This window comes from Shewanella zhangzhouensis (assembly GCF_019457615.1).
In the GTDB taxonomy this organism is placed as follows: Bacteria; Pseudomonadota; Gammaproteobacteria; order Enterobacterales; family Shewanellaceae; genus Shewanella; species Shewanella zhangzhouensis.
The window spans coordinates 107,672-223,014 of sequence record NZ_CP080414.1 but is presented as its reverse complement, the minus strand read 5'-3'; the positions used below and the strand labels follow the sequence as shown (position 1 = coordinate 223,014).

The following is a 115,343-nucleotide window of genomic DNA, read 5'->3' as shown; positions in this document are numbered from 1 at the left end:
TCTGATGCTTGCCAACGTTCGAGGAAGGCGTTGAGTCCTTCCCGCTCAAACAGGGAAAGGTCTGCCTGAAGTTGCCGTTGTAAGCGTACCGCAAACTCGGTTTTATCCGGCATGGCAAGACCCTGCAAGTCGGCCCAGGGCTGATCGATGGTTTCACCCTGTGCATCCGGCATGGCCATGTTCACGCCCATGCCAATAATCAGCTCACAATTGCTATCGGCCTGCCCTTTCATCTCCACCAGAATACCCGCAAGTTTGCGACCATCCAGATAGACGTCATTGGGCCATTTAAGTCCAATACCCTCTACACCGAGGTCGCCAAGTACTTTGGCAAGAGAGCAACCAACTACCAGGCTCAACCCCATGGCTTTACTCATGCCATCGCTTAAACGCCAAAACAGTGAAAAGTACAAATGGCTCCCATAGGGAGACACCCAGCGGCGTCCACGGCGCCCACGTCCAGCAGATTGGTATTCGGCAATGCATACATCCCCGCTCTCCAGCTCTTCTGAGTGGGACAACATAAAGGCATTGGTACTGGGAATATCATCAAAGTAAAAACACCTACGCTCGATACCTTGCTTGAGTCTGGTTTCATCAATCAGGGACACAGGTGTAGCCAACTTATAGCCACGGCCCTTCACGCTGTAGATACTCAGCCCCAGGGTCTCAAGCACATCGATATGCTTGCTGATAGCCGCGCGGGAAATACCAAGTCGTTCGGCAAGGGCCTCGCCGGAGACAAACTCCTGCGTAGACAGCATCGCAATGATGTCGCGTTTACGTTGCCACTGTTCCATTTGCAGCTCCCTGTTTAGCGTTATTCGTTTAAGAGTGAAAATCGGCCCACCACATTGGGCTCTGGTTCAAGCTGCACATCAAAGCGGTGATGCACCTCATCGATGACATGTTTGGCGAGGTTAAGGATATCTTCACCGCTGGCGCCGCCGAAATTAACCAGCACAAGCGCCTGTTTATCATGTACCCCAGCGTCTCCAAGGCGAAAGCCTTTCAAGCCAGCCTTATCAATCAGCCAGCCGGCCGCCAGTTTCATCCGGCCATCTTCCAGGGCATAAGCCACAGCGTCCGGATACTGTTTTACTATGTTCGCAAAGGTTGCGGCATCCACAATAGGATTTTTGAAAAAGCTGCCAGCGTTACCTAATTTGGCCGGGTCGGGCAGCTTCTCTGAACGCACAGCAATCACGCGCTCGAAGATCATCTCCGGCGTCACAGTGTCTGTATTAAACTCTGCCAGCGGGCCGTAATTGAGCTTAGGCTGCCACACCTTGGGTAATTTTAAACCCACCCGGGTAATAATCGCTTTACCCTTAAGATCGTGTTTAAAAATGGAATCACGGTAGTCGAACCGGCACTCGGCGGCCGTCAGCCTGACAGTCACGCAATCTGGCAGCGACAAATACTCAACCCAATCGCAGACATCTATCAGTTCAACACCATAAGCGCCTATGTTCTGGATGGGCGCCGCACCAACAGTGCCCGGAATAAGCGCCAGATTCTCAAGTCCCGGCATCTGCTTTTCAAGGGTCCAGCTCACCAGCTGATGCCAGTTCTCCCCTGCAGCCACACTTAAATGCCAGGCGCTATCATCCTCAGAGACCTCTATGCCCTTATTTGTCATCTTAAGCACTGTGGTATCTATATCCGATGTCAGAACCACGTTGCTGCCACCACCGAGAACAAAGTAAGACTGGTCGCGCTCATCCAGAGTACGGATAAGTGCTGGCAACTCAGCAGCGTTAGTTATTTCGATTAGTTCAGCACACTGATGATCGATACCAAAGGTGTTGTAGGACTTGAGAGAAACAGGCATACCGCTTTCCGCCACGAATAAAAAGCCATTGTAACCAAGGGTGGCATTCAACGCATCAGCGAGAAACAGAAACTGTCAAACCCGAGGTAACTGCTGTTGAATCAGCAAGCCGTAATGATGAACAGCTGAAAAGCAAAAAGGCCACCCTATTGGGTGGCCTTTTCGACTTATTAGGCGTCTGGCAATGACCTACTCTCACATGGGGAGACCCCACACTACCATCGGCGCTGCTCCGTTTCACTACTGAGTTCGGAATGGGATCAGGTGGGACCAGAGCGCTATTGTCACCAGACAAATTTGTTAATTCGGAAAGCTGCGTTTCGCAGAAAATGATGGTGGTCGCTACTGGGATCGAACCAGTGACCCCCTCCTTGTAAGGGAGGTGCTCTCCCGGCTGAGCTAAGCGACCGGTATTCTGTGCTATTGAGTTATCACTTCAATCAAGTCTGGTCTCTTCAAGACTATCTACACCATCTGAAACCCATCTGGGTTGTATGGTTAAGCCGCACGAGTCATTAGTACAGGTTAGCTCAACGCCTCACAACGCTTACACACCCTGCCTATCAACGTCCTGGTCTCGGACGGCTCTTCAGTGGACTCAAGGTCCAAGGGAAGACTCATCTTGGGGCTCGCTTCCCGCTTAGATGCTTTCAGCGGTTATCGATTCCGAACGTAGCTACCGGGCAATGCCATTGGCATGACAACCCGAACACCAGCGGTTCGTTCACTCCGGTCCTCTCGTACTAGGAGCAACCCCCCTCAATCTTCCAACGCCCACGGCAGATAGGGACCGAACTGTCTCACGACGTTCTGAACCCAGCTCGCGTACCACTTTAAATGGCGAACAGCCATACCCTTGGGACCGACTTCAGCCCCAGGATGTGATGAGCCGACATCGAGGTGCCAAACACCGCCGTCGATATGAACTCTTGGGCGGTATCAGCCTGTTATCCCCGGAGTACCTTTTATCCGTTGAGCGATGGCCCTTCCATGCAGAACCACCGGATCACTATGACCTACTTTCGTACCTGCTCGACGTGTCTGTCTCGCAGTTAAGCTGGCTTGTGCCATTACACTAACCACACGATGTCCGACCGTGTTTAGCCAACCTTCGTGCTCCTCCGTTACTCTTTGGGAGGAGACCGCCCCAGTCAAACTACCCACCAGGCACTGTCCCTAGTCCAGATTCATGGACCGAGGTTAGAACACCAACACTACAAGGGTGGTATTTCAAGGTTGACTCCACGAGAACTGGCGTTCCCGCTTCAAAGTCTCCCACCTATCCTACACATGTAGGGTCAATGTTCAGTGCCAAGCTATAGTAAAGGTTCACGGGGTCTTTCCGTCTAGCCGCGGGTATACGGCATCTTCACCGCAATTTCAACTTCACTGAGTCTCGGCTGGAGACAGCGTGGCCATCATTACGCCATTCGTGCAGGTCGGAACTTACCCGACAAGGAATTTCGCTACCTTAGGACCGTTATAGTTACGGCCGCCGTTTACCGGGGCTTCGATCATGAGCTTCTCTTGCGATAACCCAATCAATTAACCTTCCGGCACCGGGCAGGCGTCACACCGTATACTTCCTCTTGCGAGTTTGCACAGTGCTGTGTTTTTGATAAACAGTTGCAGCCACCTGGTATCTGCGACTGCCGTCAGCTCGGGGAGCAAGTCCCGTCACCAACAGCAGCGTACCTTCTCCCGAAGTTACGGTACCATTTTGCCTAGTTCCTTCAGCCGAGTTCTCTCAAGCGCCTTGGTATTCTCTACCCGACCACCTGTGTCGGTTTGGGGTACGATTCCTGCTAACCTGAAGCTTAGAAGATTTTCCTGGAAGCATGGCATCAACCACTTCGTCACCGTAGTGACTCGTCATCAGCTCTCGGTATATATGTGCCCGGATTTGCCTAAGCACACTACCTACCACCTTAAACACGGACAACCAACGCCGTGCTGGCCTAGCCTTCTCCGTCTCTCCATCGCAGTTAGCAGAAGTACGGGAATATTAACCCGTTTCCCATCGACTACGCCTTTCGGCCTCGCCTTAGGGGTCGACTCACCCTGCCCCGATTAACGTTGGACAGGAACCCTTGGTCTTTCGGCGAGGGGGTTTTTCACCCCCTTTATCGTTACTCATGTCAGCATTCGCACTTCTGATACCTCCAGTGTGGGTTACCCCTTCACCTTCAACGGCTTACAGAACGCTCCTCTACCGCGTACACGTTATCGTGCACACCCGTAGCTTCGGTGAATTGCTTAGCCCCGTTACATCTTCCGCGCAGGCCGACTCGACTAGTGAGCTATTACGCTTTCTTTAAATGATGGCTGCTTCTAAGCCAACATCCTAGCTGTCTAAGCCTTCCCACATCGTTTCCCACTTAGCAATTACTTTGGGACCTTAGCTGACGGTCTGGGTTGTTTCCCTTTTGACGACGGACGTTAGCACCCGCCGTCTGTCTCCCGGATAGCACTCTTTGGTATTCGGAGTTTGCAAAGGGTTGGTAAGTCGGGATGACCCCCTAGCCTTAACAGTGCTCTACCCCCAAAGGTGTTCGTCCGAGGCGCTACCTAAATAGCTTTCGAGGAGAACCAGATATCTCCCGGTTTGATTGGCCTTTCACCCCCAGCCACAAGTCATCCGCTAATTTTTCAACATTAGTCGGTTCGGTCCTCCAGTTGATGTTACTCAACCTTCAACCTGCCCATGGCTAGATCACCGGGTTTCGGGTCTACGCCTTGCAACTAAACGCGCAGTTAACACTCGGTTTCCCTACGGCTCCGCTATTCGCTTAACCTCGCTACAAAACGTAAGTCGCTGACCCATTATACAAAAGGTACGCAGTCACGGTCTCAAGAACCGCTCCCACTGCTTGTACGTATACGGTTTCAGGTTCTATTTCACTCCCCTCACAGGGGTTCTTTTCGCCTTTCCCTCACGGTACTGGTTCACTATCGGTCAGTCAGGAGTATTTAGCCTTGGAGGATGGTCCCCCCATATTCAGACAACATATCACGTGTGCCGCCTTACTCGATTTCATCTTTGGTTAGTTGTCGTGTACGGGACTATCACCCTGTACCGTTGGACTTTCCAGACCATTCCACTAACACCCCGAAGACTTAAGGGCTAATCCCCGTTCGCTCGCCGCTACTGAGGGAATCTCGGTTGATTTCTTTTCCTGAGGGTACTTAGATGTTTCAGTTCCCCTCGTTCGCCTCACTAAGCTATGTATTCACTTAGTGATGACACCTTATGGTGCCGGGTTTCCCCATTCGGACATCGCTGGCTATAACGGTTGTTACTACCTCACCAACGCTTTTCGCAAGTTACTACGTCCTTCATCGCCTCTGACTGCCAAGGCATCCACCGTATACGCTTAGTCGCTTAACCATACAACCCGGATGAGTTTCCTCATCGTGCTGTATTGCAACCAGCTGGTTTTCGATAGTTCATTTTACTGAACTCGCCTTGAAGAATTTCCAAAACACTTGATTGAAGTGTTTGAGAACTCAATTTTTGTATTAACTAAATCCGAAGATTCAGTTTCTACTATCAGCTTTCCAAATTGTTAAAGAGCGGGCTTAAAAAAGCCAAAGATAAATTCATCACTTATCTTTGGCGTCTCTATCCTTGGGACTTACGTCCTGAGACTCACATATTTACAGTGGTGGAGCTATGCGGGATCGAACCGCAGACCTCCTGCGTGCAAAGCAGGCGCTCTCCCAGCTGAGCTATAGCCCCGTTTCTGCAATATGCAGTCTGACACAAATGCGTTGATTAAAAATCTCATTCAGGCGAGGCGGAAGCGGAGGACGTTTACTGGTGTAAACGACGACGTTTCCAAGACGCATCAATGAGATTTGGTGGGTCTGAGTAGACTCGAACTACCGACCTTACGCTTATCAGGCGTACGCTCTAACCACCTGAGCTACAGACCCATCGCATTTGTCTCTATCGTCTATCAAGTAATCTGTGTGAACACTCAGCAGGATAATGTGTCGCTTAGGTAAGGAGGTGATCCAGCCCCAGGTTCCCCTAGGGCTACCTTGTTACGACTTCACCCCAGTCATGAACCACACCGTGGTAAACGCCCTCCCGAAGGTTAAGCTATCTACTTCTGGTGCAGCCCACTCCCATGGTGTGACGGGCGGTGTGTACAAGGCCCGGGAACGTATTCACCGTGGCATTCTGATCCACGATTACTAGCGATTCCGACTTCATGGAGTCGAGTTGCAGACTCCAATCCGGACTACGACCGGCTTTTTGGGATTAGCTTCACCTCGCGGCTTCGCAACCCTCTGTACCGACCATTGTAGCACGTGTGTAGCCCTACTCGTAAGGGCCATGATGACTTGACGTCGTCCCCACCTTCCTCCGGTTTATCACCGGCAGTCTCCCTAAAGTTCCCGGCATTACCCGCTGGCAAGTAAGGATAAGGGTTGCGCTCGTTGCGGGACTTAACCCAACATTTCACAACACGAGCTGACGACAGCCATGCAGCACCTGTCTCAGAGTTCCCGAAGGCACCAATCCATCTCTGGAAAGTTCTCTGGATGTCAAGAGTAGGTAAGGTTCTTCGCGTTGCATCGAATTAAACCACATGCTCCACCGCTTGTGCGGGCCCCCGTCAATTCATTTGAGTTTTAACCTTGCGGCCGTACTCCCCAGGCGGTCTACTTAATGCGTTAGCTTGAGAGCCCAGTGTTCAAGACACCAAACTCCGAGTAGACATCGTTTACGGCGTGGACTACCAGGGTATCTAATCCTGTTTGCTCCCCACGCTTTCGTGCCTGAGCGTCAGTCTTTGTCCAGGGGGCCGCCTTCGCCACCGGTATTCCTCCAGATCTCTACGCATTTCACCGCTACACCTGGAATTCTACCCCCCTCTACAAGACTCTAGTCTGCCAGTTCGAAATGCAGTTCCCAGGTTGAGCCCGGGGCTTTCACATCTCGCTTAACAGACCGCCTGCGCACGCTTTACGCCCAGTAATTCCGATTAACGCTTGCACCCTCCGTATTACCGCGGCTGCTGGCACGGAGTTAGCCGGTGCTTCTTCTGTGGGTAACGTCACAGCTAATGGGTATTAACCATCAACCTTTCCTCCCCACTGAAAGTGCTTTACAACCCGAAGGCCTTCTTCACACACGCGGCATGGCTGGATCAGGGTTTCCCCCATTGTCCAATATTCCCCACTGCTGCCTCCCGTAGGAGTCTGGGCCGTGTCTCAGTCCCAGTGTGGCTGTCCATCCTCTCAGAACAGCTAGGGATCGTCGCCTAGGTGAGCCATTACCTCACCTACTAGCTAATCCCGCCTGGGTTCATCCAATCGCGGAAGGTCCGAAGAGCCCCTCCTTTCCCCCGTAGGGCGTATGCGGTATTAGCAGTCGTTTCCAACTGTTATCCCCCTCGATTGGGCAGATCCCCAGGTATTACTCACCCGTCCGCCGCTCGCCGGCAAAGATAGCAAGCTATCTTCCCGCTGCCGCTCGACTTGCATGTGTTAGGCCTGCCGCCAGCGTTCAATCTGAGCCATGATCAAACTCTTCAATTAAAGTTTTGGTCTCAATGAATTTCTGCTGTCATGCTTCTGCATGAAAACTCGTTCATTGATAAAATCGTTTTGTCGACTTCATCAACCTGCGAGTATCCACACAGATTACTTGATAAATTTTTAAAGAGCGGGACCGACTTTCATCTGGTCAGGGCTGCGTATTCTACGCCATCCCTCTTTGACGTCAAGCGCTTTTTCAAGCGCTTTTCATCGAGTGCCTATTTTTTGTTTAGACACTATTCTCAACCGGCTGAATCATCATGTCCGGCGGGAATGGGGCGCATTATAGGGAGCAGCCAGACATTCACAAGATCTTTTCGACACTCTTGCGATCGTTCGTCTGTAATTCAATCAATAAGGGCAAATACCCATCGCTTTTGGCACTTTGGGCGCACCTTGGCGGCGAAAACACCTTATTACCTGTGTTTCAAAGTGGCTTTCACGGTCATTTTTTCTACAGCGATCTGGTTTAATCTCAGATAATTCATTACTATATACCTGCTGTTAACAGTTATTTATCATTTCCTTATTTTCATCAGAGTACATTTGCTTATGCAGAAATCATTTCTTATTGCGCTGATAGCCGCCGCAGTGGGTGCCTTGGTCATTTTTCAGTTTCTGCCCACCTTCCCTGCTTATCTTGCCTTTATTCTCGGTGCTGTGCTGGCCATCGGTATTTTCGCCATTACGCCGTCCGGTAATGACGCTGCCACCGTAGAAACAGAATATACCGGCCCAACAATGACGCTTTATGTGGGTAACCTGCCATACCGGGTGCATGAAGGTGACGTAAAGTCGCTGTTTGCCGAGTATGGACCGGTCAATTCAGTGCGCCTGGTTCGCGATCGTAAGACCGGCAGACGCAAAGGCTTCGGTTTCGTTGAGATGTCTGAGAGTGGTGCCCAGAAGGCGATGGTCAAACTGAATGACTACACCTTCCAGGAAAGAACATTAAAAGTAAGAGAAGCCAAGAATCAGGACAATGAGTCAGAGAAGTCTGACGACTAAACCCGGGTTCTAGGGGTAAAGGGCGATATTTCGCTGAATCCATAGTCTGTCAGACTCTGGATTAGACCCTGTGTCAGTGAAGGCGTGGTATACCACGCCTTCATGCTATTTGGCGCAGGATGCTCGTGCTCACCCAAGCCCTCCAGTAAATGCTGCACCCGGCTGGCAATGGCAAAGCCCGAATCGAGCAGTTTAATCCCCTGCCCCAATACCTGGGATAATTCGTCCGCCAACATGGGGAAATGAGTACATCCCAATACCAGCACATCCACTGGCGTTGCCTGAATGGGCGCAAGAATTCCGGTTAACTTCTCCATGTCCACAGGCACTCCCGCCACCTTTTGCTCCGCCATCATCACCAGTTCCGAACTGCCGAACATATGCACCTGACAATGGCTGGCAAATTTAGCGACCAGCTCATGGGTATAAGAGCGCTTCACCGTGGCTGGGGTAGCCAAGAGACCGATATGGCCGGAGAGGGTGTCGCTTGCAGCGGGTTTGATCGCAGGAACGACCCCCACGACGGGTATCGTCAACTTACTCCGTAATACCGGCAGCACCAGCGTACTGGCCGTATTACAGGCAATAACCACCAGCGCGGCGTTGATTTTGGTAGCAGCTGCCACAACAAGCTCAACACAGCCCTCCACCAGCACCTGTTCGGTAAGTTCTCCGTATGGCAGGCGTGCATTATCAAACAGGTAATAGAAGTCATGGGATGGCAATAGCTGCCGTATCTCAGACAACACCGACAAACCACCTATACCTGAATCGAAAACCAGAATGGGACGTGCCAAGCCAAACTCCACCTGAAAATGAAAACCCGTGAATTTTCCCACAGCCTAAAATAAAGGGCAAAGCCAGAAAGCTGGACATACGGTTTCGCTGGGGTAAAATTTGCGACCATTTTTTAAGCCGGACGAGATTGCAAATGAACGCACAAGCCATGGACCCTCAACAGTACGAGCTGCAGCTTGAACAAAAGTGCCAGGCACTGACTGAGGCATTTGCCCACTATAATCCCCCGGCTCTGGAAGTATTCCCATCTGCCCCAGCCCATTATCGGATGCGCTGTGAATTCCGCGTGTGGCACGACGGCGACGATCTCTACTACTGTATGTTCGACAATGTGGCCAAAGAAAAAGTGCGTACCGATCAGTTTTTGCCAGCCAGCGAACTCATCAACCGCATGATGCCTGCCCTTCTGGACGAACTTCGCCCCAATCGCGCCCTGCGCCATAAGCTGTTCCAGGTAGACTTCTTATCTACCCTGAGCGGTGAAATACTGGTCAGCCTCCTGTATCACCGCCAACTGGACGATCAATGGCTCACTGAAGCCCGTGCGCTCAAGGCCCGTCTGGGTGAGCACTTTAAGGTCGACATTATTGGCCGTGCCCGCAAACAAAAATTTGTGCTCGACCGCGACTTTGTCGTTGAGTCACTCAATGTGGGCGACAAGACCCTGCACTATAAGCAGGTAGAAAACAGCTTTACTCAGCCCAATGCAGGTGTGGCGGTTAAGATGTTGGAATGGGCACTGGATGCCACCAGGCAAAGCAGCGGTGACTTGCTGGAGCTGTACTGTGGTAACGGCAACTTTTCCATCGCCTTGGCGCCAAACTTTGGCAAGGTACTGGCGACTGAACTGGCCAAACCCTCGGTAGAGGCCGCTCAGTACAACATTCAAATCAATAAGGTGGCTAATCTCGACATCATCCGTATGTCGGCGGAAGAATTCACCGAAGCCATGAAGGGTGAAAAGCGTTTCAACCGCCTCGGCGACATCGATTTACAAAGCTACCAGTGCAACACCATCTTTGTGGATCCGCCCAGAGCGGGCCTGGATGATGAGACCGTTAAGCTGGTTCAGGGTTACGAGAACATCCTCTATATCTCCTGCAATCCCGATACCCTGAACGACAACCTCGAGGTACTCAGCGAAACTCATGATGTAGTACGCTTTGCGCTGTTCGATCAGTTCCCTTACACCCATCACACGGAAGCCGGCGTGATGCTTAAACGCCGCTGATACAGGCTGTTGTCACCCCATAAAAAACGGAGCCTTAGGCTCCGTTTTTTATTTTGCATCGACCTTTTGCTGCAAAAACTCAGCACCCTTGGCCACCATCCGCAGCTGCAACACCAGCTGATCCGCCAGAATCTTGCGCTCAGACTTTTTCATATCCAGCGCCGCAGCACCTGCGTTAAACACCAGAGTGACCATGGATTCGGCCTGGGCTCGGGCCAATTCCGGACTGCGTTTGGCCTTTTCCTCGGTGTAATGGGCAAGCTCAGAAATGAAGTGCTCTATCTCTCTGGCCACAGCGGCACGGAACGGAGCAGAAGTGCCGGAACGCTCGTGCAGCAGAATACGGAACACGTTGGGGTTGGAGTCGAGCACTTCCATAAAGGTATCGACGGAAATGCGAATTACGCTGCCACCCGCTTCGGCACGCTGACGCCCTTTACGCATCATCTGCCGTAGCGCCAGGCCGCCTTCATCCACCATGGTAAGCCCCAACTCATTCATATCTTTGAAATGGCGGTAGAAAGAAGTGGGCGCAATGCTGGCCTCCCGGGCAACTTCCCGCAGGCTCAAGCTGGAAAAACTGCGCTCGGCACTGAGCTGATTGAAGGCCGCGTCCACCAAGGCGCGACGGGTCTTCTCTTTCTGCTGTGCTCTAACTCCCATGTGATATTCCGTTCATCTTACTGATTCAAGGGATAATAACCCTTTTGCCCCTAAAACACAGCCCCGCCTTCCTTGACCTTGGTCACCAGCTCGTCTAAATTAGCTTACAGCTGTACGCTTAAAGCGATATATGGAAACAATAATGAATAAACCCCCCATCATTTGGCTTAACCTCTCTCTGTTCGTTTTAACCCTAGGCGGTGCTATTACTCTGGTTCCCTGGCGAGCCATCACCCATGGCTTTGATGCCGTTGAATGGGTTGCCTTTGTCGTGCTGGTGTTTTATAGCGGCCTCTCTATTACTGCGGGCTATCACAGGCTTTGGTCACATAAGGCATATAAGGCCAATGCCGTGGTGCGCTTCTTTTATGCACTCGGTGGCGCTCTGGCGTTGCAAAACAGCGCCTTGCACTGGTCATCGGATCACAGGGTGCATCACAAGCATGTCGACAATAACGACAAAGACCCCTATTCAGCGAACATGGGTTTCTGGTACAGCCATATCGGCTGGATGCTGAGGGAATATCAGGCCCACAGATATCACGATTACAACAACGTACGCGATCTGCAAAACGACCCTATCGTGATGTGGCAACACAAGCATTATTTGTTGCTGACCATTTTGATGAATGTGGGTCTGCCGGCGCTGCTTGGCTGGATCCATGGTGATGTGCTGTCGATGTTACTGCTGGCAGGATTGGCGCGTTTGGTGCTGGTTCATCACTGCACCTTCTTTATCAACTCCCTGGCACACATCTGGGGCTCGCAGCCTTACACAGACAAAAACACCGCCCGTGATAATCCGCTGCTGGCGTTTTTGACCTACGGTGAGGGCTACCACAACTTCCACCATATTTTCGAAAACGACTACCGCAATGGCATCCATTGGTGGGACTACGACCCGACTAAGTGGCTTATCAAGGGCTTGTCCTGGTGTGGTATGGCGGGTGACTTACGTAAAGTACCGCAGGAGCGCATCGAAAGCGCCAAACTGCAGATGCAGCTCAAACGCAGCCAACACCGCATTGCCGGCCGTAAAGATGCCGATGAACTGCTGGAATCTCTGCAGCTGGAATACGAGCGTCTGAAGCAACAGTTACTGGCCTACTACGAGGCCAAAAAGGAACTGCTGGAAGCCCGTCGTGCCGAGCTTTGTGTAAAAGACCTCTTACCCAAGGTAGCGGAGCTTAAGGACCGCCTGCGTCTGGCGCAGCAAAACTGGGCGTCACTCACAGCCGCCTGTCGCTGATCCCGTTACAAGAATCAACACGGCCTCCTTGCATGGAGGCCGTATCTGACTATCATGGTTGCCATTCCATTCAGGCAGGCAAATCCGTATGTCATCGCAACTTTCACAGCCCATAAAACTGACCGAATACAGCCACGGAGCCGGTTGTGGCTGCAAAATCTCGCCCAAGGTACTGGGCACCATTCTCGAATCGCAGCTGCCGAGCTTTGTCGACCCCAATCTGCTGGTTGGCAATGCCAGCCGTGATGATGCCGCCGTTTACAAGCTGAATGAAACCACTGGCATTATCAGTACCACCGACTTTTTCATGCCCATTGTGGACGACCCCTTCACCTTCGGCCGTATCGCTGCCACCAATGCCATCAGCGATATCTACGCCATGGGCGGCACGCCGATCATGGCGATTGCCATTCTGGGGTGGCCTGTGAACAAGCTGCCCGCCGAAGTGGCTCAGCAGGTGGTGGATGGTGGCCGTCAGGCCTGTATGGATGCCGGTATTATGCTTGCCGGTGGCCACAGTATTGACGCGCCCGAGCCTATTTTCGGTTTGGCCGTGACTGGTCAGCTCCCCCTGGAGCGTCTGAAACAAAACAATACGGCCAAGGCGGGTGACAAGCTCTACCTCACCAAGCCCATTGGTATTGGTATTCTCACTACAGCACAAAAGCAGAAAAAGCTTGAAGACGCCGATGCCCACATTGCCCCCGAAGCCATGTGCACCCTCAATAAAATTGGCGCCGATATAGCAACTCTGCCCGGCGTCAGTGCCATGACAGACGTAACGGGTTTTGGTTTGGCGGGACACCTGCTGGAGATGTGTCAGGGCGCCACTGTGGATGCCGAACTGAATCTGGATGCAGTGCCGCTGCTGGAGCGCGCCGAGCATTATCTGAATCTTGGTTGCATCCCCGGCGGCACCCACAGAAATTTCGACAGCTACGGCGAGCACCTGCCAAGCGTCAGCGAGCGTGAAAAAGCACTGCTGTGCGACCCTCAAACCAGCGGCGGCCTCCTGGTGGCCGTTGGCACTGACGCCGAAGCAGCCTTATGCGAGCTTCTCAGCAGCCATGGTATAGCGCCTGTGTGTATAGGCGAGCTGAAGGCCGGCCCCGGCAAATTGCTGCTCAAATCCGGTGGTTTGGCATGAGCACGAATACCGTCCCCGCCAACCAATATCGGGAGATCTTCTTAAAAGGTCATCCCATTATGGATGTGCGCGCCCCCATCGAGTTCACCAAGGGGGCTTTTCCCAATGCGGTGAATCTGCCCCTGATGACCGACAGCGAGCGGCAAAAGGTGGGCACCTGCTACAAAGAGCATGGCCAGGAAGCGGCGATTGAACTTGGCCACCAGCTGGTCTCTGGCAAGGTCAAAGCCAGCCGCATCGACGCCTGGAAGGCCTTTTTCAGCGAGCATCCTGATGGCTTTCTCTACTGTTTTCGTGGCGGTTTAAGATCGCGCATCACCCAAAGTTGGCTCAAAGAAGCCGGACTCGATATCCCCTTTATCGAGGGCGGTTACAAGGCCATGCGTCAGTTTCTGATTGATGAGATTGAAACGACGCCCGGCAAACGCGAAATGCTGATCCTCAGCGGCATTACCGGCAGCGGTAAAACTGACTTTGTACGCCTTCGCAGTGAGTCGGTCGATCTGGAAGGCATCGCCAACCACCGGGGCTCCAGCTTTGGTCGCCAGCACGAGGGACAGCCAAGCCAGATTGATTTTGAAAACCGCCTCGCCATCGAGCTGATGCGCCATCAGGAGCGCGAGCAAGCAAGACTCCTGCTGGAGGATGAAAGCTTTCTCATTGGCCGCAATGCCATCCCCAAGGTCTTTTTCGAGAAGATGCAACAGGCGCCGGTATTGGTGCTGACTTCTACGCTCGAAGAACGTCTGCCCCGTCTGCTGGATGACTACGTCCACAAGATGCACGCAGGTTATGTGGAACGTCTGGGTGAAGAACAGGGCTTTATCGCTTATCGTGACTATCTGCTCGGCAGCCTCAAGGGTATCTACAAGCGCCTTGGCGGTAAGCTCCACGCTGAAATGACAGAGCTGATGAACAAAGCGCTGGCCACTGAGCAGAGCCAAAGGGATACCAGTGCCCATCTGGAGTGGATATCACTGCTGCTGAAAAGTTATTACGACCCCATGTACCACTATCAATTGGGTAAAAAAGCCGCCCGGGTGCGCTTTACCGGTACTCACGCAGAGATGCACGACTACCTCAGCAGCCTCGGCAAATAACAAAAAGCCCTCGAAAGAGGGCTTTTTTGCTGCTACCGCAGATTTTTACACCTATTCCAGTTCAGGCTGTTAGCAACGCTCTCGCCGCACGTCGATATGCCCCTTCAGCACCGACCAGTTCACCGAATTCAGCTCTGACTATCATCCCTTCAATCAGGGTCATCAGGCTCTCTGTGCGCCACCGGAGATCGGGCAACGTTGGATCTACAACATTCGCCAACATAGATTTGAGCCAAGCTTTGTGATGAATGGCCTTGCCGGATATGGCTTGGTCCGTTCCTTTAAACTCGGCCTGTGCATGCATGAACATACATCCATTGAAATCAGCTTGCTTAAACCAATCAAAGTGCCAGTTAAGCAGTATGTCCAGTCGTTCATCCGCAGCTGTCGCTGAAGCTTCCACGGCCGCCATAGCAGAAGTCAATGAATCCTCCCACCGCTGATGCCGCCGTTCAAGCACCGCCTCAATCAACAGATTTTTTGAGCCAAAATGACGATACATAGAGGTTTTTGAGACCAGTGCCGTATCACGAATAAGGTCGACGCCAACCGCCGTGTAACCATGTTCATTAAACAACGCTTCTGCCACATTCAATATGTGCTCTCTCTTGCTCATTTTCCCCGCCTTCCGGCTACTCACCTCTATAGATTGCCTTAAGTGTACAGATCTGTATTGTTCTGTGAAGTACAGATCTGTACACTTAAGCGATTCACAAACATACAACTCACTTAAGGAAAGCTCGATGAGAAAACTCAAGGGCGGCGGAGCACTGCCTGAAAGGGCAACACCAAAACAACTGATAAAAGGCTTGGCTGGAGGATTCTTTGGCGTATTGCTTTTGGGATTGCTGGGGCAAACGACTGGTGCCCCCTGGTTGATGGCTCCCTTTGGTGCTACTTGCGTGATTTTATTCGCCGCACCAGGATCACCGCTGGCCCAGCCTCGTAACGTGATAGGTGGGCATCTTATCGCCGCAACCATTGGCCTTGCGGCCTTGTACGGTCTGGGCGATTCCTTGTGGGTGATGGCCCTGGCTGTAGGGCTCTCGATTCTGGTAATGCAGGTGTTTCGTGCCGTGCATCCACCGGCAGGAGCCAATCCCCTGGTCATTATCTTCGCCGGACAAGCCGTGGTAGGGTTTGACTTCCTGATCTATCCCGTATTGCTTGGCAGCGTAGCTCTGGTGGCCATTGCAGCACTGCTCAATAACATCGCCGAAGAAACCAACTGGCCCAATTATTGGCATGGCGTTGGCCGAAACGAGCGAGAATAAGCCTCACAACTCAATCAGCTGATAGAGGATGGCCCAAGGCCCTCTCATGCACCTTTCATGAACTCAGGAGCCAATAGTTCAGCCACCTTCTGTTGCAGTGTATGGCGAGTGGTGGCTACGCCATCCACAGGCGGCGCGATTTCAATCTCGACCCTGGACCAGAAGCGTTTCGGGCGGGTGGCCAGTGCATGCCCATCCTTATGACTGAAGAAAGAGCCCCACAAGCCTTTTAACGCCATGGGGATCACGGGCACGGGTCGGCGGGAAAGAATCTTCTCCACTCCCGGCCTGAACTCGCCCAACACCCCATCCGGCGACAGTCGACCCTCGGGGAAAATGCATACCAGCTCGCCATCCATCAGCGCCTCGTCGATACGCTCAAAGGCGGCGTTATAGGTTGCCTCACATTGTTTGGGCGAGCAGATGGGAATGACACCGGCATGACGGAACAGGTACTTGAGCAGCGGCATTTCACTGATACTCTTGTCCATTACAAACCGGACCGGCCGGGTTGAAGCCCCCAGCAGCAATAAGGCATCGACATAACTCACGTGGTTGCACACCATCAGCGCCGCGCCTTCTTTCGGAATATGCTGCCTGCCGTTGATGGATACCCGATACATCAGGTGGCTGAGCAAATACGAGATAAAACGCTGAGCAAATTCAGGTACCTGACGATAAACATAGAAGGCCACCACGGCATTCATCAGTGCCAGGAGCAAAAAGAGTTCGGGTATGCCCAGCCCAACCGGGCCAAGCAGCAGCATGGAAAGCAGTGCCGATACCACCATAAAGAAGGCATTGACTATGTTGTTTGCCGCAATGGCGCGGGCACATTCACCTCTGGCGGCGCGGGTCTGGATAAAGGCATACAGGGGGACGATAAAAAGACCACCGCTGATGCCCACCATAAAGAGATCAAACATCAGACGCCAGTGGGCACTCAGCTGCACAAACTCGGCCGCGCCATAAAGCGACTGAGGTGCAGCAAGTCCCGGCAGGGCAAATAACATATCGACCCCAAACAGAGTTAAACCTGCAACACCAAAGGGCAATACGCCAAGCTCCACCCGGCCAAAGGAAATGCGCTCACATAGAAACGAACCTACTGCAATCCCGATGGAAAAGAGCGCCAGCAAAACAGACACGACAGTGGCGTCGCCATGGAGATGTTCACGGGCAAAATTAGGGAATTGGGTCAGGTAAGTGGCCCCCAAAAACCAAAACCAACTGATGGCCAGTATCGCCATCCAGATGGTGGGGGTACGCCGTACCCGCTGTACGCTGCGCCAGGTACCCGACAGGGGAGCGAACTTTACTGTATGCACCTTATTCTGGGGAGGCAATGCCGGAATGGCACGGCTACTGAGATAGCCCGCCAGCGACAGGGTTGCCACTGTGATTGCCGCAAGCCAGGTAGCGCCTTCGTTTGCCACCAACAGACCAGCACTCAGGGTGCCCACCAGAATCGATAGAAAAGTGCCCATCTCGACCCAGGCATTGCCGCTGACCAACTCATCTTCTTTCAGTGCCTGTGGCAAAAGTGAGTATTTCACAGGACCAAAATAGGCCGATTGGCTTCCGGTCATAAACAGCAGCAGGAGCATGGCAAGATAGTGCTCTGTCACCAGGGCGACGGCGGCGCAGGACATAATGCCCAGTTCCAGCAGTTTGAGCCGGCGGATAAGCTTTGCCTTATCCATGTTATCGGCGATGCCACCGGCATGGGCTGAAAACAGGAAAAATGGCAGGATAAACACCCCGGCTGCGAGGTTTACAAACAAGTTGGGGTCCATGGGTAACTTGTCAACCTGACTGTAAGCCACCAGCAGCAAGAGCACATTCTTGTATATGTTGTCGTTGAGCGCCCCCAGGCACTGAGTCAAAAAATAGGGTAAAAAGCGGCGACTGAATATCATGGCTTCACCTCCGTGTGCTGCGCATCAAGCACAGAAATCGCATGCAATTGGTTTCCCAGCTGAACCGTCAGGAGTTCGGCCAACGAATGTTCGAGTAAAAACAGCTTATCCTGAAGCGACAGCGCCACCAGGCCATGAAGCGCCGCCCACAGGAGGCGGGTTTGATATTTAAGTTGGGCGGGCCCCAGAGATGGAAACATGGCGCTTAAGCAAGCTTCTGGTCGGTGCAGCAGGGACTCAATCAGGGCGCTGTGGTCTGACGGCAGTAGTGCTTCTTCGGGCAGCTTAAGCTCGAATACCAGTGAAAAACGCCCCGGCGAGCTAAGCGCAAATTGCCCATAACTCTGCGCCATGGCATTAAGCGCCGCTTTTGCCTGCAACGCATCCAGAGGAGGATTCTTGATTGAGGGATTGTCAGAAATGGCGCCCAAATGCCCTGCAAAAGTGGTATCCAGGGCTTCGAGCGCGCGCCTTGCGACGGCCAGCAGTAAATAGGTATAACTGCCAAAGACCTTCACCAGAGTACTGGGAGCATAACCGATTTGCTGAGCCACTTTGCGAAGACTGAGATCCTGCAGTGGCTCTGTCTCCAACCAGCGCTCTACCTCAGTGATAGCCATCTCGCGGATTTGCTCATGGCTGTGTTCCTTTCGCCTTGCCATCCCTCACCCTATCTGCCGACTTGTTGATTGTTAGTGACAAGCTAACAGGAGAACAAATTAAAAACAATGTTCACAATAATAAAAAACACTGTTTATTAAGCAAAGGTTCAGTGAGTATCAATCAGCGAACGAGCAGTAATCTATCCTCGCCGGGGCCAAAATAATCCCGCTCTACAGCCTGTTGCTGAAATCCGAGTTTAAGGTAAAGGTGCCGGGCAGGGTTATCCGGTGCCACCGTAAGCTTGAGGCTGGCAAACCCCAGAGACAAGCATTGGTTCATCAGCGCCTTACCCACGCCGCAACCTCGATGGGTATCGAGCACTGCAACGGAAAGAATCCAGCCGATATGGGGCTCATTCCCGGGTACGCACAGGGCGTAACCCACCAATTCATTTTCGATAAAGGCACCAATCAAACCATCGGGCCAGGCATCCACGGCCTGGCGAAAGAAAAAGTCTGGGTAGGCATGAGTGCCGAAACAGGTACGTTCAACATGATAGGCATCCTGCCAGTTGGACGCAGAGAGAGGTTGAATTTGCAAAATATTATTCACCAACGAGAATTTTATCCCAGTCAAGATTGGGCGAACCTACTACCACAAAATTGGGATTTTCAAAGGTATCACGTTCGTTATAGCTGAGGGGTTGCAGTTCTATGTCCATCAGTTGGCCACCGGCCTCTTCGATGATGATCTGCGCAGCCCCTGTGTCCCACTCGCCCGTTGGGCCTACCCGAACATAACAATCGGCGCGGCCTTCGGCCACCAAACAGCTTTTCAGCGCGGCGCCGCCCATTACCACCAACTCACAATGGCGGGGCTGATGAAAGAGCTTCAGTACGGATTGAGGGTCCTGACGACGGCTCACGGCCAGTCTCAGCGAGGGTTCAACACCGGACGGCAGCTGACGACTGGTGATCCTGACTTCCATGCCGCCGCTGCGCTTGTATGCACCGAGGCCCGCTACGGCGTAATAACACACCCCGGTCATGGGCACGTACACCACCCCCATCACGGGACGGTTATGTTCAACCAGCGCGATAATGACTGAGAAATCACCACTGCCGGCAATGAACTCACCGGTTCCATCGAGAGGATCTACCAGCCAATAGCACGGCCAGTCTGCGCGTTCACTGAGGGGAATATCGGCAGCTTCTTCCGATAAAATAGGAATATGGGGCGTCAGTTGCCTGAGTCCATCCATGATGATTTGATTCGCGGCAAGGTCGGCAGAAGTGACTGGGGTATTATCGGATTTCACGATCCGTTCGAAATCACCGGCAAGGTAAATTTCCCGGATCTTGTTTCCTGCCTGGGTCGCAATGGCAATTGCCTCATCGACCAATTGTTCTGGCTTCATAACCACTCCAGAAGGGGGCACTGCCTCACGCGGCCCGGAACTTTCTATTTAAGGTGTAGATGCTTTTGTGCCAAAAACAAAGCACTGACGCTGCGGGATTCTGAAAAATCATCAAGTTCAAGAAGCTGTTGCCAATCCACGAGGGGCCACTCTACAACTTCAATGGGTTCAGGCTCATCACCCTCAAGGCGGCTCTCGTAGAGATCTTCGGCCAGAAAAATCTGCATCTTGCTGGAAAAATACCCAGGTGCCAGGCTCAGCTCCTTCAGCAGGGTAAGCTTACGGGCCCCAAAGCCAATTTCTTCCTGCAACTCACGATTGGCGGCCTGGGCGGGTAGTTCCCCCGGATCCACCAAGCCCTTGGGAAAACCCAGTTCGTAGTTGTCGGTGCCAGCCGCATATTCCCGCGCCAGCAGGAGCTGCTCACCCAACACAGGCACAACCATCACGGCACCACGATTCGAGCCCTTCATGCGCTCATAGTAGCGTTCAACCTGATTGGCAAAGCGCAGATGAACTTGCTCTATCTGAAATAAACGGCTCTTGGCCACTACTTCAGTGTGCAGTATTTCCGGCTTTTGGCGCCGCTCACCCATGCTCGCCCCTGACTCTTGAGTTTCATAAATCATGATGGGGTACAATCTTACTACCCCATTTTTAATCTACCAATGGAATTTTCCAATGTTTCCCTGGGACCAAATTGACACAGTACTGCTCGACATGGATGGCACCCTGCTGGACCTGCACTTTGATAACCACTTTTGGTTGTCACTGGTTCCGGGCACCCTCAGCCGCCTGCATGGCATCAGCACCGAGGCCGCAATCGCCAATGTGAGAGCGGCATACGACAACGTCGCAGGCACATTGGAATGGTACTGTCTCGACTATTGGGAGCGGGAGCTGGGTTTGGATATCATGGCCCTGCATCGCACCCTGGTAGACAGAATACAACTGCGACAGGACAGCATGCCCTTTTTGACGGCCCTCGCCGATGCAGGGAAACGCCGCATCCTGCTCACCAATGCCCACCCGAACAGCCTCGCCTTGAAGCTTGAACATACGGAACTGGCTTCAGGCTTGGATGAGATGCTCTCCAGCCATCAAACCGGCTATCCAAAAGAGTCGCCGCTATTCTGGCAGGCGGTATTTGCCCGCTTCGAACTCGACCCCAGGCGCTGTCTCTTTATTGACGACAGCGAGGCCATTCTGCTGGCAGCAAAGCATGCCGGAGTGGGATTTCAGCTTGGGATCAGCAATCCGGACAGCCGACAGCCCAATAAGGTGTTCCAGGACTTTCCTGCCATCCATGATTACCGTTTGCTGCTCAAAGAGTTAACCCGCGCAGTTAGTTTGTGAAGAACAAAGGATTGGTGTAACGTCGGGTTTTCATAAAAGAACGATAAGGACATCGAATGAAAACCTTGATTGCAAGCATTTCAGCGTTGGCAATCGGCTTGATAGCCGGCGCCACCTTGTTTTCCAGAGACTCGACTTCGCAGTCCCCAATGCCAGAACCCTCTCAATCGGCCCATGCGATTACGGCAGCCGCTGTGGCTTTTGATCACTCTGCACCAACGACAGATACGCCCGCCTTAGATTCAACCATGCCGACCTCACCAAGATCAGAAGCAACGCTCAATCAAAGCGTCGAGGCTGCGGAGGAGCAACAAGACGAGCCTGAAGCGTCGTCTCAGCCTCAGACCCTGTCAATGGATTTACGCGAACAGATATGTGAAATACAGGCATCAGAGGATTACTGTGAACTCAGCAACGCCACAGACTTTGAGGCGCTGCTGCTGAATAAAAATGATACTGTCAACGTTGGGGTAATCAGCGTGTTGCTGGATGCCAACAACTTCGAGGTATTCAGCGAATGGCTGAGTTATGCAAATCGTACTGAACAAGCGTCGCAATTTGAGGAGGCCCTCAACAGCAATCTTACAGAGATGGCTGAAATACTGCCCGAACTCGACGTGGACAAGCCAGTCTGCTCCGACAGTATCTGTACCCTGACTGTGCACTATCAGTCAGAAGCCGGGTGGGATAAGGCCAAGGACCTGCTCTTTCGCGACGCTGGGCTGAAAAACATCTTCGTATCTGCAACAGTAGACGGACAACGCAGATACATCGCCTTCAAAAGCAGCAAAGGCATTATCGTCAATTCAAACCAGACCAGTTCAAGTGGCCGATAAAATAGACTCGAGCGAAGACGCGACGACCCATATCACACAATTAATAGATGCTGTGAATATGAGAAGAATCCTTCCACTACTCCTTGAGTTGATTACGGGCATCGCAATCGGCCTGCTGCTGAGCGACAACAGCCAACATTACAAGGCCAAGTACATACTGTTTATCCATGCTGACACTTATGTATCCGACAGTAATAGTTCTGATTAATAAAAAAGGCGCCACAGGCGCCTTTTTTATTGCTGACTCCATCAGAGTCCAGGCACCTTGCCCTGCCACACGAGCGGGTAATAACCCTCGGCATCTTTGCGGCCCAGGAACGCCAGCGCCTTTTTCATATCTTCTGTCTGAAAATCGGTTTCACGGATTTTAGCCTTCACGACCACTTTACCCTGGTCAGCCAGCAGCACAGTGCCAGTCAGACCCAACTGGTTTTTATCTTCCATGGCGAGCAGTTGCACCTGTCCGGCATCGCAGGCCAGATTCAGCTCAACGCTGCCCAGGGGATATTCGCCAAATTGGTTGTTGAGATTGGCGTTTTGAATAAATAACTTGCCAGTGAGGCTGTCGCACAGGGGCTGACCCTGTCGATACTCGCCGAGCATCAGGCTGACATCCCCCTGCACCTTGGCGCCAAACGGCAACCTGGTATTACCCAGCAAAAAGCCATGCCCGGTGTCGAGCTTAAGATTGGCAACACGAACGCCAGAGAACGACCAGCCAAGCTCACCTTTCATCTGCAGAGCCGAAGCCCTGCCGCCTATCTGCACATCGGCCACCAGTGCACCTGTGAGCAACTTAAGGGCATGTATATCCCATTTAACCTGCTCAAGTTGCCTGTCTTTGATTTGAACCGTGGCCGCTTCACCCTGCCACAAGGTACCTGTTACGCCACCAATGTTGATGCCCTGTGGCAGAGGTGCAAGTGCAACCACCAGAGATGCTGGCAGCAGCACAATAAGAAATACCAGATACAGGAGTATGCCAATGACTATCTTTTTAAACACTCGCTAAACCCTTTTGCCCTTATTGGGCCAATTGAATACGACGGACTTTCACCATGCCGGGGGTGTCGGTTTCACCCACATCCAGCAACTCCAGCGACAGACCTTTTTGCTGCACCAGATCGCCCAGATAACTCAGCAGCGCATCGAAGGGCACATCATCCATCCACAACTGGATTTTATTTCCCTGAGGCTGCATGCGGGTAATGGTCAGCCCATAACGGCTGGCGGTTTGGTTCACCACGTTGGTGATGCTGCCGGTTAATGCCGGACGACTGCCACTTTGGCGCAATCCGGCAAGGCGATTGGCAGTGTCTTTCACATAGCTCAGGGTTTGCTGCTGTGCTTTGAGCCGCCCCAGCGCCGCCTCTTCTGCATTCGAGATTGGGCTCCAGATGCCAAAATAAAACACGGCGATAACGAGCATGAACCCACCGGCTCCAACCAGTTGCTGCTCGCGGGTTGCCAGGCCATCCCACCAGGCTTTCAGCTTGTCCATATTAGCGACTCCTCAAGGTCAGGGTGCTGGTGACGGCCTCGTCACTGCTGTTCATGGCACCGGCTTCCAGTTCAAAATCTTTGCCAACCAGTTCTTTGAATTTTTCTATCTGGGCATAGTCCTTTGCGGTCACCTGCATACGGATTTCACTGCGGGCACTGTCAAATCTGAGGCTGTTGGGTTTCAATTCAGGCACGGCCGCAAAAGACGTTTTCAAACGCTGCAGCATGCTGAAAAACTCGGCGCCACTGCCGCTGCCCGATAACTTGCGTACTTCGTTATCCAACTGAGAACGCAGGTTAACGATGCGGCTTGAACCGGGCACTACCTGACGGTAAATGGCCTCACTCTCGGCCTTGAGCACATCGGCCTGATTACCAACCTGGTAGATGGTCAGCCCCTTGTTCACCAGCGCCAACAAGAGTGCTACCGCTACGACTATAAGGGCACTCTTCCACTGCAACAGATGCTTGCTGAGCTCACGCTTTGGCTTATAGCTGCCGGTCAGCAGATTCATCGGCGCCTGCAATACGCCGCGAGCCAACACCAGCATGGGCAGCTCGAGGGTTTGCGGTTTAACATCGGCGCCGGGGATATTCATGTCGTTGTAAGTGGCCACTGAAGGCGCCATCTCTTTATCGGCAAGCATCATGGGCAAGGCCACAGGCAACCAGTCCTGTGGCAGATTAAGACCCGAGCCTTTACCGGTACGCACCAGCAGCTCCTGCCCCATCAACATGGCCGCCCACTCACAGCTTTCCAGCGGCAGAGCCAAACAGTCAGGCACCAGTCTGCGTGCCTTCAGGCCAGCATCGGCCAGCCAGCCAAGCCAGGTTTGCATCTGCTCGTGGGCAACAGCGGCCACAGACAGGCGCTCACCATCGCGGCTCCCCACCACAAAATGCATATCATCCACATCCTGGGCGATGTTTTCTTCCAGCATGAATGGCAACGCCTTGAGCGCCTGACGCTGGCCTTTTTCCGGCAAATGTATTTCGGTCAGGGTCATGCTGGACGCAGGCACCAGAATATCTACCGGACGGTTGCCCGCCCTTTCCGTCAGGCTGGCGAGGGACTCGGCACCCGGCAGTTCTCCCGAGGCGATAATCTCCTGTTCCTGCTCAGACCAAATCAGCCAGGAACAGCTGTCCTGAGCCTTGGTGCCCAGGCGGATAAATAGCCTTTCACTCACTGTCATTCTCCGGCCCCCGCTTTGGGGAGGCTGTGTTGTTATTCTGTATCACCATGCACTATTGCTGGCCGCCGTATTGGCGTGTCAGGGTGTCCATGTGGTTACCACTCGTGCGGGCCAGCACACTGTCGAGCCTGAAAATCCGATCATCCAATTTTGAGCCCGCCTCCAGCAGAAAGAACTTGCTGTCGAGCACTATGCTGGACTTGAGCTTATCGTCCGGTTTTACGCTGGTCAGTTGCCAAAACTCATCCAGATTGTCGAATCCTTCCGATGGCCGCTGATTGATAATGCTTTCTGCCTCACCCACACTGAGCTGGCCGTCCAGCATTCCCACCAGGAGTGCGGCCTGCTCCACCTTGAGTGTGTTGATGTTCAGCAACTGTCTGTCATTGCCCGGAATGGCACACACATAAGGTGACAGATTGCGGTACACCTCTTCAGTAAATCCAATCACGGCCCTCAGTTCACTCTTGTGATTCATCAGGGTATTGGCCGCGCGGTAAGGCGCAGGCCTGGACTCGTACTCGGCATCCTCTGCACCAAAGGGGCTGGTGACCGTGTCTTCATCCAAATAATCTTTCAGGGTATGGGTCAGACGCTCGGCGCCAAAATCATCTACACCCAACGCCACCAGCAAGGCTTTGAACTGCTTGGCCGCCAGCGGCAACTGGGGTTGCCCGTTTTCGACCTCTTTTGACGCCACTGACAGGGCGTTTAGATTGAAGCAGGCCCGCATATCAGAAATCTTGCCGGCAATTTCCCCGCCCTGTACCGGAAACACCACATTGGCGAGTGCCCAGTACTGCTGCAGATGCACCTTGCCTTCGCTGTCGTCCAAATCCTGTTTAAGCACCTTACGGGCCAACTCCTCGGCAGACAGCGCGTACCAGTAACCCTGATCGTATTGGGCCAGATTCATGGTGCGGCGCATACTGATTTGGTTACGTGCCGTTACGTTGGTGGCGATCACAGCCACGATGGCAATAATCAGTAAGACCACGATGAGAGCTACACCATGCTGCTTGCGCATCAGATGTCCTCCTTGCCACGGGGGCCGTTGTCGTCCTCTGACTCATCGGGATTGCCCTTGCCTTCGCCGGAGCCGTTACCTGGACTGTTGCCGCTGCCGTTTTGGTCGCCGTTACCTGAACCGTTATCACCCTTGTCTTTGCCCTCGTCATCATCTGACTTGGGCATACTGCCTTTGGGCAGCAGAAACTTACGCTGAATTTTGCCTATGCCCTCAAGTTCGACTTCCATGGCAATGGCCTCAGGCAGAATGGTCGCCTCGATTCGCTTTTCCCACTTATCACCCACAAAGAAGGCGTACTCCACCGACAACACCTTATCAAAGAGCACGGTTTTCAGCGGCTGCGCCCCAAACTCAGGTTCAGGATAAGGGTAGTACCAACGCTCCAACTTGCCCTCAATAACCACGTACGCCACCGATTGCACACTGCCCCTGGGCAACTTGCCATCGGGATTGAGCCAACCGATGCGAAAAAAGGACAAGGCCTCACTCTCGCTGTCCAGCATATCGCTGCCCGATTGCAGTACCGTCGTGCCGCGGCCGCCTTCCAGCAGTCTTGGCGTGCGGGCCACCATTTGCCCCAAATCACGCTCAATGGCACCAAAACCCTGCTGCAAATAACGCAGTCTGTTGCTGAAGTCCTGGGTTACTTCATCGTTTTTGAGCACAGTCCCCAGCACCGCATTTGCCGCCAGCCCGAGCAAGGCAAAGATGGCGATGGCCAGCAGCATCTCAATCAGGGTAAAACCCCGCTGAGGCTTATTCTCTCTTAAAGACATAAGTGCTTATCTCGGCCAGAGTCCGTGAATATCTGTCATCGTCGCTGACCTTGATACGGATCATGCGAAAATTATCGTCGGTGGTCTTTACCACTTCTTTGCGCCAGTACCAGGTGCGTCCGGCCAGCTCCACTTCACCGTCTTTCTTTCCTATAGAGGGGAAGCCTTTTTCCAGTTTGGCATCCACCATCTGATTGTCAGCGACCCACTGAGCCAGGGTGCGCTCTTCGAGAATGGGCAGATTGCCCATCATCTCACTCATACTCTTGGTCAGCGAGATGGCGGCAATGGAGAAGATGACCAGCGCCATCATGACTTCCAGCAGCGTCATACCCCGTGAGTTGAGGTACCTATTGCGAGCCGGCGAGTTACAGGGTTTCATCATCCCCCCTCCCCAGCTTAAGTCGACCCAGTGCATCACCGCTTATCAACACGTCTACTTCCTGGCCCAAATCGTCTCTGCCAAGGAAGGTCAATTCAAAGGCGGTCATTTCGCCGCTGGGGAACACCAGGATCTGCGGCTCCGGGTTTTTGGCTTTTTGCTCGGCGGTGGGCTCATCGATAAAGGGTTCATCAAACCAGGACTCGTCTTCCTCTTCCTGATCCAGTGGCAGGCCTTCCACCACCAGGCTCATACGAACACCGGGTTCCATGGCTTTGGCGGCCAGTAACCTGTCATTCTCGAGCTTGTGCCACTTGCCTTCGTGATACACCACATACTGGTAGTTATCCTCATCGACAACCACCCCGAGAAACTGGCCGCTGAGTACGGCCTCATCCCGAATCAAATCGGTGGCCACGAGAAACTGGCTCGCGGCCTTATCCAGCACAGGTTTAACCCCGGAACCCGGCAAACTCAGGGTAACCGCAGCCGCAGCGATGCCCATCAAGAGCACCACCAGCAAGACTTCTATCAGGGTAAAACCGCGTTGTCTCACATCACACCCGCATTACTGGTATTTTTGCAGGTTCCAGTTACCGATATCATCCTCGGTACCTGGCTGCATATCGGGGCCGGCGCTGAAGATATCAATTTTGCCGTTTTCACCTGGGCTGAGGAGCATGTAATCACTGCGCCATGGATCCTGAGGCAGTCGCTTCACATAGCCACCGTCGCGGTAGTTACGTGGCTCAGGGGACATGGTTGGTTTTTGCACCAGAGCATCCAAACCCTGCTCAGTGGTGGGGTAGACGCTGTTATCCAGCTTGTACATGTCCAGAGCATTTTCCAGAGCGACTATATCGGCCACCGCTTTTTTGATGTCGGCAGATTCTTTATTACCCAACACGTTTGGCAACACCATGGCGGCCAGAAGGCCCAGGATCACGATAACCACCATGATTTCCAGCAGGGTAAAACCTTGTTGCTTGCGCTTTTGCATTGACGCTTTCTCCTTGTAAAAACCGCTGAGGTGGTACTTAGCCACCAATCAAATTGTTCATTTCCAGAATAGGTTGCAGGATGGCGAGTACGATAAAAAGCACCACCGCAGCCATGCTGATCACCAGCGCGGGTTGAAACACCCCCAGCGCCAGATTCACATTGGCCTCAAATTCCCTGTCCTGGTTATCCGCAGCCCGCTCGAGCATGTTTTCGAGCTGACCGCTCTTTTCGCCCGAGGCAATCATATAGAGCATCATGGGCGGAAACAGCTTGGTGTTGGTCAGGGCCGCCCCCAGGCTGGTCCCCTCGCGCACTCGGGCCGTTGCTTCTTCGACCGCTTCGCGCACCCTTAAGTTCTGCATCACCTCACCGGCGATACGCATCCCGTCCAGCAGCGGCACGGCACTGGCGCTGAGAATACTCAGGGTGCGGGCAAAGCGGGCTGTATTGATACTGCGACTGACCCGGCCAACCACCGGCAGACGCAGCAGAAACTGATGGTACTTCATCTTGAAGTTGTCATTGGCGAGCAAACGCTGAAACACCACAAAGGCCACCACAACCAAGACCATAATCAGCAAGCCATAGTCCTGCACAAAGGCAGACGATGCCATCAGGGCCTGGGTGGTCGCAGGCAACTCCTGCCCCAGATGTTCAAACTGAGACACCACCTTGGGCACTACGGCCGCAAGCAACACGGCAACCACGCCAATGGCGACCAGTGTCAGCATCACGGGGTAAATCATCGCCTGAGTCAGTTTGGACTTGAGCTGTTGACGCCGCTCGGTGTAGTCGGCCAGACGATTGAGTACCACTTCCAGGTGACCGGATTTTTCACCCGATGCCACCATAGAGCGATACAAATCATCAAAAATATGAGGGAATTCCGCCATGGAGTCGGCAAGAGAGTAACCTTCCACCACCCGTGAGCGCACCGCCATCACCATGGAAGCGAGACGGTCTTTTTCACACTGCTGGCCAACAGCCTTGAGGGCTTCTTCCACCGGCAAGCCTGACGCCACCAGGGTGGCAATCTGACGGGTGATCAGTGCCAGCTCGGCCACACTGATGCCACGCTTGAAGGGACTGAAGCCGACGGACTTGGCCTTGGTTTCCTTTTCAACAACAGGCTCGATTTCCAGCGGCATCAGACGCATATCTCGCAGCTGACTGCGGGCATGACGGGCACTGTCTGCCTCAATCACCCCTTTTTGCTGTTTGCCCTTGCCATCGAGCGCCTTGTATTCAAAAGCCGGCATGCCTTACTCCTCGCGGGTCACCCGCAGTACTTCTTCGAGGGTGGTAATGCCCGCAAGGACCTTTTGCATACCATCGTGGCGAATGCTGGGAACCGATTGACGAATATACTTCTCAATCGCCAGCTCGCCTCTGCCGCCATGGATAAGCTCGCGCACTGTGTCATCCACCAGCAGCAGCTCGTGAATACCGGTACGACCACGATAACCATTGTGGCCACAGGCCTTACAGCCGGTGGCGCGGTAAATAATGGCATCACCGCCGCCAATACCCAGCAGTTCACGCTCTCGCTCATCGGGCACATGGGGTGCCTTACAGCTTGGGCACAGGGTCCGCACCAATCGCTGGGCCAATACCCCGAGCAAACTGGAGGAGACCAGGAAGGGCTCAACCCCCATGTCCTGCAGACGCGTGATGGCACCGGAGGCCGTGTTGGTGTGCAGAGTCGAAATCACCAGGTGACCCGTAAGGGACGCCTGCACCGCAATCTGGGCAGTTTCCAGATCACGGATTTCCCCAATCATCACCACGTCAGGGTCCTGACGCAAAATGGCGCGCAGGCCGCGGGCAAACGTCATGTCGACCTTGGTGTTTACCTGGGTCTGACCTATACCTTCGAGCTCATATTCGATGGGGTCTTCCACAGTGAGGATATTGGTATCACGGGAATTGATTTCGGTAAGGCCCGCGTACAGGGTCGTACTCTTACCCGAACCCGTGGGACCGGTCACCAGCAGGATCCCGTGGGGCTTGCGGATAAGCTCGTCGAATTGCTCGCGAATGGTTTCTGTCATCCCAAGCTGAGCCAAATCCAGATTACCGGCGTTCTTGTCCAGCAGACGCAGTACCACCCGCTCACCGTGGCTCGATGGCATGGTCGACACCCGCACATCCACAGCACGGCCACCGATACGCAGCGAGATACGGCCATCCTGAGGTACCCGTTTTTCGGCGATGTCCAGACGGGCCATCACCTTGATACGGCTCACCAGCAGTGACGAAAGCTTACGGTTGGGTTTGAGCACTTCTTTGAGTACCCCATCCACCCGGAAACGCACCACGAGCTGCTTCTCGTACGTCTCGATATGGATATCCGAAGCCTCTTCTTTAATGGCTTCTGACAGGAGAGCGTTGATAAGCCGGATAATGGGCGCATCATCGTCGCCTTCCAGCAAGTCTTCGGTCTGTGGCAGCTCTTCGGCCAAAGTGAAGAGGTCCATCTCATTGCCAATGTCTTCCATCAGCTGCTGCGCTTCGGAAGAGTTGGCCTGATAGGCCTGAGTCAGTTTGGCCTCGAAGGCTCCGGATTCCAGACGCTGCAACGGAACGGCTTCACCGGCGTAGCGGCGCACTTCCAACAGGGCCGCCAGCGGAGTTTTGTCTGTGTAATACAGCCCCAGCACACCCTGCTCGTCTTTGGCGAGCACCAAGCCAAAACGGTGGGCAAAGGCAAAGGGCAGCCGCTCGCGGCTATTGGAGCGAAATGCCTCGTCTACCTGGGTCTCGGCCTCTACGCCAAGTTCATCGGACAGGCGTTCCAGCACTTCGCCCTGATTGATGTCACTCATAGGCTCGCCCGTTATTTGTTTTCGTTGATGTAATTCAGTGCGGCGTCCTTTTCACGCATGTCGGTGTCCAACCCCTTGCCTTCTTTGTAACGGTCAAGGATATCGTTCACTTCCGGTGGCAGATGCTGCGACTGGTCCCACTCTTCAAGCACGGGCACATTGGTATTGGGCATCAGATTAACGCCACGTTCCTGTTGCTCGAGCTGCAGGGCACGGAAATAGTTGTACTTACGGCCGGCGATGCCTTCCATGGTAATGCCATCACGAATAATGGTGGGCTTGATAAACACCATCAGGTTTTTCTTTTTCTTGCCGCTGGAAGACGACTTGAACAGGTGGCCAAGCAGTGGAATGTCGCCCAGGATAGGCACCTTCTGCACACTCTCCTGCACCTCTTCGTTGATCAAACCACCCAGCACCACAATTTGACCTGAGTCGGCCATGACTGTGGTGGTCAAACGGCGGGTAGCAAAGGTCACGTCCACACCCGTTTTACCGTTGATACCTGAGACTTCCTGCTCGATGGCAAGCTTCACCGCATTGCCTTCGTTGATTTGTGGCGTCACTTTCAGCTTCACACCCACTTCTTTACGTTCAACGGTCTGAAAGGGGTTGGAGTTACCGTTGCTGGAGTTTTGTGCACCCGTCAGAACCGGCACTTCATCACCCACGATAAAGGCGGCTTCCTGGTTATCCAGGGTGGTGATGGAAGGCGTAGCCAGCACGTTGGAGTTGGTATCGGAGGACACGGCCTGAATGAGGGCACCGAAGTCGCCCATGGCCACACCCCACGCCATGCCGTTCACCTTGCCCAGTGCCTGGGCCAGCAAAGTGATATCTCCGCGTTTTTCAGGGTTCTTGGAAACTATGGGGTTGCCGTTGCCGTCGATGGTGGTCACTTCAGAGGCTTCTTCACCACGGGCCTGCCAGATACCGGCACCAATCTCACCAATGGTGGGACCCAGGTTATTGAACTGGGTGCCGCCACCGGATTCAGTGGCCCACTGCACGCCAAAGCCCACATCGTCACCTTCAGCCACTTCTACGATGATGGCTTCCACCAGCACCTGGGCACGACGGATGTCGAGCTGATTGATGACGCTCTCGAGGGTGCGCATCTGGTCGGGTTCGGCGCTGATCACCAGGGCATTGGTATCTGTGTGCGCCATGATATTGATTTGGCTGCGACGCTTGCCCGAAGCTTGCTGAGCAGCCCCTTCCTTGCTCTCTTCCAGTTTCTGGGCAAAGCCGGTAAGCACTTCAACCAGGTCTTCGGCCTTGGCATAACGCAGATAGCGTACCTTGGTGTTGCCTGTACTGGCCTGCTCTGCGTCCAGACGCTTCACCAATTCCACCACACGCTGGCGACTCTTTTCATCGCCACTGATCACCACGGCGTTAATCCGCTCGTCGGCTACCACCTTGGGTGCCTGACCGGGCAACTGTGCCTGGTTGGCAGAGGCGCGGTAGAGGGTATCGATAATCCGTACCATTTCAGAGGCGGAGGCGTGCTGCAAAGGCACGACCAGCACTTCGGTATCGCCCTGTTTATCGACGCGTTTGACGATTTCCACCAGCTTGTTCACCACGGCAGCACGACCGGTGAGCATCAGCACGTTGGACGGGTCATAGTTAACCACGTTACCGCCACCGGCGTTGTCGTTAAGCTGACGCAGAAGCGGTGCAAGCTGCTTTGCCTCTGAGTTGTACAGGGGGACGATGCGGGTTACCAATTCATCGCCCAGACCCGGGGCACTGTCGTCGGCCACACGGATATTGGAGGTCTTGGCATCCTTGTCTTTGATGACCTTGAGTACGCCATTTTCCATTTCCACCACGGCATAGCCATACACCTGCAGCACGTTCAGGAAGAACTGGAAGTACTGGTCCTCGGTGAGGTTATCGTAACTTCTGACGTTGATTTTGCCGCGGATGGTCGGATCGACAATGATGGTCTTGTTCAGTCGTTTGCCAACGGTATTAATAAATTCCTGAATTTCGGCATTTTTGAAACTAGGTGCCAGCTGCTCATTGGAAGCAGACCAGGCAATCGCAGGCGAAAGGAGTACTGTACCAGCCACCAGACTGGCGATCAGTTTGCGTCGGAATCCTTGATTGTTCATCTAATTATTGTCCCCTAAAACTTCGCTTATTGCGGCAAACTGAACATGATTTCAATCAGCTGACCTTCCCGCTCTACCATGACAGAGATTTCGGTCAGTTCAGTCAGCTGGCCCATCAGCTCCAGAGCCTGGGTGCTGACAGTCAAATCATAGCCGTTAATGGATTTGGCCAGATCTCCTGGTTTGAGACCTGCCTGGGAAAAGAGTCCGGGATCTTTGCCGGGCTGTAAGCGGTAACCCACCAACTCTTCACCCTGGGTAACCGGCGAAATCGAAATGTAATCGGTGATCTTGCTTGGGTCGGCGAGCAGTTCGTCCCGCGAGGATGACAGCTCTGCCGCGACATCTTCATCACGGCGCTTGTCGATGCGGCGTACCTCATCTTCAAAGCCGCGCTGGCGATTGTTGTTTACCGAGGGAGTGCTGGCGCCGCTGGTGTATGGCACGCCGTCCAGCATCAGGGTTTCGTAGCGTCCCGCGTTGGTGATAATCACCCGGTCTGCATACACTTCCTTGAGAGAAGCCGAAGTGCCCTTGATTTTTTCACCCAGCTCGTAAGTTTCCTGGCTGCCACCCGACTCGATGATAGCCAGGCCTTTTTGTTCGGCGGTGGAAGCCACGATACCGGTCAGCACAATCGACAAGGAGGTTTTGGGTGCATCGGTAATTACCTCCTGCACCGGCTGCTCTTTGGGTTTACTGGTATCAGCTTTACCAAAGAGAGACAGAGACTTAAGACCATCGACATCAACACCGCTGTTGCCGTTGGTACCGGAGGATGGGGGATTGGGACGCCAGGCCGCTGATTCAGTCTGGGCCGGAACCAAGCGCCAGCTGATCTGAGCTGCCAAATAGCAACAAACCGCGAAAGCCAGCCAAAAGACCAGCCGACTCAGAGGCTTGTGCGGGATGCTTCCTGCCCGGGCGATAACTTTATCCAATAAATCCATAATTTATGGACCCTCTTACAGGTCTCTGTTCTGATTAGAATAATTTAGGAAAACCTGCAACATGCTAACTCAGCCACTTGATGGCAACAACCCCATAACAGCGCAGGCTGTGGCGATTTTTCGCCATTTATGCTAACTTTGCGCGCCCAAAAAGGGTGTGAGGCAGGCCGCTAAAATGGCAATTCTGCGTAGGGATCAAGCGCATGAACCTGCACAACGTGATCCGGCCACTATCTATATGTAGCAAATGTTTGCAAAAGTGGAGCATTTATGGAATCCGGGAATCCAATACTGCAATCCGTCCGTCTCGATAAATGGCTCTGGGCCGCTCGTTTTTACAAGACCCGAGCACTGGCCAAGGAAATGATTAACGGCGGTAAAGTACATTACAACGGGGCCCGCACCAAATCCAGCAAGAATGCGGAAGTTGGTGCTGTGCTTAAGATACGTCAGGGATATGACGAAAAAGAGGTGGTCATTAAAAAATTGTCGGAACAGCGACAAAATGCCACTCTGGCGCAAACCCTGTATGAAGAAACGGCGCAGAGCGTACAAAAACGTACCGCCAATGCCGAGGCTCGACGCCTGAATATCCTGAACAATCCGTCACCGGACACCAAGCCCGATAAGAAACAGCGCCGTGAGTTGCTGAGGGCCAAGTCCGGCGATTATTAACCCAGCGCCTGGCGCATGAAGATTAACGTGATGAACAAAGACACTTTATACCGCTATTTGTTTGAAAACGCCGACGTGCGCGGCGAACTGGTACAACTGGCCGATACTTACCAATCCGTGGTAAACGCCCATGAGTATCCCACCGTGCTGCGCCGCTTCCTCGGTGAGCTGATGGCAGCGACCTCACTGCTGACCGCCACGCTCAAGTTCAGCGGCGATATCGCCGTACAGGTACAGGGCAACGGTCCTGTGTCACTGGCCGTGATCAATGGCAATAACCACCAGCAACTGCGTGGTGTGGCGCGTTGGGATGGTAATCTGGCCGATGATGCCAGCCTGAACGACCTGTTCGGTGATGGCTATATCGTTATCACACTGACACCGGATGACGGCGAGCGTTACCAGGGCGTAGTGGCACTGGATAAGCCAACGCTGGCCGAGTGTATCCAGGACTACTTCCAGCAGTCTGAACAGCTGCCCACAGGCATTTGGCTGTTCGCCGATGGCGAGTGCGCTGCCGGTATCTTCCTGCAGGTATTGCCAAGCGAAGGCGATCACAACGCCGAGTACGAACACCTGACAACCCTCACTGCCACCATCAAGCAGGAAGAGTTGCTGGAGCTGCCAGCCGAAGAAGTGTTGCATCGCCTCTACCACGAAGAGCAGGTACGTCTGTTTGACCCCATCGACGTCAGCTTCAAGTGCACCTGTTCACGGGAACGCAGCGCCAGTGCCATTCGCAGCATAGACAAGGAAGAAATCCTGTCTTTACTGGCGGAGCAGGGTCAGGTGGAATTGGGCTGTGAATACTGTAATACCTTCTACCGATTTGATGCCATCGACATAGAAGCCCTCTATGCCAATGTGCCCCTGTCAGATGAGCAGGCCACCAAACAGTGAGCCAGATCACTGACTGATAACGGACGCCCGGGGGCGTCCGTTTTTTTTGACGTTTTTTCAGATCCGGCTCACACATTCAAGGCCGCTTAAGTTACAATCCGCCGCGGGCGCTCGACCCGATAAATCAAGGCGCACCACAAACCGGCAACACAGATCGGTACCCATAAAACAAAACCTCTTGATATTTGGAGACCTTACCTATGGCGGAAGGAATTAACCGCGTACACCGTAATCCCTCAACGGCCGAGCTGGTAGAACTGGCGCTGAGAAGAGGTGAAGGAGAATTGACCGCCAATGGCGCTCTGGTTGCCAAAACCGGAGCCCGTACAGGCCGTTCTCCCAATGACCGCTTCATCGTCAAAGAAGCCGGTTCTGAAGCAGATATCGAATGGGGCAACGTCAACAAGCCCTTCGCTCCAGAGGCCTTCAATGCCCTGTGGGATCGCGTAGCCGCTTACCTGGCCGACAAAGAAGTGTTCGTATCCGATCTGGAAGTCGGTGCCGACCCAGAACACTATCTGCCAGTGACAGTGACCACCGAATATGCGTGGCATCAGCTGTTCGCCCGCAACCTGTTTATTATCCCTGAGCACTTCAACCAGGCCGGCAAGCCCACCTGGCAAATCATGAACGCCCCAGGCTTCGTGTGTGAGCCAGAGCGCGATGGCACCGCCTCAGAAGCCACAGTTATCATCAACTTTGCCGAACGCAAAGTGCTGCTCGCCGGTCTCAAGTACGCCGGTGAGATGAAAAAATCCATGTTCTCCGTGCAGAACTTCCTGCTGCCTGCCAAGGGCGTGCTGCCAATGCACTGCTCTGCCAACGTTGGCAAAGACGGCGACACCACCCTGTTCTTCGGCCTGTCCGGTACCGGTAAGACTACCCTGTCTGCCGATCCCAAGCGTTTCCTCATCGGTGACGACGAGCACGGCTGGGCACCAGGCAGCGTGTTCAATATTGAAGGCGGCTGCTACGCCAAGTGTATCGATCTGAGCCAGAAGAATGAGCCGGTAATTTGGGATGCCATCCGTTTCGGCACTGTGCTGGAAAACGTAGTACTGGACGACAAGCGCGTACCTGACTACAAAAACGCCAGCCTGACCGAAAACACCCGCGCCGCCTACCCACTGGAGCACATTGCCCAGCGCCAGGAAGAAAACCGTGGCGGCGAGCCACGCGCCGTAGTGTTCCTGACCTGTGACGTATCCGGTGTACTGCCTCCTGTGTCCAAGCTGACCAAGGAACAGGCCGCTTACCACTTCCTGTCTGGCTACACCGCCAAAGTAGGTTCCACTGAGATGGGCTCAACAGCTGCCATCCAGTCAACCTTCTCTACCTGTTTCGGTGCCCCATTCTTCCCACGCCCAGCCGGTGTTTACGCCGAACTGCTGATGAAGCGTATCGAAGAATTCGGCAGCCAGGTATACCTGGTTAACACCGGCTGGACCGGTGGTCCTTACGGTGTGGGCAAGCGTTTCGACATCCCAACCACCCGCGCCATCGTTGATGCCATCGTGAGCGGCGAACTGGCCAGTGTTGAAACCGTACACCTGGAGAAGCTGAATCTGGAAGTGCCTGTGGCCGTTCCAGGTGTTGAAACAGCCCTGCTGAATCCGGTTAACACCTGGGCCGACAAGGCCAAATATCAGGAATACGCGCAGAAGCTGGCTGAAGAGTTCCAGGCCAACTTTGCCAAGTATCAGGTACCTGACTCCATCAAGAACGCCGGCCCAAAAGCCTGATAGCGTCTTGAAGCAAGAAAGACTAAAACGGCTCCTGCGGGGGCCGTTTTTTATTGTCTACACCTAAGGAAGGTGCGAACAAGTCGTCGCACAGCTCTGGCTGTACCGCCAAGGGTATTCAATCGGCACACAATTGCTGTTGAAAGCACATCAAAGCTCATTCACTATCAATTCCTGCACACATGCCAGCACACAAACTATTACCGGGACCAACCATGACAGAAAGCTACCTCTTTGATGTATTTGGCAAACGTATGTCAGTACACCGTGAAAATGGCGTGTGGCGTTTATTTTTGGTGTCCGGAACGGGTATGAGACGCCCTGTTTATGACGTGATTATCCCCGCCGCATTGGAACCCGAGGAATTGGCCACCTATTTGGATGACATCTTCCATGAGCACGCGAGCGCAAGCCATCCGAAGGTGTATCTGCTTTAGGCAATCCTGATGAAGGGTTAAGATAACGAGCCACCCTGGCTCATACATATCAGATTTCAGAGGACCTTATGTACAAAGGGAGTTGTTTGTGCGGTGCTATCCAGTACAACCTTAACGGGGCTATCAGCGACATTATTCACTGTCACTGTTCCCTGTGCCGAAAATCCACCGGCAGTGCCTATGCCACCAACGGTTTTATCGCGTCACAAGACTTAGAGCTGAGCGATCCCGAAAACAAACTGACCTTTTACGAGAGCGAACCGGGCAAGCGAAAGTATTTTTGTCAGGTCTGCGCCTCTCCCCTTTACAGCGCCAACGCCAAATACCCCGGCCGTTATCGTCTGCGAATTGGCTCCCTCGACTCCGATATCAACGAGCGCCCCCTGTCCCACAATTTCGTCACCTCCAAGGCCAACTGGGACGAGCTGGATGCCAGCCTTCCCCGCTACGAGGCATTTGAGCCATCCCGCAAGTAACGGCTTGCGAATCCTGAGCAAGCTGACAAGGACTCAAAGGCCGGGGGAATACCCTGGCCTTTTCTCATTGCAGCCCTGACCGGTGCGGATTGAATCGACACATCTACGCTCCCTTCATTCGCACAACAATTCGCGCAAAAAGTGAACCACGTCACTGATTTAGCATTCACTCACTGATACATGGCGAAAAGCGATGGACATTAGATTAGGACAATGCGATGAATAAATTACCAGGTTCTTTTTCGCGCAAACCGTTAGCAATAACATCAACAGCTGCGCAGGAAAAAGTGACCGCGCAATAGGGGGGAATTGATATGGCATTTAAAAAATACGCTGCCGAGCATGAGGAAGCCAAGGTCGATATGACTCCCATGCTGGATATCATTTTCATCATGTTGATTTTCTTTATCGTGACCACCTCATTCGTCAAGCCCATGGGGATTGACTACAACAAACCTGAATCCGCGCAAAAGTCCCGTGCCAAGGGGGACAACGTGTTGATCACCGTCAGTAAAACTGGATTGGTGACCATGGAAGGGCGTCAGGTGGACGTAGAGAGGATCACAGCCAACATTGAGCGCAAGCTTGCTGAAACGCCGGGGGCGGCGGTACTGATTCAGGCCGACGGCGAGACCCTGCACGGCACTGTGGTAGAGGTGATGGATAAGGTCAAAGAGGCTGGTGTCCATAAAATCTCAGTGACCCAATCCGATGAATAAGCGCATCCATGATGCAGCAATAAAAATGGCTCCCGTGGGAGCCATTTTTTATATCTGAGATCAGCGTCGGTTAAACAGTGCTGCGGCAATATCACTCCAGCGCGGCTCTTTACCGTACATGCGGATCCCCAGCTCGAATACCCGGGCAGATGCCCGCGACAGCCACACCACAAACCCAATCAGCAGCGCCAACGAGCCCAGCCACTCCCACCAGGGCACGTCGGAACTCATGACCCGCAGCGGCATGGCAGAGAAGGACGTCAACGGCAGCCAGCTCAGTAGCTGCATGGCCTGTCCTTCGGCATTGTCCATCACCATAAAGACAGCGCCAAGCAACAGGCCCGGCAGCAACATCACCACGGTGCGCCCCGAATGATTGGGGTCGTCGATGGTGGCGGCAAAACCGGCCAGAAAGGTATTGAGCAGCAGTATGCCCATGATGAGAAAGCCCAGCATACACACCAGCTCCAAGGCCCCCAACGGAATGCTCAGGGATGTTCCGCCACTGATGAGGCTCGCGCCCTGAATGATCAGAACCGTAATAAGGCCATAGGTGGCTATGGTTTTCAGGGAGAACAGTGAAACGCCGATAATTTTGCCATCAATCCATTCCCGGGGTGCAACCAGCGTGAGCAGTTGCTCAGTCACTCGCTGCTGCTTTTCACCTGTGATGGCAGTAAACATCAGACCAAAACTGGCAAAAAATCCCGTCACCAGCACACTCAAATACACAATACCGACAATGCGCTTCAGCTTGCGGGCCTTTTCATCGGCCAGACTCTCGCGGGTATAACTGATGTCGACAGTCGGCAAGTCATCGATGACTTTTTGCTGCTCCGCCGACAGCGGCAGGGCCGCAATCAACTGCTGTTGATGCCAGCGCTGCAACTGAGGTGTGAGCTTTTCAAGCCAGCTGGTAGATTTTTCCCCCACCAGTTTGAGCTCCCCCGCCCGGATTATCAGCAGCAAGTCCCAGTCCTTGCCGAGGTTGGCTTGTACCTCGTCAATCCTGTCATCCCCGACCCGGGTAAACTGATAACCTGCAATGGCCGGCATGGTGTCTCCCACCACGGCAACCCGGTAGTCTTTGTCTATCCAGCCTTTAATCTGGGGCCAGGCCGACATACTGGCAATGATAACCAACATGATGGCCAGAGTGGCCAGTTCCTGTTTCCACTTCAGAAATCGTTTGAATTCAAATACGGCTATCTTCCAGCGGATCATACGCCTTCCCCCACATCCCTGTTGTCACCGCCTACGGCCCGTAAATAGAGTTCATGCAAGTTAGGTTGCAAGGGCGCGAACGTCATCAGTTCGCCAAGGGCACCCAACTCATTCAACAACGCCTGCAGGCTGGCTCCCTTGGCCTTGGTCACCGACAGTTTATCGCCTTCGACCCGGACCGATTCCACCGTTTCCAGGGCGTCCACGGCATTCAGAGTCGGCACCGGATGCAACGCCACCTGATAACCTTCCCCCGGCGACAACTGTGTCATCACTTCGACCAAACTGCCTCCGGCAATGGGCTTGCCATGATTAATCAGCAGCATATGGTCGGCTAAACGTTCGACCAGCGCCATCTGGTGGGCGCTGAGCACTATGCCCTTGCCCGCCGCCCTGAGTTCAGCCAGCACAGAAACCACCAGCTCCTGATTCACAGGATCCAGTCCGGAGAAGGGTTCATCAAGGATAAGGAGTTCGGGCTCATGGAGAAGGCAGGCAATCAACTGCACCTTTTGCTGGTTGCCCTTTGAGAGCTGGCTGAGTTTATCACTGCGTTTTTCGGCCAGACCAAAACGCTCGGTCCACTGCGTTATCTGGCTGTCGATGCGCGCCCGCGGCAAACCGCGCAGCTCACCTATGTAAGTCAGGTTTTGAACAACAGTCCTGTCCTGATACAGGCCTCTGTCTTCCGGCAAATAACCATAGTGTTCCCGTGGCAATTGCGATAAGGGCCTGCCATCACGGCTGATATGCAGCTCGCCACCATCCGGCTCCGTCAGCCCCACCAACATACGGATAAGTGATGACTTACCCGCGCCATTGGGCCCCAACAGTGCGAGGATCTTACCGCCCTGAATATCAAGGCTGACGCCGTCCACCGCCTTGACCGTGCTGTAGCGCTTCTCAAGCCCCTTTGCCTGAATATGGATCATACCACCTCCCTATGTAGTCATCAGGATTCTAGAGGAGGCGCCAACCAACAAAAAGAGCCCAATTACAATTAATTACACTTAATCCCCTCAGAGTATCCATTAACAGTATCTGCTGTTTATTCGCGCAAAAACGGCCAGAATGCCTCTTGCGAAGACCTGCCAATTACGAAAAGATAGGCCTTTGATTTTTATTGCCACTATAGGCCAGCTCCATGCCATTCTTGCCACTGAAATCGTCCCTCACCTTGCTTTCCGTCACCCTGCTGAGCACAGCTCCGGCTTGGGCCACACCCGTTGTTGCCAACCAATTCGTTAATGATGCGGTACTGCCACCCATAGAGGCATGGCAAGGTGCCAGTGAGGCCCTGATGCTGACCCGCGACAGTAAATGGGCCACGCCCTTTGAGCAGAGCGGTGGCCTTGAGAGCCCCGACTACGACGCCACCATGGCCTGGCTCGACAAGTTGGTAAAACGCAGCAAATACCTGTCTAAAGTGAGTCTTGGGAAGAGCCCACAGGGACGGGACATCTGGATGATTGTCGCCAGTAAAGAAGGCGCAGACACCCCGGGCAAGCTGGAAAAGCACGGCAAACCCAGTGTGCTGGTGCAGGCCGGGATCCACTCCGGTGAGATAGATGGTAAAGACGCGGGCATGATGCTGCTGCGGGATATCGAAATGGGCGGCAAGAGTGCCCTGCTCGACAAGGCCAACCTGTTGTTTGTGCCCATCTTCAGTGTGGATGCCCACGAACGCGCCAGCGAATATAACCGGGTAAACCAGCGCGGCCCCGTCACCATGGGGTGGCGTACCAACGCCCGCAACCTTAACCTCAACCGTGACTACGCCAAGGCCGATACCAAAGAGATGCAGTTGATGCTGACCGCCATCAACGACTGGAACCCCAGCCTCTATATCGACGTGCACGTCACCGACGGCATCGACTATCAATACGATGTGACCTTCGGTTACAACCTGAGTCAGGGACTGAGCCCGGCCGCCTTTGCCTGGCTTGACGGCGAATACCGCCCCGACGTTGAAGCTGCCCTCACCCAGGCTGGCCATATTCCCGGCCCACTGGTGTTTGCCCTGGATAACAGCGATATCACCAAGGGCATGTCGCTGTGGAGCGCATCGCCCCGCTACTCCAATGGCTACGGTGATGCCCGCCACTTGCCAACCATCCTGATAGAAAACCACAGTCTCAAGCCCTTCAAACAAAGGGTGCTGGGCACTTACGTGATGCTGGAACAAACCTTAAAGACCGTGGGCGAGCAGGCGACTGCGCTCAAGGCCGCCATCATGGCCGACAGCTTTGCCTTCCCTGAGCAGGTTACCCTGACCTGGAAAGAGACACTCCAGCCAAAGGGATGGGATTTTAAAGGCATAGGATACCGGGTTGAAAAAAGCCCCATTTCCGGTGCAGATGTGGTGCGCTGGACCGGTGAGCCCGTGCTGTATGAGCAGCTGCCTGTCATCGGTAATACAGTGCCCGACATCAGTGTCAGCCGCCCGGAGGCCTATTATGTGCTGCCCCAATGGCAGGAAGTCATAGCCAAGCTGGAAACCCACGGCATTCGCTATGAGCGACTGCAGCAACCACAGCAACTGACGTTGGGGCAATACAGCTTCAGCAATCCCCAGTTTGGCGCCAAAGACTACGAAGGCCGCCAGCGGCTCAGTGCCGACGTCACCCTGAATAAGGTTGACACCACACTGCCGGCGGGCACCATCAAAATCAGCACAGAGCAGGCACTGGGCGACCTCGCCATTTTGCTGCTGGAGCCCCAGTCACCGGACTCACTGCTGCAATGGGGCCTGTTCAATCCCATCTTCACCCGTACCGAGTACATGGAGCAGTACGCAGTAGAACCCATGGCGGCGCGTATGTTGGCCGAAGATCCTGAGCTGAAAAAGGCCTTTGATGCAGCCCTCAAAGACCCCGCATTCGCCGCCGATCCAAGCGCCCGCCTGCGCTGGTTCTATGAAAAGAGCCCCTACTACGACCGGGAATACCTCAAGTACCCTGTTTATCGCAGCTTCTGATGTAAAAAAGCCGGGCTAGCCCGGCTTTTTTTGTCTCATGACATCCACTTGTTATCCCTGATGCCCTTGCCTGAGCTCAATGGGCGTAAGGATAAGATCGTCATAAACAAAGAAGCTGTCGCTGCTGGCGCTTTGCCACCAGGACTGCCACACGCCGGTCGCCCTGCCTTCGGCAAGCTCGCCATGGGAAAGCTGCTTTACCATGCTGCTGGCCGACATTGGCAAACCATAAGGTGTGCGGCGCTTTATCATTTGCGGCAACAGCTTGGCAGGGCTGTCCAGCCCCATGCCACCCAGCAGTTCATAAAAGGCATGCAGGGTGTTGTGGTGGAAATTCCTCACCCTGTCACTCTTCACTTCTACGTCCACCGCCTTGCCCCGTACAGGGTCCTGAGTGGCAATGCCCGTGGGGCAATTATTGGTGTTGCAGTGGCGCGACTGAATACAACCAAGGGCCAGCATCATGGTGCGGGCCGCATTCACGGTATCGGCGCCCAGTGCAAGTTTGGAGAGCAAGTCAAAGGCCGAGGCGGTTTTGCCCGAGGCAATGATACGCACCTTGTCTCTGAGCCCCAGCCCAATCAAGGCATTGTGCACAAAGTACACACCCTCGAGACACACCATGCCCATGCGATTGGTAAACTCCACCGGCGCGGCGCCCGTGCCCCCTTCGGCGCCATCCACAGTGATGAAGTCAGGATAAATGCCGGTTTCCAACATGGCCTTGCCGATGGCCAAAAACTCCGCCGGATTGCCAATGCACAGCTTAAAACCAACGGGTTTGCCGCCGGATAACACCCTCAGCTCACGGATAAATCCAAGCAGCGCCTTGGGCGTGGCGCACATGGGGTGCACCGCAGGCGACACACAATCCCTGTCGGTGGGGATAAGGCGGATACGGGCAATCTCTGCCGTAATCTTGGCCTTGGGCAGGACACCACCATGGCCGGGCTTGGCACCTTGTGACAGCTTGATTTCAATCATCCGCACCTGGGGCTGGCAGGCCTGACGGCTGAATGCCGCAGGGTCGAACTCCCCTTCATGGGTGCGGCAACCAAAAAGGCCCGAGCCAATTTGCCACACCAGATCGCCGCCATGTTCGAGGTGGTGATCGCTTATGCCACCCTCGCCGGTGTTATGGTAAAAACCGCCTTTCTTCGCCCCCAGATTCAGCGCCTGAATGGCGTTGGATGAGAGGGAGCCAAAGCTCATGGCCGAAATATTCAGCCGCGAAGCACTGTAAGGCTTTAAACATTCATCGCCACCAAAGCGCACCCGCTTGCTCTCCTCTTTCACCTCACAGGGGTTTAATGAGTGCCACAAACTCAGGTAGTTATCGGCCAAAAGGTCGCGCTGAGTGCCGAAGGCGATGGTGTCGCGCTCATTTTTGGCACGCTGATACACCAAAGAGCGCTCTTCGCGGTTAAAGGGCTTTTCTTCAGTGTCGCTGGCGATGAAATACTGCTGGATCTCCACCCGAAAAGATTCAAGCCCATAACGGATATAGGCCACAACGGGGTAAAGCCTGTTCAGGCTATGGCGGGAAAGGAAGAGGTCGTAGGCACCAATCAGGGTGTAGCCCAGGGTAAAGGCCAGCAAGAGCCAGGCACCCAAACCGGGATGCCGGCTACACAGCCAGATTGCCAGGGCGTTGCCCAAGGTAGCCATCAGCCAATACAGCTTTTGCATGAGTGTCATAGTTCTATTCCTTGAGCATGCCGGCGCACTGCCGAAACGTCCTGTTTCACCGAAACGGCATCATTGATTTTAAAATCATGCTACTTGCTGGCGCGCCAACAAAAAAGCCCCGAATACAATTCGGGGCTAGCCTGGCCTCACCACACGTCGGCCAACCGCTCAAATCCGGCTGGCGGAATGGCGCTTTGGCGCCAATAACGACCACCGTCGTCGGTGCGTCCCAACAGGGACTTGTTGACCAACTCCCGCCGGATAAGGGGATGATCACCAAACCCGATAAAGGGTTTTAGCAGCGCATTCACCTCGGCCTCACTGTACTCCACCCCATACCGGAAACGGCACCAGAAAAACCACAGACTTTGCTGCTGCAAGGCGTAACGGCCAGGCCATTGCCTGAGCACATAGTCTTGGCCCATAAAGGGTTTCAGCTTGGCCGGAATATCCACGGCCAGGGGATCCAACCCTGACTCATCCGCCTCCAGCGGTAACTGCTGCGCCTTAAGCTGCTGAAAGTTTTGATGCCCACTGGCCTTGGCGAGCAGGTTCAGCATTTCTACATGGGTAGGGAATTGCTCGCAAGCCATCAACTGCTTGCGAAGGGACTTGGCCAATGCCGAGATATCGGCGGCCACAAATGGAATAACCTGTTTCATGACTATACCTCACACAGGCGCGCCCGCCCTGGGGTGTCAGTGATCGCCGACTTCCAACGGGGCACGCGAATGTACGGTACCGGATTCAGGTGTAAGGCAGGTTTAGCTCGGCTTGCGCCGCGGCGATGTCTGGGTGAACTGCAGACCCAGACGACATCATAACCAGAGGCGCAAAAAGCGCAAGTCGCTCGTCTGAACGAAACCTATCCGGGCCCACAAGCGCAAACTCACACCTCGTCCGGCCCCTGATACTCCGCGATGCCACGTCCAAAGCAGCCGAGCTCGTCCAGCACCGCCATAATCCTCGGCAATCCATGCAGGCGCTTGTGTACCTGAATAAAAATTTCGCCGCGATAATCGCTGTCAAAGGACACCGGCAGGCGTACCAGCGAGCTCAGTATGGGATGGGACATCAGGGCATCGTAAAGTACCATGGCGCCCAGTCCCTGCACGCAGGCCCCCAACTGCACGTTGAAGTCGTCGCTGGCAAAGACGGGTTTAAACCCGGGTAACAGTCGATGCAATTCACGGTTTATCCTGAAATGCCCCTGATCCTCACTCCAACAGATGAGTGCAAGGTCAGCGAGGGTAGCCCCCGGTGGCAGTGACGCCGCATAGTCCCGGCTGCCATACAATCGGGGTTTACTCAGTATCTTGCCAACCGTCATCAGTCCGGGCTCCGCCACCTGCCGGGTTCGAAGGGCAATGTCTGCTTCGCCCCGGGACAAATCGAGCAGATGAGTTGAAGACAGCACTTCCAGAGTCAATGCCGGGAATCGTGCCCTCAGTCTCTGAGCCAACTGAGTCAGCAATGTCAGGGCAAGTCCCGGCGGCGCAGTAATACGCACCTTACCGGCCACACGTTCAGCGGGCCTGGCCAGGCTCACCTCGGCATCATGGGCCCATTGAGCCATTTGGGCCGCAGCGGGTAACAGCCGCAACCCCGCAGGCGCCAGTTCACAGCCCTGGGATCGGCGAATGAACACGGGCTCACCCAACTGCCCCTCAAGTTCTGCGATGCGTCGGCTCAGGGTGGGTTGCCCCAGGCCCAGTTGCCGCGCCGCGGCGCTGAAGCTGCCAAGCTCTGCAACCGCCACAAATAAACGAATGTCTTCCCAGTTCAGCCCCTGCTTCATTCTATTACCATCCAAATACGAATACCCACATACGATATTCGCCAATTGAGACCAATGTCCATCCATGAAAGCATAACCACAAGACAAAACAGTCAGAACACCGCAAGGATGAAATATGAACACCCGCAACCTTAGTGCCGCAATACTGCTTGGGCTGATGATGGCAAGCCCGCTTGTAACGGCCCAATCCGATGCCCCGCAAACCCAGCATGCCAGCCAGGCTGCCGCACTGGGCAAGCCCGTGAGCCTGGCCGAGATGGAAGCGAGCCTCGCCACACCAGGTCGCCTGGGCTTCAGCGTTCATGCCAGCGCCAACTGGCAGGTACCGCTGAGGGGCTTGCTCAATCTTGAGGCTCCCGCCGCCAAAGCGGCCGGTAAAAAAGATGGGGATGAACCCATTCAGGTTTACCTGTATGAGTTCACGCACCCACAGCATGGCCGCTTTTTTATCGATACCGGCGTGGCACAGGGGTTACTGGAGGCGCCCACCCGGCATGGTGTACAAGCGGAACTCTTCCAGGCATTTGGCCTCGGAAAAATCCAGCTGCTGCAAAGCACCGGTGAAATTGCATCAGGCGGCAAGCCTCTGCGCGGCATCTTTCTGACCCACCTGCATCTGGACCATATCATCGGCCTGCCGGATCTGGCTGCGGATATCCCCCTCTACGTTGGCCGCAACGAGCATCTGAGCCTGAGTCCCCAAAATCACATGACCCAGGCGACAACAGATGCTCTGTTGTCGGGCAGGCCGTCGCTGAATGAATGGGGTTTCGATAAAGGCGAAGCCATAGACGTTTTTGGTGACGCCAGCGTATATGCATTGCACACCCCGGGGCATACCGAAGGCAGCACCGCCTATGTGCTCAATACCCTTGATGGGCCGGTGTTGATTGCAGGCGACACCTGCCATACGACATGGGGGTGGCAACAGGGTGTGGAACCCGGCGATTTCACCCGGGATAAGTCGCAAAACCGCATAAGCCTGTTGGCGCTGAAGGCCCTGAGTGACAGACACAGTCAACTGAAGGTGTATCTGGGTCATCAGCAGCTGTGACCCCGCGTTATAGGGGCCGCCAAAGCGTGACCCAAACAAACAGACCCGGAAATCCCGGGTCTGTTTTATGCGAGTGCCAGACTTCAGCCCTTGGGCCAGCCCACCACTGAGGCATTGGCCCAGTTGCCGCAGACGCCCTTGGCTGTGCCTTCGGTTTGCAGGCTCAGGGTTTCAACGCCGCGGATATCCAATTCTGGCTTGACCACGGCGGGCGCGGCAATCAGGCCCGAGTCGTACATTAGCTTGCCATCACCGAATATCTTAAAGTGCATGCCACCCTTGGTTTTGCAGCTGTCGTCGATACCAAGGTCAGCCCGCAGCAGCTGCCAGTTACCTTCGAGACGATAGTCGACCCTACTGTTGGCAGCCATCCCCAGCCCCTTGCTGAACTTAAGGCCGTTCATGCTCATGGGTTTGCCACCGATAGCAGTGTTTAACGCCACACGGCTGCCAGCGGACTTATCCAGCTTTTGCGGCGAGAGTTCGGCGAGGAACTGCTGGGTTTTGGGCGCTTTGGGCTCGGGCGCGGTCAGTACCTTGAACTCGCTGATGGTGATTGGCGTGACGCTCTTTGGCAGCAGCGCATTGAAGGCGCCGCCCTGACTCTTGGCTGCCGTCACCATGGGGTCATTGCCAAGCTCATTCTGGGTGCTCAGTACCCTGAAGCGCAGCAGACTGCCGGGCTTGGGCGAAAACGCTACCTTCTGCATGGTTTGGGATTTATCCAGCCTGCCCTTGGCCACCGGCTCGCCCCACTCGCCATTGTTTTCACCCAGGTAGACCTCGTAGTCGGCCACCTGACCATACTCCCAGTGCTTGTCGTTACGGGGCGCGATTTCAAACCCGGCAATAAAGCGGCGCTCGCCCAATGCCAGGGTAAACTCGTGGGCTCCGGTCTTTTGTGCCTGATCCCGCTTGGTTCTGAACCAGGTATCCGGATTGTTATCGAAGGCATTTTCCAGCGGATGCCCTGCTTCTTCGGCGGGACGGGCAAGCACCAGCAGGCTGTCGGCAGGGATTTCATTGCCAAGCTCGGGCGCCTGTGCGTAACCTGCGGTGGCGGCAAGCTGCTGTGATTCATCAATTTCCAGCTTGAACTCCAGCGCCTTACGCACCGAGACTTTCTCGGTTTTCACCAGCACAGTGCCGTACCTGGTATCGGAATAAGTCCAGCCACTCTTGGCCTTGGCGAGCGCGGCTTCATCCTTGAGGGCTTTAAGCTTTTTACCATCAAGCAGCACAGCATCTGGTTTTACGCGGGTATGCAGCCACAGCTCATAGACTCGCGCTTCATCCTGACCATCGAACTTGCCCTCTGCCGCGCCAATACTGACCTCGATATCACCGGCCTTGCCCTCGGGCGCCTTCACCGCAAAGCGCTGGCGGGCAAACTCGCCCTGCTGATAACGACGGCTGTTGCCATCGTCTTCATACATCAGGTATTCCGACTCGCCATAGGGGTAAATATCCAGGGTCAGCACATCCTTGGGTTTATGCCCATCGTACAGCGCCTCTGGGTACATAGGGATGATGGCACCGGCACGGACAAACACCGGGATGGTATTCAAGTCCACCTGATAATCGATGCTGGCGCCGCCTTCAGGGGCATCCACCACCCGGCCGTCCCAGTAATCAATCCACTGGCCTTTGGGCAGGTACACGTCTTCACGCCAACCTTTGCTGGCGGTTTGTGAGCGATACACGGGGGCCACCAGCATGTCTTTACCCAGCAAAAACTGATACTTGTGCGCTTCTGTGTTGGCGTTGGGGTCGTCGCTGTAGTCCCACATCAGGCCGCGTACTATGGGCGCGCCGGTCTGCTCGGTTTCAAATGCCGTGGTGTACATATAGGGGGTGAGGCGCATTTTCAGCTTCAAATAGTCGCGGTTGATGCTGCGATAGGGCTCATCGAACCACCAGGGGTGCTTGCGCGCCGCTTTTGACCAACCGGACATACCCATCAGCACTGGGGTAAAGGCCTTCCACTGCAAATCACGGGTAAAGGTTTCCGGGCTGCCACCAAAAATGGCGTCCACATCGCCGGTGGCATAAGCCTGACCGGACAGACCCGAGCCAATGAGGGTGGGAATATGCCAGCGGATATAGTCCCAACTGCCGGACTGATCGCCGGTCCAGGTCACCGCGTAGCGCTGCATCCCGGCCCAGCCCATCACCGTCCAGAGGAAGGGGCGCGAGTCTGAGTTATCCAGAATGCCATCGGCGGCGGCCTTGTTGGCATCCAGCGCATGCTGGTAGCCCTCACCGGTCCAGGCCACATCGAGTTTTTGCGCCCGGGTGCCTGCCTTACCCACTTCCCAGGCGATTTTATCTACCCCATCTTCGGTCCAAAGGCCGGTTCTGAAGCCGTATTTGGCAAGCCCTTCAACCACCTTGGGCAGGTCGGTATAGCCGCAGCCATAACCGTCGTTGGGCAAAATCCAGCCGCCGGGCATATCGTGTTCGCGATATTTTTTGGCAACAGAGTCAATCACATCCGGCGTGGTACCCGTGGGGCCATCACTCCAGCCATCGGGCACAGTGCCGGGCTTTTTAACGTTGTCGCCATCGTTGTAACAGTCGGCGTCGCCATATTCAAAGGCCCAGCGGGGGATGAGTCTGGCGCGGCCGGTCAGCTCGGTGTAGTCGGCCAGCACCTGCTGAATGCTGCCGGGGGCAAAGAAGAAGGCATCGAAGCGGGTTTCATCGTGGCCAAGGCGCAGGGCATAGCTGCTTCTGAAGTCATAGCTGCCGTTGGCCCAGGTGTTACGCAGCACGCCATAGCCCTTGCTCGACAGATAGAAAGGCGCCGGGCTGGGTCTGTCGCCCTCTTCCCAGCCGCCGGAGTAAGAGATCTCCAGGCTCTTGCCCTTGAACTCGAAGGCGCCGTTTTGCTGGCCGCCACCGAAGAAGCGCTCGTCGACATCTGTGCTCAGGGTCTGCACAGTGCTGGCCTCCCCAAGCTCCAGGCTTTGCAGCTCCTCGGTGATAAGGGTTTTGTTATCAGGCTGATACAGAGCAAAGCGCAGCGGCGCTTCATAAATTCGCAGTGCCAGCGCCTCGGTTTTCAGCAGCCGATAGTCGCCCTCATCGCTTAAGGTAAAGGCCACCGCCGGGTAATCGTTTTTAATCACAATGGCGGCGGCCTTGCTGCCCTCGCTCACCAGCTTGCCATTGGCCCCCGCCTGAATGCGGATAAGCGCAGGCTTGAGCACACTCAATTGCACCAGGGCACCGCTGTCGGTGCGAATATTGACGGTGGCACCGTCCTGTTTGAGGGTATCCAGCTTGCCCACGGGGGCGGCATTGGCAATAAATCCGAGAGGCGCCATCATCAAGGCCACGGCCAGCGCCAGTGGGCGGGGTCTGGCACGGGAGCGCCATGCAGAAAGTGAGGGTGAGAGGCTTGCCATAATTATCCTTATCGTCAAACGGCCCTGTGACTTGCAGCTACTGATGACACCCTGGCAAACACACCAAAAGGCAGCAGTGACTGTGGTCATCTTGTCAGTCAGATGACTATAAGAACAGCTTAAACGAAAGTTTTCAACACTTTTGAAATCTTTCGAAACCGCTTTTAACAAGCATGTGTCACGAAAGCCACTTAGGCTGAAAATAGAGCAAAACTCTGTACAATCAGCCAATTATAAATATAAGACTGCTGAATCCAGAATTGTGGTTATGTCTCGGCGCTGACTGCCAAAGTAAAGCGCAAGATGTCGCGATTCAGCGTGCTTGGGGAAATGTCAGGGTAACGCAGGCACCACCCAGAGTCTGGCTCTGTCCCAGGGTCACTTCGGCAGACAGATGACGGCAAAGCAGTGCAACTGTCGACAGACCCAGGCCCACCCCCTGATAGAGCTGGTGAGCCGAGAGCTCACCCTGATGAAAAGCTGTCAGCAGCGAATCGGTATCGGCGGCGGCAAACCCGGGGCCATCGTCTTCCACCTGCACCACCAGTTCCTTATCCCAGTTCAGGCTGACCCTCACCCGGGAGCAGGCATAGCGGGCCGCATTGCTGATGAGGTTTTGCAGAATCCGCTCAAACCCGGCCTTATCCTGCACTATGTCATCGGCGTCCCCCGCAATTTCCAGGTTCACACTCACCAGCGGTTCAAACTTGGCAAAGCAATCGGCCACCAGCTGCCTGCCAGAGAAGCGTTGGCGCTGTTCGCTCGGCCGATACTGAGACAACTCGGCATGGCTTAAAAACTCATCGATAAGTTGCTCAAGCTCGGCCAAATCCTCATCAAGACTCTCGAAGGTGTCAGTGACTGCCTGACCCTGAGCGCTGCGCCCCATCGCCAGGGTAAATTTCATTCTGGCCAGGGGGGTCAGAAAATCATGGGAGACGGCATTGATAAAGTCCCGCTGCTGACTGCGATGAAAGGCGAGCTTTTGCGCCATTTCTGCCATGGTATTGCCGATGGCTCCCAACATAGTCAGCCGGGTGATGGAAGCAGTGGCCCCAAAATCGACCCGGCTGACCCGGGCGCAAAATGCCTTCAACTTCTTGATATCCAAATACAGAGGCCAGCAAATCAGCAGCAGCGCCAGTGCAAGCAAAGCATAGGGCAGCAGTTGCCAGAGCACGGGTTGTCGGTCGAGGGGGCTTTCTGGGTAATCGATAGGCCCGACTATGGTCACCTTGCCGGGTTCGGCGGGGTTCTGCCGATAAAAATAAAAAGCCTGCGACTTATCCTGCAGCACCGCTGTACCTCCCTGCAGCAGCAGAGCCCGGGTCTCATCGGGAATGGCCAGCTGTTCCAGGGGCAGGCTGGCGACCGGTAGCTGCGACAAATCCATACTGCCGTCGGCCAGGGCAAACAGCTGGCTTAAAAAAGCCTCTTCCTGGGGATAGAGCAGGTGTGGCTCTTGGGTGCTGATATCGTAAATCCGTGAGAACAACAGCAGGGAACTCACGACAGCCAATAGCAGACCACAGTAAAGCTTCAACATGGCTAGCCCCAAATATCCGGGACAAACAGGTAACCCTTACCCCAGATAGTTTTGATTTTAAAGGGATCATCCATGTTGTCCCCCAGCTTGCGCCTGAGGCGGCTGATCCTGTTATCCATGGTGCGGTTGAGTCCGTCGTAGGGGGCACCCGTGGTGTACTTGAACAGGTCTTCACGGGAGACTATCTGCCCTGCATGTTTGGCCAGCTGCGCCAGAATATCGAACTCAGCCGTGGTCAGACGCAGCGACTCCTCATCCAAAAATGCCTGTTGGGCCGCCATGCGAATACAGAGGCGACCAAACTGCATCTCTGTGGATGATTTGCTTGCCTCAGCCGGTGCTGTCTCTGGCGGCTCGCGGCGCTTTAAGCGGGTTTGGATGCGCGCCAGTAAAATCTCAGGCGCCACCGGCTTGGTGAGATAATCATCAGCCCCTGCCATCAAGCCTTCCACTTCATCCACGGCAGAGCGCCTTGCTGTCATAAACAGAATCTGCCCGGAAAAACGGTCACGAATTTGCCGACACAGGCTGATGCCGTCATCCGTTGGCAAGCCTATATCCAAAAGCAGCAAATCGAAGCTGTCGTAGTAAAGCAAGTCCAGCGCCCCTTCTGCCGACGGCAGGTGTGTCACCTCAAACCCATGGGATTGCAGAAAGTTCGTCACCAGCCTGGCAAGCTTGTTGTCATCTTCGATATAGAGGATTTTGGCTGGCATCAAAACAGGCTCCAGGCGGCTCTTTGTCGCGGTTTTCGTTTGGGGATATGCAAGACCCGGAGACGGGCACTGGCAAGGGGCAATCTATCCAGACTCAGCAGGCGAAACTCCACATCGCCGGTACCGCTGACATCCAGCGACCATGCGCTCTGGTTTGCAGGAAGGTTGCAATAGAGTGTCTCGCCCTCCGCCGCCACTTGAATACACACACTTTGCTGTGATTCTGTTTGCCAGGACAGGGTGACCCTGACCTGACACTCTCCTTCGTCTACAACACATTGGCTGGGTGACAATGCAAGCTCGGTCTGCGCCCATGCAGACGGCATAACTGCGGCTATCGCACAAAGTATCAACGCTGAGACTACTTTGCGGTGCTGCATGCTCAGAAACCCCAGGCAACGCCGATAAATGCGGAGATAACGGCTTTGTCATCCACCAGCGGGCTGTCACTGATACTGCTGTCCAGCCACTGATAGCGAAAGTCACTTATCAGCCTGAGACTGTCACTCCAATGGTATTGATAGCGCAGCTTGAGTGCGCGGTTGAGGCCGTGGTCGGCCCCGTAAGGGCTGAAACCCTTGATGCGATCCTGTATCCGGATGCCGTAGTAGTAGTTCACCAGTTGGTCGTTTTGATACTGGAGTTCGGCCCCCAATGCGAGATGGTGACTGCCCCACTGCAGCAGGTATTCCCCGCGGCCAAATGCTTCAAATCCCTCATGCACGCCGGTCACGTCTGTAACGGCCAGCAAGGAAAAATGCCAGTTTTCGAGATTCAGGCTCCAACTGGCACCTGCCATGTAAGACAGTTTGCGGTCGGCAATGTTTGAAATATCGCCACGACGAACACTGTTGTCGGCGGGAAGCTGGCCCCCTGGCAAAGGGGATTGAGGCGGTCTGGCCAGCGGCAGCAACACCCCGGCACTGTACCTGTTATCAAAAAAATACAGCCCGTCTTCATTGAACTGGCTGATAAGGGCGAGATTGCCCCAGCGGGTTTGCACCGGTGTCCAACTCAGCTGGGTGTTGGTCCAGGCAAAATCGCCATTGAAATATTCGATTTTTGGCAAGACATAGAGGGGAATATTGCGCTTGTTGTAAAGCGGATTGGTCACTGTGCCATAGCCAACAGCCACGCCCAGATGCCATCCCTCGTCTTCGGAATAGGTCTCTTCGGCCAGCGCTTCAGCGTGGGCGATAGAGGAAAAAAGCAAACCAAGACTCAGCAGTATTGCCCAACCGGCATTGATGCCGTCGGCAAAACAAACGTGACAGAATGGACTTTTGAGAATGTTTATTTTTCGCACATTACTACCTCGCTGGCGATTCTGCCACATTCGTACGGTAAAATTAAGCCCGGCGATGCCGGGCTTAATGGCGGGATTAACCCTCTACCCGACGTCTCTGCTGACGCAACGCGCCAAAGAGTGCCAGGAACAGCATGGACCAGCCCATGGCACCACCCGATGAAGTCTCGGCTTTTTCTTCAACTTCAGGCTTGGGTGGGAACTTACAGCTGCCGTCATCCTGATTGGCGTTCGGATCGAAGTTGGTTGCACCACTGTCGGTACAGCCTTTTTCGATGCCGTCGGACATCACGCTGAGCAGGAAGCTGCTGCTTACTGAGTCGCCCATATTGGCGGTGTCACGCACCATCACAGTCACTTCTGTTTCACCGTGGAAATCCGCATTGGGAGTCAGGGTCACAGTAGCGCCAGATTCGTGGCCACTCAGCTCATAGCTGAAGTGCTCACCTACCAGGCTGATTTCGTTGCTCACCTTGTTGCCGTCGGCATAGGTCACTTCGAAGCTGATGCTGCTGTTTTCGTCAACCTGCATGTTGGGTAGTTGTGCCATTTGCAGGTTGCCGCTTACCGCTACCTCAACTGACAGGCTTTCGGTATCAGTCCCTTGCATGCCGTTTTCCAGCACCACATGCTGCACCGAGTTGGCCGCTTGTTCGCTGACGTAGGCCTGGAAGTTCACCTCAAACTTGGACTGCTCTGGACCCTGATAGTCCATACAAACCACCAGTTTGTTACTCAGCTTCTCGTCGAGATCGTCGAATGCGAACCCGGCGCCATGGGAGATATCCACCGGCATGTCGCCATCCACCAGCATACGACCCACAAAGCTCTTGAAGCCGATACTGCCATCGCCGCTGGTGAGATTGAGGTTGTCGTAAGCAACAAGCATCTCGTACTCACCTGGCTCATGGTCAATCAACATACGCATAAAGATTTCGAAATCGACCTGCTGCTCAGGAGCGGAGCTGCGGGTGATGTTATCGAATTCCAGTACCAGCCACTCACGGCTGTAGGTGTAAGTTGGTGTCACACCGGCATTGAGATCATATTGACCGTAGCCACCGTCATAACGGGTAACCCTGTTATCACCAATCCACAGCGGAGCAATCATGTCTTCCGGTGCAGGCAAACTGGTGTAACCGTCAGGCAGTTTCATATGGACGAATGGCAGGTTGCGCGCACCGAAGTAAATCACACCGGCAGGGCTGATGCGGATGCTGTCGAATGCCTTGTTGCCAAAGTAAGGGAAGGTAACCTTCTGATCAGTAGCCATCAGATCTGACAGCAGGTACTCCTTGTAATTACGGTAGTTACCTTCGAGCCCTTCGATGGTTCTCCAGCCCAGCTGACGCAAGTCCAGATAACCCGGTTCAGGTGAGTTGGCTGCGGTCAGGTTACACAGAGGATCGTCCTGGTTAGAGGTGATCTTATAGTTACGCTGCACATCCCGGGTGCTTTCCTGCACGCCGGCCAGATGGAAAGTATTATCTTCCACCGTTGGTATGCCGGGCGTGGCATGGGAGGCCTTCACTGAATCAGGCACAATCTGCAGACCCGCCGGGAACTTGGCATTGAAGACAAAGTCCTTGGCGGCGGCATCATTGTTGGCGATAACCGACAACTTAAAGTCAACCAGATCCCCTGGCTTGGCATGGGTGTGGCTGGCAGTCAGGCTGACATCTTCATCGCGCTGGATGAGGGTGACAGGCACATAACCCAGGTTGCCGGGGTTATTGCTGTCGCTGCCGATATCAAAGCCGCCGAAGTACACATCACCCACCTGGAGTTCGGGGATACGGTAGCTCAGGCTCAGCATGTAGCTGCGATAGCCCGGCACACTGCTGTCGCCGGATACCGTCAGGTTGCCGTTATCCAGGGCAGGCACCACGGCCTCGGCCACAGAAATTTCGCGGCCCAGATCTTCCTGGCCATAACCCACAGGGGCCAGACTCATGTATACCGTCCAATAGGTACCGGCATTGGGCTGCTGAATGCTGCAGTAGTTTGCCTCGGTATAGGATGTGGACATACACAGCATTTCTTCTGGATCAGGCATGCCATTCTGGTTGCTGTCCTCACCCATGAACACCAGCACCCTTGAGTGATCATCACCCACCACGCGGCTGAACAAGGCCTGAGCATTCTCCGGCACATTAGTCAGTGTCATATGGTTATTGAGTTTACCCTCGGCGTCCAAATCAAATGGATCGCCACCGGTAGTATCGGTAAACATGTGGGCGCTGTGCTGAGCTGCTTTGACCAGACCATAGCTGCGAGTGGTGAGGTCATTCACCTCGGCCGTATCGAAAGGTCCCACTTCCATCTGGCCCGAGGTGCGGTGGGCATCCACCATCACATGGGTGGGGATACCTTTGGCACCCACCCAGGTCCATACCGGCAGTTCCAATACGGGTGCATCCGGATTGGAGGATGTCACCAGCACCTGGCCCTGATTACCAGACAAAGACACCATGTCCACTGCACTGGTGGTTTGCTTGTTCACCACAGACACCACGATTGACTGGGTCTCACCGGCCTTGAGGGAGAAGCTCTCCGGTTGCACCTTGATTTCGAAACCATCCAGGAAGGCTTCGGTGCTGAGCGTCCAATGACCATCGCGTTCGGCGGTAAAGGTACGCATAAAGTTGCAGCTGTCACCGCAATCTGTATCGACCATGTAGGCGGTATTGAGTTTTTTCACATCGCCGCCATTGCCGGGATTGGCCAGCGCCAGGGCTTCCATGTCCTCATGCAGGGTCAGATCCACCTTGTCGGCCTTGTCCACATTCATGCGACCGGCACCCATGTCCTGATAGCCAGACAGTTCCTGATAGCTGGTGTAAGGATTGAGGATAGAGCCATTTTCGAGCTGGTTGGTGGCAGTCATCATCAGCGCCGACTGCACCTGCATCGGAGACCAGTCCGGATGGGACTGACGCAGCAGGGTCGCGGCACCGGCCACATGGGGGCTCGCCATCGAAGTACCGCTCATGGTAGTCCACAGACCTGAGCTCGGATTTTTGGTAAAGGGCTGATCGTCAGAAGCCGGAGCAAAGATGTCCACACCCGGAGCGGCGATGTCCACCACCATGGTATCGATACCAAAGTAAGAAGGACCGCGGGATGAGAAGCCTGCCATGGTTTCTTTTTCCACCGGGGTCAGGGCCATTTCTGTGCCTGTGATGGTACCGAAGTGTCCGGTGCCTGTGCTCAGCCAGGTGTTGAGTTTCTGGCCATTGGCGAAACTGATGTGGATCCCGGGGATGGCATGGGGTACATCGGGCGTAACTGAACTGTCCAGAAACGGAGACTGGTTCTGGATGATGATACCTTCGGCACCACCGGCGGCCACGTTCAGTGACTTGGCGTACAATGGCAGCGAGCTGCGCTTACAGAGCACAATTACCTTTTCCTGGCTTTCGTCCACATCCGCTGTGTCGGGATTGTCAGCCAGGTCGAAGGTGCCTGCGGGATAAGGCTTGTCGCAGTTGGCCCAGGTTGCAGCCGAGGCTTCATTGGGGTTGGGGTAAGCCTGCGCCCGCACGATAAGACCACTGACCTCTTCAAAGGTCACCGAGCGGCCACTCATAGCCTCGGGTGCCGGTGTTGCGCCGCCGCGCATATCCTGCAGATACTTGTCCTGATATTCGGTCACTGCCGCTGGCGTGTGGGCACCCACGTTGGTCAGCCACGGCGAAGAGTGGTCTGCGGTATAGAGTCTGTCGCCACTGTTACCGGCAGCGGTCACCACAAAGATGCCCGACTTGGCCGCGTGCAGGAAGGCTTGCTCCATGGGATCGAGCCAGGGGTTCTCTTCAATGCCACCCAAGGACAGGTTAATCACGTCAACGTTATCGATGACCGATTGCTCCACGGCCTTGAGAATGGCCACCTCAGGACAACCGGCATAGGGATCACCGGAGCCTCCAGGCAAACACACCTGATAGGAGATGATGTTGGCATGGGGCGCCATACCTGACACCTGAGGGAATACAAAGCTGGTGGTTATCCCTTCAGACTGAGGCTTGCCCTCGGCAATCACAAATGGCTGATTTTTAATGACGTTACCAGCCGCGGTACCTGCCACGTGTGAACCATGGCTGTGATAGTCCTCACCCACGGGTGGACGGGTTTCGGCAAATACCGGATCGCTGTAGGCATCGGTCACTTCGGGGAAAGAATACACCCCAATTAACTTGTCGTTACACAGGCCTTCGAAGCTTGCACAGTCACCCAGGTATTTGTCTCCCAGGGGGTTGATGTGGCGATAGCCATCACCACCTACGGCGGCAAAAGAGGGGTGGTCTGTATTAATGCCGGTGTCGATAATCCCCACAATCATGCCTTCGCCCATGTTGGACGCGAGGCCGCTGCTCGCATTGGTCCATACCTGATCGGCACCGGTTTGAGTGGCGGTGTTATGGGTAAACAGCTGACGGGTTTTGGCACGGGAAATGTGTTTGATGCCAGGCACTTTAGCCAGACGCATGGCTTCATCCTGAGTCATGCTGGTGCTGAAACCGTTCAGGGTCATGGCAAAGGTTTGCTCGACCTGAATGTTCAAACCTTGCTGAGTCAGGGCATTGGCCAACAGCTGTTCGCGTTTTTGTCCCAGGTAACGGGTGTACTGTCCAAGTGTTCCTTCGTTGACAGCGAGGGGCTTCTTGCCCATCAGTTGATGCTGCACCTGGGTGTTGGTAGCAGGAAACTGTTGCAGCGAACCGTCGTACACGGCGGCAGGCATGTCTTCAAGCTGGACGATATAAGTCTGGATGCCAGAGATGTCCTGCTCCGGGGTAAATATTCTGTGTTGTTTTTTTACCTGCTGATTGGCGATGCCTGCATATTCGGGCATAGAAATCGGCTGGGGTGCATAGTCGGCAGGTGGTGCATTCCACTGTGGGGCATCATTACTATTGCCACCACTGGCCGCACCGGCGCCAGCGTACAGCGCACTGGCAACCATCAGAGAGACGTGAGTTAGTTTGCTCATTGTTCCTTTCCATTGGATTATTTTTTTAATGGATACGAGGTTCGGAGGTGAGCTTCATCGAGTCACAGACCCACAGCAGGACGAAAAACACCCAGTTGTGATTGTCTTGTTTTATGGATGTTATGACTGTCCCAGTTTGTCCTGAATTGTCGCAGTCTGTATCAGGCATCTGAGTGGCGGCATAGAAGTCGTGGGGCAAAACAGGAGCAAGCGGTGCTGAGGGACAGCTTGTACAGGATGGGAAGGTGCTGAATCAAACGAAGCCCGGCGTCGCACTGAAATACAGTATCAGACACCGGGTGGTAACCAAATCCGAACGGCTCAGGGCTTACGGGCCTTGATGGAAAATACCATTGGAATGGGCTTGCCGTTGATGCGCTGGCGAAAACGGCCGGACTCTTCTTCTGCGAGGTTTTCGAAGCAGTTGTAGGGGCTGAAGTCATATTCCCGCAACGACTCTATCACCAGCCCGGCGTTAATCAGTGCCGAGACCACTTCACCCAAGTCGTGTGACCAACTGACCATGGTGTTTTCGGCATCCCGGCTGTTTTCGGTATAACTGCCCTCTTGCTCCACATCGGCCTTGCCGGTGTGGAAGTAATCATAACCATCGAGCAGCGCCTTGATGGGATGAAACTCGGCGAGGAAAAATAGCCCGCCGGGTTTAAGGCAGGAGGCAATGGTGTTGGCCCAGGCGGTTAAATCCGGCAGCCAGCAAAGCACCCCGTAAGAGGCATAAACCAGGTCAAATTCGCCCTCAATCAGGTGGCGGGCATCCAGGACATTGCCACACACAAACTGCACAGGCACCCCGAGGTTTGCCTCGATATTAAGGGTATCTGCAATCTGAGTAGCGGCGGCAATGGCCTTGGGAGACAGGTCAAGCCCAGTCACGGAGGCGGCGCCCTCACGGGCCCAGGACAGGGTGTCCTGACCAAAGTGACACTGCAGGTGAAGCACACTTTTACCCCGCACATCCAGCTCAGCAAGTTCTATTTCGCGAAGGCTTGTGTTACCGGCCATAAAACCGGGCATATCGTAAAAGTCGGATTCGAGATGCAGCTCGGTACGGTTATCCCAAGCGAGCTGATTGATAGTGAGAAAGTCGTCCATGAGAAGTCATCAAAGCTGGTTAGCGGTAGATGCCGTCAACCATAAGCCCCTTGGCCGCTTTACACCAGCTTTGATTTGCTCCGGGATCAGGGTGCCAGGCTCAACCGGCGAGAGAAACCTTGCTCTCACCGGCGGCTTGCTGGGCACGCATGCGCCGATAGAGTCGTGCAAGCCCAGCCAGTGGCAACAGCAACAGCAGGTTCAGCTGGACGCTCACCAGCGGCAAGTCCGGAAATGGCGCGCGGGCTTGCAGGGCCGAGACCAGAACAATGCCGTAAAACACAGCCATTATCAGCAGCATATGCTTTGAACTCAGTTGGCACTCCGGCACCCAATGCGCCGCGAGTCGGGCCGAGCCCCATCCCAGCCAGGCGCCCATCATCACATCCAGCGGCCAGTGCGCGCCATTGGTGATACGACTCAGACCAACCATCACAGCCGCGAGCAGAATCAAGGCCTTAATATCGGTGCGACGACACAGAGTCCAGGCCATGCCCGCAATCACAAATACTGTGCCCGTGTGGGCCGATGGGAAACTGTGGTTGAGGCGCATCGCGCCAACGATACGGATATGTTCCAGCACAGCAGCCGGGCGCATCACATCAAAACCTTGTTTCATGGCGTTAATCAACAAGGCCGCAACCGCAATAGCGCTAAGAGACTTCCAGAAGATGGATGGACGAAAACAGAGAATAGTCAACCAGATACAGGCTGCGGTAACGCCATTACCCCAATCGGTGACAAGGGCCAGCGGGGTGTCAGGCACCAGCCTTCCCGTCTGATTAATAAAGAGAAACAACTGCTGGCTGGCCGAAGGCACCAGACTGAAAAAAATGGCCAGCGACCCCAAAACCAAAAAGACGACCTGAGCCCCGGAAATATGCGTGTTACCCAGCTTCATCAGCTGCCCCAATGTTGTTTAATTGTAATCTTTTGGGGAGCAGCATATAGCCACTTATGTCAATGAAGTGTCCACATGCGTCATACTTTGGTTGAACACCACTTGGGCCACCACCCCATCGGGTGCCATACCCATGGAAAAGTGCCAGCCATAACGCTTGCAAATATCTTCCACCAGAATGAGACCAATACCGTGGCTCTCACCATGCGCTATGGTCTCACCGCCGAGGTTGGCGATCTGAATGCCGCTGGCATCGGTACGCAAATATACCCGCGCGCCCACACTGTGGATAAAGGCATTGGCCAGCAGGTTTTCAATCAGGCAAGCAAGCAAAAGCGGATGTGCCGACAGTTGGCACGGGCTGACATGCATGGAGAACTCCGCGGCGCTGCTCTGCCTGCGGATGGCCAATCGCTCCAGCAAGGGCGCCAGGAAGGCCTCATCAAGCAGGCATTGACCATCATCCTGCTCCGTTCGGCGCGCAAGCAGCAGGAGTACGCCGGTAAGATTTTCCATTTCCCACACAGCACGCATCGCCCGCTGCATGGCAGGCGCCTCCCGGTCTCCCATTTTGCTCAGGGCCAGCTTAAGTACCGTCAACGGTGTGCGAAACTCATGGCTCACGTAATGGGTGAACTTCTTTTCCCGGGCCAGTGCCTCTTTTACCCGGGCATGGCTCTGATTAAGGGCATTCACCAGGGCCACATATTCCCGGGTGTCATCCTTCAGCGTGATGGGTTCCAGCGCCCGGGAATCGGTTTCCAAATGCCGGGCAAGAGAATCGAAGGGCTTACCGATACGCCTTGCCGTGTTGCGGATATAGAGACTTGAAAAGAGCAGCAGGCTGGCACCACCGCCAATGAGCAAAGTATCAAGTAAAAAATCCTGCCAGCCCTCAAGTTCAAACAAGTCGGGGCGCTGCACCAGATAGAGAGGTCCTGAGTCCCGGACAACCACCAGCACGTTGAATTCCACATCAATGTTGGGATGGCGCAGGTTATAAAGACCGGGGGCGGCGGACGGCAACTGGGCGGCAAGCTCGGCCGGGAGCGAAGGCAACAACTGAATTTGCGCCTCATCGGAGGGCGACAAAGCCCCGTGTTCATACGCATCAATCAGTTGCGGTGCCACCGTCTGCAAAAAGGCGCCACTGAGATGGTTTTCCAACGCATGGATGCCGTATTCAATCAGGAGCGCGTAGCAGCCAAGCAGCACCGCCGCGCCAATCATAAAGCTGCGGTTTATTTTCTGCGCAATATTGGCGTTCACAGCAAGCGATATCCTTTGCGGGCCTGGGTATGGATGCGTTTCTCGGGAAAGGGTTTGTCGAGCTTTTGCCGGAGCAGGTAAATGTGTTTACGCAAAATATCGTCGTCTGGCGGTCCCTCTGGCCAGAGCGCGCGCTCCAGTTCTTCCCGGCCAAGCAACTTGCCCGGATGTCGCATCAGGCAGGTGAGCAGCGCAAAACATACCGGGGGCAACAGCAGCTCCACACCGGATCTGAAGGCCTTGTGGCTGCGCAAATCCAACTTGATGTCTTTATAGGTTAAGGCCTGGGCAAAGCCCTGACCCGAGCAGCGACGCACCACGGCGCCGATACGTAAACGCAATTCATCCAAATCGAAGGGCTTAACCAGATAATCATCGGCGCCGGCGCCAAGCCCCGCAAGCAAGTCTTCACGGGTATCCCGGGCCGTCAGTATGATGATGGGAGTATTGACCCCGGCCTCGCGCAGGCGGCTGCACAGCACCAGGCCATCCATGCCGGGCAGATTAAGATCCAGCAAAATCAAATCGTAATGATGCGTCTGCGCCAATCGGAATCCCTGCAACCCATTGATAGCAAAGTCCCAATCGTTATCTGATAACTCTTCAGCCAGAGATGCGGCAATGTCCGCATTGTCTTCAACCAGCAGAATTTTCACCCAAAAACCTCAAGCGCCTTTTTCGGATTAGATGAGGTTCCCGGCGCCGGGTTCCCCGATGCCGTTGGGCTTATGAGGGCTTCCTTGGCGGCCTTTGAAAGTTTCTTTACCGCCAGCTCACGGCGCAGCGCATCGCCACGGCTGCCCACATTCTCCTGATACACCAGGGTCAGTGGGCCACGGCCACGCAAATATTTGGCGGCCCTGGGACCGCCGCGCTGATGCTCATCAAAACGGCGTGCCACGTTGGTGGTCACGCCGGTGTACAGCTCCCCGGTGGCGCAGCGGATAATATAGAGTTGCCAGACAGGGCTCACTCTATGCCCCACAGGTGCAGGAAAAATGCGTATTCCAGCGCCATATCCTCAAACTGGCGATAACGGCCCGACTTGCCGCCATGCCCGGCTTCCATATCCGTCACCAGCAGCAGTTCATTGTTGTCGGTTTTCAGCTCGCGCAATTTGGCGACCCACTTGGCCGGCTCAAAGTACTGAACCTGGGAGTCATGCAGGCCTGTGGTAACCAACAGATGGGGGTATGGCTGACGGGTCACGTTGTCATAGGGTGAGTAGCTGAGCATATAGTCAAAGCTCGGCTTCTCGTTGGGATTGCCCCACTCGTCGTACTCGTTGGTGGTCAGCGGAATCGACTCATCCAGCATGGTGGTGACCACATCCACAAAGGGTACACCGGCGTGGATAGCCAGATACCTGTCGGGCGCCATATTGGCCACGGCGCCCACAAGCAGGCCTCCGGCACTGGCACCACTGGCCACAACCTTGCCTTTGGCGCCGTAACCTGCGCTCACCAGTGCGTCGGTCACATCAATAAAGTCGGTGAAGGAGTTTTTCTTGTCGAACATACGACCGGCATCATACCAGGGCCTGCCCAGCATCTCGCCGCCCCGTACGTGGGCGATGGCATAAACCACGCCTCTGTCGAGCAGGCTCAGCGCCGACAGGGAAAAGTCCGGGTCGACCACGCTGCCATAGGCACCATAGCCATACTGGTAGAGAGGATTGGTGCCATCTTTTTTGAATTTGTCTTTGCGATACACCACAGACACGGGCACCAGCACGCCATCCCGGGCGGGCAGCATCAAACGTTCGCTCTGATAGGCGCCTGCTTCAAACCCCGGCACCTGAAGCTGCTTAAGCAACTTACGCTCACCGGTATGAATGTTGTATTCGTAAGTTGCATCCGGGGTAGTCAGGCTGGAATAGCCAAAACGTATTGTATTCGCACTCTGGTCCCGATTGGTGCCAAGCCAGGTCACATACGCGGCTTCATCGAAATGGATTTCCCGGCCCTGGCTGCCATCCGGGTCGTAGACCCGTATATGGGTAGCGCCCGCTTCCCGGGTTTGCAGCACCAGGGCGTCTTTGAGCAGCAGCATATCTTCGATACGCACCTGCTCGTTATAGGGCACAACGTCCTGCCAGCGAGATTTATCGGCGGTATCCTTGCCGCTGACTTTCATCAGACGGAAATTGGTGGCCTGCCAGTTGGTCAGCACATAATACTCATCCCCCAGCTTGGTGATGGCATATTCATGGCCTTCTTCCCTCGGCAGGAAAGGAGCGAACTTGCCCAGCGGCTGGTTGGCATCCAAAAGCTGCACTTCGGTGGTCGTGGTGCTTTCATGGAAAAGTAAAATCCGGCTGCCATCGAGGGTCTTGCCAAGTCCGATATAAAAGCTGTCATCGGTCTCTTCATACACCAGCACATCTTCGCTTTGCGGTGTTCCCAGGCGGTGGCGATACACCTGATAGCCAAGCAGGGTCTGAGGGTCTTTGGCGATGTAAAACACATGTTTGCCATCGTTGGCCCACACGGCCTCGCCTTCGGTGTTTTCCAGCACATCGGCCAACAGCTTGCCGCTGACCAAATCTTTGAAATAGAGCTTGTAAATGCGGCGGCTCAGCAGGTCTTCCCCGAAGGCCATAAGCTTGCCATCTTCACTGACGCTGACATTGCCAAGGGAGTAAAACTCCTGCCCTTCGGCGCGTTCGTTGGCATCCAGCAGCACTTCTTCCACGCCGTTCAGGGACACCTTGCGGGCGATGATGGGGTACTCTTTGTCACCTTCCACCCTGCGGTAATAGTATTTGCCATGCCACAGATAAGGCACAGAGCTGTCGTCCTTCACCATGCGGGCCGTCATTTCGGCAAACAGTTTTTCTTTTAACCCTTTCCAGGGTGCCGTTCGGGCTTCGGCGTAGGCATTTTCGGCATTGAGATGGGCTATCACATCCGCGTCAGCGCGGTCATCGTCCCGCAGCCAATAGTAATCATCCACCCGGGTGACCCCATGGTGCGTCATTTCATAGGGCACCTTGGCTGCGACAGGGGCCACAGGCGCCGCATCTTCCCGGGCAAGGGCTCCTGAATGTTTATCGATATTGTGACTGCATGCGGACACCATTAAACATACTCCTGCGACCAACGCCTGTCGTTTCATACCCAAATCCATCGGTTATTCACATTATGGGGAACATCAAAATTATGCCGAACATAGTGCCTCGGCCCATCACATCAAGGCAAGGGCAAGGTTTGCATTCGGCGCACCGGTAGCAGACAATGTGCCCGCCCGGTGCAAACACCGGGTGAAGTTACATTCTCAGGGCGGGGTGAAATTCCCCACCGGCGGTAAAGGGGCATCTTTGGATGTCACAAAGCCCGCGAGCGCCTGCGAGCATGGTTTTGCGCAGGGTCAGCAGATCCGGTGATCCCGTTAACGGGTATTCCGGAGCCGACGGTGTTGTCTTGGTGCCGGGAGTCATCCCTGTCAGCCAGGCTCAGTCCGGATGGGAGAGAATGGTCGAGATTATCCGGTTAGAACACCGTCTCAGCCCCGGCTGAAACGCGCCTGCCTGCGGTCTGATGACCGCGGTCAATACCGGCTTTCGCACCTTAACACCTTGCCGTGTGGCACAGGTGTATCCTGCTATGCCCTGATCCAATAACCCTATGTGCTTTAAGGAACTATTATGGATCAGATTCAAACATCCCCTTCACTGCTGGCGCAGTTCGGTAATCCGCTCGCCCGGGTCGATGCCGCCCTCGATGCACTGCGTCGCGGCCAGGGCGTACTTGTGGTCGACGATGAAGACCGTGAAAACGAAGGCGACCTGATTTTTGCCGCCGAGTCGCTTACCAATGCGCAGATGGCCATGCTTATCCGCGAGTGTTCAGGCATTGTGTGCCTGTGTCTGACCGATGAGCGGGTGCGCCAGCTTGAATTGCCCCCCATGGTGGAGCAAAACAGCAGCCAATACGGTACTGCATTTACCGTGAGTATCGAAGCCAGGCAAGGGGTCACCACAGGCGTGTCTGCCGCTGACAGGGTCACCACCATCAAGGCCGCCATTGCCGATGGTGCCAAACCCAGCGATCTTGCCCGTCCTGGTCATGTGTACCCGCTGCGGGCACACCCTGCCGGCGTACTCGGACGCCGTGGTCATACCGAAGGCACTGTAGACCTGATGCGCCTGGCGGGGCTTAAGCCATTTGGCGTTTTGTGCGAGCTGACCAACCCCGATGGCACCATGGCGCGCCTGCCTGAAATCATCGCATTCGGCCAGACTCACCGGATGCCGGTGCTCAGCATCGAAGATCTGGTGCAATACCGTGAGGCACTGATGAGCCAAAGCGCCTGACGCTCATTGGGCCATTAAGTGCCTGTTCTGTCAGGCACTTAAAACAAAAGGCGACCAGTGGTCGCCTTTTGTTTTAAAAGACCAGGGTCGCATATCTGTGCCATCACCGAGCACACTCCAGGGAACTCGTCACCCCCAAGCGGGTAAAAAACCGAATGATTACTCTGATTCACACAGTTTTTTCGTGGCTTTTGTGATGTGGATTAGAAATCCATGAACTAGTGGTGCCCCTCGGCCAAAGGCTGTGTTAATTCTTTGCGACTCTATAAGCCCCGGCAAGGAAGAAGTAGGGGACTATCTCGATTCACCATGGAGCTCTTTTGCAAATGGCCTCGCTGCACGACTACAGCCTCAGACAGAAGCTTATCCTGTTTGCAGTGCTGCCTATTCTTACCCTGGCTATCTTTGGCATCATTCGCGCCATGGGCCTGCATCAGGAATTTCAAACAGCCAGTCGCAATGCCCTCGCCATTCAAATCAGCGGTGAAACCGCCGAACTCGTGTATGCGCTGCAGCATGAGCGCAGCCTGAGTATGAATTATCTCAGTGATAAACCCACCATCACGGAAATGGATCTCAAGGCGCAGCAAGCCAAAACCGATTTAAGTTATCGCCATTTGCTGCAAAGTCACGTACTCGAAAGATTCAGCCAAGGCCTTGCCGGTGACGAGGCCATGACCTTCAACGAGGTCATGGGCAATATCAAGACCAGTGCCAATCGTCTGCCTCTGGTGCGTCAGGCCATACAGCAACATCGGTGGGATGAGCCGGGTTTCTTCAATCGTTTCAATGATGAACTCCTGCTGCTGGTCAATCAGTTGCAGCACCAGACCAATGATGCCGCCCAGTCGCGGGCTTACTCCGATCTCTTGCTGGTCCTGAGAATTCAGGAACTGGCGGCGCGGGAACGGGGCCTGATGACACGGCTGCTGAGTGCCAACACTCTGGAATTATCCTCATTCAACCTGCTGGAAACCCTGATAAAAGAACAGCGTCATGGTGAAGACCTGGCGTTGGATACCTTTGAAGAACACCACAGGGTGCTGCTGCAAAAGCTGCAATCATCCCTGCCCAGCCAACAGGTGGAAAACATCCGCGCCCAGGTGGCACAGCAACGTAACATCAGCCAGTTGGCCTGGGAGATGTCCGACAGCCTGGGTTACGGTGGGCTAATCCACAGCTATAAAAATTTCCTGCTGCGGGGCGATGAGGTTTACGCCGGCCAATTTAACCAAAAATGGGATGACATGAGCCTGCTGCTGGCCAAACTCAAGGCGCTGCCCAATCTCAGTGCTGAGCAGCGAGGGGCCATCGATGAGATCAAACATACCTTGCTGCAGTACCACACGGGCATACCCAAAATCCGCCAGCTCAGAGCCGCCGGTATGCCTGTGCAAGCCATTGATGCCCAATTAAGGGTGGATGACTCACGGCTGCGAAACGCTCTGGATACCCTGAGATACCCGGCTCCGCCGGTGAACGCCCGCCTGTGGTGGGAGCTGGCCAACGAACGCACCGCCATGTTGCAGGACATGGCGCGCAGCATTGCTGCCCATATCCAAAGCCTCAGTCAGTACCAGATGACAATATCGCTAACCTATATCAGCATTTATGCGGCATCGGCGTTGCTTACCCTGATACTGTCTTTGCTGCTGGGGCGTAAAATCACCGCCAGCTTTATGGGAAAAATCGAAAGCATTGCCTCGGACATGCAAAAAATGGCCGACGATCCCAAGCTGGAGCTGACAATTAAAACCAAGGGCAGTGACGAGATTGCTGCCATGGCCGAGGCCATGAACAAGATGCTCAAGGAGCGTAAAAAGTACCGCCAGGCCCTGGTCAGGGCCGCTGCCGTATTTGAATATTCCGCCGAAGGCATCATGGTGACCGATGCCGATAACCACATCGAGCTTATCAATCCCGCCTTCAGCCAGATCACCGGCTACGGCATTGAAGAAGTGAAAGGCCGCAACCCCTCCATTCTCAGCTCGCACCGCAATCCGCCGCATCTCTATGACGCCATGTGGGAGTCGCTGCGCAGCACCGGCAAATGGGAAGGCGAAATCTGGAATCGCCGTAAAGATGGTGAGGTCTACCCCGAATATCTGGCCATTACTCTGGTGCGGGATGATGAAGGGCAGATAGTCCATCATATCGGCCTCTTTATGGACATCAGCCGCCGCAAGCAATACGAGCAGGATATCTGGTACAAGGCCAACTTCGATACCCTCACAGACCTGCCAAACCGCAAACTGTTATCAGAAAGACTCGGCCACGAACTGAAAATGGCCGAACACGACGGGCGTAAACTGGCGGTGATGGTGCTGGATCTCGATAGATTCAAGTACATCAATGACACCCAGGGCCACGATTGCGGCGACCTGTTGCTCAAAGCCGTGGCCAAGCGATTGCAAACCGTTATGGGCTCCACCGACTTTATCGCCCGCCTCGGTGGCGATGAGTTTGTGATAGTGCTGCCCCGTCTGGCGCAGGAACATGCCGTCGAGCAATATGCCAAACGTTTGCTTCAATCCATGGCGGACCCCTTCAAAGTCGAGCAGGGCACAATGTCTGTGTCGGCCAGCCTGGGAATCGGCCTGTATCCCCAGGACGGGCTGGATGTGGAAACCCTGCTCAGTAATGCCGAAACTGCCATGTATGGTGCCAAGGACGAGGGACGTAATCACTTCAAATACTTCACCCAGGAAATGAACCTGGCGCTGATTGAGCGCCTGGGCATGGAACATGACTTGCGCCGGGCCGTGGCCAACGACGAGTTTTGCTTGTTCTACCAACCCGTGGTGGATATGGAAAGTGGCGAGGTCACGTCACTGGAAGCCCTGCTGCGCTGGCAGGATCCCGAGCAGGGACTGGTCTCACCGGTGCGCTTTATTCCGGTGGCGGAAGACATGGGATTGATGGGTGAACTGGGGCAGTGGGTGATGGACAAGGCACTGGCCGATTTGGCCCGTCTCCATGCCATGGGGTTTGGTTTGAGCATGGCCATCAACGTGTCGGCGTGCCAATGCCACTGTAAGCGCCAGAGTCTGGACGAGCAGCTCAGAAGTGCACTGTCCCGTCATGGTATTGCGCCCCGCCATCTCCATGTGGAAATTACCGAGAGCCTGCTGCTGGACAACAGCCATCACTGCCTGGACACCCTGAACAATATTCGCGACCTGGGCTGTGCCATCTATCTGGACGATTTCGGTACCGGCTATTCGTCCCTCAGTTATCTGAAAAAATTCCCGATTTCTGCCATCAAAATCGATAAAAGCTTTGTGGAGCAGCTGCCGGGTTGCGAGTCGGATGCCAGCCTGGTGCGCGCCATTGTCAACATGAGCAAATCATTGGGCATGAAACTGGTGGCAGAAGGCATCGAATCCAAAGATCAACAGGCCTTCTTGCAAGCGCTGGGCAGTCAGTTTGGTCAGGGCTACCTGTATTCGCGCCCTCTGCCCTTTGAGGAGTTGCTGCCGTGGCTGGAACGCCGCCAGCACAATCAGCCGGACGGATTTGCCTATCAAAACAGTTAAAAAAAGCGGCCATTGGCCGCTTTTTCGTTTCAGAGCAGCATTACTGCGCCGAGGGTTTCATGATGCTTTCGGCCTCTTGGGTCGCCAACATGGCCAAATCTTTATCGATAAAGAACAGCGCCTTGCCATCTTCGCCAACCAGGCGAATTTTATCGACAATGCTTTTGAACAGCTTTTCTTCTTCATGCTGCTCGGCCACATACCACTGCAGGAAGTGGAAGGTGGAATAATCCTGTGTTGAAAAAGCCGCATGGGCCAATTCATTGATTTTACGGGTGATGGTTTGCTCATGCTCGTAGGTGTACTCGAACAGAGACAGCAAAGACGTAAACTCGGCTTTGGGTGCGGCAATGGCGCCAATCAGCGGCACCCCCCCGGTTTCGCTGACATAGGTAAACAGGCGGCGCATATGGCCCATTTCCTCGTCGGCATGGGCACGCATAAAGTGGGCGGCCCCTTCAAACCCTTTATCCTCACACCAGGCACTCATCTGCAAATACAGATTGGAAGAGAAAAATTCGAGGTTAATCTGCTCGTTGAGCTTTTCAATCATGGTGGCAGCCAGCATTGTTGCGTCCTTTATACGTCTTTTTCATGAATCGGCATTGTCACCAAGGCAATAGCAAAGATCAATAAAATTTACCTAAATCAATGATTTTAAAATAGTAACACTTATCATTATTGCTGATAATCGAGTTACATTTGCTTACCAAGCAAACATGTTCTGTTTACATATAACCACTAAGCTCCTTTGCATAACTATGCCAAGTGCGCCACAACATGAACCTGACCCATTCCAGCACACAAAACCCGGCCGCCACCACAGTGGCGCTAATGCTGATCCTGATGTTTGGCCTGCTTGCCATTGCCAAGTTGCCGATACAGCTGCTGCCCAACATAGAGCAGCCCCAGATTTCCGTTTTCAATAACTGGCGCGCCGCGGCGCCCCAGGAAATGGAATCCAACATCATAGAACCCCAGGAAAACGTGCTCAGGCAAGTGCCCGGAGTTCAGGAAATGACATCCAACATTTCCCAGGGGTTTGGTGGCATTACGCTCACCTTCGAGGTGGGCACCAATATGCAGGAGGCGATGATTAACGTCATCAACTCCCTCAATCAAACGCCCCCCAGGCCGCTGGATGCGGGCGAGCCCTTTATCAACGTGGGCGGCGGCAATGGTGGCACCCCCAACCTGGCATCCCTGCTGATTTACACCCTGCCGGATAATCCGCAAACCGATTTATCCCAATACCAAAAACTCATTGATGATTTGGTTGAACCCAGACTCAGACAGATAACCGGCATCGGCGCCGTGCAGCTACAGAGTGAATTACCCAAGGAGCTGCACATTGAATTTGACCCCTTTCGGGCGGCCGCACTGGGTATCACGTTAGACCAGCTCAGAAGCACCATTTCCCGCGCGGCAGACATCTCCGGCGGCACCGCCAAGGTCGGGCGGCGGGAGTACACGGTACGTTTTGCCGGCCAATATCGCCCCGAGACACTGGGGCAACTCATCGTGGCCTACAATGCGGGTCGCCCGGTGTATCTGCATGAACTGGCTGACATTCGGGTCACCACAGCCGAGCAGCGCGGTTTCACCAAACGTAATGGCTACCCCGCTTACTACATCACCTTGGAAGGCACCTTCGATGCCAACACGGTTGAGGCCCTGGATGGGGTCAATCAGGCCATCAAAGATCTGAATCGGGACGTACTCAATCCCCGCGGGCTGACGCTGGAGCTGTCTTTCGATGCGTCGGTCCACATTAAACGTGCCATCCTGCTGGTTAAAGGCAACCTGGGTATTGGGGTGCTGCTGGCACTGCTGATTTTGTATGGCTTTCTACGGGATATCCGCGCCACCCTGATGATTGGGATCACCATACCCCTGGCGCTGCTGATAGCCTTTATCACCCTCGAAGCCATGGGCAGAACCCTGAATATCATCTCTCTGGCGGGGCTCGCCTTTGCGGTGGGCCTGGTACTGGATGCGGCCATCATAGTACAGGAAAATATCGTCAGGCTGCGGCATCAGGGTATGGCGCTGGCTCAGGCGGTACTCACGGGCACGGCACAGGTGAAAGGTGCGCTGCTGGCCTCCACCGCCACCACAGTGGCCATCTTTTTGCCGGTACTCTTTATGCCCGGCGTTGAGGGGCAGCTCTTTTCGGATTTGGCACTGACCCTCTCGGTGGCCGTGGTGTCGTCTTTTATCAGCGCCATCAGCGTTATCCCCATGCTGAACATGCTGTGGCTGAAAACCGATACTCAGCAAAGCGGCAAAGACTATTGGCAGCCGCTGAGCGCCTGGGTCAAACGCCTTACCCTCACCCGCAAGCTTGCGGCCTTCTGGTGTGCGCTGCTGATTGTGGGCACGAGCGCCCTGAGCCTGCTGCTGATGCCCAGGGTCGATTTTTTACCCCAGGCCAGTGGTGACGGCATTTTTACCTTTTTCTCTCTCCCTCCCGGTGCCAACATTGATGCCATGGAAGCCGAACTGGGCACCCGCCTTATCAGCAGGCTGAAACCCTATTACGACAAGGAAAAACAACCGTATATCAAGGGCTATAACTTCTCGGTTTTCGGCGCATTCAACGTGCTCTTTATCTACCCGGAGGACCCGACCCGTATCGATGAGATGCTGGGGCTGCTGAATAACGAAATCCTCAAGGATCTGCCGGACACCCAGGCGTTCCCCAATCGCAGCACCCTGCTCAACTTTGGCTTTAACGGCGGCCGCGCCATCAATATCGACCTGATTGGGCCGGATATGGAGCAGCTGATGTCGGTGGCGTCGGCGGCCATGCCCCTGATCAACAATGCCATGCCCGGCGCCGTGGTACGCCCCATTCCGGGGTTGAGTCTGGCGCAGCCCGAGCTGCAGCTCATCCCGGACGAGCATAGACTTGCCCAGGCCGGGGCGGATCGCACCCAAATTGCCAACGCCATCCGCGCCTACACCTCGGGCCTGTGGGTGGGCGAGTATTTCGACGGCAACGAGCGTATGGATGTGCTGCTCAAGGGCCCCGAGTGGCAATACCCGGAGCAACTTGCCGCCACACCGGTTTACACCCAGGGAGCAGGCGTGCAGACCATAGGCGAACTTGCCACCATTCAGCGCACCGTGGGCCCCACCCAGTTGCAGCGGGTCAATGGACGCCGGGCCATCTCGCTGCTGGTGATCCCGCCCCAGAATCTGTCCATGGATGAAGCCATGGAGCAGCTCAATGGCGGCACCCTGGATGAGATCCGCGCCCTGCTGCCCGCCGACGGCTCGCTGGCGTTTCGAGGCACCGCGGACCGCTTAAGCCACACCATCATGCAAATGGGCACCAACTTCCTGATGGCTGTGGTTATCCTGTTTTTGTTGATGGCAGCCCTGTTCAAATCCGTGAAGGACAGCCTGTTGGTGATCCTCTCCATGCCCATGGCAATCTGCGGCGGTGTATTGAGCCTGCGACTGCTGAATCTCTTCAGCTTCCAGAGCCTGGATTTGCTCACCATGATTGGCTTTATCATATTGCTGGGATTAGTGGTCAATAACGCCATCCTGTTGGTGGACCAAACCCGTCAGGGCAGCCGTGAAGGCCTGTCGCTGGACGATGCCATCTACCAGGCCGTCGCCACCCGTGCACGCCCCGTGTACATGAGTACCCTCACCAGCATTTTCGGCATGCTGCCCCTGATGCTGGTCCCAGGCGTGGGCAGTGAAATCTATCGAGGTCTCGCCGCCGTGATTGTGGGCGGCATGACCTTCAGCGCCCTCTTCACCCTCGTTCTCATGCCCAGCCTGCTTCGTCTTACTGCCACCCAGGCCACCAGCACCAAAGCCCTGACACAAGAGGTAACTCAATGACTTATTTTAAAACTTCCCTGCTGGCATTGGCGCTGCTCCTCAGTAATCAGGTGCTGGCAACAGATGCGCGTTCCGTCGGGGTGGCCACGGTGGAACAGCGCCCCCTGTCACCCAAACTCATGGTGGTGGGTACAGTGCACAGCCGCAGTCTGGCCCAGCTGACCACGGGCGTTACCGGTAAGCTCGAGTGGGTGCAGGAAGCCGGAACCCGGGTCGCAGCAGGTGAGGTAGTTGCCCGTTTGGATGCCACGCCGCTGACGCTGCAACTGGCCGAACAACAGGCACTGGTCAATCGGGAAGAAATCGCACTGGCGCGCCTTGAGCGGAATCTGACCCGACTGGAACGTCTGGCGGCCAGCCAAAGTATTTCACGCACCGAAATCGACGATACCCGTTCCGAGCGGGATCTGGCCAAAAGCAGCCTGGAGCTGGCCAAAGTCAGGCTGGATATCATCCGTGATAATCTCGCCCGCACCCAGCTTAAGGCGCCCTTCGGCGGCATTGTTATCGCCCGCAGTCATCAGGCGGGTGAAGATGTAGGCCCAGCCGAGCCGGTACTGACCATCACAGACCCCGACCATCTGGAAATAAGACTCCATGCCCCCCTGAAACACAGCCGCAGGGTGAATGCCGGAGATGAGCTCAAGGTGTATCACAGCAACGGCGAATTCAGTGCCCGCATCCGTACCCTGATACCCGTATCGGATGTGCGCAGCCAAACCTTTGAGGCCCGCCTCGACCTGCCTGAGGACATGGCCCGGGAAATCAACATAGGTGAACTGGTGTCCATGGCCCTGCCGATTGCACCGGCGACCTTAACCACTCTGGTGCCCAGAGACGCGCTGGTACTGCGCTCCAGCGGCGCGAGTGTGTTTCGGGTTACCCCCGAGCAGACCGCCGAGCGTATTTCCGTGACCCTGGGAGACGGTGAAGGCCCCTGGATAGCGGTGCGGGGCGAACTCAGCGCCGGTGATACCGTGGTAATTCGCGGCGCCGAGACCCTGACCGACGGCATGAAACTCTCCGTGCAGCAGGCAGCAGCCCAGGCCACGGCCAGCGCCAAATAGCCCAATTTTCACCTACCCAGACAGGCAAAGGTGAGCCAATTCACACTTTTTGCCTGTCTGGATCATACAGTTACCCCGCCATGCCATGGCATAATGGCTGCCTTACATCCAAGCAAACCAATCCCAGGGAGCCTGAATGCCCAGCCAAGACCCATGCAGCAAACCCGAACTCATGCATCCGGATGAGGCCATCAAGAAACTGCTCGAGCAGGTGAATACCATTTCGGATACCGAGGTGGTTACCCTGAACCACGCCCTGGGACGGGTATTGGCCGAAGACTTGAAGAGCCAGCTGGACTTGCCCCCATTCGATAATTCCGCCATGGACGGATACGCCTTCCGCTTTGGGGATCTCGAGGCATTCAATGGGGTACTGACCCTCAAGGGCCAGTCCTTCGCAGGCCATCCCTTTAAGGGCCAACTGGCCGCCGGTGACTGTGTCCGCATCATGACAGGCGCGCCGATTCCGGCAGGCCTCGACACTGTGCAGATGCAGGAAGAAACCCGCGCCGAGGGCGAGCAGATCCATATCAAGGCGCCCAGGGCCACCGGTGAGCATGTGCGCCGCCGCGGCGAAGAACTTAAGGCGGGTGATACAGTGCTTTGCTCCGGGGTACGCATTCGCGCCGCCGAGCTTGGGGTGTTGGCCACGGTGGGCATCAGCCAGATCCGGGTATATCGCACCCTCAAGGTTGCTTTTTTCTCCACCGGCGACGAGCTCATGCCCGTGGGCAGTGAACTGGCACCGGGGCAAATCTATGACTCCAACCGTTACTCCATTCGCGGATTGCTGGAAAAGTCCGGTTTTGAATGGCTGGATCTCGGGGTGATCCCCGATAACCCCGAAGCCATTCGTCAGGCGTTTCGTGAGGCGGCGAGCCGCGCCGATGTGGTGCTGACCTCAGGTGGCGTGTCTGTGGGAGAAGCCGATTTCACCAAACAGATCCTGAGCGAAGAAGGGCAAATCACCTTTTGGAAACTCGCCATCAAACCCGGCAAACCTTTTGCCTGTGGCCGCATCGGCAAGGCATTGTTCTGTGGTTTGCCCGGCAACCCTGTGTCCTCCATGGTGACCTTCCAGAAACTGGTCTGGCCCATGCTGCGCAAAATGCAGGGTATGCCCCAGCGCCCACCGCTGTTGGTGGAGGCCACACTGGCGAGCGCCATTCGACGCCAGCCCGGACGGGTAGAATATCAGCGCGGCATACTGACCCGTGAAGACAAGGGCCTCATGGTGCGTACCACGGGTGGCCAGGGTTCGGGTATGTTGACCTCCATGAGCCTCGCCAACTGCTTTATCCATTTGCCCCAATTTCAGGGCAGTCTGGAGGCGGGTGAGACTATTCTGGTTGAACCCTTCGACAGCATTTTGGACTGAACCCGATGACCGACGACATACTCTCAGACACAGAGCTGCTGCGCTACAGTCGCCAAATCTCCATTAAATCCATGGACATAGATGGGCAAGAAAAGCTGAAACAGGCTCGGGTGCTGGTGATAGGCGCTGGCGGCCTGGGCTGCGCCGCGGCCCAATATCTTGGCGTAGCCGGAGTTGGTGAGCTGACCCTGGTGGACTTTGATACGGTGGAGCTGTCGAACCTGCAACGCCAGGTGCTGCACCGGGACAACCGCATCGGCATGCTCAAGGTGGAATCGGCCAGGCTGGCACTCAACGAGCTCAATCCCCATGTGCAGGTGAATCCCATCGGCCGGGTGTTGGACGACCCTGAAATGGATGCCCTGGTCGCCGATCACTCTCTGGTGCTGGACTGCACAGACAATGTGGCGGTGCGTCAGCAGCTGAACCGGGCATGCTTTGCCCATAAGGTACCGCTGGTATCGGCTGCAGCGATTCGCATGGAAGGCATGATCACCGTGTTTGACTATGCCGGAGGCAGCCCCTGTTATCAGTGCTTCGCCAGTCTGTTTGGTGAGCAGCAATTGACCTGTGTCGAGTCGGGTATTCTGGCTCCCGTGGTGGGATTGATGGGGTGCTTACAGGCGGTTGAGGCCATCAAGCTGATAACCGGCATGGGCAAGCCGCTGCTGGGGCGGCTGTTGATGGTGGATGCCATGACCATGGAGATGCGCCAGATGATACTGCCCACGCAGCCCAATTGCCCCGTTTGCGGTGATGCCACAATTTAAACTCCGGGCAGGGCGGCTTCGCTTTTCAGTAAAATGGCTTGGGATCGACATCCAGGCTGGATGGGGAGACGCCCCGCTCTATGTTCAGGTCTGACTTGAGCAGGTCGACAAAATTCACTTCGGTGTAGCGTCTGTGCTTGAGTGAGTAAAAACATTTCACTATCGGGCTCAGGGCATCCCTGTCTTTGGATTCCCAGACAATGCCCACACGCCCATCCGACAGCTCCACCAGCGACCCCACAGGATACACACCGATACAGCGGATAAATTCGTACACCAGGTCTGTATCCAGATGGAAAGGGGTCAGGCTCAGCAAAATCTTAAAGGCGGCCGCAGGGCTCATGGCCTCTTTGTAACAGCGGGTGGCCGTCAGGGCATCGAAGATATCCACGATACAGGACATGCGGCCATGGAGCGGGATTTCATCGCCCTTCAAGCCACGGGGATAACCGCGACCATCGAGCTTTTCATGGTGCATCAGGCACACATCTTTTGAGATTTGCGACAAGTCCGAAGCTTCGGCCATGATATCCAGCGCATAAAACTGGTGCAGTTTCATGTGCTCAAATTCTTCCGGAGTCAGCTTGCCCGGCTTATGCAAAATCTTGTTATCAACCTTGATTTTACCAATGTCGTGCAGCACCCCGCCCACGGCCATCTGCTTTAAGGTGTCACGGTCGAGGTTTAAATACTTGCCAAAGGTCACCAACAGGAAGGCCACATTCACCGAATGCTCAAGCAGATAGGCGTCTTTATCGCGCAGCGCCGACACACATTTGAGGGCATCATCATCAAGCATGATGGACTCAATCATGTTGTCGGCCAACGCTTCAAAAGGCTCCACTTCTATGGCTTTGCCTTCGAAGGTTTCGGACAATACCTTGCGGATAAGTTCCTTGGCTTCATCAAGGAGCTTTTTAGCCTGGGTTTGGCGCAGGTCACGGTTGGCGCGGGAGGGACGTGTTGCCCCGGCAGGTACTGAAGTTCCCGGAGGTGACTTGGGTTTGAGACCGGATTCGTCGGAAGAGCGCTCCACATCCACCCACACATGGTGAATGCCGCTTTTGACCAGCTTGGCGATGGTTTCCCGGCTCTTGATTTGCCCGGCATTGGCAACGGCGACCTTGCCGTTATTTTCAATGGCCGCCACAAACATGCCACGGGTGAGCTTGCTGACAGGCAACTTTAACAATGCCGCTTCAGGCGCCCTATCGGCCATGTCACTCACCCCCAACGTCAACAATGAAAGCCTGAGTATAATGCCAAGCCACAGAAACGCAGCCTGCCCGACGCCCTGGCTGCCACATTAACGTTTTGTGGCCAAGCCCCCGGGAGTCGCATTGTATGACGGCAGCCAGTACCTTTCCAGCATTTACGCGAATCCTTTTTGTAGCATTTATGTGCAAAATGACACTGGCTTCAGGGTCCAAGAATTAAAGGCTGTTGTCGGGATGAAGACGTTTGAGATACAGACACTGAAAGCTGCCCTGCTCCCATCGCCGCCAGGCGCAGTTCACACAGGATAGGGGCACATCGTCGACTTGCTCGTCCTCATCATCCGGGACAAATCCCTGACACGCCCCGGCCGCAAGGCGTGCCTCGGTCAGCGACACGCCGTGGCGATACCACCAGCGGCCCCCACGGCATTCAAAAAAGTCGGTCATCAGTACTCCTTGAGTTCCTGTTTGCCGGCGTTGCGCCAGGCACCGTCGCGGAAACTCACCAGAATGGCACTGCGTCCCTGACGCCACACGGCTTTGAGCTTACCCCTAACCCGCACCGGCACCTCATCGGCAAGCTCGGTATCGTCAAGGGCAATCACGGCATCCACACCGGTTTGCGCCAATAAGACCGATACCGGCAGGCTGAGCTCATCGTCCCCCTGCCCCACATCGAAATGGCCCTTAAGGCGACCATCGTTGCCCTCGAGCCGCAGCCCCAGCCCGGCCAGCGCACCTATCACGCCCTGCCCCGTGCCGCCGTGCTCACTGAGGTGGACCCCAATGTCTGCGGCCAAGCCATATGCCTCATCCTTGGTCAGTACCCGGCGTTTGGCGGCGAGACCGAACTCAACCAAGGCAGCGTTTGACGTAAAGGAAGATAGGCACATGAAGGCCAGGCCCGGATCGGCCGCCGCGGCCGACTCGGCTTCAAGCAACTCACTCGCCAGCTGCTTGAGCCGCTGGGGCGATATGTCACCTTTCAGCGCAAAACACATGGCGCTGTTGTGTGAGGTGTAGGGAATATCCGGATGCACCAGCAATTGGTGGCGCGTCACCGGGGAAGCCACACCGCCGCAATCAATCGCCAGTATCTGTCCCAACTGCTGGGCTATATCCCCTGTGCCACGGGTGCCGATATCGTCGGTGTCATCGATGGCAATCAGGTATTCAGGCAAAGTCGACATCAGGATTCCTCCGACGAAGCAATAAGGTCATGGGCCTTAAGTCGCCGGATAACCGGCGGAATAAGGGCAGCGCCCACCAGGGCAAACACAAATCCACCGGCAAACTCCATGGCACCGGCCAGCAAGGCGGCAGGCAGTGCCATGCCCGCAAGCAAGGTGCCCACCACATCTCTGAGGCCCCAGGCCAGGGCACCGGCAAACGCCAGCATGCCAAGACGCAGGTAAAGCCCTGCCATGCGATTGCCGGGCTTGATGGCAGGCAATATCAGCGCCATCAGCTCCATCGCCGCCGCCGGCGCGCCAAATTTCACCAGCAACAATACGCCCGATTTACCCACGCCCAACATCATGGCAAGGAGACCCGACAGCAGGCCACAAGCCAGCATGGCGCCGGGACGCGCTACCACCAGATGGCAAAGCAGGTAGAAAAAACTCATCAGCAGCATGGAATGGCCGGATAACCCCAGCTTTAGCCTCAACATGCTCTTGAGGGCAATCATCAGGGCAGCACAAAAGCCGATAAACAGTGCTTGTTGTAAACCCAATTCAGTCTTCATCGTGCTTTCCTCTGTGGGGCCAGTGACTGGGATTGGCACTCTGGCCAAACCCACGACTCTTCGCAGCCAGTGCCTGGCGCCGGGATAATTTCAATAACTCAATCAGCAGTGGACTTATTACCGTGTGAACCAGCTCTTGCCAATTCAGTGGATTAACCAGGTCTTTCGCCCCAATTCGTGCGCCCCGGAGCCGCTGTAGCCGGTAGATGTCCCGCGCCTCGCTCAGCACAAAGGGCAAGGCGTTGATCGAGGCTGACAGCACAAAAGCCCAGCGCGGTGACAGCCAGTTCGCAAAGAAGGCGCCAAGGCGTTCGGGCGCAAAGCGTATTGCCAGATACCAGGGCGGCAGAAATGCCAGAAGCAGCCTCAGCGCCACCAATGCCGCCTCGCCCAAACGTTCACTGCCCCAAAACAGGCCGTAAATGGCACTGGTGAGCAGCCATTGCCAGACAAACAGCAGTACCAGGGGCCTGGGGCTGGCAAAGCGGCTGCCATCGATGGCCATGGCGAGCCCGGCAAGTCCGGGTAACCACAGCCAAACCGGGGGCGACATCAGGGCCAGCATAGACATGCCGAGAGTGCCAAGGATGGCCAGTCCACAGCGCCCATCGACCAGCAGCGGCCTGCCAGCTCTTCGCCTGGTTGGAGATAGCAGCCTCACCGCGCCATTCCCCCGGCAGCCAGCTCCCACTGCTTCGTTGGCGTCCCCCTCCTTGCCACAGGCGCTTGTTCGTTGGCCTCAACTTCAATTAAACGGCCATTTCCAAGCTGCCAGCGCGCCACATTGTCGAACCCGGCAAGGTCCCTGTGGCACGCCAGCACGCAGCAGCCACCACGTGACAGGTACCAGTTGAGCAGCTTGATACAGGCCATGAGACTCTGTTCATCCAATCCGGCAAAGGGGTCATCCAGCAGCAGCAACCTGGGCTCGGTAATCACCAGTGCCGCCAGCAGTACCAAATGCTGCTGCCCCCAGGAAAGTTTGTGGGGTGAGACCGCCGCCAAGTGCTCAATGGCGAGAAACTCCTGCACCCAGGCGACCTGCGCCTCATCCAGCCCACGACGCCTGATGCTGAAGCTCAGCTCTTCCAACACCGTCAGCTCAAACAATTGCCGACAGGGGCGCTGCAGCATCAGCGCCACCTCACCCGCGGCCGTGTTGGGAATGCGGCCGTCGAGTTTCACCGGCAATTTCACACCATCCTGCAAACCGGCAATGGCCTTGAGCAGAGTGCTCTTGCCACTGCCGTTGTCGCCGAGCAGCAACCTGATGTCACCGCTTCTGAGTACCAAAGGTGTATCCAGCCTGAATAAAAGACGACCCTCGGGCGGCGCGGGTGCAAACCTGGCAGACAGAAACCCTTTACGGCCAGAACTGCCTCTGCCGCGCTGATTCGGGGTTGGGAGTACCAACTCACAGGGTGCCAGGGTCAGGCATTTGCGCCCCCCACTCTGGCTTGGATTGCAACGGCAAAATATGTCTGCCCGCCGCGCTTCGGACGCCTTACGGGCGCCAGCCGGTTGTAAACGGCCTTGCTCCAACATCCAATGAAAATCCAGCAATCCGGCAAAGGCCGCCGGGTGATGCTCGGCAATGATCAGTGCCAGGCCGTCGGCTTTGAGGCGGGCCAGTGTCATCATCAATTGGCCAACACCCTCGTCATCCAGCTGTGCCCAGGGTTCATCCAGCAGCAAGACTCTGGGGTTCAACACCAATTGGGAGGCCAACATGACCCGGTATTTCTGCCCGAGCGACAGGGTTTCTATGGGGGTATCCAGCGACAGCTCCAACCCCACTCTGATAAGGGCGGCTTTCACTGCAGCAGGCATATCGTCGGCAGCCACACCATGGTTTTCAAGCCCAAAGGCCACTTCGGCGCCCAGGGTTCGGCGCAGCAGCTGCACCTGAGGGTCTTGCATCACCAGCGCGACCTGGGCTTCCGGCTGACGCACCATCACGCCCGCAAAGGGGCGTTCATTCAAACCGGCAATCAGCGCCAAAAGGCTTGATTTACCGCTGCCCGTTGGCCCGCTGATGCAATGGCACTCGCCGTCGTGAATACGCAGCGACAGGCCATCAAACAGGCGCTGCCCGGGACCATGGCCAAAGCCAAGGTCCTCGAGGCTGACGAGCGGCGGCTGTGTCACAAGCGCCAATCCATACCGATAAACCACTGGCGACCCGCCTGGGGCAGAGACTCACTCTCGGCGTAATTTTCGTCCAGCAGATTGGTGGCCCTGATGTAGAGCGCCAGCTTGTCATCGTAAAACGACTGCGACAGCTTGAGGTCAAGCAGGTCATAGTCGGGCAGGTCACGCTCGACCATGATCTTGCCGCTGCGCTCGAAATAGATCTGATCCATCACCTTCTGCCAGGACAGGTGCACCCGGGTATCGGTTTCGAAGCGATAGTCCAGGGTCAGGCCGTACTGATGCCGCGGGCGATATTGCAGCGCTTCGGTGCTGTCCGGCGTTTTGTCTTCACTGTCGAGGAAGCTGTAGCTCAGTGATACATCCAGGGCCTGCAATGGCGATATCAACAGCCGCGCATCCACACCACGGAAACGATAGTCACCCAGGTTGGCGTAGATACCATCAGTGTCTTTGGCGATGTAGTCATCGGCGCGGGTTTCGTAACCATAAACCTCAAAACTGCCGAGGGAGAAGCCCTGTTCCAGCCCCAACTCCCAATGCTCTGACGTCTCAGCGGTCAGCTCGCCGTTACCCGCAGAAAGTGAATACAGATTTTCCATGGAGGGGAAGCGCACCTTGCGTGCCGCCGAGGCGCTCAGGCGTGTTTGAGACAGCGCCTGCCAGTACAACGCCGCCATCGCCGAAGGCTCATCCACAGAGGTATCGCCATCACGCTGGTACCAGGCACCGCCAAAGGTCGCACCCCAGGTATCCCGCTGATATTGGTACTCGGCTGCGAGACTGTACACCCAGGCACTGTCGTCAAAGCCCGTTTCAGTGGGTACGCCGCTGCTTGAACCCGTACCTGAGCCACCGCCTGAACCACCACCCGAGCCACTACCGGAGCCACCACCCGAGCCACTACCGGAGCCACCGCCCGAGCCACTACCGGAGCCACCGCCCGAACCACCGCCTGAGCCACTGCCTGAACCACTGCCTGAGCCGCTGCCGGAGCCGCTGCCGGAGCCTGAATCAGACGTTGAATATTGGGTCGCCAATTCGTCCCAGCGCTGTTCTTCGGCGCCGGCACCCAGAGTAAGGAGGCTGTGGCGACCAAGCTCTGTGATCAGTTGCAGATTCAGCCCCTGCACCGTGGATTCGCCGCGCTGCTGGCTGTCGAGGTCACTGAAACTGATGTCGGTGTAGGCTGACTCCAGGGTTTCGGTACGGTTGTAGTAGCCATAGCCCCTGAGCGTCATGCCGTTGCCAAAGCGATGGGCCAGGCCCAATTGACTGCTGGTATTCTGGTAGTCATCCACACGTTCATACTTGGCGCGTCCAGAGCCGCTACCGTCACGACCCGGCTTACCCCACTCGCCCTCGCGCAGATTAATGTTGGCAGTGAGCTGCGTGGCATCTGACAGCCAGTAGCTGCCCTGGGCGTAAAAATTATCCACTTCCTTTTCGGCGTTGAGGCGATCACCGGCGGGTTGATTGGGCGCTTCCTGGTAATCATCCGACAGCGGCCAGCTGTCGCGCTTTTGCTTACCCGCACTGACAAAGCCCTGCCAGTTGTCACCACCGCCACCCAATGCCACGTCAGCGTTGAGGGTATCCGAACCGGCAAACTCCAGCTTGCCGGATACCTGAGCATCGTCGCCACTGCGGGTAATCACGTTGATTACGCCCCCTGCACCACCCGGGCCATAGAGCACGGAGGCCGGGCCCACGGCAATATCGACGGCGGCAATCTGGCTGGTTGGGATCACACTCGGGTCGAATTGGCCATCGGCGGCACTGGCAGCCGGCACCCCGTTAATCAGCAGGGTGACGTGGCGGGTTTTAAGACCACGGATATCGATTCGGGGTGTACCTTCACCACCGGTACGCACATGGATGCCGGGCACTGTCGCCAGCACCTGATCCAGCGTTTGCGCGCCACTGTCGCGAATGTCCTCGGCATCGATGCGCCAATGGGTGGTTGCCAGCGCTTCGGCGGTGGGCTGTTCACCGCGAACCACAATCACATCGGCAATATTGAGCAGAGGGTCGCGGGTCTCGCTGGCGTGTCCCAACAAGGGGAGCAGGGAAACTGACAGAAGCGAAAGTGCGAAAACGGGAGGTTTAATTGTCATTCTGATTCTTCGTTGGCGTAGGAATAGCGTCATTTCAAAGAGCTGCCGAATCAGGCTCAAGCAAAAGAATGACAAAATCTGCCCCCGATCGACCTATTGGCAATATTTCCGAAGACGTCTTGGGTCAATTGGACATTTTGTCTGACTGTTTTTTGCAATCTGGGTCAAAAGGAGGCAGATCACAAAGCGCGGCAAATTTGCAATGTGTCGCACAAAATCAGCAAAGACTCATATAGCTTTTTGGCACCATTCACAGCTTGGGTTCTGGACGATTGACACCGGCACCCATGCTATTTAACGTTGGGTAACAACAATAAAAGCAGTGTGTTGTATTACAACCGGAGACCCTTTTTTGTCAGTCATGTCCCTGCCCGATGCCTTGCTGTCACTCGAGGCAAAGATTCAACATCTCAGCACTACCCAGGGCAGTGAGCCCTTGGTGCAGCTGACAGAGGCAGTCCCTGCCTTGCCCTTGATATCCTGGCTGGCTTCTCAGGAGCTGTATCCCAGGATCTATTGGCATGGCCGTGATAAAGAAGAAGAGGTGGCAGCCATAGGTTGCACCTGTGATTTCTTCTTTGATGACAGGGTGGCCGATCAGCAGCTGGCAGAGGTTTATCAACGTCAGCGCGCGTTGAGTTATAACCAGAATTTCCGTTATTACGGTGGTGTAGCCTTTGACCGTGAAGTGGAAGGCTGGCCGGAGTTTGGCCGGGCCCGTTTTGTACTGCCCCGTATTGAGCTGCGCCGCAGTGGCAAGGAATTCAAACTGCTGCTTAACCTGAATTTTGATGGCAACGACAGACTTGCCGAGTGTCAGGCCGCGCTGCAGGCTCTGAGGTCGCTGAAGCGCCCCAAGCCCCTGACACCACCCGGTAAGGTAAATCTGCTGGGGCGCAGTGAATATCCCGAATATCCCCGCTGGCAACAGTTGGTAGAGCAGGTGACGGCGGATAAATTTAACCGCCACACCCCCAAGGTGGTGCTCTCCAGGTTGTCGCAACTGGAAATCAATGACCCGGTAGATCCCTGGATGGTGTTGGCGTGCTGGCAAGGCCGCTGCCCAAGCAGCTTCCAGTTTGGGTTTCAATTTTCCAAAGACAGAACCTTTATTTCCTGCTCACCCGAGCGGCTGTATCTGAGACGGGGGCAAGAGCTTTTCACGGAAGCACTGGCTGGTACCACGCTGCGCGGCCATACCGAGGAAGAAGATGCTCTGCTTGCAAAACAATTGCAGGAAGACAGTAAAAACAGTCACGAGAATCAGCTGGTGCGCCAACACATAGTGGAGCACCTCTCTCCACTGAGCCACTATGTGGGTGCCGAAGAGTCGCCACGTATCTTTAAGCTGCCACATATCCAGCATTTGCACCGTGCCATTCGCGCAGAGCTGAAGCCCGGCATCAATGATTTTCAGCTATTGCTTGCCTTGCACCCCACCCCAGCCGTTGGCGGTCTGCCAAGACCCAGCGCCTTGAGCTTTATTCGCCAACAGGAAGGGTATAACCGGGGTTGGTATGCAGGCGCCTGTGGTTACCTGAATCGCCATGAGAGTGAGTTCTCCGTGGCCATTCGCAGTGCGCTGATTGAGCCGGGACGCATTAACCTGTTTGCTGGTGCCGGTATAGTGGCAGGGTCAGACCCCGAAGCCGAATGGCAGGAGTTGGACAACAAGCTCGCCACCATCCTGTCGATTCTGGTGGAACTCTGAGCTTAACGACTCACCTTTAGGTTTGCATGCTGTGACTGTGTGACCTGAAGCCTGTCCCGCTATGGGATCAGGCCGAGTTTGCGTTGGGTTGCCTCAAAGAGCCGCTGCTGCAACCCCGAGGCTATCACCTCTTTATGGGCCTCATCGAATCGGAGTTTAAGTGATTCACCAAAGCGGGTATCTGCAAAACCGAAATACACAGCCGCACTGACGACATCATCCACAATCACAAAATTCGGCTCGCTCTCCAATAACCTGGCGGCATTTTCCATACCCGGCCTGTAATCGAGCACCGCATCGATACGCCCGTCGTTGAGCCGCTGCAGCATATCCCGCAGGCTGCTGCTTTCTTCGTAGTACATGGGATAAGGAATGAGACGGTCAAAGCCATAGGCTATGTAGGCCTGTACCTTACGCAGGTTTAAGCTCTCCAGCCCTTGCCAATCGCGGGCCATGGCTGGCGTCAGCGCCACGTCCACTGTATCCATTTCGACGGCCGCCGCGCTGTAGAGCCCCTTGCGTAAATCGCCCTGGTACACGCCGAGCACTATGTCCGCCTTGTCGTGCTGCAGCAGTTGAATACTGCGGGCGAAGGGCACGACAGTTACCTTGAGTTGCCACTCAGGGGAGGGAAATGCCTGGCGCAGAATTTCAAAGTAGTAACCTTCTCCCTGGGCATTGGCATAACCCATCCAGGCTGCGGTAACCACCCGTACTTCCACCGGCGCCGCCGGTGCTGCGATGCTAAGCATCCAGATTACTGCGCCAAGCCAGACAGATTTCAGTCCCATGCCCCAGTCTCCCCGCCCACTGCCGTGCTGCATGCCTGCATCGCCAGTAGTGTTGTCAGAGCATTAAGTGTAGTGGAAGCAGACTCAGGCGGCGATTTTCTGCGCTTTTTCCTTGCGTTCCGGGCTACCATTCTTATAATGCGCAGCCCGGCAGGCGACTGAGTAAAGACTCGGCCACCAGCAGGCACCTTTTACAGGCACTATGCGAAAGCGTTGCGCCAACTTGTACCACTGCGGGTTCCCTCACCCCGCCTAACCCAATAAAAAGGCCACAATATGTTGCAGTTATCTCACGCGCAGTACAGGCGCGCCCTCTTGCTGTTGGCTGGATTTCACATTCTGGTTATCAGCGCCAGTAACTATCTGGTTCAACTTCCTTTTCAGCTGTTTGGCTTTCACACCACCTGGGGCGCCTTCAGTTTTCCCTTTGTGTATCTCGCGACCGATCTGACGGTCCGGATTTTTGGCCAGCAAGCCGCCCGCGGTATTATTTTTCGTGCCATGATGCCAGCCCTGCTCATCTCTTATTTTATGGGCGTCCTCTTTCATCAGGGTCAGTGGCAAGGCAGCGCGGCCGCGCTGGAATTCAACAGTTTTGTCTTCCGTATTGCCTTCGCCTCCTTTGCGGCCTATTTCGTAGGGCAACTGATGGATATAAGAGTATTTGACCGCCTGCGCCAAAATCGCCGCTGGTGGGTGGCCCCAGCCGCATCGACCCTGATAGGCAATTTGCTGGACACCCTGGTGTTCTTCAGTGTCGCCTTTTATGCCTCCACCGATGCCTTTATGGCCGAACACTGGGTTGAAATAGCCATGGTCGATTACGGCTTTAAGTTACTGGTAAGCTTGGCACTTTTCTTACCCGCCTATGGTGTATTGCTGCGCGTTCTGCAGGACAGGATCCTGGCAACAGAATCCAGGCAGCAAACCTGCTGACCCAACTGGCCAGACCTGTTATAATACGGCGTTTTTTTGTTCAGCCGTCGCTGGGCGACGGCATCTTTCCCGGGAGAAAAAGATGTACTCCATTAAGATACAGGCCGTAACCGAACTATCGCTGGCGGACGCCCAACTCGCTGCCGACCTGATGCAACAGATCCCTGAATTTGATGCCCCAGTCAGTGCCAAAGCCATATTGGAACGCCTTGGCGATGCACCAGCCCTGTTGTTGCTTTGCTATGTTGAAGGCGAGCTGGCAGGTTTCAAACTGGGTTATCAAAAGGCACCGGGCGCCTTCTACAGCTGGCTTGGCGGTGTCTTGCCTGACTACCGCAAGCTGGGTCTGGCACAGCAAATGCTGGACGTGCAGGAGCGTTGGGCCACTGAGCAGGGATACAGTGAAATGAGCGTGAAGACCCTCAACCGCTTTGGCGCCATGCTGGCGATGTTGGTGCAAAATCGCTATCAGATCACTGAACTCAATGGCGCGGGATTACCGCTGACCGAGCACAAAATCAGCCTGCAAAAATCGCTGGTGTGAGTAAAGACTAAAAAAAGAGCTTGCAAACGCAATTGATAATGATTATCGTTAACTTGCGTTCCAAAACTCATCCTTAACTGAAGCGAATTCTTCGGGTTATGGTGTTCCTGAGTTTGCAAAGCACGACATTGCTCACACACTCATTTAGTGGCCGGGTCCTGGACCCGGCTCTTTTTTTATCTGCCGCATTTACCCATCTGTCCAGTTGCTTGTAACAGCTGCAATCTGCGCCAGGACGATGCCAAAAACGCCTTCATGCAGTTCCCGCCTTTCCCTTCAGATTGCCGGCGCTCCCTCTCTTTAGTTGAAGTTGCTGTTGCCAGGGTCAATTTCGCCGGCAGCAGAAAACAACCAGATTCCAGACTCTGCCCCGATGTGCTCTTGCTGGCACCTGGCGTCCCCCTCTCTCAGGCGGATGAAACTGACCGTTGGTGTGGCAGGCAGCGCCTGCCATAGCGGCATCTCGGGTAACATCAAGAGCAAATTCACCTTAGATCTGAGAGCGATTGAGTCGGCTCAAGCGGATTCGCTCGCCAATGCAAATACCGAAGACAGGGGAAATGAGTAACGCACTTTGAGTCGGTAAAAGTGCCAACACCTGGACGTAAGAATCCAAACGTTGGCTCGTGAAGATGGCTGGTGAAGATGACAGTCTGGCCAAAGAGCGTGAGCAAACAAAAAGCCACGCAGAAGGCAAAGCAGATAAAAAGTCACAAAAGTGCTTGCATTAAAGATGAGAATGATTATTATTTAAATGCGTTCCAAACTCATCACCGCTCTGCAAGTGGGCCGGTGCCTCCGAGTTAACATGCACGACATTGCTCACACACTTTTGTGGCCGGACCCAGCGTCCGGCTTTTTTTTACCCAAATGGTTTTAAGCCAAACCACCGGCGCCCAGCATCAAACCTTCGTAGGGATTCAAGCCACTCTCTTCCCGTGCCTCATGGTAAAGACCAATGGTAAACAGGGTGCCTTTACCCAGGGTAGAAGTCACTTCTATGGTGCCGCCAATCCGTTTGATGATGCCGTAGCTCAGAGACAAGCCCAAACCCGTGCCATCCGGACGCGTGGTGTAAAAGGGGTCGAAAATACGGCCAAGTTGTTCGGGAGCAATACCACAGCCCTCATCTTCGATTTCAATCTTGACCCCAACCGGCTCATCCTGCACCACCCAGTCGTAGGTGCGGATCCAAATCCGCCCCTTCCCATCCATGGCATGGGCCGCGTTAACCACCAGGTTAATCAAGACCTGCAACAGCTGTGGCCGGTTGATTTGTACCGGACAACTGGCATTGAGCTCCTGATGTAGTACCACCTCTTGCTTCTTGATGGAATGGCGCACCAATACCAGCATTTCTTCGATAATGGGGGTTATCTGGTGCATCTCCAGCGGTGCGTTAAATTCGCCGGGGCGGCTGTACTGCAGCAGGCTGCGAATAATGGTGCTGATGCGGCCCACCTGTTGGATAACCAGGTCGATTTCTTCCTCCACCTGCCCAGCCTTGTCGCCAAGCTCAGAGCGCAGCAGTTCCATATTGCCGAGGATCACTGCCGTGGGATTATTGATTTCGTGGGCAATACCCGCAGTAAGCTCCCCCAGTGCCGTGAGCTTTTCGTTGGTCACCAGCTGAGCACGGGTTTCGTTGAGCAGCGACACGTTACGCTGCAGCTCTTCGGTTTTTTCCTGCAGGCTGCGGGTACGCTCTTCCACTTTTAATTCCAGCTGCTCGGCGGCTGACTGAATTTGGGCATTGCGCCTTTGCAGCAGGTCGAGCATACGGTCAAACTGCTCAGCCAGGTTGGCAAGCTCGTTGTCTTTCTCCAGTCCCAATTCACCGATGCGCACATTACGGCCAGACTGCACCGCCTTTACCACATGATGGATCCGCTCAATTGGCTGCAACAGGCTATACGCGCCCCGATACACCAGCATGCCGGATACCAGCAGCACCAACATGAGTATGGTGCCCAGCTCTATGATGTTAAGCAGGTAGTTATGGATAAAGGGCGCTTCCGAAAAGCCTGTGTATATCATGCCGATACGCTCGCCGCGTACGTCGGTGAGCGGTGCATAGGCCGAGATAAACCAGTCGTTGTACACAAACGCCCTGTCGACCCAGGTCTGGCCCTGTGTCAGCACCTTGTGTTTAACCTCTTCGGATACCAGACTGCCCAGCGCCCGCCCCTTGTCTTCGCCATCCCGGGGGAAGAAGTGCAGCGGCACGTTGGTGCTGATACGCACATTGTCCAAAAAGATGGTGACAGTGCCGATGGAGCGCTCAGGCAGTGTGCCCTTGTCGTACACCAGGTCGCGGATGTGGTCGACAATTCGGGTATCCCGATTCAGCAGGGTGCCGCCGTCCAGATACCAGGCCACTTCACCCTCGTTGTCCACTATGGGCATCAGGCTGCGGCTCAACATCCCCCGGTCTTCGGCTTCTCTATCCGGCACATCGGCGCGGGGAGTGGGCAACAGTGTCAGCCGGGCTCGCTCGGCCAATGCCGGATCCAGCCGGGCAAGGCGTTTTGATGAGAGCACCATCAGGCCGGTAAATGGCTCGCCGCCCTTTACTTTGGTCAGCAGATGGCGCAGGTCAGGATCGGCAGCGGCACGTTCTACATTGATCAGCCGTAAAAAGTCCAAATCCATGGCAAGGCGGCGCTCGGCCAGAAATGCATTAAAGTCGGCCGCAAGCTGCTGTTTATCGAGGTGGGTGGCGCGGAAAAAGTTTTGAAATTCCCAGGACTGCAGCAGGTTCTCCAGCTCCTTTTCCTGCCGCCGCTGCACCTGTTCCAGGGTGTTGTTGGCCACCGTGAGGTCGGCTTTTACCTTCATAAACAGCTGCTGGCCGGTGTAGCTGATATTCCAGTAGATGGTGATAAATACCAAACTCACCAGGGTCAGTAAAATTGGCAGCAGAGTAAGTATAAGAATGCGATAGCGCACCTTGGCCTGCATCTGGCGCCAGTTAACACCAAACAATTGGGTGAAGAAGGACATGGTTATTCCTCCTCGTCACTGTCAGTGCCAAACCACTCTTTGAATTTTCGGTCCAGGGTCTTGCGGGACACACCCAAATCACGGGCCGCAGCCGACTTATTTCCGCCATGGGACTCAACCACCGCCAGTACATGATGCTTTTCCACATCCTTGAGTGGCCACTCCAGCGGGAACCCAAACTGGCCCGGTTCGGCTTCCTTGATGGTGGTTTTCCAATATTCTGCCGGTGGCTTTCCTAAAAGGATGCTGCGCTCAATCATATTACGCAGCTCGCGGATATTACCCGGCCAGTCGTGCTGCTGAAGGCGGCTTAAGTCTTCGTGGCTCCACACCAGTTCGCGGACCCCCAGCTCCGCCCCAAGCACCCGGGTGAAGTGATGGGTCAACTCGACCACATCTTCGGGCCTGTCTCTCAGTGGGGGGATTTGAATTTCGAGCACGTTCAAACGATAGAAGAGATCGCGGCGGAAATGCCCGGCCTCGACTTCATCGGCCAGCTTACGGTTGGTGGCCGCCACCACACGTACATCAATACTGACCTCTTTTTCACTGCCCACGGGACGGATGGCCTTTTGCTCCAGCACCCTCAGCAGCGCGGTTTGCATCTTCAGCGGCATTTCGCCGATTTCATCGAGGAAGATGGTGCCCCCCGACGCAAAGCTGAACAGCCCTTCACGGGCACCCTTGGCGCCGGTAAAGGAGCCCGCCGCATGGCCAAAGAGTTCACTCTCCAGCAGTTCAGGCGCGATGGCGCCGCAGTTGACGGGCACGAAGGGACCCTGTCGGCCAGAGAGTTGATGCAGTTGTCTGGCCACCAGCTCTTTACCTGTGCCCGACTCGCCTTCAATCAGCACCACGGCGTTGGTGGGGGCCACCCGGGCAATAATGTTTTTCACTTCCTGCATGGCGGCGCTGTTGCCAATGATGCTGGAGGAATAACCAATCGACACTTCGCGGCGCAGCATCAGGTTTTCGCGCTTTAGCAGCCTGCGCTCTATGGCCCTGTCCACCGCTTTTAGCATCTGCTCCAGGTGGAATGGCTTCATGATAAAGTCAGAGGCACCTGCCCGCAGTGCCTGAATGGCCACTTCCATGTCGGCGTAACCGGTCATGAAAATTATGTCCGAGCGCCTGTCTTCATCCGACAGGGCTTCATGCCATTCAATACCGGAACGCCCCGGCAATCGAATATCGACAATGATCAAATCGAAGTGACAGCGACTTCTGAGCTGCTCTGCTTCTTCCACGCTGCCGGCGGTTTCCACCAGGGCAAACTTTTTCGACAGCGCCTTATTTAAAAAGGAACGCATACCCGGCTCATCATCAACAATCAGCACAGACACGGCAGTAGGCAGAGGTTTAGCAATGGCTTCGTTCTGGTTCATCTTGTCTTCTTCTGGACATTTTGACGCATAATGCGGTCATTCTATCACCGGAAAATGGTCGATAGGTCACTATGGACCAGCTAAAGTGTGCGTTGGGACAATTTGTCTGAAGGTTTTTGTTGCACTTGGGAGCTGCTTCACACTTTGTTGAAAGGATTGTGAAGCAAATCGCTATATATTCTTTGGCACTCAAATTGCTAATAGCTATGGCGCCAATTGCCCGCAATACCTGTTGGGCCCGATTTAAAGGCGACGAACTAAAGCCAAGGAGAAAGCATGTTCAACACCAAACATATTCTGGGCGCAGCCCTGACGGCCACCCTGCTGAGCATTACGCCGGTACAGGCCGAGGAAGTGATTAAGCTGGCCACCACCACCAGCACAGAAAACTCAGGCCTGCTCAAAGAACTGCTGCCCACCTTTGAAGCCCAAAGCGGCTACAAGGTACAGGTTATCGCGACTGGTACCGGTAAGGCGCTGGCACTGGGCCGTCAGGGTGACGTTGACCTGGTGATGACCCACGCCCCTGCCGCCGAAGCCAAGTTTGTTGAAGAAGGCTACGGCAGCGAGCCTCGCGGCATTATGGAAAACGATTTTGTGGTGCTTGGCCCCAAAAATGACCCTGCCAAAATCAAGGGCAGCGCCAGCGCTGAAGAGGCCTTTGGTAAAATCGCCGCTGCCGGCGTGCCTTTCATTTCCCGTGGCGATGACTCAGGTACCCACAAGAAAGAACTCAAAATTTGGCAAGCCGCCAATGTAAAACCTGACTTCACGGGCTATACCTCTGTGGGCCAGGGCATGGGCAAGACCCTGCTGATGACCAACGAACTGCAGGGCTACACCCTGACTGACCGTGGTACTTACATCGCCTACAAGGGCAAGCTGGATCTGGATGTCGACTTTGAAGGCGGCGCCACCCTGGCCAACCCTTATCAGGTTATCCTGATTAACTCCTCTAAATATCCCAATCTGAATCACAAGGGTGCCAAGGCCCTGAGTGACTGGCTGATCAGCGCCGAAGGACAGAAGATGATCAATGACTTTAAGGTTCAGGGAGAGCAGCTCTTCAAGGCCACTTATCGTCAATGAGTCAGAGTTGGTTTGAACTGATACAGCAGGCCTTGGGCCTGCTGTTTTCCCTCGATAAAGATCTCTGGTCGATTATCTGGATCTCTTTCAGCGTTTCCCTCGCGGCCCTGCTGATCACCCTTATCCCCTCTATGCTGCTGGGCTTTGTGCTCGCCTTTAAGCAGTTCCCCGGCCGTCACTTTGTCCTGAATCTGGTGCAAACCCTGCAATCCATACCCACAGTGGTGATTGGTTTGCTGGTGTATTTACTGCTGACCCGCATGGGGCCTTTGGGCGACCTGCGCTGGCTCTTTACCCAGCAGGGGATGATCCTCGGGCAAATGCTGATCTGCGCCCCCGTGCTGATTGCCATGAGCCAGGCGGCCTTTACCAGCGCCGACAAACGCGCATGGGAAACCGCCCTGACCCTTGGCGCATCGCTGCCCCGAGCCATACTCATGGTCAGTGGTGAGCTGCGCGGCCCACTGCTGTTGGCCGTTATCGCGGCATTTTCCCGTATTGTGACCGAGGTGGGCTGCTCCATGATGGTTGGCGGCAACATCGAGTATGTTACCCGTAATATTCCCACCGCCATTGCGCTGGAAACCAGCAAGGGCGACTTTGCTCAGGCCATAGCACTCGGGTTGGTGCTGCTGTTTCTGGCCATTATTATGAACTTTGCCCTGGGGAACCTCAGGGGTAAGAATCAGGTAAGGAGTCACTGATGGCGAGGATCCTTGCCCATGATTTGGGCATTCGCTTCGGCCAGCGGCAGTTGTTTGAGTCGGCAAATCTGACCTTTGCCGAGGGCGATTGCATCTACCTGATGGGTGACAACGGCAGCGGCAAAACCACCCTGATGAAAATTCTTGCCGGATTGCAGGCCCCTTCCCATGGCACGGTAACCGCCCAGGGTTTTCCATCCCGTGGCCTGTGGCAAAAGAACAAACTCCACGGCTGCGCCGTATACCTGCATCAGCATCCGTACCTCTTTGAAGGCAGCGTGCTGGAAAACCTGAACCTTGCCCTTAAACTGGGATGTCTGGAACACTCCCGTATCGAAAAGGCACTGGACATGGCGCAGCTTGGGCACCTTCAACACAGCCAGGCAAGCCATTTGTCAGGTGGTGAGCGCCAGCGTCTCGCCATTGCACGGGCCTGGTTGCTCAGGCCCAGATTACTGATGCTCGATGAGCCTGTATCCAATATGGATAAGGACTCCCGCGAGCTGGTGCTCGACATGACAGAACAACTCAAGGCAGACGGCACCGGCTTGCTGATAGCCAGCCACCAGCATGGCCGCTTAACGGCACTGTGCCAACATCATTGGCTTATTCAGGACGGCCGCATACTCACGGGACGCCTTGAGATCAAAACGCCACAACCACAGGAAAACGAATATGTCCTTGCGCATTGATGCCGTCATCCTTGCCGGCGGCCAGGCCCGCCGCATGGGTGGCCAGGATAAGGGGCTGGTAGAGCTCCTTGGCAAACCCATGATTGAACATGCCATTACGCGCATTCAACCTCAGGTTAAGGAGATCCTGATCAACGCCAACCGCAATCAAAACCTGTATGCTCAGTTTGCTGACTGCGTATTCGGTGATGAAGACAGCGGCTTTTTGGGACCGCTCGCAGGCATGGTAACCGCCATGGGCAAAACCCAGGCCGATCTGCTGTTGGTGGTCCCCTGTGACTGTCCTTGCCTGCCCACAGATTTGGTTGCCAGAATGGCGGCAGGATTGGAAGCCGAAGCGGCTGACCTCGCCGTTGCCAGCGATGGCGAGTATGAACAACCCGTGGTGATGCTGCTCAAACCATCACTGCGCGATTCCATGAAGGCTTTTTTAGCGGCCGGCGAGCGCAAAATTGATTTTTGGTACGCCAAACACAAGGTGGCAGTAGTTTCCTTTGCCGACCAGCCCAATGCCTTCGTAAACGTCAACACGCCAGAGCAAATAGAACAACTATCCAAGGCGCTGACACAGTGATTTTTTGAGGTGAGCATGACGACAGCCTTTCGCAATCCCCTTCCCGTGCCTGTATTGGGATTTTGTGCCTACAGTGGCACCGGTAAAACCACCCTTCTGTTGAAACTCATCCCCGAGCTGAACCGCCGTGGGTTAAAGCTGGCTGTCGTTAAACATGCCCACCACGACTTTGATGTGGATATTCCCGGCAAGGACAGCTATGAGCTGCGCAAAGCCGGTGCCCGCCAGATGCTGGTTGCCTCTCACGTGCGCTGGGCACTGATGACCGAAGACGCCCGCGACTCTGACCCCGAACTGCCCCATCTGCTGAACCAAATCGAAGCCGACAAGGTGGATATAGTGCTGGTAGAGGGCTTTAAAAAGCTGTCGCTGCCCAAGATAGAGCTGCACAGAGCCGCCCATGGCAAGCCATTTATTCATACCCAGGACCCGGACATTCTCGCCGTGGCCTGCTGCGACGACACCCAGTTGCCATCCGACCTGCCAAGACTCGATATCAACAACGTGGCCGAAATTGCCGACTTTGTGCAGCAGTATATTGCCGACTGGTGCCCGGCCACCCCGTCATTGCCTCTGGCGCCCACTTGTGGCTGCGAGGCCGATATGAGCAAGACTCTGTCGGTCCGTCAGGGGATGGATGCCATTCTTGCGAAAGTCGTCCCTGTCAGTGAAACCGAAATTGCCCCGCTGGACGAACTCGATGGCAGGGTGCTGCCCAGCGAAGCCATTTCGCCGGTGGACGTGCCCCAGCAAACCAACTCGGCCATGGATGGATTTGCCTTCCGCTTTGCCGACCCCATGCCAGACTCGCTTTCTATTGTTGGATCCTCTTTTGCCGGACACGGTTTTGCCGACACCCTCAAGCCCGGTGAGGCCGTGCGTATCATGACGGGCGCGCCGCTGCCCGCCGGTGCCGATACGGTGCAGCCAAGGGAACTTGCCGATGACAGAGGCGACACTGTGTCGCTTCAGGGCAAGCTGGAATTGGGCCAGCATGTGCGGCAGGCCGGAGAAGACATAGCCAAAGGCGCAGTGGCACTTGGCGCAGGTGAGCGCATCGATGCCGCCGCCACCGGCCTGTTGGCGTCGCTTGGCTTTGACAAGGTACAGGTAAAGCGCCGCCCAAGGGTGGCGGTGTTTTCCACCGGCGATGAGGTGAGCGCCCCGGGAGAGCCCCTCGCGCCCAGCTGCATCTACGACTCCAACCGTTTCACCATCAAAAACTTGGCCAAACGCCTTGGCTGTGAAGTGATTGACCTTGGCATTATTGAAGACTCGGAAGCCAGCCTGATGGCGGCGCTTGAGCAGGGCGCGAGCTGCGCCGATGTGGTAATAAGCTCTGGCGGCGTATCTGTGGGCGATGCCGACTACATCAAGACCGCGCTGGCAAAGCTTGGTCAAATCGGCTTCTGGCGCATCAACATGCGTCCGGGACGGCCACTGGCCTTTGGCGAAATCAATCAGGCTCTGTTTTTTGGTCTGCCCGGTAACCCTGTGGCCGTGATGGTGTCTTTCCTGCAGTTTGTGCAACCGGCCCTGCGCAAACTCGCCGGTGAAAATCAGTACCAGCCCAAATTTATTCCCGCCATCACAGACGAGGTGCTCAGAAGCCGTGCCGGCCGAACCGAGTTTTTCCGGGGTATTTACCATCTGGGAGACGATGGCCAGCTCCATGTCAAAACCACCGGAGCCCAAGGCTCAGGCATGCTGAGCTCAATGGTGAAAGGCAACTGCCTGATAGTGCTCGCTGAGCCCGATGAACAGCTCGCCATCGGCAGCAGGGTCTATATCCAGCCCTTTGCCGATTTGCTCTGAGGCCAGTTAATGTCAGCCCTGTGCGACAGTTTCGGCCGCAAGGTCGAGTACCTGAGGCTATCGGTCACAGACCGCTGTGATTTCCGCTGCGTTTACTGCATGGAAGAAGACCCCTGCTTCCTGACACGGGAGCAGGTGCTCAGCTTTGAGGAACTGGCGCTCATTGGTAAAGCCTTTACTGAGCTGGGGGTGAAGAAAATTCGCCTCACCGGCGGCGAGCCCCTGGTCAGGACCGATTGCACTGATCTGGTGGCGCAACTGGGGCAACTGCCCGGTTTGCAGGAGCTGTCAATGACCACCAATGGCTCGCGGCTGGCCAAACTGGCACCGGCCCTCAGGGCTGCCGGGCTCAAGCGCCTCAATATCAGCCTGGATACCCTTAACCCCGAGCGCTTTGAACAGATCACCCGTAATGGCAAGCTTGAGCGGGTAATAGCCGGTATCGATGCCGCCAAACAGGCAGGTTTCGAGCGCATCAAACTCAATGCCGTTATCCTCAAGGGGCGCAACGACGATGAAGTGCTGGACTTGGTGGACTTTTGCCGCAGCCACCAGCTCGATATCGCCTTTATCGAAGAAATGCCCATAGGTTTGATGGACGATCGCGAAACGGCCCGTCACCTGTCCAGCGACCAGGTGCGCGCCATCATTGAACACCGTTATCCGCTGACGCTCTCAGACAAGCGAACCGGTGGGCCTGCGCGTTATTATCAGATGTCGGACAGCCCGGTGCATATCGGCTTTATCTCGCCCCACAGCCATAACTTTTGCCATGAATGTAACCGGGTGAGGGTGACGGTTGAGGGCCGATTGTTGTTATGCCTCGGGAACGAACACTCGGTCGACCTCAAGGCCATTCTCAGAAGCCATCCCGGCGACACAGAAGCCATGAAAGCAGCCATTCTTGCAGCCATGCCTCTGAAGCCCAAATCCCATGAATTCGATACGGGTGCCGTGCAAATACTGCGCTTTATGAATGCGACCGGAGGCTGAATCTTCAACCTGGGGCATCTCGTGTTACACTCAACGCCAGGGTTTCGCTTGATTTTTTCCCATGGGACTTAAACGCCGCACCTGGAACAACATCATTATCATCGCCTGCATCCTGATGGTCTCGGTGCTGACTTTGCTTGACCAGCGCATGAACAGCCTGCCGGAAGATGCCGCGCCACTCTTTGACGACTCCACGCCGCTCACGGGACTGCAACTGGACGGTGTCGCGCTGGAGCGTACCAATGGCATCTTTGCCTGCGACAGCCAGGTCAGCAACTGTGATGATTGGGGTAATGCCTGGTTAAGCCTTAAGGTCTCAGCCCTGTCTCAACCGCCGGGCCAGCCCACTGGGCCGAGGGAGCTGACTATCCTCATCGGCCAATTGCCCGCACAAACCTGGCTACTGTTTGATGACGGACTTTTGCAGTCCCCCCAGGGTCACTGGTACCTTATTCCTCCCAGCCTGCGTCAGGCACTCGAACCCCATTTGTCAGTCCAACCCCAATAACCCGCAGTGCGAGAGCAAGATGCCAGAATTACCGGAAGTTGAAGTGACCCGCCAGGGCATTGCCCCCCACCTGGAAGGCAACCGCGTTGAAGCCCTCATTGTGCGTAATGCCGGCCTGCGCTGGCCAGTGCCTGAGCTTACACAAAACATCGTTGGCCAAACCATTCTGGCCGTCAGACGCCGGGCCAAATATCTACTGATAGATACGCAGGCGGGTACCACCATTGTCCATCTGGGTATGTCCGGCAGCCTGAGGGTGCTGCCGAAGGATACCCCGGTCGAGAAGCATGATCACATTGACCTGGTCATGCAAAACGGTCGGGTGCTGCGCTTTAACGATCCCCGCCGCTTCGGCGCCTGGCTTTGGAGCGAGTTGCCTGAGGCCGCCCACCCGCTGCTGGAAAAGCTGGGGCCCGAGCCACTGTCGGCCGCGTTCCATGCCGATTACCTGCAAGGGGCACTCAAAGGCAAAAAGAAGGCCATCAAGCTGTGCCTGATGGACAACGCCATAGTGGTTGGAGTGGGTAATATCTACGCTAACGAAGCCCTGTTTGCCGCCGGTATTCACCCCGAGGCCGAAGCGGGTAAAGTGGATGCCGAACGCCTTACGCTGCTTACCGCCGAGGTAAAGGCCATACTGGCACAGGCCATCAAACAGGGGGGCACCACCCTCAAAGACTTTACCAACGCCGACGGCAAGCCCGGTTACTTTGCCCAGAAATTACATGTGTATGGCCGCGGCGGCGAGACCTGCACCGAATGTGGCCACCTGCTGAGTGAAATCCGCCTCGGTCAGCGCACCACGGTATTTTGCAGCCTATGTCAGACAAAATAATTTCATCCGTAATCAGATAAAACAAGGCCAATTTGCGTTTTTGAGTTCTTTTTATTCATCTATAAATGCACTTTGGCAGAATGCCAGTTACCGAACGCTGGAGCATTAATAGCCGAGTCTCTATAATGGCGCCCCCGAATCCCACTGACTCACAGGCAAATCCTTGAGCTTTGAATATCTGGCGTTACTCGCCGCTGCCTGCTGGGCCGTTGGCAGCCTGATGTCGGCCACCGCCGCCACACATCTTGGCGCCTTTGCCTTCACCCGCATCAGAATGCTCAGTGCCAGCGTTATGCTCTGGCTGCTGGCGCTGCTCCTTGGCAGCTGGCACAGCCTGACGCTGGACAGCCTTTATTTGCTGGCACTCTCGGGGCTTATCGGCATTTTCATTGGTGATACGGCGCTGTTTGCCGCCATGAATCGCTTAGGCCCCAGAAGAGCCGGGGTACTCTTTGCCACCCATTCCCTGTTTTCTGCTGTACTGGCCTATTTGTTTCTCGGTGAAACCCTGTGGGGATGGACCCTGTTTGGCAGTAGCCTGCTCATCAGCGGCGTGATGGTGGCCATCTTTTTCGGTAAACGAAAAAACGAAGAACATGCCTGGGAAAACGGTAATCAGCAGGTCAAACGCGGTATGGCACTGGCACTCTTGTCAGCCCTGTGCCAATCGGTGTCGACCCTGATGCTCAAACCCCTGATGGAAACCGATATAGATGCGGTGGCGGCGTCGGCAGTGCGCATGAGTACCGCCTTTGTGCTGCATTTCGCCCTGTTGCTGCTGGGCTTTTCCGTTGCCAGGGCCAGAACCCCTGCCACTCCCAAGGTACTGGCTCTCACCATCGGCAACGCTGCGCTGTCGATGGTACTGGGTATGACACTGATATTGCAGGCACTGAAACACGGCAACGCTGGCCTGGTGGCGATATTGTCGTCCGTCAGCCCTATTCTGGTGTTGCCACTGCTGTGGTTGGTGTATCGCAAGAGTCCCGCAGTGGGTGCATGGCTCGGCGCCATCATGACGGTGGCCGGCACTGTACTGATACTGGCACATTAGGTGCTGGGTCTTTCGCCGGAAGCTACATTATCAAAGCCCCTGAACGGGGCTTTTTCATCCGACGTAATCAGTTGAACTGGAGGCTCACCTGTACCGGGTAGTGATCCGACAGCTCGTTGTAGTAGCCATTGTGGTAATAGCGGCCCGAGCTTAAGTTCCAATAACCTTTCAAATACCACCAATACCAGCTGATTTCAGCCTTTGGGTAGCGCACTGACATCTCCGGGTTATTGACTGGCTGCTTGTGGTCCTGATGCCAGAATACGTAGTCGAGGGTATCGTTGTAGTCGAGGCTGTAGTCAAAGTAGTAGGCATTGGCCTTGGTAAACCAGTTATCCCTGGCGCTGAAAGATCCTGTTCCCGGAGTAGTAAAATTCAGCCCGGCATTTACTGTGGCCAGCATGTCGGCCACTTCCAGCTGTTTGCTCCATTCCACATTCATGTCACCACCGATAATAACAGCCTCGGTTGCCGGGATCTGCTCGGCCTCGATAAAGGCCTGAATTTCCCCCAGCTGCCCCAGACGTACCTGATGTTCTTGCGCTGTGTCATCGTCGTGGGTTGCCTGCAGGTGAGTGCCAATCAGGTGGAATCGCTCGCCATTTTTCTCGATGGCGACATAGGCAAATCCCTTGTTGGCATAATAATCCCAACTGCCCTGCAGGCTGTGATTAAACACATGGGCCTTGCGGGTTAATATGGGGTATTTGGACAGGATAACCACGCCGCCACGCACCACCATGGGGGAGTTGGAGCAGTTTCCGGTGAGCGCATCCCAGCCGGTGCCGCTGCAGTTTTCACCCACATTAGCGGTTTGATAAGGGTATAGACCGGCAAGGGAACTCAGTGCCGTTTCCGCTTCATCGTTAAAGGCTTCGCTTACAAGTATGACGTCGGGCTGATCCGACAGCTGTGTCAGCACGGCAGGCAAACGTGCTGCACGATTGACCTGATCCCAATCCTGCACATTGAGCTGCATTATGTTGTAAGCCATCACCTTGAGTGATTCGGCATAGGCCTGAGGTTGCAGGGCAAATATCAGGGTAAATAGCAGTGCATGATGTTTTCTCATCAAGGCATCTCCAGTTTGTGATTATGAGTTATTTGGGTGCTACTCAGTTACTCGGGTAGCGGCCCATACTGGAACACAGCCGAATGTCATTAAGACGTCAGGGAGATGTCATTGAGATAAAGGTTTTATGACTGGCACTGGCACAAAAAAGCCCCGCATGCGGGGCTTATTCATTAGTCCGTCAGCCAATGGCCAGGGTGGTCAGTGTGGTAGCGGTAGACCCGTTTGGGTGCATCACAGCTGGCCGCCATGGCTTGGTCATCCAGCAACAGCCAGTTGTCCCTGTGGGCTATGCCCATGCTACGGCCCCTGGACATATCAAAACAGCTCAGGGTTGTGCCTTCGGGAACCAGCAAGTAACGCTTTGGTGCAGAGGCGCCCTCTGTCATCCCCTCGTTCATCCAAGCCCAGGCATTGCGCTCCTGCTCTTCGACGCTCGCCAGGTAACTGAAGTGGGTCACAGACACAGGAGAAAACAGAATGAACTGCTCCTTGAACTTAATCAGCCCAAGCTCGGCATCTTCTCCTATGGTTTCGGCCGTATGTTGCATCAGTTGCTGCGGTGTACGCATGCTATCGAGCAGCATATAGCCCCAGGTGCCCACCAGCAGCCAGCCCACTAATGTCACGGCACCGGCATTGAGCAGCGAGATTTGTTTTCTGAGCCACCACAAGCAGGCAAGCCAAACTCCCCCGAGCGCCAGCAGCATCATACCTATGCCCGTTAAGTCGTCGGTGTAATCGGCGAGCCTGGCAGCCAGCTTGGGATGATGCATAAGTGCCAGCACGCCCGCCAGCAGCAGTACGGCGCCCAATACCCACAATACGCCCTTCACCAAACCCTCAAACCAGCGCCTGGGCTGCTCACCATCGATGATAGCGGCCATAGCCAAACAGGCCATCGGCAGAGCTGGCAAAATATACACGTTGCGCTTGCCCGGGCTCAGGCTGAAAAACACCACCACCAGCAAAACCCAAAGCAGCAAAATAGCAATAACGGGGTCTTGCTTGATGCGCTCAATAACACGTTTACCATGGGCAATTGCCAGCAGCGGCAACGGGAACCAGAGCCAGGGAATAACGCTGAAAATAAAGAAATACCAGGGTTTGATATGGTGCCATGCGTTAACGTAACGCTCACCGGTTTGCTTGAACAGGATGTTGTTCATATAGGCCTGGTGCTCAGGCGTGGCATCCAGCAACACCGCCAGCAACATGGGCACCAGCCACAGGGCAATCACACCCAACATGGCCAGAGGCCCAAGGACCACCTTCCAGCTCCAGGCCTGGTGGGGCAACAGTGCCCTGCCGGTGACCATTTGCCAGCGATACCAGGCCAAAGGCAATAACATCAGCAGTGGTAAGAAGCCCACACCCTTGGTGATAACCCCCAACCCCATAAAGGCCCAGGACGCAAAAAACCAACGCCAATGGGGCCCGAGTACAAAATGCCTCACCAGCCCGTAGCAACCCAGGGTAATCCAGCAGGCCACCATGGCATCTATCTGGGCATTCTTTGCCTGCATCAAAAATTGCGGCACCAACAAGAGCAACAAGGCGGCGTTACGACCGACCCTGACGTTCCAAAGTCGACAGCCCAGGTCGTATACCAGCATCACTGTCAACAGGCCGCAGAGGGCGTTGGGAATAAGAAAGGCCAGTTTCAGATCGCCAATCAACCAATACACAGCGGCAATGGCCCACATAAATACCGGGGGCTTATCGGGATAAAATTCTCCGCCGCGGGTGGGAAACAGCCATTCCCCGCCCATCACCATTTCCCGGGCCACTTCCACAAAGCGCGGCTCATCGGCTGGCCAGGGAGAGCGCATGCCAATGCCAATCAGCATCACCAGCAGCGTGAGGCTAAAGAGCGCCCAAAACACCCTTTTCTTATCATCATCGGCAAAGAGTCTGAACAATGCTGTCATGGGTATCCTTACGATTCTTCGGCAAATTCATCTACCTGCCGCTTAAGATGGCTGCGGTACAGGTAAGCGCCAATGGCGCTGGAGAGAATAAAGAGCACGACGCTGACCCCAAGCTGGATATGATCCGCAAGGCCAATGCCGGCGCCGGCAAAACTGAAAATCAACATTTGTGGCAGGTAACCCAGGGCACTGCCAAGCAGGAAGCCGCCCACCCCGACCCGGGTGGTGCCGGCAAGGAGATTGGTGAGCAAATTACTGCCCACCGGCAACAGGCGTATCATCAATACCTTAAGCCAGGTTTTTTGAGCCAGCAGTGCCTCAAAGCGTTGCAATCTGTGGCCAAAGCGGCGGCTTAAACTGCTTCTTACCGTGAGTCTGGCAAAATAAAAGCTCATCAGGCAGCCCAGCAAGGTCGCCAGGGTTGAAAAGAGTGCGCCATAGAGGCCACCCATGGCAAAGCCGCACACAAAGGCAATGGCCTGCCTTGGCCCACCCACCGCAGTAAAGAGGCTGCCGGCTAGCAGCAATACCGCCAACGCCTGCACACCGCCCTCTTTGACGAAACGGGCCACCCAGTTGCTGTCGGTGAGATGGTCGAACCATCCCTCCCTGGCGGCCAGCATCAGCAGGATGAGCATTGTCAGGGTGAGAGATAATTTACCGAGCCGTTTCAGGTGGGTCTTCATGGATGATTGTAACCGTCCACCCGTTCCACCTCAGCTATCTTGCCTCTGCGGATAAGCCACATGACGCCCATCAGGTCGACAATGCCCACCCAGGCACGGTTCCAGGCATTGTATTTGGACACGCCGGCGCCCCTGTCTCTGTGGTTGACTTCGCTGATACGGATTTCGCCGCCAAGACGGCGGATCAGTGCCGGCAAGTACCTGTGCATATGGTTGAAATGGGGCAGGCGCAGAAAGGTTTCCCGCGGGAACAGCTTCAGGCCGCAGCCGGTGTCAGGTACCCCATCGTGCAGCAGGGCATCGCGGATACGATTGGCGACTCGCGACTGAAAACGTTTCCAGGCGGTGTCTTTCCGATTCTTGCGATACCCGGCAATACAAAAATGCGAATTTGTAATGGTGCGGGCAATGGCAATCATGGCGGGGATATCGGCAGGATCGTTTTGACCATCGGCATCCAGAGTCACAATCCAGTCACCCTTGGCATGCAACACCCCGGAGTGCACCGCTGTGCTTTGGCCGGTACTCTTGCGGTGACGCACCACACTGGCATTACAGCCGCAATCTGCCGCCGCCTGCAACACTTCCTGGCCGGTTGCATCCGTACTGCCGTCGTCAACTACCACTACTTCGAAGTCTGATTGGCCTTCGAGCGCCGCTGCGATTTCTTTGACCAGATTGCCTATGTTTCCGGTCTCGTCTTTCGCAGGAATAACCACTGAAATCATTGAGTCTACTTTCCTTTTTGGCAAAAGCCCACTCGCCAGCATATCGCACGGCTGCCGGAAAGGATACCCATCTTGGTTGTCATAAAAATGACAAAACGCGCCCGATGGCGCGTTTTGTGTTCAGAAATCCGGACACTCAGAATCGATATTCATAACTGCCATACAGGGTGGCATCATTATCGGTATTCGTGTCGAACTCTGAGCGGGAGACAGTGCCTCCGAGAGTTACCATACCTTTGAACATTGGTTGACGGTAAGACACTTCCAGCATCAGCAAATCTTCCTTGGCAGGCTGTGGTACCCACTCACCACCGCGGTTTTTGCCATCTTTGTTAAGCTGGGCATAGCGCAGGTAGGCATTTATGCCCTTGCTGTCGCCAAACTGACCTATCAGACCCAACACCCAGGTTTCGGCATCACTGTCGTAGGTTGAACCCAAAGAACGGCGATAATAGCGGGAGCCTGAAAGATAGGTGGAGTGCTCGTAGAAGCAGTTGAATGCGTTATCGTCACTGCCACAAGCCACCAGGGTATCTGTGTATTCGAGGAACAGCTTGTACTGCTGATCTTTAAATCCAAAACGGGTGTCAACACCTGCCAGTTTGGCACAATCGGCCAAATCCCATGGCATGGGACCGCTGGAGTCTTCGCAGGTACGCTCGAGGTAGAGGCCAACGGGCACATTGAACCATGTATCGGCGTAGCGAATATCCCATCCGGCCATCTGGTTACCCAAACGCGAGTTCAGAGCCGAATCACAATCTACACTGCCATCGGCACATTCACCGCCGCCCGAAATCGTGTCCCAGAAAGTGCCCAGACCACAGTCCTGGCCTTCACCGCACATCTGCACAGTCCAGGAAGCGCCAATTTCCAGCTGTTGAAAGGGTTTTAAGGTACCGCGAAAATTCCACAGCAGGGTGTCTTCCACCGCGCGATTATCATTCATCCAGCTGATCCCCGTAGTCAGGGTCCAGGGACCAATCCACGACAGCCAAGGCGTTTCAAAGGCCGCCGCATTGTTGCGACTCAGCAGTAACGATGGCATGGGGCGGGCGTTGCTGGACTTGTGCAGCGCCGTATCAAATCCGGGCCCCCACCACTGTTCAACCGTACCGGCAGTAAATACCCAGTTTCCCAATACCAGCGCCGCCCAGGAATCATCCAGACGGAAGTCTTTGGCGTCCTTTGCATCATAGGCTGCCGTCGCAGACACCTTGAACGCAAAGCGATTATCCATGTACTCGTGGGAGGCCTTGAGTTCACCCTGCTCTCGGTAGTCACTGCCGAAATGTTGGAATCTGGCTTCATCGGTTGCGCCAACCGCTTTGAGTCGTGTGTTACCCCGGTTTTCCACCGCCTGACGATAGTAGTAGTTCACCCTCGCATAGGCTGCGGCCAGATCCGGCGTCAGTAATGAGGGCTCGGCTTTATTCAAATCCACCCCAATGCCGGACCACATCAGCGGAAACGTATTCACTGGCATGGTGATAACACCGGCATCGGCCAGTGCCTGAATATCGGCGCGCAGGTAGACATCCGAAGAGTCCACCCAGGGTGCGGCCAGAGCCGACGCAGACAGTAGCGCCAAGCTCAGCGCAGATAACGACATGTACTTCATAAAGTCCCTTTTAATCATTCACTTCTTACGCGGCAGTGCCAACAATTCAGCGGCAACGTCCGGATGTACAAATTGGCTCACGTCACCCCCGTGGAGCGCCACCTCTTTCACCAGGGTTGAGGAGATGAAGGAGTTTTCTTCAGCGGGCGTCAGGAACACGCTTTCCAGATCCGGGCTCAGGCGACGGTTCATGTTGGCCAACTGGAATTCGTACTCAAAGTCCGACACGGCTCTGAGCCCCCGCACCAGCACACTGGCCTGCTGGTCTTTGGCAAAGTCCACCAGCAAGCCGGTAAACCCCACAACTTCCACGTTATCCAGATGAGCTGTGACTTTTTTCAGCAGCTCCACCCGTTTTTCCAACGAGAACTTTGGCTGCTTGGACGGGCTTGCTGCCACGCCTATTACCACATGCTTAAACAGGTTGGCGGCCCGCTCTATCAGATCCGCATGCCCATTGGTGACAGGATCGAAAGTACCGGGATAGATGGCTCTTGTATGCATATACAGACCTGTGTCGTATCGAGTTAAGGGTTGATTGCCCAAAGAAAGTTTGCCCATTCTGCCACAAGTGCGCCTCAGGTGCATGGCCTCACAACAGGCAAATTACAAGCCTGCATCCGGTAACCTCAAAACTCCGGGCCAAATACGTAACACACCATTCACCAGTCACACAAAAACAAAACCAAAGTTTCAATAAATATACATTTAAAGACATGATTTTATTAATTATTTTGTGATTCACAGCCGAGTTAATACAATGCCCGCAAACGGGCAATCCAGAAAGCATTCATGAGTAAAATTAAGGTAGCACTGCTGGTAGATGAATATTTTGGCGGCGCCAAAACCAAATATGGCGGATATGGCTTTTTGGCCAGACATCTGGTGGCCAAACACCTTCCTGACGATCAGGTTGAAGTGGACGTTTTGCTGAAAAAAGACTGCGGCAAAGTGCGTCTGTGGCCCAAGTGTTTTATGGTCGATGGCATCAAGGTATACAAGTTGGCAGCACGGGCCTTTGATTGGGTAAATAACCTGTTTTTGAGACAGAAAAACTATGATGTTTTCCTTTCCATCGAGATGACCACCCACTCCTACCGCATTTTCAGTAAGGCACCGGGAAAAGACAAAAAACTGCTGTTTTGGATCCAGGATCCGAGACCCGCCTACGAGTGGGATGAAATCCAGACGGTGAAACTCTTTCCCGAGCCCAGCTACTGGGATGCAGAGATTTACGATTTTGTGAATCAATACGCCCGGAGTGGTCATATACGCTTTATCAGTCAAGCCAAGTGTCTCGATCAAAAGGCCAGAGACCTGTATCGCTTACCCGCCAATACGCCCATCAACTACCTGCCGAACCCCATCGAAATTGATGAGACGTTTGACCTGGACAGTTTCCCGAAGCAGAACAGCATAGTATTCCTTGGTCGTATCGAATCCGTAAAGCGGGGTTGGCTATTCGCCGAAATCGCCAAGGCCATGCCTCAGTACCAGTTTTATATGCTGGGTCAGGCGCACAGGCAGGCTGACGAAAACAATGCCGTAATGTCAGGCTACCAGGCCATTCCCAATCTGCATTTCGTCGGTCATGTGGAAGGCGAGCAAAAGAATCGTTTCCTGAAAGACGCCAAGGTGCTGGTCAATACCTCCATTCATGAAGCCCTCCCGATTTCTTTCCTCGAGGCCTTGTCCTACGGCACCCTGCTGGTGAGTTGCCAAAATCCCGATGAGCTGGCGAGCAAGTTTGGCGTGTATACCGGCAAAGTGCTCGGGGATGGCTTCGACAAGGTGGAGCTCTTTGTCGCAGCAATAAATCAGCTGCTGGCAAATGATGGCCTCAGACACCAACTCGCAAAAGATGCCATTGCCTATATTAAAGAAGTGCACTCACTGCCTCGCTTCACCCGGGACATCAAGCATGAACTGTTGGCCGTTTGTGCAAACCGTAAGGAGCCAGTGAAAGCAACTGGCCGCACCACCAGCAGCGCAGTACAATAGCCTTTTATCTGTGTGGAACAGAGATGAAACGACTCATAGTAGATTTGGATGGCACCCTCACCAAGGCCGACAACACAGATTACAGTGCGGTGTCGCCCCGGGAAGATGTGATTGCCCGATTGAGACAATATCAGGCAGAAGGATTTGAAATTGTCATATCCACAGCACGCAATATGCGTACCTTTGAAGGTAACGTGGGCAAGATAAACATCCATACGCTGCCGGTGATCACAGCCTGGCTGGACAAGCATCAGGTGCCCTACGACGAAATTCTTGTCGGTAAACCCTGGTGCGGCCATGAAGGCTTTTATATCGATGACAGGGCCATCAGACCGTCTGAATTCGCCCGCCTGAGCCGGGCCGAAATTGAGCAACTGATCGAAGACGACAAAGCATAGGACGTGCATGTACCTCATTACTTCTGCCGCCATGGTGGCCTCAGAGTTACAGTCTGAGTTCGGACCTCTGCCCCCCTGCTTTTTGCCGGTGGGCAACAAGCGCCTGTTCCATCACCAGCTGGCGTTAATACCCGCTGGCGAACGCACCATCATTACCCTGCCGGAGGGCTTTACCCCCGGCCCTTATGACAGCCAAAGCCTCAAAGACTATGGTGTTGAGCTGTTGTACCTGCCTCCCAGGCTGAATCTGGGGGAATCCATCGTCTATGCCCTTATCCAGCTGGAGTTTGCCGACGATGAACCTTTATATATTCTCCACGGCGATACCCTGTTCGATAGCCTGCCCCGCCAAACCGATTGTCTGGGTCTGAGTCAGGTCGAAGACAACTACAACTGGGCCGAATTTGATACCAAGACTGCCACTCTGCGTCCGTATCATGCTGAGCTAAGACCTTCCAGCGAACTGATTTCAAATGGCTTTTTCAGCTTCTCAGCCCCAAGAGCACTGATAAGGTACATCACCCAGGCCAAGGGTGACTTTATTACGGGTCTGAATGGCTATATGGATGACAAGGGCCTGACCCCCGTAACCTTGCCCCATTGGTATGATTTTGGTCACAGCCATACCTATTACCAATCCAAAAGCCGGATGACGACTCAGCGCGCTTTTAACGGGATGGCAATTCAGGGTCAGGTCGTCAGAAAATTCAGCCACAAAAAACATAAGCTGGCTGCCGAGGCCAACTGGTATCAAAGTTTGCCAGGGCCCATGCGCGGCTACATCCCACAGCTGCTGGGCTGTGATGAAACTTCTGATGTATTTGGCTACAGCATAGAGTATCTGCACCTGACAGCCTTGAATGAGCTTTACGTATTCAGCCAGCTACCTGCCTTTGCCTGGCGTAAGGTGCTCAAAGCCTGCTGCCAGTTTCTCAAGGATGCCAACAGTCATACGGTGGCCGATGCCCAAACCCTCGATGGGCTTTTTATGGATAAGACCCTGAGCCGACTTGAGGATTTCGCCAGCCAGAGCGGCGTCTCTGTCGCGAAGGAAAACCGGATCAATGGCGCCCTGCGCCCTTCTTTGCTGGAGCTGGCCCGGACAAGCTGCAAATATTTGCCCAAAGACAATGGCAGGCAGCACCTGCTTCACGGTGACTTTTGTTTCAGCAATATTCTGTATGACTTTCGAACCTGCAATATCAAGGTCATAGACCCGCGTGGGCTGGATGGGAATGACAAACAAACCATCCACGGCAATGGCTTATATGACATCGCCAAGTTGGCCCACTCGGTCTTGGGGCTCTACGACGCCATTATTGCCGGTTATTTCAAAGCCGAGCAGCTGGGGCCGGACATTGACTTCAGTATTGCCATCACACCCAGACGCGAGCAAATCATGGCCGACTTCGTCCTGCTGATGGCCAGCGAGTTCGCCGTCAGCGAAGCCGAGCTTTACGCCATGCAAATTCAGTTGTTCCTCTCCATGTTGCCACTTCACAGCGACAGACCCGACCGGCAGCTTGGCTTTATCGGTAACGCCTATCGACTCTATGACAGGCTGCTTGCCTGCACAGGACATCCATCATGATAGTGATCCCCATGGCGGGGTTAAGCTCCCGTTTTTTCAACGCTGGCTACACCCAGCCCAAATACATGCTCGAAGCCGGCGGCATGCCACTGTTTGACCACGCCCTGCTCAGCTTTGCGGCCTATTTTGGCAATACGGCTTTTTTGTTTATTGTGCGCGACCTGTATGACACTGTGGCCTTCGTCAAAACACGCTGCCAGGCACTGGGCATTAAAGAGTTCAGGATTATTGCCCTGGAGCAGCCAACCCGAGGACAGGCCGAAACCGTGTACCTGGGGCTGAAGGAGGTGCAAGACGCTGAGCCGCTGACGATTTTCAATATAGATACCTTCAGACCCGGATTTACGCTGCCTCCCATCGCCGATACGGCCGATGGCTACCTGGAGGTGTTTCGTGGCGAGGGCAGCAACTGGTCATATGCCAAACCCGCCGATGCCCAGAGCACCCGCGTAGTGCAGACCGCTGAAAAGCAGCCCATATCCGATCTGTGCAGCACAGGGCTCTATTATTTCCGTTATGCCGCCGATTTTCGCCAGGCCTATGAAACCGAAGCCGCACGGCCAGCAAGCGAGTGGCAAAAGCAAGAGCTCTATATAGCACCGCTATACAACCACCTGATAGCTCTGGGTAAGGACATTCACTACCACCTTATCGATGCCAGTGAGGTGATCTTCTGCGGTGTGCCAGAGGAATATCAGGCCCTGATGGCCCAATATTGATATCGCCAAGCCGTGCCATGGCACGGCTCAAGCTCGCTGGTATTAAGCCTATGACAATCAAATTCAGTGATATTACTGTGGTGGTACAGGGACCGGTTCAGGCCTATCAGGGGCGGGATCAGCAAACCGGCATCACCCAAATCTGCCTTGATAGCATCCGCACCCATCTGCCGGGTGCCCGTATCATCCTCTCCACCTGGGAAGGACAGGACTGCACAGGGCTTACCCCGGATCTCTTGCTGCAACACCCGGATCCCGGTGCCAATGTCGTTGCCTACAATGCTCAGGGTGAAGCACAAAAGCTCAACTTTAACCGACAGATAGTCTCTACCCGCGAGGGACTCAAACGAGTCCAGACACCCTATGCAGTCAAGTTAAGGTCGGATAATTTCCTGACCGGAAACGGGTTTGTCGCAGCACTGGCGCAGTTTCCCGCTCGCTGTGCACCGGATATCCGCTTTACTGAGCCCGTGGTGGTGAATACCAGTTACTTCCGGCGTTATGCCGAAGGGCAGCGTGTCATCATGCACCCCAGCGATTTCTTCCATTTCGGCCGCACGGAAGATCTGCTGAAAATCTGGGACTTGCCGCTGTTCGAAGACAGACCATTCGACCCGGCTCAGGCCGGTAAAGCCCAGTACCACGGGGCACCGCTGACCTGCCCCCATGCCGAGCAAATCTATTGCGACTTGTGGCTCAGACGTCTTGACGATGGCTTTTTGCCCCTGGCGCACCGCCACCAGTTTTCTGCCGGGCAGGCTGAGCGCTGGGACAGGTTTATGGCATCCAACCTGCGGGTGTTGGAACCGGAGCAGTTGGGACTCGGCTTGATTGCGCGCTTTATTCCAAAGACCAAGCGTCCCAATGAAATGAGCCATCTCGATTGGCTGTTGCTTTACCGCCGCTATTGCGACCCCGCGTTTCCCGCATCAGCAGTAAAGCTTTTCACCTCTTTGGGCTGGCGACGCCTGCTAAAAATGCCGCTGAGTTATCTCAAATTCCGTCTGACTCTGGGAAAAAAAGCCTGAAAAAATCCCGGCCAGGCCGGGATTTTTTATTATGTGCGGGCCGAATAAAACGTCTCAGACTGTCAGCAGCTTCAGGTACTGGCCTGCGACTGTGGCAGCTCCCACCTGGGTCAGAATTTGTGCATCATCGCAGTTCGGATAGTGGCTCAAGGCTTCATCCATGGCGACCGCCAGCGCTGCTGGATCACGTCTTGGAACCAAAAAGCGCCGCAGTTCTCCGGTGAGAATTTCTTTGGGGCCATGGCGACAGTCGGTACTGACGACCGGGGTACCCACAGCCAGCGACTCAATCAACACCGTGGGTAAGCCTTCATAGTCTGAACTCAATGCCAACAACCTGGCACCCTTTATCCAGGGATAAGGGTTGGTTTGGAATCCGGGAATGATCACCCTGTCCTCAACCCCAAACTTGCGGGCCGACTTGATAGCCTTCTTCTTGTTGTTGCAAAGCAGTACCAATGGTAAGGGGGTACGCATCTGTTTAAGCGCCGCAAAGAGCACATCATGGCGTTTTTGGCGCGCAAACCGGCCAACGTGGATGATGTAATCTCCTTTGGGCAGTGCCTCGGGTGTTTGATTGGCCTGGTGCTGAATTTTTTCCAGTTCGAATGGATTGTATATGGTTTGCACCGAGGCCGGCTTCACCCTGCCCACCTCGGCAATCTCATTGGCTATCCCTTTGGAGACGGTGATCAGATGCTGGCCGTTGAGTGATTTTTTCGCCCGCAGCATACTCAGATAGGCAAAGGGACCCAACTTACGCTGGCGTTGCAACTCTTCTTCAATAGAGTTGTGCACCACGCAATATAGCGGTGCCACGCCGGTGCGGGTCATCAGCAGATTGGTTTTATCCAGGTTGGACAGGAACAACTCAAACTTGCCGAAACGCGCCTCAAGCCCTGTTATCCACTGTTGTAACTTCTGTACCGAACCACGGGTACGCCAAAAGCCGTCAATATTGCGCTCATCACCGCCAAAGCAGAAGTGAACCTGCAGGCCAGGTGGAATTTCATGGTGGCAGTCCTGCTGCAACACCAGCAAATGTGGCTCATGGCCCAGCTCCACCAGGGTGGACGCCAGAGTCAACATCACCTTTTCTGCACCGCCACCGGCCAAACTGTCGATGGCAATGGCAATTCTGCGTCCTGTCATGGCTGAACCTCCAGCAAATGCTTAATCTTATTCATGGTCAGTTGCAGGCCATCCATATCGGCTTCGGCTGCCAGAGCCTGCTGCAGTGACGCTGTGGTTTCATCGGAAAACAAAGCGGGAATTTTGGCAGCAAGCTGCTCGGGCTCACAGGCCAGCACCAGCCCTCTGTCGGCACAAACAGCGATGCGTGGCGGCTGGTCTTTGGAAACCGGAGCCGTAAGTACCAGTTTTTTCAAGGCGATAGCCTGTAGCAAGGTATCCCCACCGCTCAGCACCGCCGCTTTGGCGGCCACCAGCAAGTTAATAAAGTCGCTGTTGGCGAGAGCACTTAAGCAAATCACCCCCGATGCCTCGGGCAGCGTCTTGGGGTAATTGGGACCAAACACCATCACGGATTTGAGCCCGCTGGCAGCATAGCTGGCTTGGGCCGCCTCAAAAAAGCGGTCTGCCGCGAGGCCACCGGCCAACTTATGCCCGCCTGAGCCGGCGTTAAAGAGCACAAACTCCCCTTCGGCGAGGCCATATTGGGCGAGCAGCTCCTGCTGTCTAGCCTTATCCGGCGCGCTGAACACGGGCCCAATACACTCAGGCAGTGGTTTACCAATCAACTTCAGCTTAAAGGCATCGAAAGCGGAAACGGGGCCAATCACAAATTCCGGCTGTACGACCAGATGGGCATCTGTCACCCGGGCGCGGCCGATTTTCATACCGCGGCTGCGCTTGCGCCTGTGCTGGCTGAAAAACACGACCTTGGCGCCCAGGGCGTGGGCCCTTGCCAGCTGAGACTTGCGGCCGGATGCATCAAAGAGCACCACATCGGGGCGAAATGTCTCCATGATGTCGTTCACGGCTTTCACTTCTTTGGTGGGCGTGCGATCCAGCAGTTTGGTTGGATATGGGCAGCTG

The 115,343-nt window shown here is 55.0% G+C and carries 96 protein-coding genes, 3 tRNA genes, 3 rRNA genes, 1 pseudogene and 1 riboswitch (2 of these 104 running past the window's edge); of the genes and pseudogenes, 39 read left to right on the top strand and 64 right to left on the bottom strand.

The features are described from left to right. The 8 genes from birA to K0H63_RS00955 all read right to left on the bottom strand — a co-directional run. Positions 1 to 800 carry the 5' portion of a bifunctional biotin--[acetyl-CoA-carboxylase] ligase/biotin operon repressor BirA gene (gene birA, locus K0H63_RS00990; RefSeq protein ID WP_220066366.1) on the bottom strand. Its footprint begins 154 nt before the window's first position, so the window shows 800 of its 954 coding nt (coding positions 1-800); it begins with the start codon at positions 798 to 800; the stop codon falls past the left edge of the window. 20 nt (positions 801 to 820) lie between these two features. After that, positions 821 to 1,834, bottom strand: coding sequence for a UDP-N-acetylmuramate dehydrogenase (murB, locus tag K0H63_RS00985; protein ID WP_220066365.1), 1,014 nt, complete (start codon positions 1,832 to 1,834; stop codon positions 821 to 823). Between the two features lie 176 nt (positions 1,835 to 2,010). After that, positions 2,011 to 2,126, bottom strand: a 5S ribosomal RNA gene (gene rrf, locus K0H63_RS00980). A gap of 41 nt (positions 2,127 to 2,167) precedes the next feature. Then, positions 2,168 to 2,243 (bottom strand) — tRNA-Val (locus K0H63_RS00975). A gap of 85 nt (positions 2,244 to 2,328) precedes the next feature. Further along, positions 2,329 to 5,222, bottom strand: a 23S ribosomal RNA gene (locus K0H63_RS00970). 275 nt (positions 5,223 to 5,497) lie between these two features. After that, a tRNA-Ala gene (locus K0H63_RS00965) sits at positions 5,498 to 5,573 on the bottom strand. Between the two features lie 120 nt (positions 5,574 to 5,693). Next, a tRNA-Ile gene (locus K0H63_RS00960) sits at positions 5,694 to 5,770 on the bottom strand. Positions 5,771 to 5,839: 69 nt separating this feature from the next. Next, positions 5,840 to 7,384 (bottom strand): 16S ribosomal RNA (locus K0H63_RS00955). Together the 16S, 23S and 5S rRNA genes with 3 tRNA genes alongside form the textbook arrangement of a ribosomal RNA operon. A 552-nt stretch (positions 7,385 to 7,936) precedes the next feature. Here K0H63_RS00955 and K0H63_RS00950 point away from each other — a divergent pair. Next, positions 7,937 to 8,392, top strand: a complete 456-nt coding sequence (locus K0H63_RS00950; protein WP_220066364.1) for an RNA recognition motif domain-containing protein — start codon at positions 7,937 to 7,939, stop codon at positions 8,390 to 8,392. On the opposite strand, the gene murI is transcribed toward K0H63_RS00950, so the two are convergent. Continuing rightward, positions 8,389 to 9,189 (bottom strand): glutamate racemase, encoded by an 801-nt coding sequence (gene murI, locus K0H63_RS00945; RefSeq protein WP_220066363.1) that lies wholly within the window; start codon positions 9,187 to 9,189, stop codon positions 8,389 to 8,391. The two genes, K0H63_RS00950 and murI, sit on opposite strands and share 4 nt — an antisense overlap. Before the next feature lie 134 nt (positions 9,190 to 9,323). Here murI and trmA point away from each other — a divergent pair, with 134 nt between their 5' ends. After that, positions 9,324 to 10,421, top strand: coding sequence for a tRNA (uridine(54)-C5)-methyltransferase TrmA (gene trmA, locus K0H63_RS00940; RefSeq protein ID WP_220066362.1), 1,098 nt, complete (start codon positions 9,324 to 9,326; stop codon positions 10,419 to 10,421). A 48-nt stretch (positions 10,422 to 10,469) separates the two neighbouring features. Here the strand turns inward: trmA and fabR are convergent, their stop codons facing one another. Next, complete coding sequence (gene fabR, locus K0H63_RS00935) at positions 10,470 to 11,084, bottom strand: HTH-type transcriptional repressor FabR (protein ID WP_011758314.1); 615 nt, start codon at positions 11,082 to 11,084, stop codon at positions 10,470 to 10,472. A gap of 142 nt (positions 11,085 to 11,226) precedes the next feature. On the opposite strand from fabR, the gene K0H63_RS00930 reads away from it, so the two are divergent. The 3 genes from K0H63_RS00930 to mnmH all read left to right on the top strand — a co-directional run bounded on the left by K0H63_RS00930 (position 11,227) and on the right by mnmH (position 14,580). Next, positions 11,227 to 12,333, top strand: coding sequence for a fatty acid desaturase (locus tag K0H63_RS00930; protein ID WP_220066361.1), 1,107 nt, complete (start codon positions 11,227 to 11,229; stop codon positions 12,331 to 12,333). An 88-nt stretch (positions 12,334 to 12,421) separates the two neighbouring features. Continuing rightward, the gene (selD, locus tag K0H63_RS00925; RefSeq protein ID WP_220066360.1) at positions 12,422 to 13,480 is read left to right on the top strand and encodes a selenide, water dikinase SelD; all 1,059 of its coding nucleotides are present in this window, start codon (positions 12,422 to 12,424) and stop codon (positions 13,478 to 13,480) included. Further along, the gene (gene mnmH / locus K0H63_RS00920) at positions 13,477 to 14,580 is read left to right on the top strand and encodes a tRNA 2-selenouridine(34) synthase MnmH (RefSeq protein WP_220066359.1); all 1,104 of its coding nucleotides are present in this window, start codon (positions 13,477 to 13,479) and stop codon (positions 14,578 to 14,580) included. Before selD ends, mnmH begins: the two co-directional genes overlap by 4 nt. A gap of 61 nt (positions 14,581 to 14,641) precedes the next feature. Here mnmH and K0H63_RS00915 read toward each other — a convergent pair whose 3' ends face one another. Next, a complete protein-coding gene (locus K0H63_RS00915; protein WP_220066358.1) occupies positions 14,642 to 15,196 on the bottom strand; it encodes a TetR/AcrR family transcriptional regulator in 555 nt (184 codons plus the stop codon). Positions 15,197 to 15,323: 127 nt separating this feature from the next. Here K0H63_RS00915 and K0H63_RS00910 point away from each other — a divergent pair, with 127 nt between their 5' ends. After that, positions 15,324 to 15,854, top strand: a complete 531-nt coding sequence (locus tag K0H63_RS00910) for an HPP family protein (RefSeq protein ID WP_220066357.1) — start codon at positions 15,324 to 15,326, stop codon at positions 15,852 to 15,854. Between the two features lie 44 nt (positions 15,855 to 15,898). On the opposite strand, the gene K0H63_RS00905 is transcribed toward K0H63_RS00910, so the two are convergent. The 5 genes from K0H63_RS00905 to nudE form a co-directional block, all read right to left on the bottom strand. Further along, positions 15,899 to 17,773, bottom strand: coding sequence for an MFS transporter (locus K0H63_RS00905; RefSeq protein ID WP_220066356.1), 1,875 nt, complete (start codon positions 17,771 to 17,773; stop codon positions 15,899 to 15,901). Continuing rightward, positions 17,770 to 18,435, bottom strand: a complete 666-nt coding sequence (locus K0H63_RS00900; protein WP_220066355.1) for a TetR/AcrR family transcriptional regulator — start codon at positions 18,433 to 18,435, stop codon at positions 17,770 to 17,772. Before K0H63_RS00900 ends, K0H63_RS00905 begins: the two co-directional genes overlap by 4 nt. A 121-nt stretch (positions 18,436 to 18,556) precedes the next feature. Next, positions 18,557 to 18,988 carry a GNAT family N-acetyltransferase gene (locus K0H63_RS00895; RefSeq protein WP_258405629.1) on the bottom strand — a complete coding sequence of 144 codons (432 nt, stop codon included), beginning with the start codon at positions 18,986 to 18,988 and terminating at the stop codon, positions 18,557 to 18,559. Next, a complete protein-coding gene (gene cysQ, locus K0H63_RS00890; protein WP_220066354.1) occupies positions 18,981 to 19,793 on the bottom strand; it encodes a 3'(2'),5'-bisphosphate nucleotidase CysQ in 813 nt (270 codons plus the stop codon). Before cysQ ends, K0H63_RS00895 begins: the two co-directional genes overlap by 8 nt. A 44-nt stretch (positions 19,794 to 19,837) precedes the next feature. Beyond that, positions 19,838 to 20,389: an ADP compounds hydrolase NudE gene (gene nudE, locus K0H63_RS00885; protein WP_220066353.1), complete on the bottom strand. Its 552-nt coding sequence runs from the start codon at positions 20,387 to 20,389 to the stop codon at positions 19,838 to 19,840. Positions 20,390 to 20,474: 85 nt separating this feature from the next. On the opposite strand from nudE, the gene yrfG reads away from it, so the two are divergent. Further along, on the top strand, positions 20,475 to 21,149 hold the full coding sequence (gene yrfG / locus K0H63_RS00880) for a GMP/IMP nucleotidase (RefSeq protein WP_220066352.1): 675 nt from the start codon (positions 20,475 to 20,477) through the stop codon (positions 21,147 to 21,149). A 56-nt stretch (positions 21,150 to 21,205) separates the two neighbouring features. Beyond that, entirely contained in the window at positions 21,206 to 21,985 is a 780-nt protein-coding gene (locus K0H63_RS00875; RefSeq protein ID WP_220066351.1) for a hypothetical protein, read from the top strand. Between the two features lie 249 nt (positions 21,986 to 22,234). Here the strand turns inward: K0H63_RS00875 and K0H63_RS00870 are convergent, their stop codons facing one another. The 12 genes from K0H63_RS00870 to gspC are packed head-to-tail and all read right to left on the bottom strand — an operon-like array spanning position 22,235 to position 33,772. Further along, positions 22,235 to 22,990, bottom strand: a complete 756-nt coding sequence (locus K0H63_RS00870) for a type II secretion system protein N (RefSeq protein WP_220066350.1) — start codon at positions 22,988 to 22,990, stop codon at positions 22,235 to 22,237. Positions 22,991 to 23,009: 19 nt separating this feature from the next. Then, positions 23,010 to 23,486: a type II secretion system protein M gene (locus K0H63_RS00865; protein WP_220066349.1), complete on the bottom strand. Its 477-nt coding sequence runs from the start codon at positions 23,484 to 23,486 to the stop codon at positions 23,010 to 23,012. 1 nt (position 23,487) lies between these two features. Beyond that, positions 23,488 to 24,678 (bottom strand): type II secretion system protein GspL, encoded by a 1,191-nt coding sequence (gene gspL, locus K0H63_RS00860; RefSeq protein ID WP_220066348.1) that lies wholly within the window; start codon positions 24,676 to 24,678, stop codon positions 23,488 to 23,490. 58 nt (positions 24,679 to 24,736) lie between these two features. Then, positions 24,737 to 25,711, bottom strand: a complete 975-nt coding sequence (gspK, locus tag K0H63_RS00855) for a type II secretion system minor pseudopilin GspK (RefSeq protein WP_220066347.1) — start codon at positions 25,709 to 25,711, stop codon at positions 24,737 to 24,739. Next, complete coding sequence (gene gspJ, locus K0H63_RS00850; RefSeq protein ID WP_220066346.1) at positions 25,711 to 26,490, bottom strand: type II secretion system minor pseudopilin GspJ; 780 nt, start codon at positions 26,488 to 26,490, stop codon at positions 25,711 to 25,713. The genes gspK and gspJ overlap by 1 nt, the downstream gene beginning before the upstream one ends. Further along, positions 26,471 to 26,875 (bottom strand): type II secretion system minor pseudopilin GspI, encoded by a 405-nt coding sequence (gspI, locus tag K0H63_RS00845; RefSeq protein ID WP_258405447.1) that lies wholly within the window; start codon positions 26,873 to 26,875, stop codon positions 26,471 to 26,473. Before gspI ends, gspJ begins: the two co-directional genes overlap by 20 nt. Then, entirely contained in the window at positions 26,859 to 27,428 is a 570-nt protein-coding gene (gspH, locus tag K0H63_RS00840; protein WP_220066345.1) for a type II secretion system minor pseudopilin GspH, read from the bottom strand. The genes gspI and gspH overlap by 17 nt, the downstream gene beginning before the upstream one ends. Positions 27,429 to 27,440: 12 nt before the next feature. Then, on the bottom strand, positions 27,441 to 27,872 hold the full coding sequence (gene gspG / locus K0H63_RS00835) for a type II secretion system major pseudopilin GspG (RefSeq protein WP_203325672.1): 432 nt from the start codon (positions 27,870 to 27,872) through the stop codon (positions 27,441 to 27,443). A 37-nt stretch (positions 27,873 to 27,909) separates the two neighbouring features. After that, positions 27,910 to 29,133, bottom strand: coding sequence for a type II secretion system inner membrane protein GspF (gspF, locus tag K0H63_RS00830; RefSeq protein ID WP_220066344.1), 1,224 nt, complete (start codon positions 29,131 to 29,133; stop codon positions 27,910 to 27,912). Positions 29,134 to 29,136: 3 nt separating this feature from the next. Next, positions 29,137 to 30,699 carry a type II secretion system ATPase GspE gene (gene gspE, locus K0H63_RS00825; RefSeq protein ID WP_258405446.1) on the bottom strand — a complete coding sequence of 521 codons (1,563 nt, stop codon included), beginning with the start codon at positions 30,697 to 30,699 and terminating at the stop codon, positions 29,137 to 29,139. Between the two features lie 11 nt (positions 30,700 to 30,710). Then, the gene (gene gspD / locus K0H63_RS00820) at positions 30,711 to 32,822 is read right to left on the bottom strand and encodes a type II secretion system secretin GspD (RefSeq protein ID WP_220066343.1); all 2,112 of its coding nucleotides are present in this window, start codon (positions 32,820 to 32,822) and stop codon (positions 30,711 to 30,713) included. Between the two features lie 26 nt (positions 32,823 to 32,848). After that, on the bottom strand, positions 32,849 to 33,772 hold the full coding sequence (gspC, locus tag K0H63_RS00815) for a type II secretion system protein GspC (protein ID WP_220066342.1): 924 nt from the start codon (positions 33,770 to 33,772) through the stop codon (positions 32,849 to 32,851). 270 nt (positions 33,773 to 34,042) lie between these two features. On the opposite strand from gspC, the gene hslR reads away from it, so the two are divergent. The 6 genes from hslR to K0H63_RS00785 all read left to right on the top strand — a co-directional run bounded on the left by hslR (position 34,043) and on the right by K0H63_RS00785 (position 38,721). Then, positions 34,043 to 34,447, top strand: coding sequence for a ribosome-associated heat shock protein Hsp15 (gene hslR, locus K0H63_RS00810; RefSeq protein WP_220066341.1), 405 nt, complete (start codon positions 34,043 to 34,045; stop codon positions 34,445 to 34,447). 30 nt (positions 34,448 to 34,477) lie between these two features. Next, the gene (gene hslO / locus K0H63_RS00805; protein ID WP_220066340.1) at positions 34,478 to 35,347 is read left to right on the top strand and encodes an Hsp33 family molecular chaperone HslO; all 870 of its coding nucleotides are present in this window, start codon (positions 34,478 to 34,480) and stop codon (positions 35,345 to 35,347) included. Between the two features lie 200 nt (positions 35,348 to 35,547). After that, entirely contained in the window at positions 35,548 to 37,089 is a 1,542-nt protein-coding gene (locus tag K0H63_RS00800) for a phosphoenolpyruvate carboxykinase (RefSeq protein ID WP_011758287.1), read from the top strand. 215 nt (positions 37,090 to 37,304) lie between these two features. Then, a complete protein-coding gene (locus K0H63_RS00795) occupies positions 37,305 to 37,526 on the top strand; it encodes a DUF7661 family protein (RefSeq protein ID WP_220066339.1) in 222 nt (73 codons plus the stop codon). Between the two features lie 68 nt (positions 37,527 to 37,594). Beyond that, positions 37,595 to 38,002 (top strand): GFA family protein, encoded by a 408-nt coding sequence (locus tag K0H63_RS00790; RefSeq protein WP_220066338.1) that lies wholly within the window; start codon positions 37,595 to 37,597, stop codon positions 38,000 to 38,002. 314 nt (positions 38,003 to 38,316) lie between these two features. Further along, the gene (locus K0H63_RS00785; RefSeq protein WP_220066337.1) at positions 38,317 to 38,721 is read left to right on the top strand and encodes an ExbD/TolR family protein; all 405 of its coding nucleotides are present in this window, start codon (positions 38,317 to 38,319) and stop codon (positions 38,719 to 38,721) included. Positions 38,722 to 38,781: 60 nt separating this feature from the next. Here K0H63_RS00785 and K0H63_RS00780 read toward each other — a convergent pair whose 3' ends face one another. Continuing rightward, positions 38,782 to 39,945 (bottom strand): ABC transporter permease, encoded by a 1,164-nt coding sequence (locus K0H63_RS00780; RefSeq protein WP_220066336.1) that lies wholly within the window; start codon positions 39,943 to 39,945, stop codon positions 38,782 to 38,784. After that, on the bottom strand, positions 39,942 to 40,877 hold the full coding sequence (locus K0H63_RS00775; protein WP_220066335.1) for an ABC transporter ATP-binding protein: 936 nt from the start codon (positions 40,875 to 40,877) through the stop codon (positions 39,942 to 39,944). Before K0H63_RS00775 ends, K0H63_RS00780 begins: the two co-directional genes overlap by 4 nt. A gap of 212 nt (positions 40,878 to 41,089) precedes the next feature. Between K0H63_RS00775 and K0H63_RS00770 the strand changes: the two genes are divergently transcribed. After that, positions 41,090 to 42,922, top strand: coding sequence for a M14 family metallopeptidase (locus K0H63_RS00770; RefSeq protein ID WP_220066334.1), 1,833 nt, complete (start codon positions 41,090 to 41,092; stop codon positions 42,920 to 42,922). A 51-nt stretch (positions 42,923 to 42,973) separates the two neighbouring features. On the opposite strand, the gene K0H63_RS00765 is transcribed toward K0H63_RS00770, so the two are convergent. From K0H63_RS00765 to K0H63_RS00755, 3 genes are all read right to left on the bottom strand, one after another. Further along, entirely contained in the window at positions 42,974 to 44,620 is a 1,647-nt protein-coding gene (locus K0H63_RS00765; protein ID WP_220066333.1) for an FMN-binding glutamate synthase family protein, read from the bottom strand. Positions 44,621 to 44,757: 137 nt separating this feature from the next. After that, a complete protein-coding gene (locus K0H63_RS00760) occupies positions 44,758 to 45,273 on the bottom strand; it encodes a DUF2087 domain-containing protein (RefSeq protein WP_220066332.1) in 516 nt (171 codons plus the stop codon). 227 nt (positions 45,274 to 45,500) lie between these two features. Further along, complete coding sequence (locus tag K0H63_RS00755) at positions 45,501 to 46,409, bottom strand: LysR family transcriptional regulator (RefSeq protein WP_220066331.1); 909 nt, start codon at positions 46,407 to 46,409, stop codon at positions 45,501 to 45,503. Between the two features lie 115 nt (positions 46,410 to 46,524). On the opposite strand from K0H63_RS00755, the gene K0H63_RS00750 reads away from it, so the two are divergent. Continuing rightward, on the top strand, positions 46,525 to 47,463 hold the full coding sequence (locus tag K0H63_RS00750) for an MBL fold metallo-hydrolase (protein ID WP_220066330.1): 939 nt from the start codon (positions 46,525 to 46,527) through the stop codon (positions 47,461 to 47,463). An 83-nt stretch (positions 47,464 to 47,546) separates the two neighbouring features. On the opposite strand, the gene K0H63_RS00745 is transcribed toward K0H63_RS00750, so the two are convergent. From K0H63_RS00745 to K0H63_RS00690, 12 genes and pseudogenes are all read right to left on the bottom strand, one after another. Beyond that, positions 47,547 to 50,873, bottom strand: coding sequence for an NPCBM/NEW2 domain-containing protein (locus tag K0H63_RS00745; protein ID WP_220066329.1), 3,327 nt, complete (start codon positions 50,871 to 50,873; stop codon positions 47,547 to 47,549). Positions 50,874 to 51,186: 313 nt separating this feature from the next. Continuing rightward, positions 51,187 to 52,419, bottom strand: coding sequence for a sensor histidine kinase (locus K0H63_RS00740; RefSeq protein WP_220066328.1), 1,233 nt, complete (start codon positions 52,417 to 52,419; stop codon positions 51,187 to 51,189). 2 nt (positions 52,420 to 52,421) lie between these two features. Next, the gene (locus K0H63_RS00735; protein WP_220066327.1) at positions 52,422 to 53,135 is read right to left on the bottom strand and encodes a response regulator; all 714 of its coding nucleotides are present in this window, start codon (positions 53,133 to 53,135) and stop codon (positions 52,422 to 52,424) included. Beyond that, positions 53,135 to 53,461: a DUF3019 domain-containing protein gene (locus K0H63_RS00730; RefSeq protein WP_220066326.1), complete on the bottom strand. Its 327-nt coding sequence runs from the start codon at positions 53,459 to 53,461 to the stop codon at positions 53,135 to 53,137. The genes K0H63_RS00735 and K0H63_RS00730 overlap by 1 nt, the downstream gene beginning before the upstream one ends. 56 nt (positions 53,462 to 53,517) lie before the next feature. Beyond that, a complete protein-coding gene (locus tag K0H63_RS00725) occupies positions 53,518 to 54,441 on the bottom strand; it encodes a MipA/OmpV family protein (RefSeq protein WP_220066325.1) in 924 nt (307 codons plus the stop codon). A gap of 76 nt (positions 54,442 to 54,517) precedes the next feature. Next, entirely contained in the window at positions 54,518 to 59,434 is a 4,917-nt protein-coding gene (locus K0H63_RS20165) for a S8 family serine peptidase (protein ID WP_220066324.1), read from the bottom strand. A 321-nt stretch (positions 59,435 to 59,755) separates the two neighbouring features. Next, positions 59,756 to 60,547 carry a class I SAM-dependent methyltransferase gene (locus K0H63_RS00715; protein ID WP_220066323.1) on the bottom strand — a complete coding sequence of 264 codons (792 nt, stop codon included), beginning with the start codon at positions 60,545 to 60,547 and terminating at the stop codon, positions 59,756 to 59,758. A gap of 100 nt (positions 60,548 to 60,647) precedes the next feature. Next, positions 60,648 to 61,448, bottom strand: coding sequence for a phosphatase PAP2 family protein (locus K0H63_RS00710; protein ID WP_220066322.1), 801 nt, complete (start codon positions 61,446 to 61,448; stop codon positions 60,648 to 60,650). 54 nt (positions 61,449 to 61,502) lie between these two features. Beyond that, a complete protein-coding gene (locus K0H63_RS00705; RefSeq protein WP_220066321.1) occupies positions 61,503 to 62,717 on the bottom strand; it encodes a histidine kinase dimerization/phospho-acceptor domain-containing protein in 1,215 nt (404 codons plus the stop codon). Then, entirely contained in the window at positions 62,714 to 63,373 is a 660-nt protein-coding gene (locus K0H63_RS00700) for a response regulator transcription factor (RefSeq protein ID WP_220066320.1), read from the bottom strand. The genes K0H63_RS00705 and K0H63_RS00700 overlap by 4 nt, the downstream gene beginning before the upstream one ends. Beyond that, positions 63,370 to 63,681, bottom strand: a pseudogene (locus K0H63_RS00695) (GIY-YIG nuclease family protein); the annotation flags it as partial. The pseudogene K0H63_RS00695 and the gene K0H63_RS00700, both read right to left, overlap by 4 nt. Positions 63,682 to 63,686: 5 nt before the next feature. Further along, positions 63,687 to 65,834, bottom strand: a complete 2,148-nt coding sequence (locus K0H63_RS00690) for a S9 family peptidase (RefSeq protein WP_220066318.1) — start codon at positions 65,832 to 65,834, stop codon at positions 63,687 to 63,689. Positions 65,835 to 65,985: 151 nt separating this feature from the next. Next, positions 65,986 to 66,196, top strand: a riboswitch (FMN riboswitch). Between the two features lie 167 nt (positions 66,197 to 66,363). On the opposite strand from K0H63_RS00690, the gene ribB reads away from it, so the two are divergent. Beyond that, entirely contained in the window at positions 66,364 to 67,032 is a 669-nt protein-coding gene (gene ribB / locus K0H63_RS00685) for a 3,4-dihydroxy-2-butanone-4-phosphate synthase (RefSeq protein ID WP_220066317.1), read from the top strand. Between the two features lie 326 nt (positions 67,033 to 67,358). Continuing rightward, complete coding sequence (locus tag K0H63_RS00680) at positions 67,359 to 70,568, top strand: EAL domain-containing protein (RefSeq protein WP_220066316.1); 3,210 nt, start codon at positions 67,359 to 67,361, stop codon at positions 70,566 to 70,568. 40 nt (positions 70,569 to 70,608) lie between these two features. Here K0H63_RS00680 and ftnA read toward each other — a convergent pair whose 3' ends face one another. Next, entirely contained in the window at positions 70,609 to 71,136 is a 528-nt protein-coding gene (gene ftnA, locus K0H63_RS00675) for a non-heme ferritin (RefSeq protein ID WP_220066315.1), read from the bottom strand. A gap of 212 nt (positions 71,137 to 71,348) precedes the next feature. Between ftnA and K0H63_RS00670 the strand changes: the two genes are divergently transcribed. The 4 genes from K0H63_RS00670 to moeB all read left to right on the top strand — a co-directional run bounded on the left by K0H63_RS00670 (position 71,349) and on the right by moeB (position 77,644). After that, positions 71,349 to 74,429, top strand: coding sequence for an efflux RND transporter permease subunit (locus K0H63_RS00670; protein ID WP_220066314.1), 3,081 nt, complete (start codon positions 71,349 to 71,351; stop codon positions 74,427 to 74,429). Further along, positions 74,426 to 75,496, top strand: a complete 1,071-nt coding sequence (locus tag K0H63_RS00665) for an efflux RND transporter periplasmic adaptor subunit (RefSeq protein WP_220066313.1) — start codon at positions 74,426 to 74,428, stop codon at positions 75,494 to 75,496. The genes K0H63_RS00670 and K0H63_RS00665 overlap by 4 nt, the downstream gene beginning before the upstream one ends. Positions 75,497 to 75,632: 136 nt before the next feature. Then, a complete protein-coding gene (gene moeA, locus K0H63_RS00660; RefSeq protein ID WP_220066312.1) occupies positions 75,633 to 76,874 on the top strand; it encodes a molybdopterin molybdotransferase MoeA in 1,242 nt (413 codons plus the stop codon). A 5-nt stretch (positions 76,875 to 76,879) separates the two neighbouring features. After that, positions 76,880 to 77,644, top strand: coding sequence for a molybdopterin-synthase adenylyltransferase MoeB (gene moeB / locus K0H63_RS00655; RefSeq protein WP_220066311.1), 765 nt, complete (start codon positions 76,880 to 76,882; stop codon positions 77,642 to 77,644). A gap of 25 nt (positions 77,645 to 77,669) precedes the next feature. On the opposite strand, the gene K0H63_RS00650 is transcribed toward moeB, so the two are convergent. The 7 genes from K0H63_RS00650 to K0H63_RS00620 all read right to left on the bottom strand — a co-directional run bounded on the left by K0H63_RS00650 (position 77,670) and on the right by K0H63_RS00620 (position 84,876). Next, positions 77,670 to 78,863 carry an HD-GYP domain-containing protein gene (locus K0H63_RS00650; protein ID WP_220066310.1) on the bottom strand — a complete coding sequence of 398 codons (1,194 nt, stop codon included), beginning with the start codon at positions 78,861 to 78,863 and terminating at the stop codon, positions 77,670 to 77,672. A 214-nt stretch (positions 78,864 to 79,077) separates the two neighbouring features. Next, on the bottom strand, positions 79,078 to 79,308 hold the full coding sequence (locus K0H63_RS00645; protein WP_220066309.1) for a hypothetical protein: 231 nt from the start codon (positions 79,306 to 79,308) through the stop codon (positions 79,078 to 79,080). Further along, positions 79,308 to 80,042 (bottom strand): DNA-binding protein, encoded by a 735-nt coding sequence (locus tag K0H63_RS00640; protein ID WP_220067768.1) that lies wholly within the window; start codon positions 80,040 to 80,042, stop codon positions 79,308 to 79,310. Before K0H63_RS00640 ends, K0H63_RS00645 begins: the two co-directional genes overlap by 1 nt. An 8-nt stretch (positions 80,043 to 80,050) precedes the next feature. Beyond that, positions 80,051 to 80,608, bottom strand: coding sequence for a core component of ECF transporter (locus K0H63_RS00635; protein WP_220066308.1), 558 nt, complete (start codon positions 80,606 to 80,608; stop codon positions 80,051 to 80,053). Next, positions 80,598 to 81,269 (bottom strand): energy-coupling factor transporter transmembrane protein EcfT, encoded by a 672-nt coding sequence (locus K0H63_RS00630; protein WP_220066307.1) that lies wholly within the window; start codon positions 81,267 to 81,269, stop codon positions 80,598 to 80,600. Before K0H63_RS00630 ends, K0H63_RS00635 begins: the two co-directional genes overlap by 11 nt. Beyond that, positions 81,266 to 82,756, bottom strand: coding sequence for an ATP-binding cassette domain-containing protein (locus K0H63_RS00625; RefSeq protein ID WP_220066306.1), 1,491 nt, complete (start codon positions 82,754 to 82,756; stop codon positions 81,266 to 81,268). Before K0H63_RS00625 ends, K0H63_RS00630 begins: the two co-directional genes overlap by 4 nt. Then, positions 82,753 to 84,876 (bottom strand): TonB-dependent receptor plug domain-containing protein, encoded by a 2,124-nt coding sequence (locus tag K0H63_RS00620; protein ID WP_220066305.1) that lies wholly within the window; start codon positions 84,874 to 84,876, stop codon positions 82,753 to 82,755. Before K0H63_RS00620 ends, K0H63_RS00625 begins: the two co-directional genes overlap by 4 nt. A gap of 352 nt (positions 84,877 to 85,228) precedes the next feature. Between K0H63_RS00620 and K0H63_RS00615 the strand changes: the two genes are divergently transcribed. Further along, positions 85,229 to 86,587 (top strand): isochorismate synthase, encoded by a 1,359-nt coding sequence (locus K0H63_RS00615; protein WP_220066304.1) that lies wholly within the window; start codon positions 85,229 to 85,231, stop codon positions 86,585 to 86,587. Positions 86,588 to 86,646: 59 nt separating this feature from the next. Here the strand turns inward: K0H63_RS00615 and K0H63_RS00610 are convergent, their stop codons facing one another. Beyond that, positions 86,647 to 87,378 carry a substrate-binding periplasmic protein gene (locus K0H63_RS00610; protein ID WP_220066303.1) on the bottom strand — a complete coding sequence of 244 codons (732 nt, stop codon included), beginning with the start codon at positions 87,376 to 87,378 and terminating at the stop codon, positions 86,647 to 86,649. Between the two features lie 276 nt (positions 87,379 to 87,654). Between K0H63_RS00610 and K0H63_RS00605 the strand changes: the two genes are divergently transcribed. Together K0H63_RS00605 and K0H63_RS00600 are read left to right on the top strand one after the other, a co-directional pair. Further along, positions 87,655 to 88,314, top strand: coding sequence for a 7-cyano-7-deazaguanine/7-aminomethyl-7-deazaguanine transporter (locus K0H63_RS00605; RefSeq protein ID WP_220066302.1), 660 nt, complete (start codon positions 87,655 to 87,657; stop codon positions 88,312 to 88,314). Positions 88,315 to 88,396: 82 nt separating this feature from the next. Further along, a complete protein-coding gene (locus tag K0H63_RS00600; RefSeq protein ID WP_220066301.1) occupies positions 88,397 to 88,858 on the top strand; it encodes a GNAT family N-acetyltransferase in 462 nt (153 codons plus the stop codon). Between the two features lie 876 nt (positions 88,859 to 89,734). Here K0H63_RS00600 and K0H63_RS00595 read toward each other — a convergent pair. Both K0H63_RS00595 and K0H63_RS00590 read right to left on the bottom strand, forming a co-directional pair. Then, positions 89,735 to 91,861, bottom strand: a complete 2,127-nt coding sequence (locus K0H63_RS00595) for a sensor histidine kinase (protein WP_220066300.1) — start codon at positions 91,859 to 91,861, stop codon at positions 89,735 to 89,737. Positions 91,862 to 91,863: 2 nt separating this feature from the next. Further along, positions 91,864 to 93,246 carry a sigma-54-dependent transcriptional regulator gene (locus tag K0H63_RS00590; RefSeq protein WP_220066299.1) on the bottom strand — a complete coding sequence of 461 codons (1,383 nt, stop codon included), beginning with the start codon at positions 93,244 to 93,246 and terminating at the stop codon, positions 91,864 to 91,866. Positions 93,247 to 93,522: 276 nt separating this feature from the next. Here K0H63_RS00590 and K0H63_RS00585 point away from each other — a divergent pair, with 276 nt between their 5' ends. From K0H63_RS00585 to K0H63_RS00545, 9 genes are all read left to right on the top strand, one after another. Continuing rightward, positions 93,523 to 94,335 carry an ABC transporter substrate-binding protein gene (locus tag K0H63_RS00585; protein ID WP_220066298.1) on the top strand — a complete coding sequence of 271 codons (813 nt, stop codon included), beginning with the start codon at positions 93,523 to 93,525 and terminating at the stop codon, positions 94,333 to 94,335. Next, entirely contained in the window at positions 94,332 to 95,039 is a 708-nt protein-coding gene (locus K0H63_RS00580) for an ABC transporter permease (protein ID WP_220066297.1), read from the top strand. Before K0H63_RS00585 ends, K0H63_RS00580 begins: the two co-directional genes overlap by 4 nt. Continuing rightward, positions 95,039 to 95,731: an ABC transporter ATP-binding protein gene (locus K0H63_RS00575; RefSeq protein WP_220066296.1), complete on the top strand. Its 693-nt coding sequence runs from the start codon at positions 95,039 to 95,041 to the stop codon at positions 95,729 to 95,731. The genes K0H63_RS00580 and K0H63_RS00575 overlap by 1 nt, the downstream gene beginning before the upstream one ends. Then, complete coding sequence (mobA, locus tag K0H63_RS00570; RefSeq protein ID WP_220066295.1) at positions 95,715 to 96,305, top strand: molybdenum cofactor guanylyltransferase MobA; 591 nt, start codon at positions 95,715 to 95,717, stop codon at positions 96,303 to 96,305. Before K0H63_RS00575 ends, mobA begins: the two co-directional genes overlap by 17 nt. 15 nt (positions 96,306 to 96,320) lie before the next feature. Further along, on the top strand, positions 96,321 to 98,120 hold the full coding sequence (locus K0H63_RS00565) for a bifunctional molybdopterin-guanine dinucleotide biosynthesis adaptor protein MobB/molybdopterin molybdotransferase MoeA (protein ID WP_220066294.1): 1,800 nt from the start codon (positions 96,321 to 96,323) through the stop codon (positions 98,118 to 98,120). 9 nt (positions 98,121 to 98,129) lie between these two features. Continuing rightward, positions 98,130 to 99,113, top strand: coding sequence for a GTP 3',8-cyclase MoaA (moaA, locus tag K0H63_RS00560; protein ID WP_220066293.1), 984 nt, complete (start codon positions 98,130 to 98,132; stop codon positions 99,111 to 99,113). Between the two features lie 61 nt (positions 99,114 to 99,174). After that, complete coding sequence (locus K0H63_RS00555; protein ID WP_220066292.1) at positions 99,175 to 99,621, top strand: hypothetical protein; 447 nt, start codon at positions 99,175 to 99,177, stop codon at positions 99,619 to 99,621. Between the two features lie 19 nt (positions 99,622 to 99,640). After that, the gene (gene mutM / locus K0H63_RS00550; protein WP_220066291.1) at positions 99,641 to 100,456 is read left to right on the top strand and encodes a bifunctional DNA-formamidopyrimidine glycosylase/DNA-(apurinic or apyrimidinic site) lyase; all 816 of its coding nucleotides are present in this window, start codon (positions 99,641 to 99,643) and stop codon (positions 100,454 to 100,456) included. Between the two features lie 163 nt (positions 100,457 to 100,619). Next, on the top strand, positions 100,620 to 101,510 hold the full coding sequence (locus K0H63_RS00545) for a DMT family transporter (RefSeq protein WP_220066290.1): 891 nt from the start codon (positions 100,620 to 100,622) through the stop codon (positions 101,508 to 101,510). 67 nt (positions 101,511 to 101,577) lie between these two features. On the opposite strand, the gene K0H63_RS00540 is transcribed toward K0H63_RS00545, so the two are convergent. From K0H63_RS00540 to coaD, 6 genes are all read right to left on the bottom strand, one after another. Beyond that, a complete protein-coding gene (locus K0H63_RS00540) occupies positions 101,578 to 102,582 on the bottom strand; it encodes a sphingomyelin phosphodiesterase (RefSeq protein WP_220066289.1) in 1,005 nt (334 codons plus the stop codon). Positions 102,583 to 102,755: 173 nt separating this feature from the next. Beyond that, positions 102,756 to 104,513: an ArnT family glycosyltransferase gene (locus K0H63_RS00535; RefSeq protein WP_220066288.1), complete on the bottom strand. Its 1,758-nt coding sequence runs from the start codon at positions 104,511 to 104,513 to the stop codon at positions 102,756 to 102,758. An 8-nt stretch (positions 104,514 to 104,521) separates the two neighbouring features. After that, the gene (locus K0H63_RS00530) at positions 104,522 to 105,187 is read right to left on the bottom strand and encodes a TVP38/TMEM64 family protein (RefSeq protein WP_408733379.1); all 666 of its coding nucleotides are present in this window, start codon (positions 105,185 to 105,187) and stop codon (positions 104,522 to 104,524) included. Positions 105,188 to 105,195: 8 nt separating this feature from the next. After that, positions 105,196 to 105,927 (bottom strand): glycosyltransferase family 2 protein, encoded by a 732-nt coding sequence (locus K0H63_RS00525; protein ID WP_220066286.1) that lies wholly within the window; start codon positions 105,925 to 105,927, stop codon positions 105,196 to 105,198. A 136-nt stretch (positions 105,928 to 106,063) separates the two neighbouring features. Continuing rightward, positions 106,064 to 107,548 (bottom strand): capsule assembly Wzi family protein, encoded by a 1,485-nt coding sequence (locus tag K0H63_RS00520; RefSeq protein WP_220066285.1) that lies wholly within the window; start codon positions 107,546 to 107,548, stop codon positions 106,064 to 106,066. An 18-nt stretch (positions 107,549 to 107,566) separates the two neighbouring features. Further along, positions 107,567 to 108,052 (bottom strand): pantetheine-phosphate adenylyltransferase, encoded by a 486-nt coding sequence (gene coaD / locus K0H63_RS00515; RefSeq protein WP_041409577.1) that lies wholly within the window; start codon positions 108,050 to 108,052, stop codon positions 107,567 to 107,569. Positions 108,053 to 108,340: 288 nt separating this feature from the next. Between coaD and K0H63_RS00510 the strand changes: the two genes are divergently transcribed. From K0H63_RS00510 to K0H63_RS00490, 5 genes are read left to right on the top strand one after another with little or no spacing between them, the layout of a single operon-like run. Beyond that, the gene (locus K0H63_RS00510; RefSeq protein ID WP_220066284.1) at positions 108,341 to 109,549 is read left to right on the top strand and encodes a glycosyltransferase family 4 protein; all 1,209 of its coding nucleotides are present in this window, start codon (positions 108,341 to 108,343) and stop codon (positions 109,547 to 109,549) included. Between the two features lie 23 nt (positions 109,550 to 109,572). Then, positions 109,573 to 109,947, top strand: a complete 375-nt coding sequence (locus K0H63_RS00505; protein WP_220066283.1) for an HAD hydrolase family protein — start codon at positions 109,573 to 109,575, stop codon at positions 109,945 to 109,947. 7 nt (positions 109,948 to 109,954) lie between these two features. Beyond that, positions 109,955 to 111,538 (top strand): capsular biosynthesis protein, encoded by a 1,584-nt coding sequence (locus tag K0H63_RS00500; RefSeq protein ID WP_220066282.1) that lies wholly within the window; start codon positions 109,955 to 109,957, stop codon positions 111,536 to 111,538. Further along, positions 111,535 to 112,257 (top strand): glycosyltransferase family 2 protein, encoded by a 723-nt coding sequence (locus tag K0H63_RS00495; protein ID WP_220066281.1) that lies wholly within the window; start codon positions 111,535 to 111,537, stop codon positions 112,255 to 112,257. Before K0H63_RS00500 ends, K0H63_RS00495 begins: the two co-directional genes overlap by 4 nt. Positions 112,258 to 112,307: 50 nt before the next feature. After that, positions 112,308 to 113,285: a WavE lipopolysaccharide synthesis family protein gene (locus K0H63_RS00490; RefSeq protein ID WP_220066280.1), complete on the top strand. Its 978-nt coding sequence runs from the start codon at positions 112,308 to 112,310 to the stop codon at positions 113,283 to 113,285. A 54-nt stretch (positions 113,286 to 113,339) separates the two neighbouring features. Here K0H63_RS00490 and K0H63_RS00485 read toward each other — a convergent pair whose 3' ends face one another. Further along, positions 113,340 to 114,437 (bottom strand): glycosyltransferase, encoded by a 1,098-nt coding sequence (locus K0H63_RS00485; protein WP_220066279.1) that lies wholly within the window; start codon positions 114,435 to 114,437, stop codon positions 113,340 to 113,342. Then, positions 114,434 to 115,343 carry the 3' portion of a hypothetical protein gene (locus K0H63_RS00480; protein WP_220066278.1) on the bottom strand. Its footprint extends 191 nt past the window's final position, so 910 of the gene's 1,101 nt are visible here — the last part of the coding sequence; its start codon lies off the right edge, out of view; its stop codon occupies positions 114,434 to 114,436. Before K0H63_RS00480 ends, K0H63_RS00485 begins: the two co-directional genes overlap by 4 nt.

Excerpts from the sequence above, each read along its gene's own strand:
- mnmH (WP_220066359.1), top strand. The coding sequence starts at position 13,477 with ATGAGCACGAATACCGTCCCCGCCAACCAATATCGGGAGATCTTCTTA.
- K0H63_RS00510 (WP_220066284.1), top strand. The coding sequence starts at position 108,341 with ATGAGTAAAATTAAGGTAGCACTGCTGGTAGATGAATATTTTGGCGGC.
- K0H63_RS00505 (WP_220066283.1), top strand. The coding sequence starts at position 109,573 with ATGAAACGACTCATAGTAGATTTGGATGGCACCCTCACCAAGGCCGAC.
- gspF (WP_220066344.1), bottom strand. The coding sequence starts at position 29,133 with ATGCCGGCTTTTGAATACAAGGCGCTCGATGGCAAGGGCAAACAGCAA.
- K0H63_RS00755 (WP_220066331.1), bottom strand. The coding sequence starts at position 46,409 with ATGAAGCAGGGGCTGAACTGGGAAGACATTCGTTTATTTGTGGCGGTT.
- K0H63_RS00800 (WP_011758287.1), top strand. The coding sequence starts at position 35,548 with ATGGCGGAAGGAATTAACCGCGTACACCGTAATCCCTCAACGGCCGAG.
- K0H63_RS00605 (WP_220066302.1), top strand. The coding sequence starts at position 87,655 with ATGTTGCAGTTATCTCACGCGCAGTACAGGCGCGCCCTCTTGCTGTTG.
- K0H63_RS00765 (WP_220066333.1), bottom strand. The coding sequence starts at position 44,620 with ATGACACTCATGCAAAAGCTGTATTGGCTGATGGCTACCTTGGGCAAC.
- gspE (WP_258405446.1), bottom strand. The coding sequence starts at position 30,699 with ATGAGTGACATCAATCAGGGCGAAGTGCTGGAACGCCTGTCCGATGAA.
- hslO (WP_220066340.1), top strand. The coding sequence starts at position 34,478 with ATGAACAAAGACACTTTATACCGCTATTTGTTTGAAAACGCCGACGTG.
- moeB (WP_220066311.1), top strand. The coding sequence starts at position 76,880 with ATGACCGACGACATACTCTCAGACACAGAGCTGCTGCGCTACAGTCGC.
- mutM (WP_220066291.1), top strand. The coding sequence starts at position 99,641 with ATGCCAGAATTACCGGAAGTTGAAGTGACCCGCCAGGGCATTGCCCCC.
- trmA (WP_220066362.1), top strand. The coding sequence starts at position 9,324 with ATGAACGCACAAGCCATGGACCCTCAACAGTACGAGCTGCAGCTTGAA.
- ribB (WP_220066317.1), top strand. The coding sequence starts at position 66,364 with ATGGATCAGATTCAAACATCCCCTTCACTGCTGGCGCAGTTCGGTAAT.
- K0H63_RS00770 (WP_220066334.1), top strand. The coding sequence starts at position 41,090 with ATGCCATTCTTGCCACTGAAATCGTCCCTCACCTTGCTTTCCGTCACC.
- K0H63_RS00520 (WP_220066285.1), bottom strand. The coding sequence starts at position 107,548 with ATGAAGTACATGTCGTTATCTGCGCTGAGCTTGGCGCTACTGTCTGCG.
- coaD (WP_041409577.1), bottom strand. The coding sequence starts at position 108,052 with ATGCATACAAGAGCCATCTATCCCGGTACTTTCGATCCTGTCACCAAT.
- K0H63_RS00950 (WP_220066364.1), top strand. The coding sequence starts at position 7,937 with ATGCAGAAATCATTTCTTATTGCGCTGATAGCCGCCGCAGTGGGTGCC.
- K0H63_RS00900 (WP_220066355.1), bottom strand. The coding sequence starts at position 18,435 with ATGGCAAGGCGAAAGGAACACAGCCATGAGCAAATCCGCGAGATGGCT.
- K0H63_RS00865 (WP_220066349.1), bottom strand. The coding sequence starts at position 23,486 with ATGGACAAGCTGAAAGCCTGGTGGGATGGCCTGGCAACCCGCGAGCAG.
- K0H63_RS00540 (WP_220066289.1), bottom strand. The coding sequence starts at position 102,582 with ATGAGAAAACATCATGCACTGCTATTTACCCTGATATTTGCCCTGCAA.
- K0H63_RS00575 (WP_220066296.1), top strand. The coding sequence starts at position 95,039 with ATGGCGAGGATCCTTGCCCATGATTTGGGCATTCGCTTCGGCCAGCGG.
- hslR (WP_220066341.1), top strand. The coding sequence starts at position 34,043 with ATGGAATCCGGGAATCCAATACTGCAATCCGTCCGTCTCGATAAATGG.
- moaA (WP_220066293.1), top strand. The coding sequence starts at position 98,130 with ATGTCAGCCCTGTGCGACAGTTTCGGCCGCAAGGTCGAGTACCTGAGG.
- K0H63_RS00620 (WP_220066305.1), bottom strand. The coding sequence starts at position 84,876 with ATGACAATTAAACCTCCCGTTTTCGCACTTTCGCTTCTGTCAGTTTCC.
- K0H63_RS00780 (WP_220066336.1), bottom strand. The coding sequence starts at position 39,945 with ATGATCCGCTGGAAGATAGCCGTATTTGAATTCAAACGATTTCTGAAG.
- K0H63_RS00670 (WP_220066314.1), top strand. The coding sequence starts at position 71,349 with ATGAACCTGACCCATTCCAGCACACAAAACCCGGCCGCCACCACAGTG.
- K0H63_RS00680 (WP_220066316.1), top strand. The coding sequence starts at position 67,359 with ATGGCCTCGCTGCACGACTACAGCCTCAGACAGAAGCTTATCCTGTTT.
- K0H63_RS00645 (WP_220066309.1), bottom strand. The coding sequence starts at position 79,308 with ATGACCGACTTTTTTGAATGCCGTGGGGGCCGCTGGTGGTATCGCCAC.
- moeA (WP_220066312.1), top strand. The coding sequence starts at position 75,633 with ATGCCCAGCCAAGACCCATGCAGCAAACCCGAACTCATGCATCCGGAT.
- K0H63_RS00775 (WP_220066335.1), bottom strand. The coding sequence starts at position 40,877 with ATGATCCATATTCAGGCAAAGGGGCTTGAGAAGCGCTACAGCACGGTC.
- gspK (WP_220066347.1), bottom strand. The coding sequence starts at position 25,711 with ATGCGCAAGCAGCATGGTGTAGCTCTCATCGTGGTCTTACTGATTATT.
- K0H63_RS00715 (WP_220066323.1), bottom strand. The coding sequence starts at position 60,547 with ATGGACGACTTTCTCACTATCAATCAGCTCGCTTGGGATAACCGTACC.
- K0H63_RS00490 (WP_220066280.1), top strand. The coding sequence starts at position 112,308 with ATGACAATCAAATTCAGTGATATTACTGTGGTGGTACAGGGACCGGTT.
- gspI (WP_258405447.1), bottom strand. The coding sequence starts at position 26,875 with ATGATGAAACCCTGTAACTCGCCGGCTCGCAATAGGTACCTCAACTCA.
- K0H63_RS00910 (WP_220066357.1), top strand. The coding sequence starts at position 15,324 with ATGAGAAAACTCAAGGGCGGCGGAGCACTGCCTGAAAGGGCAACACCA.
- fabR (WP_011758314.1), bottom strand. The coding sequence starts at position 11,084 with ATGGGAGTTAGAGCACAGCAGAAAGAGAAGACCCGTCGCGCCTTGGTG.
- K0H63_RS00495 (WP_220066281.1), top strand. The coding sequence starts at position 111,535 with ATGATAGTGATCCCCATGGCGGGGTTAAGCTCCCGTTTTTTCAACGCT.
- K0H63_RS00525 (WP_220066286.1), bottom strand. The coding sequence starts at position 105,927 with ATGATTTCAGTGGTTATTCCTGCGAAAGACGAGACCGGAAACATAGGC.
- K0H63_RS00590 (WP_220066299.1), bottom strand. The coding sequence starts at position 93,246 with ATGAACCAGAACGAAGCCATTGCTAAACCTCTGCCTACTGCCGTGTCT.
- cysQ (WP_220066354.1), bottom strand. The coding sequence starts at position 19,793 with ATGAAGCCAGAACAATTGGTCGATGAGGCAATTGCCATTGCGACCCAG.
- gspG (WP_203325672.1), bottom strand. The coding sequence starts at position 27,872 with ATGCAAAAGCGCAAGCAACAAGGTTTTACCCTGCTGGAAATCATGGTG.
- K0H63_RS00915 (WP_220066358.1), bottom strand. The coding sequence starts at position 15,196 with ATGAGCAAGAGAGAGCACATATTGAATGTGGCAGAAGCGTTGTTTAAT.
- K0H63_RS00875 (WP_220066351.1), top strand. The coding sequence starts at position 21,206 with ATGAAAACCTTGATTGCAAGCATTTCAGCGTTGGCAATCGGCTTGATA.
- K0H63_RS00760 (WP_220066332.1), bottom strand. The coding sequence starts at position 45,273 with ATGAAACAGGTTATTCCATTTGTGGCCGCCGATATCTCGGCATTGGCC.
- yrfG (WP_220066352.1), top strand. The coding sequence starts at position 20,475 with ATGTTTCCCTGGGACCAAATTGACACAGTACTGCTCGACATGGATGGC.
- K0H63_RS00795 (WP_220066339.1), top strand. The coding sequence starts at position 37,305 with ATGACAGAAAGCTACCTCTTTGATGTATTTGGCAAACGTATGTCAGTA.
- K0H63_RS00635 (WP_220066308.1), bottom strand. The coding sequence starts at position 80,608 with ATGAAGACTGAATTGGGTTTACAACAAGCACTGTTTATCGGCTTTTGT.
- ftnA (WP_220066315.1), bottom strand. The coding sequence starts at position 71,136 with ATGCTGGCTGCCACCATGATTGAAAAGCTCAACGAGCAGATTAACCTC.
- murB (WP_220066365.1), bottom strand. The coding sequence starts at position 1,834 with ATGCCTGTTTCTCTCAAGTCCTACAACACCTTTGGTATCGATCATCAG.
- gspJ (WP_220066346.1), bottom strand. The coding sequence starts at position 26,490 with ATGTCTTTAAGAGAGAATAAGCCTCAGCGGGGTTTTACCCTGATTGAG.
- K0H63_RS00690 (WP_220066318.1), bottom strand. The coding sequence starts at position 65,834 with ATGAAACGACAGGCGTTGGTCGCAGGAGTATGTTTAATGGTGTCCGCA.
- K0H63_RS00485 (WP_220066279.1), bottom strand. The coding sequence starts at position 114,437 with ATGACAGGACGCAGAATTGCCATTGCCATCGACAGTTTGGCCGGTGGC.
- K0H63_RS00665 (WP_220066313.1), top strand. The coding sequence starts at position 74,426 with ATGACTTATTTTAAAACTTCCCTGCTGGCATTGGCGCTGCTCCTCAGT.
- selD (WP_220066360.1), top strand. The coding sequence starts at position 12,422 with ATGTCATCGCAACTTTCACAGCCCATAAAACTGACCGAATACAGCCAC.
- K0H63_RS00730 (WP_220066326.1), bottom strand. The coding sequence starts at position 53,461 with ATGCCGTCTGCATGGGCGCAGACCGAGCTTGCATTGTCACCCAGCCAA.
- K0H63_RS00585 (WP_220066298.1), top strand. The coding sequence starts at position 93,523 with ATGTTCAACACCAAACATATTCTGGGCGCAGCCCTGACGGCCACCCTG.
- K0H63_RS00905 (WP_220066356.1), bottom strand. The coding sequence starts at position 17,773 with ATGATATTCAGTCGCCGCTTTTTACCCTATTTTTTGACTCAGTGCCTG.
- K0H63_RS00610 (WP_220066303.1), bottom strand. The coding sequence starts at position 87,378 with ATGGGACTGAAATCTGTCTGGCTTGGCGCAGTAATCTGGATGCTTAGC.
- K0H63_RS00600 (WP_220066301.1), top strand. The coding sequence starts at position 88,397 with ATGTACTCCATTAAGATACAGGCCGTAACCGAACTATCGCTGGCGGAC.
- gspC (WP_220066342.1), bottom strand. The coding sequence starts at position 33,772 with ATGGATTTATTGGATAAAGTTATCGCCCGGGCAGGAAGCATCCCGCAC.
- K0H63_RS00565 (WP_220066294.1), top strand. The coding sequence starts at position 96,321 with ATGACGACAGCCTTTCGCAATCCCCTTCCCGTGCCTGTATTGGGATTT.
- K0H63_RS00740 (WP_220066328.1), bottom strand. The coding sequence starts at position 52,419 with ATGTTGAAGCTTTACTGTGGTCTGCTATTGGCTGTCGTGAGTTCCCTG.
- K0H63_RS00790 (WP_220066338.1), top strand. The coding sequence starts at position 37,595 with ATGTACAAAGGGAGTTGTTTGTGCGGTGCTATCCAGTACAACCTTAAC.
- K0H63_RS00785 (WP_220066337.1), top strand. The coding sequence starts at position 38,317 with ATGGCATTTAAAAAATACGCTGCCGAGCATGAGGAAGCCAAGGTCGAT.
- K0H63_RS00535 (WP_220066288.1), bottom strand. The coding sequence starts at position 104,513 with ATGACAGCATTGTTCAGACTCTTTGCCGATGATGATAAGAAAAGGGTG.
- K0H63_RS00500 (WP_220066282.1), top strand. The coding sequence starts at position 109,955 with ATGTACCTCATTACTTCTGCCGCCATGGTGGCCTCAGAGTTACAGTCT.
- K0H63_RS20165 (WP_220066324.1), bottom strand. The coding sequence starts at position 59,434 with ATGAGCAAACTAACTCACGTCTCTCTGATGGTTGCCAGTGCGCTGTAC.
- K0H63_RS00650 (WP_220066310.1), bottom strand. The coding sequence starts at position 78,863 with ATGGCCGATAGGGCGCCTGAAGCGGCATTGTTAAAGTTGCCTGTCAGC.
- K0H63_RS00580 (WP_220066297.1), top strand. The coding sequence starts at position 94,332 with ATGAGTCAGAGTTGGTTTGAACTGATACAGCAGGCCTTGGGCCTGCTG.
- K0H63_RS00710 (WP_220066322.1), bottom strand. The coding sequence starts at position 61,448 with ATGAAGCTGGGTAACACGCATATTTCCGGGGCTCAGGTCGTCTTTTTG.
- K0H63_RS00745 (WP_220066329.1), bottom strand. The coding sequence starts at position 50,873 with ATGGCAAGCCTCTCACCCTCACTTTCTGCATGGCGCTCCCGTGCCAGA.
- K0H63_RS00595 (WP_220066300.1), bottom strand. The coding sequence starts at position 91,861 with ATGTCCTTCTTCACCCAATTGTTTGGTGTTAACTGGCGCCAGATGCAG.
- nudE (WP_220066353.1), bottom strand. The coding sequence starts at position 20,389 with ATGGGTGAGCGGCGCCAAAAGCCGGAAATACTGCACACTGAAGTAGTG.
- mobA (WP_220066295.1), top strand. The coding sequence starts at position 95,715 with ATGTCCTTGCGCATTGATGCCGTCATCCTTGCCGGCGGCCAGGCCCGC.
- K0H63_RS00750 (WP_220066330.1), top strand. The coding sequence starts at position 46,525 with ATGAACACCCGCAACCTTAGTGCCGCAATACTGCTTGGGCTGATGATG.
- gspD (WP_220066343.1), bottom strand. The coding sequence starts at position 32,822 with ATGAACAATCAAGGATTCCGACGCAAACTGATCGCCAGTCTGGTGGCT.
- K0H63_RS00930 (WP_220066361.1), top strand. The coding sequence starts at position 11,227 with ATGAATAAACCCCCCATCATTTGGCTTAACCTCTCTCTGTTCGTTTTA.
- K0H63_RS00555 (WP_220066292.1), top strand. The coding sequence starts at position 99,175 with ATGGGACTTAAACGCCGCACCTGGAACAACATCATTATCATCGCCTGC.
- K0H63_RS00735 (WP_220066327.1), bottom strand. The coding sequence starts at position 53,135 with ATGCCAGCCAAAATCCTCTATATCGAAGATGACAACAAGCTTGCCAGG.